The 115343-nt window shown below is 68.4% G+C and carries 94 protein-coding genes (1 of these 94 running past the window's edge); 46 read left to right on the top strand and 48 right to left on the bottom strand.

Annotated elements, in window-relative coordinates; all coding sequences use genetic code 11:
- Together ON34_RS03860 and ON34_RS03855 are read right to left on the bottom strand one after the other, a co-directional pair.
- A protein-coding gene (locus tag ON34_RS03860; protein WP_040774314.1) for a hypothetical protein crosses the window boundary here: on the bottom strand, positions 1–56 show its beginning. The gene continues 304 nt to the left of window position 1, outside the view; only the first 56 of its 360 coding nucleotides appear in the window; it begins with the start codon at positions 54–56; the stop codon falls past the left edge of the window.
- A 297-nt stretch (positions 57–353) separates the two neighbouring features.
- Positions 354–554 carry a hypothetical protein gene (locus ON34_RS03855; RefSeq protein ID WP_040774307.1) on the bottom strand — a complete coding sequence of 67 codons (201 nt, stop codon included), beginning with the start codon at positions 552–554 and terminating at the stop codon, positions 354–356.
- A 361-nt stretch (positions 555–915) separates the two neighbouring features.
- Between ON34_RS03855 and ON34_RS03850 the strand changes: the two genes are divergently transcribed.
- The 3 genes from ON34_RS03850 (at position 916) to ON34_RS03840 (ending at position 4621) form a co-directional block, all read left to right on the top strand.
- Entirely contained in the window at positions 916–2124 is a 1209-nt protein-coding gene (locus tag ON34_RS03850; protein WP_157172158.1) for a cytochrome P450 family protein, read from the top strand.
- Between the two features lie 112 nt (positions 2125–2236).
- Positions 2237–3448 carry a helix-turn-helix transcriptional regulator gene (locus tag ON34_RS33305; protein ID WP_083889124.1) on the top strand — a complete coding sequence of 404 codons (1212 nt, stop codon included), beginning with the start codon at positions 2237–2239 and terminating at the stop codon, positions 3446–3448.
- A gap of 531 nt (positions 3449–3979) precedes the next feature.
- Positions 3980–4621, top strand: coding sequence for a DUF8020 domain-containing protein (locus ON34_RS03840; RefSeq protein WP_157172157.1), 642 nt, complete (start codon positions 3980–3982; stop codon positions 4619–4621).
- 150 nt (positions 4622–4771) lie between these two features.
- On the opposite strand, the gene ON34_RS03835 is transcribed toward ON34_RS03840, so the two are convergent.
- From ON34_RS03835 to rplN, 5 genes are all read right to left on the bottom strand, one after another.
- On the bottom strand, positions 4772–6325 hold the full coding sequence (locus ON34_RS03835; RefSeq protein ID WP_040774429.1) for an acyl-CoA carboxylase subunit beta: 1554 nt from the start codon (positions 6323–6325) through the stop codon (positions 4772–4774).
- Positions 6326–6647: 322 nt separating this feature from the next.
- A complete protein-coding gene (locus ON34_RS03830) occupies positions 6648–6833 on the bottom strand; it encodes a type Z 30S ribosomal protein S14 (protein WP_014981705.1) in 186 nt (61 codons plus the stop codon).
- Between the two features lie 4 nt (positions 6834–6837).
- A complete protein-coding gene (gene rplE / locus ON34_RS03825) occupies positions 6838–7401 on the bottom strand; it encodes a 50S ribosomal protein L5 (RefSeq protein WP_040774297.1) in 564 nt (187 codons plus the stop codon).
- A 1-nt stretch (position 7402) separates the two neighbouring features.
- The gene (gene rplX, locus ON34_RS03820) at positions 7403–7720 is read right to left on the bottom strand and encodes a 50S ribosomal protein L24 (RefSeq protein ID WP_040774295.1); all 318 of its coding nucleotides are present in this window, start codon (positions 7718–7720) and stop codon (positions 7403–7405) included.
- Between the two features lies 1 nt (position 7721).
- Positions 7722–8090 (bottom strand): 50S ribosomal protein L14, encoded by a 369-nt coding sequence (gene rplN / locus ON34_RS03815; RefSeq protein ID WP_014349098.1) that lies wholly within the window; start codon positions 8088–8090, stop codon positions 7722–7724.
- Between the two features lie 350 nt (positions 8091–8440).
- Between rplN and ON34_RS03810 the strand changes: the two genes are divergently transcribed.
- Positions 8441–10489 (top strand): M13 family metallopeptidase, encoded by a 2049-nt coding sequence (locus ON34_RS03810; protein WP_040774293.1) that lies wholly within the window; start codon positions 8441–8443, stop codon positions 10487–10489.
- On the opposite strand, the gene ON34_RS03805 is transcribed toward ON34_RS03810, so the two are convergent.
- A complete protein-coding gene (locus ON34_RS03805) occupies positions 10471–11421 on the bottom strand; it encodes a type IV toxin-antitoxin system AbiEi family antitoxin domain-containing protein (RefSeq protein WP_051022120.1) in 951 nt (316 codons plus the stop codon). The genes ON34_RS03810 and ON34_RS03805 overlap by 19 nt on opposite strands.
- A 305-nt stretch (positions 11422–11726) precedes the next feature.
- Here ON34_RS03805 and ON34_RS03800 point away from each other — a divergent pair, with 305 nt between their 5' ends.
- Entirely contained in the window at positions 11727–12167 is a 441-nt protein-coding gene (locus tag ON34_RS03800; protein WP_040774290.1) for a nuclear transport factor 2 family protein, read from the top strand.
- Here ON34_RS03800 and ON34_RS03795 read toward each other — a convergent pair.
- Genes ON34_RS03795 through ON34_RS03785 form a run of 3 tightly spaced genes read right to left on the bottom strand, consistent with a single transcriptional unit; the run spans position 12116 to position 15502 of the window.
- Positions 12116–13237 carry an MAB_1171c family putative transporter gene (locus ON34_RS03795; protein ID WP_157172156.1) on the bottom strand — a complete coding sequence of 374 codons (1122 nt, stop codon included), beginning with the start codon at positions 13235–13237 and terminating at the stop codon, positions 12116–12118. The genes ON34_RS03800 and ON34_RS03795 overlap by 52 nt on opposite strands.
- Complete coding sequence (locus ON34_RS03790) at positions 13234–14367, bottom strand: DUF6545 domain-containing protein (RefSeq protein WP_157172155.1); 1134 nt, start codon at positions 14365–14367, stop codon at positions 13234–13236. Before ON34_RS03790 ends, ON34_RS03795 begins: the two co-directional genes overlap by 4 nt.
- On the bottom strand, positions 14270–15502 hold the full coding sequence (locus ON34_RS03785; RefSeq protein WP_040774281.1) for an MAB_1171c family putative transporter: 1233 nt from the start codon (positions 15500–15502) through the stop codon (positions 14270–14272). Before ON34_RS03785 ends, ON34_RS03790 begins: the two co-directional genes overlap by 98 nt.
- 165 nt (positions 15503–15667) lie before the next feature.
- Between ON34_RS03785 and ON34_RS03780 the strand changes: the two genes are divergently transcribed.
- Together ON34_RS03780 and ON34_RS03775 are read left to right on the top strand one after the other, a co-directional pair.
- On the top strand, positions 15668–16645 hold the full coding sequence (locus tag ON34_RS03780; RefSeq protein ID WP_040774278.1) for an ABC transporter substrate-binding protein: 978 nt from the start codon (positions 15668–15670) through the stop codon (positions 16643–16645).
- Between the two features lie 40 nt (positions 16646–16685).
- The gene (locus tag ON34_RS03775) at positions 16686–18056 is read left to right on the top strand and encodes a SagB family peptide dehydrogenase (protein ID WP_051022119.1); all 1371 of its coding nucleotides are present in this window, start codon (positions 16686–16688) and stop codon (positions 18054–18056) included.
- 68 nt (positions 18057–18124) lie between these two features.
- Here ON34_RS03775 and ON34_RS03770 read toward each other — a convergent pair whose 3' ends face one another.
- The 7 genes from ON34_RS03770 to ON34_RS03740 all read right to left on the bottom strand — a co-directional run bounded on the left by ON34_RS03770 (position 18125) and on the right by ON34_RS03740 (position 35433).
- Positions 18125–22663, bottom strand: coding sequence for a non-ribosomal peptide synthetase (locus ON34_RS03770; RefSeq protein WP_040774272.1), 4539 nt, complete (start codon positions 22661–22663; stop codon positions 18125–18127).
- Positions 22660–27747, bottom strand: a complete 5088-nt coding sequence (locus tag ON34_RS03765; RefSeq protein ID WP_040774269.1) for a non-ribosomal peptide synthetase — start codon at positions 27745–27747, stop codon at positions 22660–22662. Before ON34_RS03765 ends, ON34_RS03770 begins: the two co-directional genes overlap by 4 nt.
- A gap of 18 nt (positions 27748–27765) precedes the next feature.
- Positions 27766–30885, bottom strand: coding sequence for a nocobactin polyketide synthase NbtC (gene nbtC / locus ON34_RS03760; RefSeq protein ID WP_051022118.1), 3120 nt, complete (start codon positions 30883–30885; stop codon positions 27766–27768).
- Positions 30878–32194: a beta-ketoacyl [acyl carrier protein] synthase domain-containing protein gene (locus ON34_RS03755; protein WP_040774415.1), complete on the bottom strand. Its 1317-nt coding sequence runs from the start codon at positions 32192–32194 to the stop codon at positions 30878–30880. The genes nbtC and ON34_RS03755 overlap by 8 nt, the downstream gene beginning before the upstream one ends.
- A gap of 19 nt (positions 32195–32213) precedes the next feature.
- Positions 32214–32966 (bottom strand): thioesterase II family protein, encoded by a 753-nt coding sequence (locus ON34_RS03750; RefSeq protein WP_040774267.1) that lies wholly within the window; start codon positions 32964–32966, stop codon positions 32214–32216.
- A gap of 180 nt (positions 32967–33146) precedes the next feature.
- Positions 33147–34082: a methionyl-tRNA formyltransferase gene (locus ON34_RS03745; RefSeq protein ID WP_040774263.1), complete on the bottom strand. Its 936-nt coding sequence runs from the start codon at positions 34080–34082 to the stop codon at positions 33147–33149.
- A 40-nt stretch (positions 34083–34122) separates the two neighbouring features.
- Positions 34123–35433, bottom strand: coding sequence for a SidA/IucD/PvdA family monooxygenase (locus ON34_RS03740; protein ID WP_040774262.1), 1311 nt, complete (start codon positions 35431–35433; stop codon positions 34123–34125).
- Between the two features lie 155 nt (positions 35434–35588).
- Between ON34_RS03740 and ON34_RS03735 the strand changes: the two genes are divergently transcribed.
- From ON34_RS03735 to ON34_RS33300, 8 genes are all read left to right on the top strand, one after another.
- Positions 35589–36059, top strand: a complete 471-nt coding sequence (locus tag ON34_RS03735; RefSeq protein WP_040774260.1) for an MTB12 C-terminal domain-containing protein — start codon at positions 35589–35591, stop codon at positions 36057–36059.
- 100 nt (positions 36060–36159) lie between these two features.
- A complete protein-coding gene (locus ON34_RS03730) occupies positions 36160–36867 on the top strand; it encodes a siderophore-interacting protein (protein ID WP_040774258.1) in 708 nt (235 codons plus the stop codon).
- Between the two features lie 273 nt (positions 36868–37140).
- Entirely contained in the window at positions 37141–37335 is a 195-nt protein-coding gene (locus tag ON34_RS03725; protein ID WP_040774412.1) for a hypothetical protein, read from the top strand.
- A 95-nt stretch (positions 37336–37430) separates the two neighbouring features.
- Entirely contained in the window at positions 37431–37880 is a 450-nt protein-coding gene (locus ON34_RS03720) for a TIGR03667 family PPOX class F420-dependent oxidoreductase (RefSeq protein WP_040774256.1), read from the top strand.
- A gap of 8 nt (positions 37881–37888) precedes the next feature.
- Positions 37889–38467, top strand: coding sequence for a putative glycolipid-binding domain-containing protein (locus ON34_RS03715; protein WP_245547870.1), 579 nt, complete (start codon positions 37889–37891; stop codon positions 38465–38467).
- Positions 38468–38518: 51 nt separating this feature from the next.
- Positions 38519–39469: an RluA family pseudouridine synthase gene (locus ON34_RS03710; RefSeq protein ID WP_040774252.1), complete on the top strand. Its 951-nt coding sequence runs from the start codon at positions 38519–38521 to the stop codon at positions 39467–39469.
- A gap of 283 nt (positions 39470–39752) precedes the next feature.
- On the top strand, positions 39753–40499 hold the full coding sequence (locus tag ON34_RS03705; RefSeq protein WP_040774249.1) for a CPBP family intramembrane glutamic endopeptidase: 747 nt from the start codon (positions 39753–39755) through the stop codon (positions 40497–40499).
- A gap of 468 nt (positions 40500–40967) precedes the next feature.
- Positions 40968–43361 carry a hypothetical protein gene (locus ON34_RS33300; RefSeq protein WP_051022117.1) on the top strand — a complete coding sequence of 798 codons (2394 nt, stop codon included), beginning with the start codon at positions 40968–40970 and terminating at the stop codon, positions 43359–43361.
- Positions 43362–43493: 132 nt separating this feature from the next.
- On the opposite strand, the gene ON34_RS03695 is transcribed toward ON34_RS33300, so the two are convergent.
- The 3 genes from ON34_RS03695 to ON34_RS33295 all read right to left on the bottom strand — a co-directional run bounded on the left by ON34_RS03695 (position 43494) and on the right by ON34_RS33295 (position 46074).
- Complete coding sequence (locus ON34_RS03695) at positions 43494–43913, bottom strand: hypothetical protein (RefSeq protein WP_040774246.1); 420 nt, start codon at positions 43911–43913, stop codon at positions 43494–43496.
- A 405-nt stretch (positions 43914–44318) separates the two neighbouring features.
- Positions 44319–45509 carry an FAD-dependent oxidoreductase gene (locus ON34_RS03690; protein ID WP_040774405.1) on the bottom strand — a complete coding sequence of 397 codons (1191 nt, stop codon included), beginning with the start codon at positions 45507–45509 and terminating at the stop codon, positions 44319–44321.
- 1 nt (position 45510) lies between these two features.
- On the bottom strand, positions 45511–46074 hold the full coding sequence (locus ON34_RS33295; protein ID WP_051022116.1) for a TetR/AcrR family transcriptional regulator: 564 nt from the start codon (positions 46072–46074) through the stop codon (positions 45511–45513).
- A gap of 191 nt (positions 46075–46265) precedes the next feature.
- Here ON34_RS33295 and ON34_RS03680 point away from each other — a divergent pair, with 191 nt between their 5' ends.
- The gene (locus tag ON34_RS03680) at positions 46266–46736 is read left to right on the top strand and encodes a hypothetical protein (RefSeq protein ID WP_157172154.1); all 471 of its coding nucleotides are present in this window, start codon (positions 46266–46268) and stop codon (positions 46734–46736) included.
- Positions 46737–46781: 45 nt separating this feature from the next.
- On the opposite strand, the gene ON34_RS03675 is transcribed toward ON34_RS03680, so the two are convergent.
- Entirely contained in the window at positions 46782–47708 is a 927-nt protein-coding gene (locus ON34_RS03675; RefSeq protein ID WP_245547869.1) for a LysR family transcriptional regulator, read from the bottom strand.
- Positions 47709–47850: 142 nt separating this feature from the next.
- Between ON34_RS03675 and ON34_RS03670 the strand changes: the two genes are divergently transcribed.
- Both ON34_RS03670 and ON34_RS03665 read left to right on the top strand, forming a co-directional pair.
- A complete protein-coding gene (locus ON34_RS03670; protein WP_040774239.1) occupies positions 47851–49248 on the top strand; it encodes an MFS transporter in 1398 nt (465 codons plus the stop codon).
- Entirely contained in the window at positions 49245–49991 is a 747-nt protein-coding gene (locus ON34_RS03665; RefSeq protein WP_040774236.1) for a 3-hydroxybutyrate dehydrogenase, read from the top strand. Before ON34_RS03670 ends, ON34_RS03665 begins: the two co-directional genes overlap by 4 nt.
- 8 nt (positions 49992–49999) lie before the next feature.
- Here the strand turns inward: ON34_RS03665 and ON34_RS03660 are convergent, their stop codons facing one another.
- On the bottom strand, positions 50000–50593 hold the full coding sequence (locus ON34_RS03660; RefSeq protein ID WP_040774233.1) for an SACE_7040 family transcriptional regulator: 594 nt from the start codon (positions 50591–50593) through the stop codon (positions 50000–50002).
- A 94-nt stretch (positions 50594–50687) separates the two neighbouring features.
- On the opposite strand from ON34_RS03660, the gene ON34_RS03655 reads away from it, so the two are divergent.
- The 10 genes from ON34_RS03655 to ON34_RS03615 all read left to right on the top strand — a co-directional run bounded on the left by ON34_RS03655 (position 50688) and on the right by ON34_RS03615 (position 62273).
- On the top strand, positions 50688–52283 hold the full coding sequence (locus ON34_RS03655; protein WP_040774231.1) for a carboxyl transferase domain-containing protein: 1596 nt from the start codon (positions 50688–50690) through the stop codon (positions 52281–52283).
- Between the two features lie 5 nt (positions 52284–52288).
- Complete coding sequence (locus ON34_RS03650; protein ID WP_040774396.1) at positions 52289–54331, top strand: ATP-binding protein; 2043 nt, start codon at positions 52289–52291, stop codon at positions 54329–54331.
- Positions 54328–55488 (top strand): acyl-CoA dehydrogenase family protein, encoded by a 1161-nt coding sequence (locus ON34_RS03645; RefSeq protein WP_040774228.1) that lies wholly within the window; start codon positions 54328–54330, stop codon positions 55486–55488. Before ON34_RS03650 ends, ON34_RS03645 begins: the two co-directional genes overlap by 4 nt.
- Entirely contained in the window at positions 55485–55967 is a 483-nt protein-coding gene (locus ON34_RS03640) for a MaoC family dehydratase (protein WP_040774225.1), read from the top strand. Before ON34_RS03645 ends, ON34_RS03640 begins: the two co-directional genes overlap by 4 nt.
- Positions 55968–55975: 8 nt before the next feature.
- A complete protein-coding gene (locus ON34_RS03635) occupies positions 55976–56776 on the top strand; it encodes an HpcH/HpaI aldolase/citrate lyase family protein (protein ID WP_083889129.1) in 801 nt (266 codons plus the stop codon).
- 31 nt (positions 56777–56807) lie between these two features.
- Entirely contained in the window at positions 56808–58757 is a 1950-nt protein-coding gene (locus tag ON34_RS03630) for an acetoacetate--CoA ligase (protein ID WP_040774218.1), read from the top strand.
- Between the two features lie 29 nt (positions 58758–58786).
- The gene (locus tag ON34_RS34345; protein ID WP_306303635.1) at positions 58787–59068 is read left to right on the top strand and encodes a type II toxin-antitoxin system Phd/YefM family antitoxin; all 282 of its coding nucleotides are present in this window, start codon (positions 58787–58789) and stop codon (positions 59066–59068) included.
- Positions 59065–59562 (top strand): type II toxin-antitoxin system VapC family toxin, encoded by a 498-nt coding sequence (locus ON34_RS03625; RefSeq protein WP_083889118.1) that lies wholly within the window; start codon positions 59065–59067, stop codon positions 59560–59562. Before ON34_RS34345 ends, ON34_RS03625 begins: the two co-directional genes overlap by 4 nt.
- A 44-nt stretch (positions 59563–59606) precedes the next feature.
- Positions 59607–60860 (top strand): TetR/AcrR family transcriptional regulator, encoded by a 1254-nt coding sequence (locus ON34_RS03620; protein ID WP_040774390.1) that lies wholly within the window; start codon positions 59607–59609, stop codon positions 60858–60860.
- A 162-nt stretch (positions 60861–61022) separates the two neighbouring features.
- The gene (locus ON34_RS03615; protein WP_040774215.1) at positions 61023–62273 is read left to right on the top strand and encodes a TetR/AcrR family transcriptional regulator; all 1251 of its coding nucleotides are present in this window, start codon (positions 61023–61025) and stop codon (positions 62271–62273) included.
- 49 nt (positions 62274–62322) lie between these two features.
- Here the strand turns inward: ON34_RS03615 and ON34_RS03610 are convergent, their stop codons facing one another.
- From ON34_RS03610 to ON34_RS03600, 3 genes are all read right to left on the bottom strand, one after another.
- Positions 62323–62532: a hypothetical protein gene (locus ON34_RS03610; RefSeq protein WP_040774212.1), complete on the bottom strand. Its 210-nt coding sequence runs from the start codon at positions 62530–62532 to the stop codon at positions 62323–62325.
- Positions 62533–62828: 296 nt separating this feature from the next.
- Entirely contained in the window at positions 62829–63095 is a 267-nt protein-coding gene (locus tag ON34_RS03605; protein ID WP_040774210.1) for a hypothetical protein, read from the bottom strand.
- Between the two features lie 6 nt (positions 63096–63101).
- The gene (locus ON34_RS03600; protein ID WP_040774206.1) at positions 63102–63290 is read right to left on the bottom strand and encodes a hypothetical protein; all 189 of its coding nucleotides are present in this window, start codon (positions 63288–63290) and stop codon (positions 63102–63104) included.
- Between the two features lie 260 nt (positions 63291–63550).
- Here ON34_RS03600 and ON34_RS03595 point away from each other — a divergent pair, with 260 nt between their 5' ends.
- Positions 63551–64891: a helix-turn-helix domain-containing protein gene (locus ON34_RS03595; RefSeq protein WP_040774203.1), complete on the top strand. Its 1341-nt coding sequence runs from the start codon at positions 63551–63553 to the stop codon at positions 64889–64891.
- A 64-nt stretch (positions 64892–64955) separates the two neighbouring features.
- Here the strand turns inward: ON34_RS03595 and ON34_RS03590 are convergent, their stop codons facing one another.
- The 7 genes from ON34_RS03590 to mftA all read right to left on the bottom strand — a co-directional run bounded on the left by ON34_RS03590 (position 64956) and on the right by mftA (position 82836).
- Positions 64956–65174: an MbtH family protein gene (locus ON34_RS03590; protein WP_040774200.1), complete on the bottom strand. Its 219-nt coding sequence runs from the start codon at positions 65172–65174 to the stop codon at positions 64956–64958.
- A gap of 69 nt (positions 65175–65243) precedes the next feature.
- Positions 65244–76697, bottom strand: a complete 11454-nt coding sequence (locus ON34_RS03585) for a non-ribosomal peptide synthetase (protein ID WP_040774197.1) — start codon at positions 76695–76697, stop codon at positions 65244–65246.
- The gene (locus ON34_RS03580) at positions 76697–77605 is read right to left on the bottom strand and encodes a hypothetical protein (RefSeq protein ID WP_040774194.1); all 909 of its coding nucleotides are present in this window, start codon (positions 77603–77605) and stop codon (positions 76697–76699) included. The genes ON34_RS03585 and ON34_RS03580 overlap by 1 nt, the downstream gene beginning before the upstream one ends.
- A 398-nt stretch (positions 77606–78003) precedes the next feature.
- On the bottom strand, positions 78004–79455 hold the full coding sequence (mftG, locus tag ON34_RS03575) for a mycofactocin dehydrogenase MftG (RefSeq protein ID WP_040774191.1): 1452 nt from the start codon (positions 79453–79455) through the stop codon (positions 78004–78006).
- Between the two features lie 71 nt (positions 79456–79526).
- Positions 79527–80924 (bottom strand): mycofactocin biosynthesis glycosyltransferase MftF, encoded by a 1398-nt coding sequence (gene mftF, locus ON34_RS03570; RefSeq protein WP_040774188.1) that lies wholly within the window; start codon positions 80922–80924, stop codon positions 79527–79529.
- A gap of 231 nt (positions 80925–81155) precedes the next feature.
- Positions 81156–82724, bottom strand: coding sequence for a mycofactocin radical SAM maturase (mftC, locus tag ON34_RS03565; RefSeq protein WP_040774178.1), 1569 nt, complete (start codon positions 82722–82724; stop codon positions 81156–81158).
- 13 nt (positions 82725–82737) lie between these two features.
- Positions 82738–82836 carry a mycofactocin precursor MftA gene (gene mftA / locus ON34_RS34135; protein ID WP_157172164.1) on the bottom strand — a complete coding sequence of 33 codons (99 nt, stop codon included), beginning with the start codon at positions 82834–82836 and terminating at the stop codon, positions 82738–82740.
- A gap of 479 nt (positions 82837–83315) precedes the next feature.
- Here mftA and mftR2 point away from each other — a divergent pair, with 479 nt between their 5' ends.
- Both mftR2 and ON34_RS03555 read left to right on the top strand, forming a co-directional pair.
- Entirely contained in the window at positions 83316–83954 is a 639-nt protein-coding gene (gene mftR2, locus ON34_RS03560) for a mycofactocin system transcriptional regulator MftR2 (protein ID WP_051022114.1), read from the top strand.
- A gap of 40 nt (positions 83955–83994) precedes the next feature.
- A complete protein-coding gene (locus ON34_RS03555; protein WP_040774175.1) occupies positions 83995–85050 on the top strand; it encodes a ferredoxin--NADP reductase in 1056 nt (351 codons plus the stop codon).
- 30 nt (positions 85051–85080) lie between these two features.
- On the opposite strand, the gene ON34_RS03550 is transcribed toward ON34_RS03555, so the two are convergent.
- The 3 genes from ON34_RS03550 to ON34_RS03540 form a co-directional block, all read right to left on the bottom strand.
- Positions 85081–85821, bottom strand: coding sequence for a DNA alkylation repair protein (locus ON34_RS03550; RefSeq protein ID WP_040774172.1), 741 nt, complete (start codon positions 85819–85821; stop codon positions 85081–85083).
- 89 nt (positions 85822–85910) lie between these two features.
- A complete protein-coding gene (locus tag ON34_RS03545; protein WP_040774169.1) occupies positions 85911–86693 on the bottom strand; it encodes a glutamate racemase in 783 nt (260 codons plus the stop codon).
- 127 nt (positions 86694–86820) lie between these two features.
- Complete coding sequence (locus ON34_RS03540; protein WP_040774167.1) at positions 86821–88017, bottom strand: NAD(P)/FAD-dependent oxidoreductase; 1197 nt, start codon at positions 88015–88017, stop codon at positions 86821–86823.
- 214 nt (positions 88018–88231) lie between these two features.
- On the opposite strand from ON34_RS03540, the gene ON34_RS03535 reads away from it, so the two are divergent.
- The 6 genes from ON34_RS03535 (at position 88232) to ON34_RS03510 (ending at position 93726) form a co-directional block, all read left to right on the top strand.
- A complete protein-coding gene (locus ON34_RS03535; protein WP_040774164.1) occupies positions 88232–88588 on the top strand; it encodes an SPW repeat domain-containing protein in 357 nt (118 codons plus the stop codon).
- Between the two features lie 5 nt (positions 88589–88593).
- Positions 88594–89217 (top strand): TetR/AcrR family transcriptional regulator, encoded by a 624-nt coding sequence (locus tag ON34_RS03530; RefSeq protein WP_085997006.1) that lies wholly within the window; start codon positions 88594–88596, stop codon positions 89215–89217.
- 95 nt (positions 89218–89312) lie between these two features.
- Positions 89313–90266 (top strand): type IV toxin-antitoxin system AbiEi family antitoxin domain-containing protein, encoded by a 954-nt coding sequence (locus ON34_RS03525; protein WP_040774384.1) that lies wholly within the window; start codon positions 89313–89315, stop codon positions 90264–90266.
- A gap of 101 nt (positions 90267–90367) precedes the next feature.
- Positions 90368–91627, top strand: a complete 1260-nt coding sequence (locus ON34_RS03520) for an epoxide hydrolase family protein (RefSeq protein ID WP_051022112.1) — start codon at positions 90368–90370, stop codon at positions 91625–91627.
- Between the two features lie 121 nt (positions 91628–91748).
- The gene (locus tag ON34_RS03515) at positions 91749–92759 is read left to right on the top strand and encodes an adenylate/guanylate cyclase domain-containing protein (RefSeq protein WP_040774158.1); all 1011 of its coding nucleotides are present in this window, start codon (positions 91749–91751) and stop codon (positions 92757–92759) included.
- A 199-nt stretch (positions 92760–92958) separates the two neighbouring features.
- Positions 92959–93726 (top strand): RluA family pseudouridine synthase, encoded by a 768-nt coding sequence (locus ON34_RS03510; protein ID WP_040774155.1) that lies wholly within the window; start codon positions 92959–92961, stop codon positions 93724–93726.
- A 228-nt stretch (positions 93727–93954) separates the two neighbouring features.
- Here ON34_RS03510 and ON34_RS03505 read toward each other — a convergent pair whose 3' ends face one another.
- Positions 93955–94563: a TIGR03086 family metal-binding protein gene (locus ON34_RS03505; RefSeq protein WP_040774378.1), complete on the bottom strand. Its 609-nt coding sequence runs from the start codon at positions 94561–94563 to the stop codon at positions 93955–93957.
- 51 nt (positions 94564–94614) lie between these two features.
- Here ON34_RS03505 and ON34_RS03500 point away from each other — a divergent pair, with 51 nt between their 5' ends.
- The 3 genes from ON34_RS03500 (at position 94615) to ON34_RS03490 (ending at position 96754) form a co-directional block, all read left to right on the top strand.
- A complete protein-coding gene (locus ON34_RS03500; RefSeq protein ID WP_040774152.1) occupies positions 94615–95076 on the top strand; it encodes a MarR family winged helix-turn-helix transcriptional regulator in 462 nt (153 codons plus the stop codon).
- Positions 95077–95222: 146 nt separating this feature from the next.
- Positions 95223–96008: a metallophosphoesterase gene (locus tag ON34_RS03495; protein WP_245547868.1), complete on the top strand. Its 786-nt coding sequence runs from the start codon at positions 95223–95225 to the stop codon at positions 96006–96008.
- 68 nt (positions 96009–96076) lie between these two features.
- Entirely contained in the window at positions 96077–96754 is a 678-nt protein-coding gene (locus ON34_RS03490) for a hypothetical protein (protein WP_040774149.1), read from the top strand.
- Here the strand turns inward: ON34_RS03490 and ON34_RS03485 are convergent.
- Positions 96751–97812 (bottom strand): AraC family transcriptional regulator, encoded by a 1062-nt coding sequence (locus ON34_RS03485; RefSeq protein ID WP_040774146.1) that lies wholly within the window; start codon positions 97810–97812, stop codon positions 96751–96753. The two genes, ON34_RS03490 and ON34_RS03485, sit on opposite strands and share 4 nt — an antisense overlap.
- Before the next feature lie 90 nt (positions 97813–97902).
- Here ON34_RS03485 and ON34_RS03480 point away from each other — a divergent pair, with 90 nt between their 5' ends.
- From ON34_RS03480 to ON34_RS03465, 4 genes are all read left to right on the top strand, one after another.
- Entirely contained in the window at positions 97903–99369 is a 1467-nt protein-coding gene (locus ON34_RS03480) for a flavin-containing monooxygenase (RefSeq protein ID WP_040774143.1), read from the top strand.
- Between the two features lie 73 nt (positions 99370–99442).
- Entirely contained in the window at positions 99443–101566 is a 2124-nt protein-coding gene (locus tag ON34_RS03475; protein WP_063821630.1) for an ABC transporter ATP-binding protein, read from the top strand.
- Positions 101567–101621: 55 nt separating this feature from the next.
- The gene (locus ON34_RS03470) at positions 101622–102359 is read left to right on the top strand and encodes an energy-coupling factor transporter transmembrane component T family protein (RefSeq protein WP_040774140.1); all 738 of its coding nucleotides are present in this window, start codon (positions 101622–101624) and stop codon (positions 102357–102359) included.
- Positions 102360–102772: 413 nt separating this feature from the next.
- On the top strand, positions 102773–103426 hold the full coding sequence (locus tag ON34_RS03465; RefSeq protein WP_040774138.1) for a DUF8020 domain-containing protein: 654 nt from the start codon (positions 102773–102775) through the stop codon (positions 103424–103426).
- 98 nt (positions 103427–103524) lie between these two features.
- On the opposite strand, the gene ON34_RS03460 is transcribed toward ON34_RS03465, so the two are convergent.
- The gene (locus tag ON34_RS03460; protein ID WP_051022111.1) at positions 103525–104793 is read right to left on the bottom strand and encodes a lipase family protein; all 1269 of its coding nucleotides are present in this window, start codon (positions 104791–104793) and stop codon (positions 103525–103527) included.
- A 248-nt stretch (positions 104794–105041) separates the two neighbouring features.
- Here ON34_RS03460 and ON34_RS03455 point away from each other — a divergent pair, with 248 nt between their 5' ends.
- Positions 105042–105686 carry a cysteine hydrolase family protein gene (locus ON34_RS03455; RefSeq protein ID WP_040774137.1) on the top strand — a complete coding sequence of 215 codons (645 nt, stop codon included), beginning with the start codon at positions 105042–105044 and terminating at the stop codon, positions 105684–105686.
- A 48-nt stretch (positions 105687–105734) separates the two neighbouring features.
- Here ON34_RS03455 and ON34_RS03450 read toward each other — a convergent pair whose 3' ends face one another.
- From ON34_RS03450 to ON34_RS03410, 9 genes are all read right to left on the bottom strand, one after another.
- On the bottom strand, positions 105735–108059 hold the full coding sequence (locus ON34_RS03450; RefSeq protein WP_040774134.1) for an ATP-dependent DNA ligase: 2325 nt from the start codon (positions 108057–108059) through the stop codon (positions 105735–105737).
- A gap of 47 nt (positions 108060–108106) precedes the next feature.
- Positions 108107–108313, bottom strand: coding sequence for an antitoxin (locus tag ON34_RS03445; RefSeq protein WP_040774130.1), 207 nt, complete (start codon positions 108311–108313; stop codon positions 108107–108109).
- Between the two features lie 39 nt (positions 108314–108352).
- Positions 108353–109495, bottom strand: coding sequence for an MBL fold metallo-hydrolase (locus ON34_RS03440; RefSeq protein WP_040774128.1), 1143 nt, complete (start codon positions 109493–109495; stop codon positions 108353–108355).
- On the bottom strand, positions 109495–110223 hold the full coding sequence (locus ON34_RS03435) for an enoyl-CoA hydratase (RefSeq protein WP_040774126.1): 729 nt from the start codon (positions 110221–110223) through the stop codon (positions 109495–109497). The genes ON34_RS03440 and ON34_RS03435 overlap by 1 nt, the downstream gene beginning before the upstream one ends.
- An 84-nt stretch (positions 110224–110307) precedes the next feature.
- Positions 110308–111165: an aldo/keto reductase gene (locus tag ON34_RS03430; protein WP_040774366.1), complete on the bottom strand. Its 858-nt coding sequence runs from the start codon at positions 111163–111165 to the stop codon at positions 110308–110310.
- 101 nt (positions 111166–111266) lie between these two features.
- Positions 111267–112835, bottom strand: coding sequence for an acetyl-coenzyme A carboxylase carboxyl transferase subunits beta/alpha (locus ON34_RS03425; RefSeq protein ID WP_040774124.1), 1569 nt, complete (start codon positions 112833–112835; stop codon positions 111267–111269).
- A 51-nt stretch (positions 112836–112886) separates the two neighbouring features.
- Entirely contained in the window at positions 112887–113489 is a 603-nt protein-coding gene (locus ON34_RS03420; protein WP_174371998.1) for a GTP-binding protein, read from the bottom strand.
- A complete protein-coding gene (locus ON34_RS03415; RefSeq protein WP_014981573.1) occupies positions 113470–113844 on the bottom strand; it encodes a DUF742 domain-containing protein in 375 nt (124 codons plus the stop codon). Before ON34_RS03415 ends, ON34_RS03420 begins: the two co-directional genes overlap by 20 nt.
- A gap of 7 nt (positions 113845–113851) precedes the next feature.
- Positions 113852–114265: a roadblock/LC7 domain-containing protein gene (locus ON34_RS03410; RefSeq protein WP_011207200.1), complete on the bottom strand. Its 414-nt coding sequence runs from the start codon at positions 114263–114265 to the stop codon at positions 113852–113854.
- Between the two features lie 419 nt (positions 114266–114684).
- Between ON34_RS03410 and ON34_RS35750 the strand changes: the two genes are divergently transcribed.
- The gene (locus ON34_RS35750; protein WP_040774120.1) at positions 114685–115173 is read left to right on the top strand and encodes a hypothetical protein; all 489 of its coding nucleotides are present in this window, start codon (positions 114685–114687) and stop codon (positions 115171–115173) included.
- Positions 115174–115343 lie beyond the last annotated feature (170 nt).

Raw genomic sequence — 115343 nt, 5'->3', positions numbered from 1 at the left:
AGGGGAAAGAACCGCAGTGCCGGTACGCAAAGCAGCACCGAGGAGGCTGTGATCACGCCGAGCGCGACACCTCTGTATCTCGGAGAACTGGACCATGCCAGTCCAACTCCAACGAGCGCGCCGACAGCGGATATAGCTAAGTAACAGCCGACAGGTGGCTCGTTGCGATCCGGGTAAGCCACCGCCATCGCGGCTGCCACGGCGATCAGCTGAGGAATGAACCACAGCGAAGTAGTCCAAGTCGCGGCAGTCCAATACCCGGAACCCGTCCGCAGAGCGCGGAGGCCAACCATCGTTCACACTCCTCTGAGACATGAGCCGCAGCCCCTTGGTGCTGAATCGGACGGCGGAGCTCACCGGCCCAACGGATGATCGTTCTCGGTAATCGTGCGAACCGACGGAGCCTTGTCCGGCGTTCCAGCCGCAGTGCCTGGAAGATCAGTCGTCACCGGGAAGCCGGGAGGCTGATCACCCGGGTATTCCTGGTACGTCCTGAACTGGTCGAAGATGTTCGGATCGGTACCGGGAAGCTCATGATGGAACGGCAGGTTCACCCCCGGGCCCCACGAACGGCCGGACGCCGCCGGGTCCACGGCTGCCCTGACAATCAGCGGTTGACCTGCTGAGCTGAGTCGCGAAACGCGCTGCGGCGGAGATGATCCGCCGCAGCGCCCTGCTTGGTATCAACCCGATCACCTGCTGCGCCAGTCTCGACTTCTGGCCCACCGCCCCGTGGATTCCACATGCCGAGGCATCCCATTCACATCTCGCTCCAAAGTTTGTTCTTTTGCGTCGCAGTTTTATTGTGAGGCAGCGATTCCCGGTTCCGGCCGTTCGGTATGCCGCTGTGGCCGACACTGTGCGGGCACACGTCAGCCGTGTCCGTGTGGGACCGAACGCACCATGGGAGACATCATGACCGAGCCCGTCGCTCAGCTGCCTACCGCTGGAGAGGTGGTTTTCGATACCTTCGACAGGATCAGCCGACGTGGTCCGGTCGTTCCGGTCGAACTGCCCGGCAAGGTCGTGGTCTGGGTCGCGGTGAGCCACAAGGCGGTGAGCGAAGTTCTCGCCGGTGACGGCACCGTGTTGAGCAAGAATCCGCGCAACTGTCCTGCGCTGCAGGACGGCACGATTCCAGCCGACTGGCCGTTGCGCGCGCTCACCGATATCGATCACATGATCAACATGGACGGTGCGGAACATCGACGGCTGCGGAAGACGATCAGCCAGGCGTTCACCCCCCGCAGAGTCGCCGCGCTCGAGCCTCGAATCCAGCAGATCGCCACCGAGCTCATCGACGATATTCCCCACCACAACGCCGAAATCGATATCGTCTCCAGATACACCACCCCTCTGCCGGTTCGGGTGATCGGCGAACTGTTCGGTGTACCGGCATCGGAACAACAACAATTCCGGATCTGGGCGTCCACGGTCATGTCGCATCTGAGCACCGGCGACGAGATTCAGGCCGCGATGGCGGGCATGCTCGGATACCTCGCCGAACTCCTCGACCGCAAACGGCGCACACCCGGCGACGACCTCACCTCCGCTCTGCTGGAGGCCAATGAAGCGAACGGTTTGACCGACGACGAACTGGTCAACATGTTGTGGTTGGTGCTCATGGCCGGACACGAAACCACCGTGCACCTGCTCGGCAACGCGGTCATCACGCTGTGCACCCATCCCGAGGAGCTCGCCAAAGCCCAGGCCGAAGACCGGTGGAAGGACGTCGTGGAGGAGATGCTGCGCTTCCGCTCTTCGGTCGCCGCTATTCTTCCCACTCGGTATGCCCTGCAAGACATCACCATCGCCGGCGTAGAAATTCCCGCGGGAGCCATGGTGGGGTGGTATGGCGGCGTCGGGCGGGACCCGGAACACTATCCGGACGCCGGTACCTTCGACATCGACCGCGATCACCGAGACCAGCTGGCGTTCGGCCGGGGACCACATGTCTGCCTCGGCGCTCATCTGGCCCGGCTGGAAAGCCACATCGCCTTGTCCACGCTGTTCAACCGATTCCCGCGATTGCGCCTGGCTTGTGACCCCACCCAGGTCTACGGTCCGAATTTCATCACCTGCGGGCCACTCACACTTCCCGTGCTGCTCGAACCCAGCGCGTAGGACGGATCCCGCTGTTCCCCTCCCAACGCTGGGATCTGCCAGACGCTACGCGTCACCGCCAAACGGTGTTGAATAGTAAAGTTCCGAATGAGACATCTGCCAAGGCATCATCATGATGTATTCCGATCTTGTTATGGAGGACACTGACGAGTGGGAGGCGCTCAGCAACGGCTTTCTACCGGCTATTGCCCGGGTTCGTGATCCGCGCAACTGGTGGATCCGTGCCACCGTGCAGGACACGGCCGCTCACACCCTCCTGCGCATCGACCAACGCGGTGAGCGTCTGGCATGGCGGACTCCATCGCACACCCGGCAGGGCGGCAACGACTATTGGTTCGTTCTGCCACAGCGGGGTGTCGGGGGTGTGCATATCTTCGAAATGAACGACACGGTAACGCGTGTTACACCCGGTGGCTCACTGCTGATACGCCCAGATCGGCCGTTTCGGTACTACATGCCACGCATGGTGGTGCACGCAGTTCGCATACCGCGTACTGATCTGGATAATCGCCTGTCGTCCGCCGGACCCCCACATACGGCACCCGATATGGAGTCCGGCCTCGGCCGGATCGTGCAAAGCCTGATCCGTGAAACGCATTCCGAGAAATCCAACCTCACGGATTGGGAATTCAATGCCGTCTGCGATCGGATCATCGAGCTGCTGTGCATGATGTTGCTCGGCGATATGGGCCCGCAACAAAGCCACCTGACCGAAACGGCCGCGGCTGTCCGCCAGTACGTGCGGGAGCATGTCGGTGTCGGGGACTTGGGGCTGCCTGCGGTGGCTTCAGCTCTCGGCTGGTCACCTCGTCAGCTGCGGCTCGCCCTCCATCAGGCCGGGACCACCTACCGGGAGGTGCGGCAGGACGAAGCGCTGCGCGCCGCGCGTGACCTGCTCTCCCAACCAGGGAAGACCACGACCATCAGCGAGGTGGCGGCACGTTGCGGTTTCACCCAAACATGGTTCTCCCAAGCATTCAAGACCCGATATGGCGAAACACCCCGAGACTTCCAGAAACGCCGGTCGAGGGAATTGACCGATCGACCGGCATCGGGCATCGAAGGACCTGAATCAGCCGAGGCGACGATGCGCCGCTACGCCACAATGTCGCCGCCCCCGCGCTCTCCGAGTTGGTCGGATCAGGTCGGCACCGCCCTGGAAGCCGCCCTGGCCGAAGGTACGTTCTCGCTGGGGCAGGTCGCCCGCCGCCTCGAGGTCGGGCCACGGACACTGCAACGCCGGTTGGCCGACGAAGGAACAACGTGGAGCCAAGAGCTGGGCAAGGCACGTCGACGGAAACAGGACAACACCACCACGACGTAGGGCCCGCTGAGCAGATCGCGACAGGACGAACTCCTCGGCTACGACGACGAGCGGGATGTGCGACGGAGCCAGGTCGAGGGTGGAGCCCGAGAGAGCACCGGCGTTCGACTCGTCGCGCCGCCGGGTAACTGTCGGCAGTGAAGCCGCGAAATCGCCGCACATCGAGGCGGTTCGAAGCGGTGCAGCCGGAATGTTCATCAGTTCAGGCACATATTCCGGCGGTGGTGGGACGAAAGCACCCGAGCACGGATTTAAAGAACTGCCGCCGATCCAGTTCGCGGCAGTCGCCCGATGCGGCGGCGGGGTCGGCGGCGGCATTCGCTCTCAGTTTGCCGAACCTCATGTCGTATCGAAATACCCTGCTGCTCAATCGGTTCCACATTGTGGACAATGTCACAAGGTTTGCCTTGACGGGCGTGCAGTCGCTACCAATAGTGCGTTCGGTTCACACGATGCGACGTTCGATTCGTCCACGTCGGGGGGGATCGGGGGTCGGGAGGGAGAATGAATTCAATGTTCTATCGCGCTGCAATGCGTATCGGTCGTAAGGCGCTCATCGGTGCGCTGCCGCTGGCCGTGGCGACTACATTCGCCGGCGCCGGAGCCGCATCGGCCACCAACTACGCCGATCAGCAGGCGCGGTTGGCCCAGGCGATGTCGACATCGGGCACGTCCGCGGACATCGGCTACCACACCACGGTCGCGCCGGACCTGCGCAGCGTGTCCGCCACGCTCGATGCAGGCACGTTCCAGCTCGGTGAGACCTCGATCAAGGTCGTGGACAAGGCCGGCGCGGCGGTCACCGAGCTTCCGCGCACGCTGGCCACGCCGTCCGGTACCACTATCGCCCTGGATGCCAAGGTGTCCGAGGACGGCCGCACGCTGTCGGTGACGACACCTGAGGTCTCGGCCGCGACGGGCGCGGAACTGAAGGACATCGCGACCAATCCGGGGGCGCAGTACCCGGATCCGGTCATGAACGGTGCGGCCGCGGGCGCGGGCGTCGGCGCGATCGCCGCCCTCATCACCTGCATTCCGACCGTGGCGGCCTTCGTCGTCGGTTACGTGCTGTGCGCCGCGGTCGGCGTGGTGACCACCGCCATCCTGGGCGCCGTGGTCGGCGCGGTCGTGGGTACGGTCGCGCCCGATGTCATTCCGCAGGTGCTGCCCTGACAATCAGCGATTGACCTGCTGAGCTGAAGTCGCGAAAGGCGCTGCGGCGGAGACGATCCGCCGCAGCGCCTTTCTTCGGGTCGTCTGCGATTCGCTACTCGGCGCAGGCTCGATGGTCACACCGTCGCCGCGCGGGAGTCAACGGGAAGATCACATCGGGTACACCGGATGCTTGCGCGGGTTGAACTCCGGCTTGACCTTCGGCTTGTCCCGCAACAGGCGCAGCGCGTTCCGGATCTCCAGACGGGTGCGCGCCGGTTCGATGACCGCGTCGATGTAGCCGCGTTCGGCGGCGATCCACGGGGTGGCGATCGTCTCGTTGTACTGGTTGATCATGAACTCGCGCGCCGCTGCCCGATGCTCCTCCGGCACCGCCTCCAATTGCCGCTTGCCGATGAGGTCGACCGCGCTTTCGGCGCCGATCACAGCGATCCGGGCCGTCGGCCAGGCGAAACTGATATCGGCGCCCACCTGTCGGGCCGCCATCATGCCGTAGGCGCCACCGTAGGACTTGCGCACGACCAGGTTGATGATCGGGACCGTTGCCTCGATGATCGCACGCGGGACCCGCCCGCCGCGGATGATCACACCGCTGGCTTCCTGCTCGAGGCCCGGCAGCACGCCCGGGGTGTCCGCGACGAACACCAGCGGGATGTTGAACGCGTCGCAGAGCCGGATGAAGTAGGTCGACTTGTCCGAGCAGGCGGCGTCAATGGAACCACCAAGCACCAACGGCTGGTTGGCGATCACACCGACCGGATAGCCGTCGACCCTGGCGAACCCGGTGATCAGATTCGGGGCGAACGCGGCGCGGATTTCGTGAAATTCACCGTCATCGAAGATCCGCAGCAGGATCTCATGCATGTCGTAACCGGCGCGATCGGAATCCGGGATGATCGTGTCGAGCTCCCGATCGGAAGCAGTGATCTCCGGCTCCAGGCCGGGGTTCACAATCGGCGGCTGCTCGAGACAGCTCGTCGGCATATAGCTCAAGTAGTTCCGCGCCCACTCGTAGGCTTCCTGCTCGGTGTCGGCCACGTGATGCAGGGTGCCGCGTTCGGCCTGTACCTCGGCGCCACCGAGCTCCTCGGCGGTGACGTCTTCACCGTTGACGGCTTTGATCACCTCCGGCCCGGTGACGAACATGTAGGAATCCTTGGTGCCGATGAGCACGTCGGTGTTGATCGGCCCGTACACCGAACCCGCTGCGCACTTGCCGAGAATGATCGACACCTGTGGCACATACCCGGACAGTTTCTCCAACACCCGGGAAATATCACCGAACGAAGCGATCGAACCCACCGCGTCCTGGATACGCGCACCGCCGGAATCATTGATCGTCACCACCGGGCATGCGTTGTCGAACGCGAGTTGCAGCGCCCGCATGAACTTTCGGGCGGACGTGATACCGACCGACCCGCCGTACACTGTCTGATCGTGGGCGATCACCACTACCGGACGGCCCCCGATCAGACCGCGACCGGTGACCAGCCCGTCACCGTAGAGAGCATCCGGTCGGCCGGGCTGACGAGCCAACGCACCGGTCTCGATGAACGTCCCGCGGTCGAGCAGCATGTCCACACGCTGGCGAACGCTCGGAACGCCCTTCTTCTCCCGCTTGGCGGCACCGGCCTCACCCGCCGGTTCCGCAGCGATCGTCAGGATCTTGACCAGTTCCTCGAGCTTCGCCTCGGTACCTGTCACGCTCGCCGCCACCTTCCGAACCAAATGTTGTGCCCCCGAGACGTTAAGCGGTGTCGACACAGAACGTGTCATCGAACCGGATATCCGGGACAAATCACAGCCGAGACCGGCCGCACATCACATCCCGAAGAGTCCGAACACAGTCAGGGGAAGGACTGGCAAGACGCCGTTCCAGGGCGGTTGACGCGGTGATCGCCTCGAGCGACTCGAAGGCCCGGTTGCGGGGGCCGACAGTCCGCTATAGACGCCGAGGGCACGGACTCGATGTGAGTCCGTGCCCTCGCCGTCTTGTTATCCGGGTGCGCTCACGAGGAGCGCGAGCTCACCAGGAGCTCTTGTGCACGCCCGGCAGTTCGCCCCGGTGCGCCATTTCGCGCAGGCACACGCGGCAGAGGCCGAACTTGCGGTAGACCGCGTGGGGGCGGCCGCACCGCTGGCAGCGGGTGTAGGCGCGGACCGCGAACTTCGGCTTGGCGTTGGCTTTGTTGACCAGTGCTTTCTTTGCCATGTGCTCAGTTCTCCTTGAACGGGAAGCCGAGGTGCTTGAGCAGGGCACGGCCTTCTTCGTTGTTGGTCGCGGTGGTCACGACGGTGATGTCCATGCCGCGCGGGCGGTCGATCTTGTCCACGTCGATCTCGTGGAACATCGACTGCTCGCTGAGGCCGAATGTGTAGTTGCCGTTGCCGTCGAACTGCTTCGGCGACAGGCCGCGGAAGTCACGGATACGCGGCAGCGCGATGGACACCAGGCGGTCGAGGAACTCCCACATCCGGTCGCCACGCAGGGTGACCTTGGCGCCGATCGGCATGCCCTCACGCAGCTTGAACTGCGCGATCGACTTGGTCGCCTTGCGGATCTCCGGCTTCTGGCCGGTGATCAGCGCCAGGTCGTTGACCGCGCCGTTGATCAGCTTCGCGTCGCGGGCGGCGTCGCCGACACCCATGTTGACGACGACCTTCACCACGCCGGGGATCTGCATCACGTTGGCGTAGTTGAATTCCTTGTTCAGCGCGTCCTTGATCTCCTCGCGGTAGCGCTGCTTCAGCCGGGGCTGCACTTTTTCGGTCGTGGTCATGTCAGATGTCCTTCCCGTTCTTCCGGGAGATCCGGACCCGCTTGCCGCTCTCCTCGTCGGTCCGGTAGCCGACCCGGGTCGGCTTGCCGTCGGAGTCGACGACCATCACGTTGGACACGTGGATCGGAGCTTCCTGGGTCACGATGCCGCCGGAGGAGGCGCCGCGCTGGGTGGCGGAGTTCGCGACGTGCTTCTTGATCCGGTTCACGCCCTCGACGAGAACCCGGTTCTCCTTCGGGTAGGCCTGGATGACCTTGCCCTTGGCACCCTTGTCCTTGCCCGAGATGACGAGCACGGTGTCGCCCTTGTGCACCTTCATGTCAGAGCACCTCCGGGGCCAGCGAGACGATCTTCATGAACTTCTTGTCGCGCAGCTCGCGGCCGACCGGGCCGAAGATGCGAGTGCCGCGCGGGTCGTTGTCGGCCTTGATGAGCACGGCCGCGTTCTCGTCGAAACGGATGTAGGAACCGTCCGGACGGCGGCGCTCCTTGGTGGTGCGCACGACGACCGCTTTCACGACATCACCCCGCTTGACGTTGCCGCCGGGGATGGCGTCCTTCACGGTAGCGACGATGACGTCGCCGATACCGGCATAGCGACGCGACGAACCGCCGAGAACGCGGATGCAGAGAATCTCCTTCGCACCCGTGTTGTCGGCGACGCGCAGTCGCGACTCCTGCTGAATCACTTCAGCGTCCTCCTTGACCTGGACGTTTAGCACGCCGGATTGCCGACCCGACGGGCATGGTCGGTTGCCCTCCGGACGCGCGCCTGCCAGCGGTTTTCCTCGATCTGAGCGATAACGCGGAACCAACCACTGGGGGTTCACTGCCGGATTGCGGGCACAGCTCCCGCAGGCAACCGGTCTAGTGTATGGGAATCCGCAGGTCGTTCCCAAATCGGGCGGTCGCCGAGGCGCGGGCCGTCCCACCTGGGCCACGTTTCCGGGCTGGACCGGCCCCACGCCGGTAGCCTCGATGTCCTGCAAGGCTGCCTTACGTACATCTGCGGCAACGCCGCGTCGGGGAGAGGACTCTCGTGACATCAACCGGTCGTCCAGGCAAGCTGGACCGTCGTGCGTTCCTGATCGCGCTCGGGGCCGTCCCGGCCGCCGCCGCGCTGGTCGCCTGCTCGAACGATGCCGAACCGACGAGCCGGACGCTCACCGGTGTGGACATGGGCGGGGCGGACGAGACGATCCGGCCGCAGGACGACCTGTACCGGCACGTCAACGGCAAGTGGCTGCGGGAATACCAGCTGCCGCCGGACAAGGTCGCCTTCGGCTCCACGAGCGAGGCCGCCGAGCGGACCCAGCAGCAGTTGCGGGAGATCATCGAGGGCATCGCGGACCCGAAGCCGGGCTCGGAGGCGCAGCAGATCAAGGACCTGTACGACGCGCGCCTGGACTGGGACGAGATCGAGCGGCTCGGCATGACTCCGCTGGCGGGGCTGTTCGCCAAGATCGACGGCGCCGCGACCAAGGCGGACCTGGCGAAGGTGATGGCCGAGCTGCCGATCGGTGGTCTGATCGGCCTTGGCATCGGCGTCGACCGGAAGAACTCCGACGCCTACATTCCTTCCGTCGGCCAGTCCGGTCTCGGGCTCGGTGAGCAGTACTACCGCAAGCCCGAGTACGCCGAGGTGCTCGCGCAGTATCGGATCTTCCTCGAGCGCATCGCGGCGGGCGCCGGGTTCGCCGATCCGGCCGGTATCGCTGCGCGCGTGTTCGACCTGGAGAAGCGCATCGCTCCCGCGCACTGGGACAACGTGCGCAACCGCGACACCGACGCGACGTACAACCTCTACAACTGGGCCGATATGACCGCACTCGCGCCGGGGTTCGACTGGGACCCGTGGCTGGCGGGGAACACCGACCGCCCGCGCGAGCTGTTCGCGACGATCGTCGTCAACCAGCCGTCCTACATCACGGCGGCGGGTCAGCTGTGGACCGAGGTCGACATCGCCACGTGGCGGGACTATCTCAAGCTGTACGTGCTGCGGGAATTCGCGCCTTACCTGCCCAAAGCCATCAACGACGCGAATTTCGAATTCAAGGGCAAGGTGCTCAACGGTCAGGACGAGCGCCCGGAACGCTGGAAGTACGGGGTCGGCATCGTCGACGAACGGCTCGGCGAACAGCTCGGGAAACTCTATGTGGACAAGCATTTTCCGCCGGAGGCCAAGGAGCGCGCCAAGGAAATGCTCGCCGATGTCATCGCGGCGTACCGGGAGAACTTCACCAACTCCACCTGGATGTCGCCCGCGACCAGGGCGGCGTCGCTGGCGAAACTGGACAAGATCGATCCCAAGATCGGCTACCCGGACAAGTGGATCGACTACTCCAAGCTGAAGATCACCAGGGGCAAGCTGATCGAATCCTTGCTGGCGATCAATGACTTCGAGGTCAAGCGGGCCTTCGCGCGCTTGGGCACCCCGGTCGACAAGACCGAATGGGGCATGTCGCCGCAGACGGTGAACGCCTACTACTCGGCGACCTCCAACCAGATCGTCTTCCCGGCCGCATACCTCCAGCCGCCGTTCTTCGACAAGGACGCGCTGCCCGCGGTCAACTTCGGCGCGGTCGGATCGACCATCGGCCACGAAATCGGCCACGGCTTCGACGACCAGGGCTCCAAGTACGACGGCGACGGCAATCGCCGCGACTGGTGGACTCCCGAGGACCGCGCCGCGTTCGACGCGAAAGCCAAGCAGCTGGTCGAGCAGTACAACGTGCTGGTTCCCGAGGGGCTCGAGCCGAACCAGCACGTCAACGGGGAGCTCACCGTCGGGGAGAACCTCGCCGACCTCCGGGGACTCCAGATCACGCTGGCCGCCTTCCGCATCGCCGAAAAACGCCGCGGGGTCGACAACCCCGACTACCGCACCATGTTCCTGTCCTGGGCCCGCAGCTGGCGGGAGAAGCAGACGAAGGAACTCACCGTCCGCTACCTCGCGGCCGACACCCACTCGCCCGCCGAATTCCGCTGCAACCAGGTCGTGCGCAACTTGGAGGAGTTCTACAAGACGTTCGACGTGAAGGAAGGCGACAAACTCTTCCTGCCCGCCGATCAACGCGTCACGTTCTGATAGCCGAGCGGAGTGGAGTGGCGGCTCAGGTGAGCCTCCGAGCCACGATTTCGCTGCGCTCGATCGATCGCGCACCGGATGGGCGCCGTGAAGTGGTGCGGGTGGTGGTAAACGTCGGCCGCGGTGGCGTAATAGATGGTCCAGCCTTCGGTGGTCAGCCAGTTGTGACGCGGGTTATCACGCATCGCGGCATTCGGCCCGGAATGCCATGCGGCGCTGTCGTATTCCAGGCCGATCCGCCAATGCCGCCATCCGAGATCAATGCGGCGGAGTCCGTCCCGGGTCGGCACCTCGAGTTGCGGCTCGGGCGGCGGTAGGCCCGCGTCGATGCAGCACAGCCGGGCGCGCGACTCCATGGGCGACTCGGCCCTGCCGTCCGCCAGCTCGATCAACTCGGCGGCTTGTCGACGACCGCGCCGACCGGTGTGCTTGTCGATTTCGTCGGCGATCGCGGTGCGCGAGATCCCGCTGCGCAGCGCCGCGTCCAGGGTGGCCAGCGCGTCCAGGCGGGTCAGGACGCGGGCGAGGTCCGCGGCGGTACGGACGGCATTCGTGACTACCGTCCCGCGGACCAACGCCAGCTCCGCGGGATCGACTCGATCGCGGTGCACGACGAGCCGGGCGGAGCGCGAGGCTTGGACGCCGAGAACATCGGTCGGCTGACCCGCGAGGACCGCGAACCCGTGCAGCTCGGCGGCGGTGTTGTAGGCCGCGGCCAGTGACACCAGTCCTATGGACAAACGTGCCGCCTCGACGCGGAGTTCGGGGCCCGGCGGGGTGGTTGCCTCGCGGTACACCCCCTGGAAGACCCGCACCCACTGCCCGCGGTCGATCCGAGCGCGTAGCTCGGCACCGGTGTACTCGCACAGCACCTGTCGCGTGGTGAACACGCCGAACTGCTTGTCCCGCAACTGCTCCAAGCCGGGTCGCATGCACCCAGCCTGCTTCACCACCCGCTCCACCCACCGCACCCCACCAGCACTTCCCCGGCCCCTGTGGATACCCAGCCGGGTGTGGATTCCTCAGCGAACGTAATGAAAAGGTTGTTCGGGCGGCCGCACAAACCACCATTCGACTACGGGCGGATCGACGTGCCCGGCGCGGGCGCGCACCCACTGGAACAGTGCGCACCGGTTCCCGCGCATCTCACACGCGATGCGTGGGCGGAAATCGGATTGGGCAGCTCAACGTCCGATAACCGCCGGTGCCGCGACAGGCCGATCGCGAGACTGGCCACATGACGCGGACTGCCAGCGACCCGATGACCGTGCTGACCGGAATGTACGAGGCCGAGGCGGAATACCTGGCGGCAGGCGGTCCAGGCTCCGCCTCGTTCGACCTGCTCGCCCCGTTCTTCTCCCCTACCGTGGTGCTCTATCAGGCCGAGAGCCTGCCGTACGGCGGGACCTGGCGCGGTCACGACGGCATGGAGCGCTTCTTCCTCGCGATGAGCGACACCTGGGAGAAGTTCGACCTGCTCGATCAGCGCTTCCTGGCGACCGGCGATGCCACGGTGGTGCATACCGAAGTGCACGCGCGTGCACGCGCGACCGGTCGAGAGCTCTCCTTCGCGATCTTGCAGACCATCACCTTCGCAGACGGCCGTATCGCCGAGGTGTACCCCTTCTACTGGGACACCGCGGCAATCGCGGCTGCATGCGGAGTGCTGGACTCGTAGCCCACCGCCGCGACCGCTTTCGGCCACTCGTGGGCGAGTTCGAGCAGGTACCGCAACTCCGCCTCACGATCGCGAGGCTCCTGCACCGGGCCCCGAGCGGGGAAGGCAGCTGCCGGTGCGTTGCCCGCACGCTTCGCTCGGACGGCTCGTGCCAATCGGCGCGCGTAGCCGCGCACGTCGATCTCCATCGCGACGGACGAAGCGGGTTCGGACACATACGGTTTCAGGTGCAGCAGTGCGTCCCAGATTTCGACGGTCATCCGATACTGCCGGGAGGCCGAGCCCAATGGCGTCGAACCGTCGTGGCGAAGGACGACTTCCGGCACGGCGGCGGTCAGGTCGCGCCACAGTGGACGCAGGCGACGGCAGGTGCGTCCGGTCCGATCCCATCCTGTCCGCGCCAGCAGCACGGTGACCAGGGGGATCGCGGTCAAGAGTGTGAGCAGGAATTGCATGAGGTAGGCCACGACAGCCGCCGCTGTGCCGGATTCACTCGGCGACGTGCCGGCCAGTGCGCGGCCGATCATGATCGCAAACGAGGCCGACCAGTAGATCGAGAACGCCAAGAATGCGGCGTAAGTGAGTCTTTCGCGCGTCGGAGAGCCTTCGGCCCGCAGTTCGCGAATACAGGCCCGCCCGAAATGGAATCCACAGAAGGCCGCCGGAACCGCCGAAAGCATCCAGACCACTTCGGTGTAGTCGATCCCGAACGCTCCCCGGACGACCGGCGTGCCGAGTATCAACGAGATGGCGACGGCTGCGGATATCGAATCGTATCGGCGCTGACGTCGGCGCGCGCTCCCCGGATCGGCGCCGTCGAGCAACCGGGACAGCCCGTAGAAACTGGCGATTCCCATCAGCGCACCGCCAAGGTAGAGAGACCGCCCAAGGGCGGGATGATGCAACGCGACCGCGGCCTGGTACAGCAGGATAGCAACGACATCCCAGCTCCAGGTGCGGTTGATCAGCCGATCGGTGCTCGTCTCGTTCACCAGGAGCCACCGCCCCAGGGTCGTCAGGGCGACGAAGACGACGACCGACAGCACCACCGAAGCAGAAACAGCGTTCATCGCGCTCGACGGTAGGTCACCGGGTGGTCCGTGGTCCAGCCGTCAACTGAGCGCATGGTGCGCTGGCAACTCTCGGCCGCAACGGCTTTCGGCCATTCTCGGGCCAGATCCAGCATGCTCCGCAACTCGGCGGACCGGTCGGCGCCGGAACGGGTGCCGGTACCGCTGTGTCCAGCCTGTGCGATCGGTCGTACCCCGAGAGCTTTGGCCCGCGCCGCCACCACGATCTGGCGGGCATAGCGGTGGGGATCGGCTTCGTCGACAGTGGTCGTGTAGTGCTTCAGATGCAACAAGACGTCTCTGATTTCGACTGTCATGCGATACAGGCGGGAACTGGACTCCGAGGGTGCCGAGTCCACTCGAGCCAGGACGACTTCCGGCACCACGGCTGTCAGATCACGGTGCAACCGGCGCAGTCGGCGGCAGCGCCGCCCCGCGCGGTCCAGCTCCGTCCGCGCGAGAATGGTCTTCAGCAGCGGTATCCCGGCCAGAGCGGCAAGAACGACCAGCACGATGAAAGCGCCGGCTGCCCACGCCGCCCCAGGATCCTCGGGCCGAATCCCGAACGCCGTGCGCACTGCCGCGACCGCGCAGGCAACGATGACGTATACGCCGACCGCCCAGAGCGCGAAGTACGCCAGCCGTTCCCGCCTCGGTGGATCCGCCGTGCGGAGCTCACGCAGCGCGGCGCGAGCGAAGAGCACCCCGCACAACGTACAGCCCATGCTCGACGCGAACCAGGCCACTCCACTCCAGTCGACGGCGCGATCGATCGGAATGCCCGGCACCGACGGCAGCACGGAGACAGCGGCCACCGCGACGGCCGCCAGGTTGTAGCGGTGCTGACGCTGGTCGGCTGTCTGCGGATCGGCTCCGTCGAGCAATCTGGCGAAGCCGTACACATGCGCCAACGCCATTTGGCCGCCGCAGGCGAACAACTGCCATGCCAGGCCGTCGAGGCCGAGGCCGCGGGCGAGCCCATACAGCGCCAGCGCACCGAGATCCCAAGTCAGCGCGTGGTTGATCCGGTGATCAATGGTCATGTCGTTCACCAGGAACCAGCGGCCCACGGTGACGATCCCCACCGACAGGACCACCACGGTCAGGATCCACGCGGGTACAGCGTTCATCGAGGGCCGAGCCTAGATCCGTGTCGCGCGTGGCACCACCCCGAGCAGAGCACCGGCCCACCGCAGCGGCTTTCGGCCATTCATGTGCGAGTTCGAGCAGGTATCGCAGTTCCGCCGCTCGATCGCGCGGTTGCGCCTGCGCCACACTCCGGGCGGGAAGGTCCGGGGTAGGTCCGCGTCCGTCGCGCTTCGCCCGCACGGCTTGCGCCAGCCGGAGCGCGTAGCCGCGCACGTCGTTGTCGATCTCAGCGGGAGCGCCGCGCTCAGCGGGCATCGGCAGGTACGGCTTCAGGTGCAGCAGGGCGTCCCAGATCTCCACGGTCATCCGGTACAGCCGAGAGGCAGACTCCCCTGGAAGCGAATAATCGTCGAACAGAACGACTTCCGGCACCGCCGCCGTCAGGTCCAGCCACAGCGGCCGCAGGCGACGGCAGGCCCGTCCGGTCCGATCCCATCCCGCGCGCGCGAGCAGGACGGTGATCAGCGGGATCGCGGTCAGCAGGGTCACGACGGCGAGCATGAGGAAGGCCAACACGGCCCACACCCTCCCCGGCTCGCTCGGCGGAGTGCCGGCGATCGACCGGACCAGTGCGATCACCGATGAGACCGACCAGTAGACCGAAAACGCGAGCAACGCCGTGTAGGTGAGTCTCTCCTTCGTCGAGGAGTCCCCGATGCGCAGCTCCCGGAAAGCGGCACGGCCGACAAGGAACCCACTGAAGGCCATCGGAACCGCGGTCATTGCCCAGATGAATTCGGTGTATTCCATCGGCAGAGCACCGTGCACGACGGGTTCACCGATGAACACCGAAATGGCGGCCGCGGCTGACGCCGCATCGTACCGGCGCTGCCGTCGGCGGGCGGTCTCCGTATCGGCGCCGTCGACGAGCCGGGCCAGCCCGAATATGTTGCCGACAGCCATCAGACCACCGCCGAGAAACAGCCGCCGCCCGAGGTCGGGGCAATGCGCCGCGGATGTGACGCCGTACAGCAGGAGACCGAGCAGATTCCAGCTCCACGCCCGATTGATCAGCCGATCGGCCGCTGTCTCGTTGACCAGAAGCCACCGCCCGGCCGTTACGACGGCGGCGAGGACGACGACCGACACCAGTATCGAGACCGGAACAGTGTTCATCGCCGCCGACAGTAGGGCGTGGGATGAACCCCCGCCAACTCTCGCGAAGCCGCTCGGCAAGCGACCTGCCCACCACCCAGCGGTATCTAGTAAGGCAAGGCTGACCTATGCTGATCTGGGCTCGGTCGAGTCATCGGGGATCACTCGGTGCAGAGAGGTGAGGCAATGAGGTCGATTCGGAAGTCCCGCTGGTCCCGGGCGGCGGTCGCCGCGGTGGCGAGCGTACTCGCGCTGGGGCTGAGCGCATGCGGGTCGTCCAGCGACGACGCGGATGCCGGTGGCGCACCGGTGACCGTCACCCACGCGCGGGGCAGCACGACGATCAGCGGCACGCCGGAGAAGATCGTCGCCCTGGGCAACCAATGGCTGGACGCCACGCTGGCATTGGGCATCACCCCGGTCGGCTACATCGACAACATCGGCGTGCTGGCCAAGACCGCGGTCCCGTGGGAGCCCGCGACGCTGGCATCGGCCAAGGCGCTCAACACCGGAGGCAATCTCGCCGAGCAGGTGGCGGCCCTGGAACCGGACCTTATCCTCGCCGATCCATTCATCGCCGATCAGAAGACCTACGACGAACTGTCCAAGCTGGCGCCGACGCTGCCCGCCCTCGGCAAGGACGCGGTGACCCCGTGGCAGGACCAGGTGACGACCTTGGGCAAGGTGCTGCACAAGGAAACCGACGCGGACCGGGTCATCGCCGGAGTGCGCCAGCGGCTCGACGCCATCGCCGCGGCGAATCCCGGACTGAAGGGCAAGACCTTCGCCAGCACCTGGCTGGCCGGTCCGTCGCAGCTCATGGTGCTGACCGATCCGAATGACGGCTCCAGCAAGCTGTTCACTCAGCTCGGCATGACGATCCCGAAGAATCTCTCCGAGCAGCCCGCCAACCAGGGCAGGCTGGCGCTGTCACCGGAGCGCGTGAACGAGTTGCAGGCCGATCTGCTGCTCGCCGGCTACTCCCCGGGCCTGGACGAGAAGTACCGACAGCTGCCCGGCTACCCGGAACTGCCCGCGGTACGGAAAGGGGCTGTGGTCTTCCTCACCACCATGGAGATCTCCGCGGTGAACCAGCCGACCGCGCTTTCGGTTCCGTACCTGCTGGACAAACTCGAGCCCGCCTTCGCCAACGCGGCGAAATAGCGCTCTGATCACATCGATTCGACAAGCGGAGGTAGCAGTCGTGCCCGCGCTCACATATCCAGACCAGACCCGATTCGCGCTGCGGGCTGGTGTCACCTGTCTGACCACCCCGGCGGGCGCGGTGCTGTTGAATCCGCCGCACAACGAGAAGCTGACCGGCTTGGCCACCGGTCAGCTCCAGGCGCTGAAAACGCTGAACCAGGGCCCCGCCACGGTGGCCGAGATGTCCGCGGGCGCGGGCGACGCCGACGTCGCCGGACTGATGGACAGGCTGGCCGACGGCGGCTGGCTGGCGGTCACCGTGCGCGACGGCGGCCGCGACCTCTACACCATCCAGCCGTTCGGGCAGCCGCCCGCGCGGCCGACCACAGCGCTGCCCTGGTCGGCGACGCTGTCGAAATTCGCTGTGTTGCATCGGGACTCGATCGGTTTCGTGTTGGAACACCCGCAAGCGTGGTGCGATCTGCGCATCCACGACCCGCGGTTGCTCGCGCTACTGGACGGCCCCGGCGCCGCCGATGCCAACCTGCCGATCGCGGTCAAGGCACAGTTCGCCGAGGACCTGCACTGGTGTGGATTCCTGGTCGCCGACGCCGACGCGGAGGACCGGGAGTTCACCACCCGCAGCTGGAGCGCGCCCGATCTGTGGTTCCACCGGCGCAGCACGCTCGGTGAACGCACCGTCACGTGGGAGAACTTCGGCCCGACCAAGTGGGCGAAGGGCCAGTTTCCGTCGCCGCCGGCCCGAAAGTCGACGTATCCGGGCGCGCCGGTGACCCTCCCGGTCCCGGACCTGGCGGCACTGCGCGCCGAGGATCCCAGCCTGACCGCGGTACTGGAGGATCGGACCTCTTGTCGCGCGTTCGATGACAGTGCGCCCATCACCCTCGATCAGCTGGCCGAACTGCTCTATCGCACGGCGCGCACCCGCGCCGTGGAAACCGTCGGCGGTGAGGAATTGACCTCGCGTCCTTACCCTTCTGGCGGAAGTGTGCACGAACTGGAGGTCTACCCGGTGGTGCGCCACGTCGCCGGGCTCAGCGAAGGCATGTACCACTACGATTCGTTCGACCACGTGCTTCGCCCCGTCGCGCCCGCCGATTCGCCCGCGGTGCAGCGACTGCTGCGCACTACCTCGGCAACCCTCGCCGAGGGCGCCGAACCACAGGTCCTGCTGCTGGTCTCGGCCAGGGCGGGCCGGGTGATGTGGGGGTACGAGCAGGTCGGCTACGCCAACATCCTCAAGCACGTCGGCGTTTTCATGCAGACCGTCTACCTGGCCGCAACGGCCATGGGCCTGGGCGTAGTCGCGCAAGGGTTCAGTGATACAGCAGCGTTCGGCGTCGCGGCAGGCGTGGACGAACTATCCGAATGCAACGTGGGCAGCATCATCGTCGGGTCACCTGCCTGAGCGACGCCACTACGGTCATCTGCCGCGACGGCCCCTCCGGATCCGGAGGGGCCGTCGTGCGTCCTGGGTCACTGCTCGCTCGCGGCAGCCAGCGCGGCGATGCTGCGCTGCCAGAGCCGGGTCAGGCGGTCGGCGTCGGCACCACTGAACAGCGCCGCGCTCCAGCGCCAATTCGTCGTGAGCTGCGGGCCGTCGGCTGTGCTGCCGATACCCGCGATCACGTCCAGCGCGTAGCGCAGCGGCAGATCCGGTTCTGGATCCAGCGGCAGCGCGTCATTGCGCGGGCCGGTGAGCAGCGACCATGGTTGATCGACAGCCCCGCTCAGGTCCACACGACCCAGGTAGTTGAACTCGACCTGAGGTTCGGCGGCCGCCTGCAATTCCGGGACACGAGACACGTACCGAAGCAGGCCGTAGTCCAGACCCTGCTGCGGGATCGCCCCGAGATGCGCGGTAACCGAGTCCAGCAGGGACCGGGCCGCCGCCGGATCCGCTTCCGCCCGTGCGACGTCCACCGCCACCGGACCGACACCGAGCCGGACCGGGAACACGCTGGTGAACCAGCCCAGCGTGTTCGTCGTGTCGGTGTCCAGCGTGGCATCCGCGCGGCCGTGGCCCTCCAACGCGATCAGCGCGCCACACGCCGGGTCCTGCCCGCGTTCGCGCCGCAAGCTCGCGATCGTCATCGTCAACGCGGCGAGCAGGAATTCGCGCACGCCTTCTTCCCTGGTGAGCGTCGCCAGGATGCGTTCGGTGAGCGACACCGAAGTGACCGACGAGGTCACCCGCAGGGTCGACCAGGTGTCGATTGTGGGCACCGGATGTCGTTGTCCCAGCGCCGGATCGGGGTCACGGACCTGCTCGGCCCAGTAGCCGCGCTGGGCCAGCACCTCCGGCGCGGCGGCCCGCTCCCACATCAGCTTCGACCACCGCCGGTAGGAAGTGGACTCCGGCGAGGTCTTCGGCGCACCGCCGGATTCGATCGCTCGCCACGCCTCGGCGATCCCGTCCAGGAGGATGTGCCAGGAGACGACGTCCACGGCAAGATGGTGCACGGTGAGCAGCAACACCTCACCCTCCTGCGCGCCGGTGAACCACACCGCTCGCACCATGTCGCCGGCGCGCGGATCGATCTCGTCCAGAACCGTGCGCGCGGCCCCGGTGATAACCGAGTTCACTTCGGCGCCGGTGTGCTCCGCCAGGCTGACGGTGGTGAGCAGTCCGGCCGCGCGGACCATACCGGGTTCGCGAGTCACCAGGCGCGGCCCCTCAGGGGTGTCGCGCAGCACGGCCCGCAGGGTGTCGTGGCCGTCGAGCAGCGCTTGCAGGACCGATTCGATCGCCACGCGGGTGATCCCGGCTGGCAGCCGCAGCAGCGCCGTCTGGGTGAATCGGCGGTAGTTGCCGTATTCGTACATCCAGGACACCACCGGCAGCGGCAGAACCTCGCCGTAATCGGCCTCGCGCCCGGCAGGTGCGGTTATGGCGGCAGCGTCGATCGCGGCGGCGAGGTCGCGAATGGTCGGAGTGGCCAGCACCATGCGTGGACTCACCGTGATGCCGCGCCTGCGGGCCTTGTTGACCAGTGCGATCGCCACAATGCTGTCCACACCGAGCGCGAAGAAGTCCTCGTCGATGCCGGGAGCCTTGCCCGCGAACAGCTCGGCGAGCACTTCGCAGAGCGCCCGCTCGGTGCCGGTGGACGCGGTGGCGTGTCCGGCATCGGACGCACCGCCGGACAGCGCTTGCTCGGCAAGCCCGGCCAGCGCGTGGCCGTCCAGCTTGCCGTTGGCGTTCACGGGCAGCCGGGGTATCGGGACGATGCGAGCCGGAACCATGTATGCCGGAAGACGTTCCGTGAGCTCGGCCCGCAGCCGGATCACATCATCGTCCCGATTCGGCTGGCGCACCACGAAACCCACCAGGCTCGCGGCACCGGCACGGCGCACCACGGTCACCGCGGCGTTGGTCACGCCGGGCAGCCTGCGCAGCGCGGTCTCGATCTCGCCGATCTCGATGCGATATCCGCGAATCTTGATCTGCGCGTCCGCCCGGCCCAGGTAGGCGAAGCCGCCATGCGGTAGACGACGCACGAGGTCCCCGGTGCGGTACATGCGCAGACCAGGCCGCAGCGGATCCGCCACAAAACGATCTGCGGTGACAGCGGCCTTGCCGACATAGCCGCGAGCCAACTGGGCGCCGGACAGATACAGCTCACCCACCGCGCCGTTCGGCACCGGACGCAGCATGGAATCGAGGACGTAAGCGGATGTTCCGCGGTTCGGAGTGCCGATAGTCGGCGTGGCGTACTCCTCGACGGGAGCGACCACCGCCTCGACGGTGGTCTCGGTCGGTCCATAGCAGTTGTAGACGATGGTGCCCCGCAGTGCGCGGAGCCGGGACCACAGCGCGGTGTCGATCGCCTCGCCGCCGAGCGCGAGCACCGGCAGCCCGCCCTCGAGCAGCCCGGCCGCGGACAGCTGCGCGAACATCGACGGCGTGGTGTCGATCATGTCGATGCCGTGCGCGATCATGCCCTCCACCAAGAGGTGCGCATCGCGCATCTCCTCGGCGTCGAACAGATGTAGCGCCTGCCCGCCCAGCAGGCCGACCATGGGCTGCCAGGAGGCGTCGAAGCTCAGCGACCACGCGTGCGCGATGCGCAGCGGGCGGCCCAAGCGTGCCGTCGCGGGACGGTAGACGCGGTCGCGGTGGTCGGCGAAATACGCTGCCACGGCGGCATTGGTGCCGATGACGCCCTTCGGCTCTCCGGTGGAGCCGGAAGTGAAGATCAGGTAGGCGCGGTGTTCCCGATGACGCGGGACCCGCGGTGCGACCGCGGGACGGCTGGAAACGCGCTCGGCCACCAAGGGGTCGTCGAGGACCAGGGTGGACAACCCCGGCCGGGCCATGTCGCGGCACGCGTCCACGGTGACGGCGACCACCGGTTGCGCTTGGCGCAGAATGGATTCGATACGTGCGGAAGGCAACGAGATGTCCACCGGCACATAGGCGCCGCCCGCGGCGAGCACCGCCAGGATGGCGATGATCGATTGCGCGGAGCGCGGCAGCACCAGAGCCGCGACCGTTTCCGGGCCGACGCCGTGCTCGCCGAGTTCCCACGCCAGACGGCTCGCGGCGTCGTGCAGCTCGGCGTAGGTGTACCGCTCCCCCGCGCCGGTGGTCAGCGCGGGCGCGTCCGGGGTCGCGCGCGCCTGGCGTTCGAACAGCTCCCACACCGTCGACTGGGCGGCGGCATCGGGTTGCCCCGCGACAGCCCGCAATGCGGCGCGCTCGCCCGGATTGAGGACATTCAGCGCGTCCGCTGTCTGGTCCGCGACAGTCGGCAGCTGCCGTAGCACCGTGAGCAGTCGCTCGCCGATCTCCGCGGCCGGGAAATGCGGCAGCGCTTCGGGAATCGACTCGATCAGCACCACCAGATCGCTGTCGTCGAGATGGGCGACCACGGTCAGCGGATAGTGCGCCGGGCTTTCCATCTCGATCGGACGGAAGCACGCGCCGTCCGGCGCGGTGACCTCCTGAATCGCCTCATCGATCGGTGCGTTTTCGAAAACGAAGAGGGTATCGAAAAGTGTGCCGTGTCCCGCGACGCGCTGTAGGTGCGACAGGCTCAGGTAGCCGATATCGCGCATGGCCGCGGACTCCCGTTGCAGCCGCGTGCACTGCTCGAGCACCGAGGCGGTGCGATCGAGATGATGCACCACCGGCACGGTGTTGATGAACAGGCCGACCATGCCCTCCACCCCGGACAGCTGCTCGGGCCGCCCGGAAATGGTGGTGCCGAACACGACGTCGCGGCGATCGGTGAGTCTGCCGAGCACAACGGTCCAGGCGAACTGCACGACGGTGTTGAGCGTGAGGCCGTTGCGTCGCGCCCACTGCCGCAGCTGCGCGGTTTCGGTCGCGGGCAGTCGCAGTTTCGTCGTCTCCGGCATGGCGGTCCGGCCGACGGCCGCGCCGTCGGCGATTATCAGCGGTCCGCTCAGTCCACTGAGGTACTCGGCCCACGCGGCGGTGGACGAGGCGGTGTCCTGGGCCGCCAGCCAGCCGATGTAGTCCCGGTAGGGCCGCGGCTTGGGCAAGCAGTCCAGCGATCCGCCCGCCCGGTACAGCGCGAGGAGTTCGGTGAAGAACACCGCCACCGCCCAGCCGTCCATCAGGATGTGGTGGGCGGTGAGGATCATCCGGCGTGTGCCCGCGCCGGGCACTGTGATCAGCACGATGCGCAGTGCGGGGCCCCGGCTCAGGTCGAACGGGCGGCGGCGTTCCGACTCCGCGATGGCGTCGAATTCCGATGGCGCCGCGACGCGTTCGGTCCAGGGCAGTTCGACGTGGGCCGGCACGATCTGGACCGGTTTCGGCACGTCCCGGTCCCAGAAGGCGGCGCGCAGGTTCGGGTGCCGCACCAGCATGGCCTCGGCGCTGCGGCGCAGCAGGCCGACGTCGAGTGGGCCATCGATGTCGGCGACGAACTGCATGGTGTACAGGTCGACGCCGTCGCCGCTGAGCCGGGACAGGGAGAACAGCCCCTCCTGCAACGGGCTCAGCGCGAGAACGTCCTCGATCTGCGGCGGTACGGCGGTCACGACTGCGCCTGCCAGGAAGCGGTGAGCGCGGCCAGGGCGTCGGCGTCCAGGCCGGATGCGCTCATCGGCAAGCTCTCCTGCTGCGGCGCCGACACCGCGTCATCCGATTCCAGCGCGGACCGGCCCGCGGCCGCATCGACCGCCGCGGCCAGCTCCGCGATGGTCATGTGCTCGAATACCAGCTGCGGCGTCAGCGGTAGCCCGAGCGCGGCGGCGCGGGCCGACCACTGGATCGAGATCACACTGTCGCCGCCGAGAGCGAAGAAGTTGTCCTCGGCCTCGACATCGGTGATCTCCAGCAGTTCCTCCAGGAGAGTGATGAGCGTGCGCACGGTGGTCGCGGAGCCCCCGGTTGCCGCCGTCGGCCGATCGCCGACCGGCACGGCGATGGGCGGCGCCAGCAGTCGCGCCAGCTCGGCGGCGGGCAACACCGTCAATTCCGAGACAGAGCGATCCGGGGCGACCGCGTACGCGTCCAGGGTCGCCGCCAGCGCGTCGGCGATCAGCTGGGCCGTCGCCGGTTCGTAGAGATCGGCGTTCACCACGACGCGCACGTCCAGCCCGCCGTCCGCGGTCACGTTCAGACTCAGGTTCAGGTCGAGGAACGAGACGTCGAAGTCCACCGGCAGCACCGAGACGGTCGCGGCACCCGTACCGGTCAGATCGCGCTCCTGCGGTGCCCAATCCGCGCCCCGGAAGTGGACCATGCTCTGGAACAGCGGGTTCCGTGACCGCGTCCTGGGGGGATTGAGCGCCTCCACCAGGCGCTCGATGGGCAGGTCCTGATGACCGTACGCGTCCAGCACCACGTCGCGGGCGCGGCTGACGGTTTCGCGCAGAGTCGGATCACCGGACAGATCGTTGCGCAGCACGACCATATTCGCGAACAGACCGACGAGCGGCTCGGCCGCCTTGTCGACCCGGCAGGCCACCGGCGTACCCAGTGCGATGTCGGTGCCGCCGCCGAGCTTGTGCAGCAGGGTCGCGACCACGGCCTGGTAGACCATGAACTCGCTGGCTCCGCTTTGCTCCGCAAGGGACGTGATGCCCTCGCGCCGTGCCGCCGGCACCCGAAAGGTCACCACCTCACCCCGTTTGCCGAGCACCGGCGGCCGTGGGTGATCGGGCGCCACCGAGATCTCCTCGGGCAGACCGGCGAGCGTCCGGCGCCAATGCTCGATCTCGGCCTGCCCGAAGGGATGCCGATTGCCCGCGCCGTCCTGGTCGAATGCCTCCCGCTGCCACAGCGCGTAATCGGCGAACTGGATGCGCAGCGGCGCCCAGTCCGGCGCCCGGCCATCGATCCGGGCCCGGTACGCGGTGATCAGATCGTCGAGGAAGATGCCGAGCGAAGCGTGGTCGGCGGCGATGTGGTGCACCAGCAGTGACAGCACATGGGTCTGCGGGCCGAGCGCGAGCAGCGTCGGCCGGACCAGCGGTTCGGACTCGACCGCGAACCGATAGCGGCGCAGCTCGGCAAGCGTCGCGTCGAGTTGCTCCGGCGCGATCGCGGTAACCGGCACCGGCACCTCCAGCACCGGATGCACCAGTTGATACGGAACACCCTCGTGTTCGGGGAAATTGGTCCGCAGCGCCTCATGCCTGGCCACCACGTCGTTCACCGCCGCGGTGAGGGCGGCGCGGTCCAGCGGCCCTTCGAAGCGCAGCGCGAACGGCAGGTTGCCGACCTCGCTCGCGCCCTCCATCCGATACTGGAACCACATCGCCAGCTGCGAGTAGGACAGCGGAACGCGGTCGGGTCGGACGCGTTCGGCCAGCACGGGGCGATCCGACGCGGGCGCGGTGACCGATTCGGGGGCGGCGGAGTCCTCGACGTCCATCGCGTCGAGATCGATGCCGAATCGGTCGTGGAACTGCGCCACCAGACGAGCCGCCAATCCGGCCGGGGTCGGGGTGTCGAAGACGACGCGGACGTCGAGCTCCACACCGAAGTCCGAACGAATCAGGGCGACCAGCCGAGCGGCGAGCAGGGAGTGGCCCCCCAGTTCGAAGAAGGAGTCCTCGGCACCGACCCGCTCGATGCCGAACAGCTGGCCGAAGCTCGCGCACATCCGGCGTTCGGTGGCCGTCGCGGGCTCGCGGTAGCTGCGGACCACGGCCGGAGTCGGCATGGGCAGCGCCCGCTTGTCGAGCTTGCCGTTGACGGTCAACGGGATCTCCGGGATCACCGCGAAGGCGCTGGGGACCATGTACTCCGGCAGCACCGCGGCGGCGTGCGCGCGTATCTGCTCGAGATCGACGTGCGCCGCGCCGCTTTCATCGACGGCGGGCACCAGGTACGCGGCCAGCAGGGCGCCGACCGCCGGGTCCTCCGCGACCACCACGACGCAGCGACCGACGGACGGATGCGCGGCGATCGCGGCCTCGACCTCGCCCAGCTCGATCCGGAATCCACGCACCTTGACCTGTTCGTCGGCCCGGCCGACGAACTCGAGTTCACCGAAGACGTTCCGGCGCACCAGATCTCCCGACCGGTACAGCCGAGCGCCCGGCGTGAACGGATCCGCGACGAAGCGCTGGGCGGTCAGCGCCGACCGGCCTAGATAACCCCGCGCCAGCTGGTCGCCGCCCAGGTAGAGCTCGCCGACGACGCCCGGTGGCACCAGTTGCAGCGCCTCGTCCAGCACATACGTGTACACGTTGCGGTTCGGCACACCGATCGGTACGACTCCGGGGCCCTGCGGCCCTTCCACCGCCATGTGCGTCGAGCAGACCACCGCCTCGGTCGGGCCGTAGTGGTTGCGCAGCTCGGCATCGAAGACACCGGCGAACTTGTCGGCCACCTCGCCCGGCAACGCCTCACCGCCCACGGGAACATGGCGCAGAGCCCGCCACTCGCTCACCTCCGGCAGGAGCAGGAAGGTGCTGAGCATCGACGGCACCATGTGCAGCACCGTGACCCCGCGACGGGTGATCAGGTCGGCGACATAACGGATGTCGCGGAACGCGTCCGGCTTCGGCACGATCAAGCGCGCGCCGAGCACCAACGTGACGAAGATGTCCAGCAGCGACGCGTCGAAGCTCACCGAAGACGATTGCAACAGCCGGTCTTCCGCGGTCATGCCCCATTCGGCGATGAAACCCTCGATGTGTTCGGCGATCGCCGCGTGCGGCACCGGAACACCCTTCGGCTTGCCGGTCGAGCCCGAGGTGTAGATGACGTAAGCGAGATGGCCCGGCCGAAGCGGACGCACGCGGTCGGCATCGGTGAGGTCGGTGTCCGGCTCGCCGACGGCTACCGATTCCGCGGCATCCAGCTCCACCCGGCCGAGGACCAGCCTGGGGCGAGCGTCCTCGACCAGATACTCGATCCGGTCGTCGGGGTAGGCGGGATCGATCGGCAGGTACGCCGCACCGGACTTGAGCACACCGAGCATCGCGACGATGAACTCGACCGATGTGGTCATCCGCAGCCCGACGATGTCCTCGGGGCCGATGCGCTGGCCGATCAGCCAGCGCGCCAGGCGATTCGACCGGCGATTGAGCTCGCCGTAGGTCAGTTCGGCGGTATCCGAGACCAGCGCCAGGGTGTCCGGCACCACGGCCGCACGGTGTTCGAACAGCGCGACCAAGGTCGTCGGTTCGTTCGCGACGAGTTCGCCGTGCGACTGCTCCAGGATCGCGGTGCGGTCGGTCGCGCCCAGCATGTCCAGGTCGCCGAGGCGGCGATCGGGTTCGGCGAGCGCGCTGTCGAGCAACTGGACGAAGTGCGCGAGCATCTGCTCGACGAGCGCTTCGGCCAGAACGTCGACCTGATACTCGGCCTCGACCAGCGCGCCCGACTCGTCCACGACCACGGCGAAGGCCAGCGGCACCGGACCGGTGGGTGCGCCCGGATCCAGCTGGCGAGCCTCTATTCCGGCCAGCGCGAAGCCGTCGGCACTCTTGCGCAGGCTGAACCCCAGCCGCACCAGCTGATCCATGCCGTCACGACCGGCGACACGCTCCGGATTCACCTCGCGGATGACACGATCGATGCCGACATTCTGATGCGCGAAGGCGGAGACACAGATTTCCCGTACCGCGTCGACCAGGCTGGCGAAGCTGTCGTTCTTGTTCACGCCGACGCGCAACAGCAGGGTGTTGCCGAAGTAGCCGATCGATCGCTCGGTTCCGGCCCTTCGGTTGGTCACCGGAACGGACACCACGAAATCGGCTGCTCCCGTGTAGCGATGCACCAGTGCGCTGTAGGCGGCGAACAGGACCATGAACGGCGTGGCCGCATGCCCGCGTCCGAAGGAGTCGAGCCGGTCGGCCACGTCACGTGGCAACCGCCTGGTGCGCCGTTCGACCTGCTTCGACGGGCTCGCGGCAGCGGATCCCGGCAGCTCGAGCGGCTCGGGCAGCGGGCGCAGCGCGGTACGCCAGTATTCGATGTCGGCGGCACTCGGTTCGGCGGGCGGGTCGAGTACCTCGACCGCGACGAACTGCGCCGGACCGTCCACGCGTTCGGCGTCGTCGTTGTACGCGGCGTTCAGCTCGGTGAAGAACACGCCCCAGGCATCGTCGTCCCAGCAAATGTGATGTACGACGAGCACCAGTACGAACTCCGCCGCGCCGGTTCTGATCAGGGTGATCCGCAACGGCACATCGGCGGCCAGGTCGAAGGGCCTGCCGAACTCCCGGCGAGTCAGCACCTCGACCCGATGCCCGCGACCTGACTCGGGCAGATCGGTCAGATCCACCGACTGCCAAGCGGTCTCGGCATCGTCCTGGACGACCTGGAACGGCTCGCCCTGCGCGTCCACCCCGTAGGTGGTGCGCAGGATGCCGTGGCGGGCGACGACCGCACCGACCGCGGCGCGCAACCGCGCCTCGTCCAGCGGGCCGGTCAACTGGTAGGCGAGGCAGATGTTGAGCGTCGTGTCCGCAGGATCCCTGGTCTGCAGGAACCACATCCTGCGCTGTCCTGCCGATAGGGGGTACCGTTCCCCGGCTCGCACCGTCGGTCGCGGCTTCCCGGCCGCTTCCGTCGCGGTCACACCGCTTTCGCGTAATCGTTGTTGTAAAAGCAGCTTGCGGCGCTCGAGCACGGAAAGTCTCGTGGCATCGGTGTCTGACATGAATCTGGCCCCTCAGCCCTAGTTGGTGTTCTCTGCCATCAGCAGCACGACATCGTCCAGCGATGCGCCGCCGAGAATCGCCGCGACCGGCAGATCCCGGTCCAGCTCGGCCTTGACTCGCTTGCGGAAGTCCAATGCCTGCAGCGAATCCAGCCCGAGCGCCACCAGGGGGACGGAGCCGTCGATGAATTCGGAGCCGTCGTCCCCCATGACCTTGCGCAGCTCGGAGAGCACGCGGTCGGCCAAGGCAGGCCGGTCGGCCGACGACGCGGCCCTCGGCACCGCCTGCGGCGCGGGCGCGGTCGTGACCGGCGGCGTGGCCGCGACGGTGACCGGCCGCTCGGACGCGACGGTGACCGGCTGCTCGGACGAGACGAGCAGCGACGACAGCAGCGCGGCCTGGCCGTAGACCTCGAGCAACTCGGACAGCAACGCCCAATCGGCCGCGATGACGAGCCCGTCGCTCCACGGCCCGGCGAGTCCGGCCGCGATGGCGTCTTCGGGGTTCATCGGAATCGCGCCCGCACTCGCGACTCGGTCGAAACCAGCCGCGTCGAGCGGACCCGCCGCGCTCCAGAGACCCCATTCGATCGAGACGCAGTCGATGCCCTCCGACCGCAGTGCGCGGGCCGTTACGTCGAGCATGCGGTTGGTCGCGGCATACAGAATCTGGCCGCGACCGCTGAGCGTCGCCGCGGTCGACGAGCACAGCAGGACCCGGCACCCGGCCGTGCGGGGTACCTTCGCCAGCACGGCGTCCAGGCCGAGGACCTTCGATGCGGCGGCCCGGGTCACCAGATCGGCGGTGATATCGGCCAATTCGGCGTCGACATAGTTGACCGCGGCATGGATGAGCAGGCTCACCGGCCGGTCGGCCTGCTCGGCCGCGAACCGGCCGACCGCGGCGGGGTCGCTGATGTCGCAGCTGGCCACGACGATCTCGGTGTCACTGAGCCCGCGCAGCCTGCGCAGCTGCGCGGCGTTCGTGTTGGTTTCACCCGATCGGCTCAGCAGCGTGACGCGACCCGCGCCCGTCTTGGCGTAGTGCTCGCAGAAGCGCAGGCCGAGTTGACCTGTGCCGCCGACGATCAACACGTGTGCGAGATCCGCCGCGTCCGATTCGCTCGGGGTAGCGGGGACCAAGCGTTTCACGAAGACTTTGCCGTCGCGCAGCGCCAGCTCCGGCTCACCCGCGGTGTGCAGCGCCGCGATGATCCGGGCCGCCTGATCCGGCCCGGCGGCGTCCGCGGGCAGGTCCAGATGGCGCAGGCGGACGCCGGTTCGTTCGATGCCGATGCTGCGGTATCCGGCCGCGACACCGCCGTGGAACAGGTGCGGCACCGGATCGGCTGGGCGCACCGCCTCGCCGCCGACGGTCACCAGCCAGCATTCCGACTCGGCTCCGGGCCGCAACCGATCCAATGCGGGTTGCCAGGCGCGCTCGGCGAAGAACTCGACGAAGTCGGGAATCGTTCCGGCGCCGTCGGTGGCCACCCCGGGCGGCAGCAGCACGACCGCGGTGTCGAAGTCGGTGGCGTCCGCCGGGCTGAAGCGGACCGCGCTCGCGCCGTGCCGGTCTGCCGCTGCGACCAGCGCGTTCGCCAGCTCCGCGCAGCGGCCGGTGTGGTCGACGACGGCCAGTCGGCGCGGCGGCAGCAGCGTGCGGCGCTCGAGTGGACGCCACTGCTCCACCAGCCGCTGCGGCTTCGGCGCTTCGGGCGCCGCCTGGAGCGGACCGAGCGCGCCGATCTCGGGCGTGGCCCACAGTTTCTTGGCCCTGAGCACGGTGTGCGGGAAATCGCGCAGCGGCAGTGCGGGCGGACCGCTGGACTCGACGCGCAGCGCATCCCAGCGGTATTCGGCGTCGTGCACCGCCACCGACGCCACGTTGCGGGCGAACTCGCGCAACGACTCCGCGGTCCGCAGCGAGGTTCCGATCACGCGGAAGTCCTTGGCTGGCAAGCTCTTCGGCACCAGAGTCAGATTCTCCTGGAGCGCCAGCTGCAACGTCGGGTGCTCGGCGATCTCGATCAGTGTGTCGATCCCGTCGGTGGCGGCGGCGACCACCGCGCGATCGAACCGCACACGGTTACGCAGATTCCAGTACCAATACTGATCGTGGCGCAGGTCCGGAGTGATCGGCGCGCCGAGCGTGGCGCCGTAGCAGGGGATGTCCGTGGCGGTGAAGTGACTGCTGCTCATCTCGTCGTTGAGCGCGGCCTCCAAGTCGGTGCGGAACTCGCTGACGATGGAGGTGTGCGCCGGGTAGGCGACGCGGATCTCCTTGGCGAACTGGCCGCGGGCGCTCGCCAGCTCCACCATCTCGACGATGGTGTCGCGATCGCCGGAGATCGCCAGGATGTGCGGCGAATTCACCACCGACAGCTCGGCCCAGCCGGAGTGCCTGGCCAGCAGAGCCTCACAGGCGTCCCGATCCATGCCGAGCACGGCCATCGAGTAGCCGCGCGGCGAGAGACGGGCGACGCATCGCGCGCGGTGCGTCACCGCGAGGACCGCGTCGCGCAGCGTCATGACGCCCGAGACCGCACCCGCCGCCAGCTCGCCCTGACTGTGCCCGATGGTGGCGTCCGGGTCGACACCGGCGGCTCGCCACATGGCGGCCAAGCCGGTCATGTGAAACATCAGCGCGGGCTGGACTTCCCAGACAGCATCATCGAATTCGCCCGTGTGCCCGAGCAGGTAGTGCAACGGCTTCGAGTGACCGAACCGATCCAGGTGGATGGCGGCGCACTGGTCGACCGTCGTCCGATACTCGGGGGAGCTCTCGTAATAGAGCGTGCCCATACCGGGACGCTGGCTGCCCTGGCCGGGGAAAACGAAGCCTATACGCCGCGCGACCGCTGGTCCCTCGCTCGACACGACCGCCGGGTGCGGGGTGTCCGCGACGACCGCCCGGAGCGCATCCAGCAGTTCGTCGGGGGTGGTCACCAGCGCGAGCGCTCGGTGGCGGCGCGGCGTACGGGTACGGAACAGCGTGTCCGCCACGCGATCCGGATCGATCCGAGGGCGGGTCTCCAGGTAACGCAGGATCGCTGCGGCTTCCGCGCGCAAACCCTCGGCGCGGTCGGAGGAGAGCAGAACCGGGATCGTGCCGTCCGGCATCCGGTAGCTAGACATCGGTGTCCTCCTCCAGGACGGGCATGCCGACGATCGCGTGCGCGTTGGTGCCGGCGACACCGAACGAGGACACGGCGCCATAACGCATTCCGTCGATGGGCTCCCATCGTTCGAATTTCGCGGCCAGGCTCAGGCCCGAGGCATCCCAGTCGATTTCGGTCGTCGGGTTGTCCGACCACAACGTCGGGGCGATCTGTCCGTGCGCGCCGCACAGCAGTACCTTGATCAGGCCGAGCATGCCCGATGCAGCTTGCGCGTGACCGACATTCGACTTCACCGAACCCAGCAACGCCCGGCCGCCCGCGGATCCATAGGTCGCGCTCAGCGCCGCGAGCTCCAGTGGATCGCCGACGGGGGTGCCGGTGCCATGGCCCTCGATCAGCCCCACCAGTTCCGGCGCGACACCGCTGATCCCCAAAGTGTCGCGGACCAGTCGTTCCTGGGCCGCGGCACTCGGCACGGCCAGCGGCGCGCCTTTGCCATTGTGATTGACCCGAGAGCCGAGCAGCCGTCCATACACGCGATGCCCCTGCGCGCGGGCCCGTGACTCCCGCTCCAGGACAATCACCCCCGCGCCCTCACCCCAGAGGGTGCCCGTGGCGTCGGCGGCGTAGGCACGGAGATGCCCGTCCAAGGCCAACGCGTTGTTCTTGGAGAACTCGAAGAAGGCGCCGGGGGTGCCCATCACGCACACGCCCCCGGCCAGCGCCCAGTCGCATTCGTCCGCGCGGATGGCGGCCGCGGCCTGATGCACCGCCGTCAGCGAGGAGGCGCATGCGGTGTCCACGCTCACCGACGGACCGATCAGGCCGAGTCCGTGCGAGATCCGGCCCGCGACGGCGCCGAGCGCGGTACCGGTCGCCCGGTAGCCGCTGTACTCGTTGACGCCGGTGACGCGCGGACCGTACTCGGTGATCGAGACGCCCATCCAGCATCCGGCGGCGTGCCCGTCGAGCGCGTCCGGGTTGATGCCCGCGTGTTCCAGCGCCCGCCATGCCACCCGCATGCCGACCCGCTGCTGCGGATCCATCGCCACCGCCTCGCGCGGCGTGATGCCGAAGTACTGCGGATCGAAATCGGCCGCGCCGTCGAGGAAACCACCGGCATCGGGCACCGCCGACCAGCCGTCGAGGCGACCCAGCGCGAGCAATTCGGCGATCGGCCACTCCCGGTCACGTGGGAACGGCTCGATCATCTCGCGCGATTCGGCGAGCATCGCCCAGAAGTCGGGCAGCGTATCGATGCCGCCGGGGGCCTCGACGGCGATGCCGACGATGACGATCGGATCGGCGCGTTCGGTTGTGCTCATCATGTCCTCCGCGCGGTCGCTAGACGACCGGGCTGGCCTGCGGCACAAGTAATTCCGCGATGCCGTCGAGATGGTCGTGCAGGTAGAAGTGGCCACCGGCGAACAGCGTCACCTCGGCGCCGGACCGGGTGTGCGCCGACCACGCGTACAGATCGCGCGGTGCGACGAACTGGTCGTCGTCACCGCCGAGCACCTGGATCGGCGTCTCGATCCGGACGTCCTCGGCACAGGCGTAAGCGTCGAACGCGCGGTAGTCCGCCTTCATCACCGGCAGCGCCATCCGCAAGACGTCGCGGCTGGACATCACATCGGCGCCCGTACCGTTGAGCGCCGTCATATGGTCGAGCAGTTCTTCGTCGTCGGTCGGATGCCCCGGCAGAGCAGCGATCAGGCCGGGCGCCGCGGCGGCCGATGCCGCGAGCAGCCGGATCGGCACGCCCGCGGCCTCGGCCAAGCGGACGAATTCGAAAGCGATGATCGCGCCCATGCTGTGGCCGAAGACGGTCAGCGGAACGTCGGCGGCGGGCTCGGACCGGAAGGCTTCGAACGCACCGGCCGCGATCTCGGGAAGCGTCGCCGCGGCCGGTTCCGCGGCGCGGTCCTGACGACCGGGATACTGCAGCAGTTTCGTGTCGAAGTGCGCGCTCAGCGTCTTGGAGACCGTGCGATACGCGGAAGCGCCCGCGCCTGCGTGCGGAAAGATCAGTAGCGGTGGGCAGTCCACCGAGTGTGGCTTGTGGAACTGTCGGATCCATCCGAGATTTGCTGGCATTTTTTGACTCCTGCTCCCGCCGGACGTCCCGCGGCGCGACTACGCGCACCACGAGCCGCTACTGTTGTCGGCGGCGTACAACACCCCCCGCTCGCTGCACTGACTGATGATGGTCTTTGGTCGGACGCCCAATATTAGCCTAGGCTACCCTAAATAGCGAGAGTGTCGCCGGGTGCTCCGTCACCGGTCCGCGAGATAACCGCCACGCGTGAAGAACTCGGCCCCGGAGTGCTCGACACCCGCCGCGGTGCGAACGCGAGTGATCACCAGGCCGCGATTGCCACCGCGATGAGCGTCGGGTCCGGCGACCACCGCGCCACCGCCTTCCTGCACGATCACCCGGCCGGGGGTGCCGCCGTAGCGCGCCTGCGACACGCGCGCCTCGAGCACCTCGATCCGTTCACCCCGATAGAAGGTGAACGCGCGTGGATACGGCTCGGACAGCGCGCGGACGAAACGCTCCAGATCCTCGGCCGTCCAGCTCCAGTCGATGAGACTGTCGCGCTCGGAACGCTTGTGGAAGTAGGTTCGTTCGGCCTTGTTCTGTGGTCGCCAAACCGCCGTGCCGGACTCCAACGCGGCCAGCGCATCGTTCAGCGCGCCGGGAATCAACTCCATGCCGCGCAGCACCAGATCGGTGCCGGTGTCGTTGGGACCGATGGGCAGCGAGTGCTGAACCAGGATGTCGCCGGTGTCCAAGCCGTCGTCCATGCGGTGCACGGTCAGGCCGAATTCGGATTCGCCGCTGATCAGCGCCCATAGCACTGGAGAGAAGCCGGTGAACTTGGGCAGCAGCGAATCGTGCAGGTTCAGCGTGCCGTGCGGCGGCAGGTTGTACAGCTCGGCGGGCATCCAGGTGTACCAGCTGTTGACCACGATGACATCGGGCTCGGCCCGCTTCACCAGGTCGATGGTCTCGGCGTCGGCCCGTTCGGTGAGATGTACCGCAATGCCGTGTTCGCGGGCCAGTTCCTCGACCGAATCCGACCAGATCGCCTTGTAGGACTGCGCGCTGGCCGGATGGGTGACCGCGAGCACCACCTCGTGCTCCGAATCGATCAGAGCCTGCAGGGTTTTGCGCCCCCAGGTCTGGAAGCCGAACGACACGATACGCATGAAACGAACCTCATCTCAGATAAGCTAAGGCTAGCCTAGCCTATCTGATTGCGCTTCCGGCGTGGCCCGTCATCGCGCTCCGCCGCATGCCTCCAGCACGCGACGGCGCGGTCCGCAGCACTCGATCGGAAAGTTCGCCCAGGCAGCTCAGATTCGGGAAGCCGGGTCCCTGCGCCAGCGCCGCCAGATTCGGCAGATACAGCTTCGCCGCCAAACCGGACACCGCCAGGTCGTAACCGATCGAGGCCTCGAGCCGCGCCTGGGTCAGCGGCCCGCCCACGGCCAGCTCCAGCCGATCCGCCGCTTCGGCGTCGAAGAGTTCCAGAAACCACAGCGGCTGGCCGCCGGTCGCGTCCACCACCAGGTCGAAGTTGTGCACTTGGTCGGCGCGCAGTTCGTTGCGCAACGTCACGGCGACGCCCTCGCCGCACTCGGCGATGCGGGTCACCCGCCCTTGCAAGTGATGGACTCGATTGTCGCCCAGCAAGCTTTCCTGCACCCGAACGGAGAACACGCCGCGGTCCGTGCGCCGGATGACGTCACGGCGTTCCTGGATGCTCAGCGCGTTCCACTTGGTCGGATCGCTGAACAGCGAGTTCTCGAAGTAGCTTTCGCCGCGGGTATAAATAGTGGCCATCGGCGAGATCACCGAGATGGTGAGCATTTCGTGCCGAACCAGCTCGTCCAGCGCCGAGCCCGCGGTCTCGCCGCCGCCGATCACCGCGGCCCGCGAGCAGACCGGAAGGCTTCGTCTACCCGCGAGGTCCCAGAACTCGGCGATGCTGAGCACCCGAGGATGCTCGGCCAGCGCCTTGCCGCTGCGCCCAGGTCCGGTGAGCATCAAGGCGTCGGCGTCGATTTCGGTGCGGGCGCCGTCGGCGCCGAGTACCTCGACCGCCCAGCCGTCGCCCGCTATCTCGTGGCGCTGCCGGATCGAGCACACCGTGCCGAGCACCAGCTCCAGCTCGATCTGCCGAGCCACCCACTGCAGATACTTGGCCCAGACATGATGTTGCGGACTCGGTCTGCCGCGATCGATCCACTCGGCGTAGGTGCCGTGCTCGACCAGGAAGGACGTCCAGCTGTAGGCCATCATGGCCTCGTCGATGGCGCGGTTGTGTCCTCGTGCCCAAGTGGAGTGGTACGGAAAGCCGATGTCCTTCTCCGGGCTGGTGCCGAGCCGGTGCCGACCGTCGGTCCAGCCGCCGCTGGGTAGCCAGTTGCCGCCGACCGCGTGCGCTTCGACCACGACCACCCTCGGCGCGGACAGCCCCAGCTTCCGCAGCACATGGGCTTTCGCCGCTACCGCAAGGGCTTTCGGCCCCGCGCCGACTACCAGTAGGGTCTCCACTCCGCTCTCCCACTCTCTCGCGAGCGCTGCACCCGCCCCTCCGCCTGCCGGTACAGCAGCAACCTGGCCTCCAAGTTTGCATAGGCTTACCTTATATTGCTCGATGGGTATCGGCATCACCGAACCCGCCTCGCAAAACGATTGGATGGACACGCATGTTCAGGACCACCCGCACCAAGGCCGCAATGCTCGCCGCTGTCGCACTATTCGGCGCCTTCGGCACCGTCGCGGCCACCGCCCCCGCGACCGCCGCACCGCTGACCGCCCCGCCGCAAGCCGCCGCGCCCGGTCCGGGCGAGCTGAAGGCCAAGCTGCAGACGGCCATCAACACCGGCGCGGCGCGCTCGGTCCGCGCAGCCGAACTCGAAGCGGGCGAGGCGGGCCTGCCGCTGCTCGACCAGGTCGGCGCTGCCATGGCCAGCGCTCCGCCGAGCTTCCGCTGGACCATCCTCGGCCCGGTCAGCGTGAACGGCAACATCCTCAGCGCACAGCTGCAAACCGCGGTGGACGGCTTCGACCCGTTCTACTTCGACCTGACCTGGAAGCAGATCGACGGCACCTGGAAGCTCACCCGAGACGCCGAATGCACCATCGCCAGCGTGGCGTTCCTGCCCTGCAACCTGTAATCGCCTGCGCCTCAGGGGCAACGGCCCCGCGATGCGGGGCCGTTCGGCGTGACACGCGCCACACGCGACAATCCACTTCCGTTAGGCTAACCTAACTGCCATGGGTAAGGGATTCAACGGTCTGCTGGTCAAGGCTTGGGGTGGGGACGACTACCGGATCACGGTCACCTCCACCGAGAAGATCACCGACAACTATCTGCGCATCGGTTTCACCGCGGGCGGGCTGCTGGAAAAGCATCCGGTGCATCCCACGCAGTGGATCCGCTGCTGGATTCCGGACGGCGAGAGCGACAAGCTGCACCATCGCGGCTACACCCTTGTCGACCCCGACCCGGCGAATGACCGATTCGCCATCGAATTCGCGCTGCACGATGGTCCGGCCACCCGGTGGGCGCAGCGCGCTGCCGTCGGCGACCACCTCGACGTCACGGTGCTCGGCTCAGATTTCCAACTGCCCGAACGGCCGCCGAGCGAGTATCTCGTATTCGGCGACACGGCTTCCCTGCCCGCGATCAACTCGCTGCTCGACGCGATCGGCGACGTCCCGGCCCGGGTCTGGCTGGAGTGGCAGCACGAATCGGACGTCACCCTGCCGGTGCGCAACAAGCCGCACCACCAGGTGACCTGGCTGCAACGGATCGACGACGGTCGCCTGCTGCGTGAGCAGGCGCAGGAGATCACCTGCGCCGACGACGCCTTCGCGTGGGTCGCCTGCTGCGGCCAGACCACCCGGTCGATCGTGAAGACCTTCAAGACCACCCACGGCCTGCCCAAGACCTCGATCAAGTACCAGGCCTACTGGAAGTAGGTCATACCCTCGGTCATTCCCGAGGACGACCTCGTGCGCGACCACTCGATCGACGCCGAATCCGCGCGGCCGCATGGAAAGGCTCGCGAACCCGGCGTTGTCCTGCGGGACGTGTTCCGTCAATGTGCGAAAACTGCTCCGAACCTGAGGTTTTCGAGCTGTCGACGGGTCGGGTAAACCTCCGTGAACGGTGCCGAATCGTGGTCCGATAGCGCATGTGCATCGCTAACTTCGACGGAAAGCGAACCACTTGACCACATAGGAGTGGCGAATATGTATGGCGCGAACCTTTTTTCGGCTTTGACCAACTGCGCGCGGGACCCGGGCGAACTCACCGCGGGCCAAGCGCACCGGGCCATGCAGGTGCACTTGGATTGCAGCGTCGAACTGTGCCGAGTCCGGCGGCGCGCACGCAGGACGCTGGTCGAGGCCCGATTGATGGTGCTGGACGAGCGGGCAACGCCGTAATGGCGCGCGTCCCGCGGGCGTGCGCTCGGGCGCCGCGAATCGGCTTTTTCTGTGTCGAGCGGAATCGTCCCGGGAGGCGCGGTGTTGTCTCTGCCATGACCACAACGGCATCCGACCGATCCGCCCCCGTCGTCGACACCGCGACCGAGTTCGGCGCGAAGGTAGCCGAACGCCTGAACCGTGAATCCATTCTCTGGCTGACCACCGTCGGCCCCACCGGAACACCGCAGCCGAACCCCGTTTGGTTCCAGTGGCGCGACGGTGAATTCCTGATCTTCAGCAAGCCCGGCCAGCCGAAGATCCGCAACATCCTGCGCAATCCCCGGGTCGCGCTGAACCTCAACAGCACCGCCACCGGCGGCGACGTCGTCGTGCTCACCGGCGCGGCGCGCGTCGACGAACAGCGGCCCGGCGCGGACGAAATCGCGGCGTTCACCGCGAAGTACACCGACGGCCTTCGCTCGATCAACATGACCGACGAGCAGTTCTACGCCGAGTACTCGGTCGTCCTGCGCGTCACCCCGGATCGGCTGCGCGGGTTCTGATCCCCATGATGTTCGCGCCGCCGCCGTCCACCGCCGCCTGGCGGCATCGGACCGCACGCGAAGGGTTCGAGGTGGCCTACTTCCGGGTCACCGAACTCGGCGTGCTCATCGACGGCTGCACGACGGCCGTCGAGGACGGCGCGGCGTGGGTGGTGGACTACCGAATCGCGCTCGACACCGAATGGCGGACGCGCCGGGCCCAGGTGGCCATCCGCAAACCAGGCGGCTGGAACACGCTGGTGCTGGAGTCGGACGGCGCGGGATCGTGGTTCCTGGACGGCATGCCCGCATCGCTGCTCGACGGTTGCCTGGACGTGGATCTGGAGTCCTCCGCACTGACCAACGCGCTGCCGGTGCATCGGTTGGCGCAGGAGATCGGCGACGACGCGGACGCACCCGCGGCGTACGTGCTGGCGTCCGGGGCCGCGGTGGCCCGGATGGAACAGCGCTATGTCCGCATAGCCGACGGCGAGCACGGACCGCGGTTCGCGTATTCGGCACCCGAATTCGATTTCAGCTGCACCCTCGAGTACGACAAGTCCGGACTGGTGCTGGACTACCCAGGGATCGCGGTCCGCGCACGGTGAACCGGCGGCCTCGGATATGCCCTGTTCACCCGCCTACTAGGGTCGTTACCGATGAGAAGGCGGCAACAACCGCCGTTGCCGAAGCGGCACGGCTTGGACCCGGCCCGGCTGCGATTACCGGAGCAGGGCCACTGGGCGACCATCCGGGACCACCTGGTGGAGCGCCTGCCCCGGGTGCCCGCCGCGCGGATCGACGAACTGCTGCACACCGGCGGCATCGTCGACCTGGACGGGCCGATCGCCCCCGACGCGCCATACGTGCCGGGCGGCGCGATCTGGTTCCACCGCGATCTGCCCGAGGAGACCGTGGTGCCGTTCGACATCCCCATCGTGCACCGCGATGACGACCTGCTCGTGGTCGACAAACCCCACTTCCTGGCCACCATCCCGCGCGGCAAGCACATCCTGCAGACCGCGCTGGTGCGGCTGCGCCGGGAACTAGACCTCCCCGATCTGGTCCCGGCTCATCGACTGGATCGCGGCACGGCGGGCCTGGTCCTGTTCGTGATCAATCCCGCCCGGCGCGGCGCGTATCAGACCATGTTCCACAAGCGCACCGTGCGCAAGGAGTACGAGGCGATCGCGCGGTTCGATCCCAGCCTCGCGCTGCCGCGCGTGGTGCGCAGCCGGATCATCAAAGAGAAGCACGTGCTCGCGGCCCAAGAGGTGCCGGGCGAACCCAACGCCGAAACCGAGATCGAACTGCTCGAGCACCGCGATGGGCTCGGTCGCTATCGGCTGCGCCCGCATACCGGCCGCACCCACCAGTTGCGACTGCACATGAACAGCCTCGGCATCCCGATCCTCGGCGACGACTTCTATCCCGTCCTCACCGACAAGCCGGTCGACGACTTCCGCAAGCCGCTGCAACTGCTGGCCGCCTCGCTCGAGTTCACCGATCCGGTCACCCGGGAACCACGCCGCTTCGACACCACCCGCACGTTGCAGGCCTGGACCGATCCGCACGGGTGGGCCGGGTGCCTGTCCGATCGCACCGCATGATGTGCGGTTTTATGTACGCCACCCTCGGCGGTCTCGGAGACGACCGAGAAACGTGATCGTCCGACTCCGGCTCGCGCCGGGCAATTCGCCGCTTGTCAATCGCGCGGATCTCGGGTCTCGGACACGACCCGAAAATGTGACCGTTCGGCCTCCGGCGTCGCTGCCGCGCACTTGTGCCCTGCGCGGACGTCGGCATCCTCGGAGACGACGGGAAATGTGACCTGTCTGGCAGTGGGAAGCATGGCCCGTAGCGGGCCCAGCACCGATTCGTACACTGGTCCGGATGTCTGAGCCGGACCGAGCAGCAGCAGCGCCCCATCCACGCCACAAGATGCACGCCTACATCGACGTCGCCGTCGTCGTGGTCGTCCTGGCAGGCACCAATCTGATCGCGCACTTCACCACGGCGTGGGCGAACATCGTGACGGTGCCGGTCGCCGCCGTGGTGCTGCTCGCGCTGATGCGCAGGCGCGGGCTCGGCTGGTCGGAACTGGGCCTTTCGCCGCGGCACTGGCGGCGCGGTTCGGTCTACGGCCTGGCCGCGGTGGCACTGGTCCTCGCCGTCGTGGCGATCGGCGCGGCACTGCCGATCACCCGTCCGTTCTTCCTGGCCGATCGGTATGCGACCATCTCCGGCGCGTTGATCGCCTCGATGATCGTCATCCCGTTGCAGACCGTCATCCCCGAGGAACTCGCCTTCCGCGGTGTGCTGCACGGCACACTCCACCGCGCCTACGGTGCGCGCGGCGTCTTCGCGGCGGGCTCGCTGCTGTTCGGACTCTGGCACATCGCGTCCTCGCTCGGGCTCACCTCCGGCAACCGCGGCCTGACCGGAGTCATCGGCGGCGGCGTCGCCGGGCAGGTCATCGGGATCATGCTCGCCGTCGTCGCGACGGCCGCGGCCGGTGTCGTATTCACCTGGCTGCGCCACCGCAGCGGCAGCCTGCTCGCCCCGATCGCCCTGCACTGGTCGGTGAACGGTGCAGGAGCATTGGCCGCCGCGGTCGTGTGGCACACCACGCTCACCTGAGCGGGGGACGAATTGCGTTCGCCTTGGAGGGTGTGGGCGCGACGAAGGATCGAATCGAATTTCTCGGCGAGGAATGGTTTCATCGATCGGCGTTTCCGCGTTGCCGCGGCCGCTCCGAGTTCTGCCACGCTTCCAAGCCGGGCGGATCCGGGAATGCTCCCTGCGCGCAAGCGCATGGCGTCACCCCGGTCGGCCGGATAGCGAACGCCTACGATACCGTTTCCGGTCACTGGATGCTCTGTGAATTCGAACGGAGTTTCGACACGCGGAGGCATCGGCAAAACAGCCGCTCATCCGGATATTCGGGTCGTACCGGGGATTTCCCTGTTTCGGCGTGTCGCCCCTCGGCCCCCGTCGACGACATTGACCACGCGCAGCGGCCGGTTTAGTCTCACTCCGATCACACATATGTTCGAGCACTCATGTCTCCACCACTCGACATGACACCTGCTCTCGGGAAGGCTCGCGATGTCCGACGCACTGTCGAACGGTAGTTCCGAGATTGCCGCGCTGGCACAGCAAGTCGAGACAGCGCGCGGCAAATTGCCCCTGCAATACGACCCGGCATTGCTGGAAGTGCTGTCCGAGCGGGAGGTCGCCGCGGAACGCGAACTCGCGGAGTGGATTCGCGCCCAGCGGCGCAAGCAGCGGCGCAGGGAGATCGAAGCGGAGCTGGCCGCCGAGCAGCGGGACCGCAAGTCGGCCGCCGCGCTGCGCCGCGCCGACGAGGCCGACGCGCGCTGGCATCGGCGCGCATTGGCGGCGCGGCGGCGGGTGTCCAGCGAGGACGCGCGGCTGGCGCAGCTCTACCGGCGGGCCGAGTGGTCGTCGCGGGCCTTGATCGCGGTGGTCGTGCTCGGCATGGTGTGGGCCGGAGTCAATGTGCAGCACAATCTGGTGCCCAGCGGTGACATGTCCGATCCGCTGTACTGGTTGAGCTACGGCATCGAGGCGATGATCTCGATCCCGATCATCACCATCATGGTCGCGGCGACGACCGCGGCGCGATGGGGCCGCGAACTGGCGCGCGGCAAAGTGATCTTCTTCGAGGCGGCGCTGCTCGGCACGACCGTCGCGCTCAACACCGGACCGCATCTGGCCGCGGGCGACCTCGGCCGCGCGGCCGAGTACGCGATCGCCCCGGTGATGGTCGGCGTGGTGATCTGGCTGCACGCTTGGGTTTCCGCACGGTACGCGGTGCTGATCGATGGTGCGCCGGTGGTCGACCGCGACGCGCCGATGATCCGGATCGACGCGGAACAGGTCGCGGGGAGGCCCGACTATCACCTCGACGGTCCGGCGAAAGGCGGTGGATTTCGTTGGGACGCAGCTTCGGACGCGCCGGGCCTGAGCGGTGCCGGTGCGGGCTCCCGCTCCACGTGGACCGATCGGCCGGGCAGTCGTAATCACTCCGGCAACGACACCGCGGCTTTCACCGGCACCGACGCCGGGCACGAGGAGAGTGCCGCCTCGACGTCCGCGAGGCAGCCCGCCGCGGCACCGACCGACCATGCGAAGCCGTCGCCGACCAACGGCCAAGTCACCCACGGGCGGACCAATGGCCACTCGGTAGACAACCACCACACGGCCAGCTTCTACCCACTCCACCATCCGGACGGCCACGTCAGCGAAACGTCCGCCACAACCGCTGGACCATCGACCAACGGTCACGCCGTCCCGCCTCATGCCAACGGACACGTATTCCCGCAGGCCACGAACGGCTACCCGGTGGAGACCTCGGCCAGCGGCCGTCCTCGCAACCTGGTCAATGGGCATGCCGCTGCCGCCCCCACCGATCGCGCCGCCGACACCGGCAACGCGGACACCCACCCGGACATTGAGGTCCGCAACATCTCCGCCACCTCAGGTCCAGCCGACGGACCGTCGACCAACGGACACCCCTTGGAAGCTGCCGACGGCCGCGCAGTCCCGCAAGCGACCAACGAGCACACAGTGGAGACCTCCAGCCACGGCTACGCTCGCGACATCCCGGCCGACGGGCACGACACTTCGCCGAACACCAGCGGGCGCACCGCTCCGCCGCCCGGCAACGGCAACGGCAACGGCAACGGCAACGGCAACGGGAATTATCTCGCCACGAACGGGCACGCCATCCTCCCGGTCGAGGCTTCATCCGGCACGGGCGACGCTCTCGGCATTTCGGAAGCACCGGTTGCCGAGACACTCCGTGAAGATACGAAAGCGTCTGCCGCACACCAGATCTCGATAGACGACCTGGATGGCGAGTTCATGCTCGGGAAGCGGTCGGCCGCGCCGGTCGATGCGCCGGTCATGAACAGCCATGCGAAACCGAGTTCGGATCTGGGCGGCCATCGGGCCGAGCGAGCGCATCTCGGAATCGACAGCACAGGGCACCCGAGCACCGGCATCACCGAGCCCACTCGCACGTCCGGTGCGGCGAGCACCAAAGCCACTCAGTCGAATTCCGCCGCACCGCGCGCGGCGGCGCGTGGAAAGTCCCTGTCCGCCGAACAGGGCGACCGTTCGGCCGACGCGGAGAGCGAACACCTCGCGCTCGGCGAGTCATCCGAACCTACGCGCCCACACCTGCGCGCCGAGCCGATGCCGATCCTCGACGAAGACGACGAGGGCGACGACTTCGGCACCGACACCGACGAAGCCGACACCGACGACGACGAGATCTCGGCAATCGCCCGTGCCATCACCGGCCGACGCCTGTCGAACCTGCCGATCGAAGAGGTCAGGGAGATCCTCACGCTCGCCGACCAAGGCGGCACGACGCCTGCCATCGCGAACGAACTCGGAGTCTCCCGCGCCGCGGTCACCCGCGTGCTGGATTCGGCGATCCGAGTCCACCGGCCCTACCTCGTCATCGGCTGACCCGCCAGCTCGCTGCCGCCGTCGCCTGCGGAATCTTCGGCGGCCTAATTACGCCGACGCGTCGCTGTTCGCGCTCGCGGCGATGCCGAAATTTCGGCGTCCGGATCGACACCGTGGAGCGCGCGGCGCGAGCTAGCGGCGAATCAGCCAAACTCCCGCCAACGGGTATGGAGCGATGATCGGGGTTCCCGCGATGTTGACCGTGCCGACCCACTGCCCTTGGCGCGGATCGATGTCGCGCAGATCCAGCCCGAAAGGCAAGGAATCGAAGGTTACGTAGGCTTCGTCGGGGCCGACAGGGGTCTGACGCCCGCCCCGGCTGGAGGTCCCGCAGACCAGTACCACTGTTCTGCCGTCCACGAAGACTTGCAGCGCGCAGTTCTCCAGCGGTGTGCCCACGACATTCGCTGGGTTGCGAGAAATTTGATATGTCCCGGGCGGGACGATCCCGTTGCGCGGGAACTCCGGGTCTTCGGCGGAAGCAACAGCGGGGGTCAGGGAAAACGCGGCAGCAGCAAGCGCGACGCCGGCCGCGACGTTACGGAGTTTCATTGGCTCAGCTCCCCTTCGGTTCCAGCTCGTTGAATCAACCATCTGTTGTGGGTGTCGCAGTTCTCTTCCTGCACAGTACAATCCGACCGGCCTCTGCGACTCGGCTGACACTCGCCTGGAGTTCAGGTCCTGTCCGCGTGGAGCGTTGGAACTTCGGAGGCGTGATCGCCCCGTGCGGCGGAACTCGTGCCCACTTCATCATGTCGGCTCGGCGGGTATCGTCCATGGTCCGCCGGATCGGGGATCGAGTTCGAGCCGGATGCGGACGACTCCAAACGGGCGAAGCTGACCAGCGGCCTAACCGCAGCGGGTTTCACGCGCGGAGGTCACGTATCGAGTCGAGGGCGGACTCAGAGGTACGCAGCGATATTCCGAAGCGGAATTCGCCGTATCCGCCACCCGCGTTCAGCTCCGGATGTGTTCCGGCCGAACGCCGAGTCCGATGAACCGGCCGACCGCGTGACGTAGCGCCGGTACCCGCCGGAAAACCCGGAAGACCGGTGGCAGATGGGTGGCGGTGTTGTCGTCGAGGTTCTTCGGGTAGAGGTCGCGCAGGATGGCCAGTTGGAACAGCTGGGTCAGTTTGACCGGCAGTTGGCGGCGCGCTTGCACGCGGGGCGGGTCGGCGTCGGTGAGGCTGTGTGTGCGCAGTTTCGGGCCGAGGATGTTCGCGGTCGCCACGGCGTCCTGGATGGCCAGGTTTATTCCGACACCGCCCGCCGGTGACATGGCGTGCGCGGCATCGCCGATGCAGAGCAGGCCCGGTCGATACCAGCTGCCGAGCCGATCGACACGTACCGTCAGCTGATGGATGTCGTCCCAGCTGGCCAGTTCGTGGACGCGATCATGCAGCGCGGGCGCGAGTTCGCTTATCCTGCGGTGCAATTCGCCGATGCCGAGTGTCCGCAGCTCCTGATAGGAATTCGTCGGGATGGTGTACGCGACCTGCCAGTAGTCACCGCGGTCGATGGCGACCATGGCCCCTTTGCCGCCCTGGAAGAACTCCACCCGGTCGGACTCCCGCCGCGACAGCCGGAACCACAGGACGTCCATGGGTGGCGAACTCGCCTCGGCACGCAAACCGGCTCGGTCTCGCATGCGCGAGTGCCGACCGTCGGCCGCGACGACGAGATCGGCGCGGATCTCGAGCGCACCGGTGTCGGTGGTCGCCCGTACGCCGACGACGCGCTCGTTCTCGATGAGCAGATCGGTTGCCTCGGTGCGCCGCAGGAGGGAAAACCCGGGAAACCCCGCGGCTTTCGTCGCGAGAAAATTCAGGAATTCCCATTGCGGCATGAACGCGATATAGGGGCTGCGGACCGGCAGCTTCCGGAAATCCGCGAATGTCACCGGCGTACCACCGACGGCGACGGTGACCCGGTCCATGGTGCTGTGCGGGAGTCGGTGAAATTCGTCCAGCCAGCCGAGTTCATGGATGAGTTCCTGGGTGGACGGATGGATCGTGTCACCGCGGAAATCGCGCAGGAAGTCGGCGTGCTTCTCCAGCACGGTCACCTGGACGCCCTGCCGGGCGAGCAGCGTCCCCAGCATCAGCCCGGCGGGGCCGCCGCCTACCACGCAGCATTGCACCGTCATGTCATGCACCGGCAATCTCTCCTTCGGGCGGCGTGCCGCCATCGGGTCGAATGAGGCCGTGGAGGACGAGACCGGCCAGCTCATCGACATCGACCGGGCTTCCGGCGCTGCGCCCCACGGCGAGCGTCGCGAACAGGGCGGTCGCGGTGGTGTGCGCATCGTGGTCGCGCAATTCCCCCGCGGCCACACGGGAGCGCAGGTAGTCGGCCATCGCCGCCTGTCCTTCGGCCACGAACTCCGCCAGCACGGCCCGAACGTTCTCGTGCGAATGGCCCGCGGCGAAAAAGAGCCTGAGCAGCTTGGCGTTGTCGGCCAGAAGGCCGTCGAACTCGCGCATCACCCGGGGAAGGACCTCGCTCGCCGATCGCCCCCGCGCTTGTTCCAGCAATTCGCGCAACTGCCGCGCGAACCCTCGTTCCCGCAGCAACGCGGTCACCAGCGCTTCTTTGCCGGGGAAATAGTGATACAGCAAGCCAGGCGTCACCCCGGCCGCAGCCGCGATGTCCTTGACCGAAGCCCCGTCGATCCCCTTCACGGCGAACACGTCCAACGCCGCGTCGAGCAAGCGCTCACGCCGCCACTCAGCCTGTTCTCGTCGGCTACCCATCACAACCTAATTGACTAAACGATCATTCAATGAAACGAAGCTACCATGCGCACGGCGAGAAGGCATCCCCGCAACCCCCAGCGGAATAAGGATTTACGACTGTTGATCAGATCATACGCATCTGCGTATCATCAATGTATGCTTACTATATGCGCTCCAAGGCGCATCCCCTCGGCCGAGCAGGCGCGGCCATGACGGACGACCAGCCATTTTCAGAAGGCACTGTGCTCATGCCGTGGCAAGCCGGACCACGGCACAACATCTCCGGCCCGGTATTCGTCAGCGTGACGGACTTCCTGGCCACCTCCGACGAGGACGTTCAGCTGATCTATAAGACCGGAATGAAGTTGGGGCGAACCTGGCCCGTGATGCACGGTGCCGTCGGCCTGTGGCTTTGGGGTCGGCCCTCGCAATTACGTGGCGGCTCGATCTCCGTGTGGGAAACCGAGCAGGATATGCGGCGTTTCGTGCGATGGCCGGTGCACACCGACATCATGCGGAAGTGGCGCGGACAGGTCGGTGTCGCGGTGGACTCGTGGCGAGCCGAGCGGTTCGAGGCAGAGGAAGTGTGGGCACGTGCCCGGAACACGATCGAGCGACCTCATCCGCATGCTCGATGACAGCCGCTCACGTGGCCAGAACAGTGGTTGCGACCTACGGCGAACTCACTGCGGCCGACCGAGGAGAGTGTCGCGCTGGTCGTCGACCATGGCTCGGATCGCGGCGACAACGGCGGCGACCTCGGGGCGGCGGAGGGTTTCGGCGCGGGCGACGAGCCAGTACCCGAGGGTGACCGTCACCGAATCGGCGAGAACACGGACCAGGTCGGCGTGGCGGTCGGCCATGAAGCAGGGCAGCAGTCCCAAGCCCGCGGCGGCGCGGGTGGCTTCGACGTGCACGAAGACGTTGGTGGACGTGACGGATTCGCGCATGGCAGGAGCGAAGCTGGAGGCGAGGTCCAGATCGTCGACTTGAAGCATGGAATCGATGAAGTACACCAGCGGGTGCCGGGCCAGATCATCGATCGTCGCTGGAGTGCCGTGTTCGCGCAGGTATGCACGGGAGCCGTAGAGGCCGAGGCAGTAGTCGGCCAGGCGGATGGCGGTGGCGCGGTGCACTTGCGGTTCGCCGACCACCACTTCGAGATCCAGCCCGGATCGCTGTTGTGACGCGCGCCGGGTGGTCGCCACGATCTCGACGGTGATCTTCGGGTGCCGCCGCCGCACCTCCGCGGCGGCGGGCGCGGCGATGTAGGCGCTGAAGCCGTCGGTCGCCGAGATCCGCACCACGCCTTCCAGCACCCGGTTGCCGCCCGCGTCCGCGGCGAGCGATTTCACCGCCGACTCCACCGCCTCGGCCGCGGCGAGCGCCTCCTTGCCGAGGTCGGTGAGCTCCCAGCCACCGCTCACCCGGGTCAGCACCCGGCCGCCGAGGGTTTGTTCCAGTGCCGCGATCCGGCGCGAGATCGTGGTGTGGTTGATGCCGAGCTCTTCGGCCGCGGTGACGAAGCGGCCGGATCGTCCGACCGCGAGCAGAACGAGCAGGTCATCGGCGCTGGGGCGCCGGGGTGACCCCGCGAAAGTCGGGCTCATATCTGCATCGTTGCAGATGTGTGCTGCATTAATGGTCATTGCGGCGCAATTCGTCTGCACGAATACTCGGTTCAGCCAAAGCATTGTGGGGGCCGTCACATCGAGACCCGAAGTGTGGCCCCGGGCACGAAGGAGATGTGCGATGAGGGTGCACAGCGCCGGGGCGAACCCGGCAGAGCCGCACGGCGAAGATCCGGGCGAAACCAGCGGCTTGCGGCGTGTAGTGGCCGCCTCGATGGCGGGCACGGTGGTCGAGTGGTACGAGTTCTTCCTGTACGGCACCGCCGCCACGCTCGTGTTCAGCAAGGTGTTCTTCGCCAAGGGCACCAGCGACCTCGACGCCATCCTGGCCGCCTTCGTGACCTACGCCGTCGGGTTCGCCGCCCGTCCGCTCGGCGGCGTGGTGTTCGGGCATTTCGGCGACAAATACGGCCGCAAGAAGCTGCTCCAGTTCAGCCTGGTGCTGGTGGGCGCGGCGACGTTCCTGATGGGCTGCCTGCCGACGTTCGGGCAGATCGGCTACTGGGCGCCCGCGCTGCTGGTGATCCTGCGCTTTATCCAGGGTTTCGCGGTCGGCGGGGAATGGGGCGGCGCGGTGCTGCTGGTCGCCGAGCACAGTCCGAGCCGCAGCCGCGGTTTCTGGGCGAGCTGGCCGCAGGCGGGCGTGCCAGCGGGCAACCTGCTGGCGACGGTGGTGCTGCTGGTGCTCACCTCCACGCTGTCGGACGCGGCCTTCCTCAGCTGGGGCTGGCGGGTGGCGTTCTGGCTGTCGGCCGTGGTGGTGCTGGTGGGCTACTACATCCGCACGAAGATCACCGACGCGCCGATCTTCGTGGCGGCGCAACAGGAAGCCGAGCAGATCAAGGCGACCTCGCTCAGCGTCGTCGAGGTGCTGCGCCGCTACCCGCGCGGCGTGCTCACCGCGATGGGTCTGCGTTTCGGCGAGAACGTCATGTACTACCTCGTGGTCACCTTCACCATCACCTATCTCAAGGTGCAGGTGCACGCCGACACCTCGGTCATCCTGTGGTGGCTGCTCGCCGCGCACGCGGTGCACTTCGTGACCATCCCGCTGGTGGGCAACCTGTCCGACCGCTTCGGCCGCCGACCGGTCTACCTGGTCGGCGCGCTCACCGCGGGCACCTGGGGCTTCTTCGCCTTCCCGATGATGGACAGCGGCCACAACGCGATCATCATGTCCGCCATCATCATCGGCTTGGTCTTCCACGCCTTCATGTACGCCGGACAGCCCGCGATCATGGCCGAGATGTTTCCCACCCGGATGCGCTATTCCGGTGTGTCCCTCGGCTATCAGGTGACCTCGATCGCGGCCGGGTCGCTGGCGCCGATCATCGCCGTCCGGCTGCTCAACACCTATGACTCCGCGGTGCCGATCGCCTGGTACCTGGCCGGTGCGGCGGCGATCAGCGCGATCGCCGTGCTCGTGGCCCGGGAGACGAAAGGACTCAGCTTGGCGAGCATCGACCGCGCCGACGCCGAGAAACTCGGTGCGCGGACCGCCGAAGTGACTGTGCGATGACCGATCTCGCGGGGCGCACCGCCCTGGTCACCGGCGGCGCGAGCGGCATCGGCGCGGCCTGCGCCCGTGCGCTCGCTGCCCGCGGCGCGGTGGTCACCGTCGCCGATATCGATGACGTCGGCGCGAAGGCCCTGGCCCGTGAGCTGGGTGGAAAGTCGTGGGCGGTGGACCTGCTCGACGTCGCGTCGCTGGAAACGCTGGAACTCGACGCCGACATCCTGGTGAACAACGCCGGAGTGCAACACATCAGCCCGATCGAGGACTTCGCCCCGCAGCGGTTCCGCGACCTGCTGACGCTGATGGTGGAGGCGCCGTTCCTCTTGGTGCGCGCGACTTTGCCGCACATGTACCGGCGCGGCTGGGGACGGATCGTCAACATCTCCTCGGTGCACGGCCTGCGCGCTTCCGAGTACAAGGTCGCCTACGTGACGGCCAAGCACGGACTCGAAGGGCTGTCGAAGGTCACCGCCCTCGAGGGCGGCCCGCACGGCGTGACGAGCAACTGCGTCAACCCGGGCTATGTGCGAACACCCTTGGTAGACAAGCAGATCGCCGATCAGGCCAAGGCACACGGTGTGCCGGAACAGGAGGTGGTGGAAAAGATCCTGCTCACCGAGAGCGCGATCAAACGTCTCGTCGAGCCGGAGGAGGTGGCGGGGCTGGTGGGCTGGCTCGCGTCACCGAACGCGGGCATGGTCACCGGCGCGTCGTACACGATGGACGGCGGGTGGAGCGCTCGATGAGGGGGTGCTCAACCCAAGGCGGCCAGCGCCATGCGGCGCAACACGGGCCGGGCCCGGACCGCGGTCGCATTGCTCGCGCTGTGCGGGGTCGAGTTGATCAGGCCGAAGGCGGCGTGGGCCTGCACCCGTGCCGTCTCCTCCGGTAGCTCCGGATGCAGCTCGCGCAGCACCGCCACCCAGATCTCCACGTATCGACGCTGGGTGCGCCGGATCTCCCGGCGGGCCGGGGCGGGGACGTTGTCCAGGTCTCGGTCCTGGATGCGGATCAGCTCCGGCTCGCCAAGCGCGAAGTCCAGGTGGTGGTCGACCAGCCCGGCGAGCGCCTGCTCGGCCGAATTCGCCGCCGCCACCACCGCCTTGCCACCGTCCAGCAGTCGCTGACTCACGCCGACCAGCAACTCGATCAGCAGCGCTTCCTTGTTCGGGAAATGCCGGTAGACCGCCGGACCGCTGATGCCGACGGCGGCGCCGAGGTCGTCCAGGCGCATGCCGAGGAAGCCGCGGTCGGCGATGAGCTTGGCGCCCGCCTCCAGCAGTTGCGCCCTGCGCTGCGCCTTCAGCTGCTCGCGGCGGGTGGGCGCGACGGATTCGGCACTGGTCACACGTGGTCCTTTCCGCCGGTCTGGACATCTCGGTTAACCAAGACTAACCTGAATTCCAGTTATCGGCGACTAACTCAGGCGACAGGATAGCGTGATGACCGTTACCGAAGAGGTCGGCAACCGCGCCGCGCACGCGGCACTGGTCGACGACCTGCGCGCCCGGCTGGCCGCCGCGGCGCTCGGCGGGTCCGAGAAGGCGCGCGAACGCCACGTGGCACGGGGCAAGCTGCTGCCGCGGCAGCGGGTGGACCAGCTGCTCGATCCGGGCAGCCCGTTTCTCGAGCTGTCGCCGCTGGCCGCGACCGGGATGTACGGCGACGAGTCCCCCGGCGCCGGGATAATCACCGGGATCGGCCGGGTGTCCGGACGCGAGTGCGTGATCGTGGCCAACGACGCCACCGTCAAGGGCGGCACCTACTACCCCATGACGGTGAAGAAGCATCTGCGCGCGCAGGAGATCGCGTTGCAGAACCAGCTGCCGTGCCTGTACCTGGTCGACTCCGGCGGCGCGTACCTGCCGCGGCAGGACGAGGTGTTCCCCGACCGGGAGCATTTCGGCCGCATCTTCTACAACCAGGCAACCCTGAGCGCCAAGGGAATTCCGCAGATCGCCGCGGTGCTCGGCTCCTGCACGGCCGGTGGCGCGTACGTGCCCGCGATGAGCGACGAGGCCGTGATCGTGCGCAACCAGGGCACCATCTTCCTCGGCGGGCCGCCGCTGGTGAAGGCGGCGACCGGCGAGGTGGTGACGGCCGAGGAACTCGGCGGCGGCGAACTGCACTCGCGCACGTCCGGCGTCACCGACCACCTGGCCGAGGACGACCAGGACGCGCTGCGCATCGTGCGCCGCATCGTGGGCACATTCGGACCCCGCGCGGCCGGCCCGTGGGACGTGCGTCCTACCATCGCGCCCGCGGCGCCGGAATCGGAACTCTACGACGAGGTACCGGTCGATCTGCGCACACCCTATGACGTACGCGAAGTCATCCACCGTGTGGTCGACGGGGCAGGTGACGGCGAGAGCGGGTTCCACGAGTTCAAGGCCGAATACGGCAAGACCCTGGTCACCGGATTCGCCCGCATCCACGGCCATCCGGTGGGCATCGTCGCCAACAACGGCGTGCTGTTCAGCGAATCCGCCATGAAGGGCGCGCATTTCATCGAGTTGTGCGACAAGCGCAGCATCCCGCTGCTGTTCCTGCAGAACATCACCGGCTTCATGGTCGGCCGCGACTACGAGGCGGGCGGCATCGCCAAGCACGGCGCGAAGATGGTCACCGCGGTGGCGTGCGCGCGGGTGCCGAAGCTCACCGTCGTGATCGGCGGCTCCTACGGCGCGGGCAACTATTCGATGTGCGGGCGCGCGTACTCGCCGCGGTTCCTGTGGATGTGGCCGAACGCGCGGATCTCCGTGATGGGCGGCGAGCAGGCCGCGTCCGTGCTGGCGACCGTGCGCGGCGACCAGCTCGACAGCACCGGGCAGCCGTGGTCGGCCGAGGACGAAGAAGCTTTCAAAGCCCCGATCCGGGATCAATACGAGAGCCAGGGCAATCCCTACTACTCGACCGCACGCCTGTGGGACGACGGCGTCATCGACCCGGCCGACACCAGGACCGTGCTCGGCCTCGCCCTGTCGGTCTGCGCGCAGGCCCCGCTCGAACCCGTCTCCTACGGCGTCTTCCGGATGTGATGGCGATGCTGAACAAATCCGTTCCCGTCGACTTCGACACCGTGCTCGTCGCCAACCGCGGCGAGATCGCCGTGCGGGTGATCCGCACGTTGCGCGCCATGGGAATTCGCTCGGTCGCCGTCTACAGCGACGCCGACGCGGACGCCCGCCACGTCCACGAGGCCGACACGGCGGTACGGCTCGGCCCGGCTCCCGCGCGCGAGAGCTACCTGTCCATCGACGCCGTGGTGGCCGCCGCCGTGCGCACCGGCGCGCAGGCCGTGCATCCCGGCTACGGATTCCTCTCGGAGAACGCCGCTTTCGCCGCCGCGCTGACCGAAGCGGGCATCGTTTTCCTCGGGCCGCCCGCGCGTGCGATCGAGGTGATGGGCGACAAGATCGCCGCGAAGAACACCGTGGCCGCGTTCGGCGTGCCCGTGGTGCCCGGCATCGCCTCGCCCGGCCTCACCGACGAGGAGCTGATCGCCGCGGCCGCCGAGGTCGGGTATCCGGTGCTGGTCAAGCCGTCCGCGGGCGGTGGAGGCAAGGGCATGCGCCGGGTGGACGATCCGGAACGCCTCCCCGAGGCGCTGCGCAGCGCGCGCCGCGAGGCCGCCGCGGCGTTCGGGGACGACACCCTGTTCCTGGAGCGATTCGTCACCCGTCCCCGGCACATCGAGGTGCAGATCCTCGCCGACCAGTTCGGCAACGTGCTGCACCTGGGCGAGCGCGAATGCAGCCTGCAACGCCGCCACCAGAAGGTGATCGAGGAGGCGCCCTCGCCGCTGCTCGACGCGGCGACCAGGGCCAGGATCGGCGCCGCCGCCTGCAACACCGCCCGCAGCGTGGACTACGTTGGCGCGGGCACCGTGGAGTTCATCGTCTCCGCCGACCGGCCCGACGAGTTCTTCTTCATGGAGATGAACACCCGCCTGCAGGTGGAGCATCCGGTGACCGAGCTGGTCACCGACGTCGACCTGGTGGAATGCCAGATCCGGGTCGCGGCCGGGCAGAAGCTCGCGGTGGCGCAGGACGACATCCGCATGGTCGGGCACGCCATCGAGGCCAGGGTGTACGCCGAGGACCCGGGGCGCGGGTTCCTGCCCACCGGCGGAACCGTGCTCGATCTCGACGAGCCGGAAGGCCCCGGTGTGCGGGTGGATTCGGGGCTGCGGATCGGCACGCGCGTCGGCAGCGACTACGACCCGATGCTGTCGAAGGTCATCGCGCACGCCGGTGATCGCACCGCCGCGCTCGCCAAACTCGACCGGGCGCTGGCCGACACCGTGCTACTCGGCGTGACCAGCAATATCGAGTTCTTGCGCTTCCTGCTGGGCGACCCGGATGTCGCCGAGGGACGGCTCGACACCGATCTGCTGGACCGGCGAGTGGCCGACTTCCATCCCGCTCCCGTCGGCGACGACGAGTTCATCGCCGCCGCCGTCTGGCACTGGCTGCGCCGCTGGCCGACGACACCGGGCGATCCGTGGGCGATCCCGTCCGGGTGGCGGATCGGGGCGGACGCGCCGACCCCGATCCGGCTCGCGGGCGGCGACCGGATCGAGCACGTCTACCTCTCCGGCACCCCCGATGACGGCGTAGTCCGCCTCGGCGACGGCGAAACGTCGTCGCTCGCCGCGGCGTTCGCCCGCCGCGGCGACGCCGGTGTGCTCACCCTGACCAGGGACGGCCTGCGGCGCGCCTACCGGGTCGCCGAGCAGGACGGCCTGCTGTGGGTAGCGGGACCGTCCGGCATCGCCGCGCTGCGCGAAGTCGCCGAGGTCGATGTGCGCGGCGACGACGAACACGTCGGCGACGCCGAGATCCGGAGTCCCATGCCGGGGTCGGTGATCGCGGTGCCGGTCGCTTCCGGCGCCGCCGTCGCCGCGGGCGAGCCGGTGGTGATCGTGGAGGCGATGAAGATGGAGCACTCCCTCACCGCTCCGGTCGCCGGGACCGTCGAACTGCTGGTCGAGCCCGGCGCCCAGGTGCGCCTCGATCAGGTGCTCGCGCGCGTCGTCGCGCGGGCCGAACCGGAACACGTTGAACGAGAAGGAATCCCGACATGACCGACTTCCTGTCCACCGGCACGCTGCCGGAGGAGTACCGCGATCTCGCGCTGACCGTGCGTGACTTCGCGCGGTCGGTGGTCGCGCCGGTGGCGGCCGAGCACGACGCGAACCACACCTTCCCGTACGAGGTGGTCGCGGGGATGGCCGAGATGGGTCTGTTCGGCCTGCCGTTCCCCGAGGAATACGGCGGCATGGGCGGCGACTACTTCGCGCTGTGCCTCGCGCTCGAGGAACTGGGCAAGGTCGACCAGAGCGTGGCGATCACGCTGGAGGCGGGCGTCTCGCTCGGCGCGATGCCGATCTACCGGTTCGGCAACGACAAGCAGAAGCAGGAATGGCTGCCCCAGCTGACCAGCGGCCGCCATCTCGCCGCGTTCGGGCTCACCGAACCGGGCGCGGGCAGCGACGCGGGCGGCACCAGGACCACCGCCGTCGCCGACGGCGGCGAGTGGATCATCAACGGCAGCAAGCAATTCATCACCAATTCCGGCACCGACATCACCGTGCTCGTCACGGTGACCGCGGTGACCGGGCAGACCGGCGGCAAGAAGGAGATCTCGACCATCCTGGTGCCGACCGACACCCCCGGTTTCGTCGCCGAGCCCGCGTACAACAAGGTCGGCTGGAACGCCTCCGACACCCATCCGCTCAGCTTCACCGACGTGCGGGTGCCCGAGGAGAACCTGCTCGGCGAGCGCGGTCGCGGCTACGCCAACTTCCTGCGCATCCTGGACGAGGGCCGCATCGCCATCGCGGCGCTGGCCGTCGGAGCCGCGCAGGGTTGTGTGGACGAGAGCGTGCGCTACGCCAAGGAGCGCGAGGCGTTCGGGCAGGCGATCGGCCGCAACCAGGCCATCGCCTTCAAGATCGCCAGGATGGAGGCGCGGGCGCACGCCGCACGCACCGCCTACTACGACGCGGCGGCGCTGATGCTGGCGGGCAAGCCGTTCAAGAAGCAGGCCTCTATCGCGAAACTGGTGGCCAGCGAAGCCGCCATGGACAACGCCCGCGACGCGACACAGATCTTCGGCGGCTACGGCTTCATGAACGAGTACCCGGTCGCCAGGCACTATCGGGACAGCAAGATCCTGGAAATCGGCGAAGGCACGACGGAGGTGCAGTTGATGCTGATCGGTCGGGAGCTGGGGCTGTGACCCGGCGCGCGGTGGTGCAGCGCGGACTCTGGTTCGAGGAGTTCGACACCGAGGTGGTCTACGAGCACCGGCCCGGCCGCACCATCACCGAGGCGGACAACGTGCTGTTCACCACGCTGACCATGAACACCCAGGCGCTGCATCTGGACGCGGCGTTCAGCGAACAGCTGCCCCCGTTCAACCAACGGCTGGTGAACTCGATGTTCACGCTGTCCACCCTGGTCGGGCTGTCGGTGGCGCAGCTGACCCAGGGCACCATCGTGGCCAATCTCGGCTTCTCGGAGATCGCGTTCCCCAAGCCGCTGTTCCACGGCGACACCATGTACGCCGAAACCGTGGTCACCGACAAGCGCGAGTCGAACAGCCGCCCCGGCGAGGGCATCGTCACCTTCGCGCACACGGCGCGCAACCAGCACGGCGACATCGTCGCCACCGCGGTCCGCAAGACGCTGGTCCGCAAGGCTCCGGAGTCGGCGTGAACTGGCGGATGGCGGGTCCGGCCTGGCTGTTCTGCCCGGCCGATCGCCCGGAGCGCTACGCGAAGGCCGCCGCGGCGGCCGACGTGGTGATCCTCGACTTGGAGGACGGCGTCGCCGCAGCCGACAAAGCCGCCGCGCGCACCGCGCTGGCCGAGACTCCGCTGGACCCTGACACCACGGTGGTGCGCGTCAACGCGGCCGGTACCGAGGAACACGCGCTCGATCTCGCGGCGCTGGCCGCCACCGCCTATCGCCGGGTCATGTTGCCGAAATGCGAATCCGCCGAACAGATCACGGCGCTGGCGGACTATGAGGTGATCGCGCTGATCGAGTCGCCGCTCGGCGCGCTCGCGGTCGGTGCGGCTGTGACGGCGCGCAACGCGATCGGCGTCATGTGGGGAGCCGAGGATCTGGTGGCGGCGCTGGGCGGGAACGCGAGCAGGCACGCCGACGGCGGCTATCGCGACGTGGCCAGGCACGTTCGGTCCACCGCGCTGCTGGCGGCCAAAGCACACGGGAAATTCGCGTTGGACTCGGTCTATTTGGATATTCGCGATCTGAACGGTCTGCGCGCGGAAGCCGAGGACGCGGTCGCGGTCGGCTTCGACGCCAAGGTCGCGATCCACCCGAGCCAAGTGCCGGTGCTGCGAGCGGCCTACGCGCCGTCGCAGGACGACACCGCCTGGGCCCGGCGGCTGCTCGCGGAGGCGCCGAAGCACCGCGGTGTGTTCGCTTTCGAGGGCAGGATGGTCGATGCCCCCGTACTCCGGCACGCCGAGCAGATCGTGCGACGCGCCGACCGCGTCTGAGCACCGAGTTTCCACAGCGAGGAGGACCGCCATGCAGCCACAATGGGTGCCGACCGAACAAGACATCGCCGCTGCCAGGATCACCGACTTCGCGCGATTCGTCGCCGAGCGCACGGGGGTGCGGGCGGCGGACTACCACGAACTATGGCAGTGGTCGATCACAGATCTCGCCGGGTTCTGGCACGCGCTGTGGGACTACTTCGAGCTCGGCGATATCGCCGGCGAGGTGCTGGCGAACGCCGAGATGCCGGGCGCGCGGTGGTTCCCCGGCACCCGGCTCAACTACGTGGACCAGGTGATCCGCCAACTGCGCAGCGACCGGCCCGCGATCAAAGCGGTCAGCGAGGACGGCCCGATCCGCGAGGTGTCCTGGGCCGAATTGATCGACCACACCGCCACTTTCGCCCGTACGCTGCGCTCGCTCGGCGTGCGGCCCGGTGACCGGGTCGTGGGTTATCTGCCGAACATCCCGGAAGCGGTGGTCGCGTTCCTGGCCACCGCGAGCATCGGCGCGACCTGGAGCGCCTGCGGTCAGGACTACTCGCCGAAGGCCGCGCTGGACCGGCTCGGTCAATTGGAGCCCACCGTGCTGGTCACCGCCGACGGCTACCGTTTCGGCGGCAAGACGCACGACAAGCGCGCCGACATCGCCGAGCTGCGTGCGGGGCTGAATTCCCTGAAGGGCACGATCGCGATCCCCCGGCTCGGCCTGCGCGTGCCGGACGCGATGCCGTGGAGTGAAGCGATCACCACGACGGCGGCGGCGCCCCCGGTGATCACCACGGAATCGGTGGATTTCGACCATCCGCTGTGGATCGTGTTCTCCTCCGGCACCACCGGACTGCCCAAGGGCATCGTGCACGGTCACGGCGGCGTGCTGCTGGAGCACCTCAAAGCCGTTGCCCTCCAATCTGATATCGGCTCCGAGGACACGTTCTTCTGGTACACCAGCCCCAGCTGGATGATGTGGAACTTCCAGATCGCGGGCTTGCTGGCCGGGGCGACGATCGTCTGCTACGACGGCAGCCCCACCCATCCCGCACCCGACGCGCTGTGGCGCATCGCCGCCGAGGTCCGCGCCACCGTCCTCGGTACCAGCCCGGGATACGTGCTGGCCTGCATCAAAGCGGGCTCCGTGCCGCGCACCGACCACGACCTCTCGGCGCTGCGCACGGTCGGCATCACCGGCTCCGCGCTACCGACCTCCTCGGCGCTGTGGCTGGGCGAGAACGTCGGCGAACACGTGCAGGTGTCCTCGATCAGCGGCGGCACCGACGTGGTGTCGGCGTTCATCGGCGGGGTGCGGACCGTGCCGGTGTGGCCGGGCGAGCTTTCGGCGCCTTATCTGGGCGTCGCGCTGGACGCGTACGACCCGGCGGGGCAGCCGGTGCGCGGCGAGGTCGGCGAGCTCGTCATCACCGAGCCGATGCCGTCGATGCCGGTCCACTTCTGGCGCGACGAAGACGGAAAGCGTTACCACGACGCGTATTTCGACATGTTCCCCGGAGTATGGCGACACGGCGACTGGATCACCATCACCGACCACCACAGCGTGGTCGTGCACGGACGCTCCGACTCCACGCTCAACCGGCACGGCATCCGGATGGGCAGCGCGGACATCTACCAGTCCGTCGAGCGGCTGCCGGAGATCGCCGAAGCCCTGGTGATCGGCGCCGAACAGCCCGACGGTGGGTACTGGATGCCGCTGTTCGTGGTGCTGGCCCCCGGCGCGGAACTCACCGACGAGCTGAAAGCCCGCGTCAACAACACCATCCGCACCGAGGTGTCCCCCCGCCACGTCCCCGACGAGATCATCCCGGCCCCCGGCATCCCGCACACCCGCACCGGCAAGAAGCTGGAGGTCCCGATCAAAAAGCTCTTCCAGGGCGCGGACCCGGCCCACGTGGTCGAGCGCAGCGCGGTCGATCACCCGGATTTGCTCGATTGGTACGCGACCCAGCGGCGACGTACGACGGAGTGAGAAGATTGTGGCTATAATTTCATACTGATATGTGGCCACAAAAGGAGCCTGCTGCCATGGACGTCGGAATCCGAGAGCTGCGAGATAGCCTCAGTCGGCACCTAGCCGAGGTTCGATCAGGACACACGGTGACGGTTACCGATCATGGGCAGCCGATCGCCCGCATCGTTCCGGTGGGCCGCCTGACACGGCTGGAACAGCTCCGCAGCGAAGGACGCGTTCAACCCGCCCGAAAGAGGAAGCAGCCAGCCCCTGAGCCGGTCCACGGGAACGGCATCGTCAGTGATCTGATCGATGAGCAGCGTCGGTGATCGGATATCTCGATACCTCGGCCTTTGTTCCGCTACTGGTCGACGAGCCGAGCAGCCGGAGCTGCCGCCGCTTCTGGGATGATGCCGACGCGGTCGTATCGAACAGGCTCCTTTACGTGGAGACCACAGCGGCGGTCGCGCAAGCTCATCGAATGAGGCGCCTTGATGACGTGGCCTATTCGGCCTGCAGACGCCTTTTGGACCAACTCTGGCCACAGATCGAGGTCATCGAGATCGACGAGGCATTGATGCTGCGGGCGGCCGAGCTGGCTGATCGTTGTGCACTACGGGGATATGACGCCATCCATTGCTCCTCCGCGGAACAACTCGACGACCACGATCTCGTCGCAGCGTCCGGCGACAAGCGCCTGCTGGATGCGTGGCGCACGCTTGGGGTGGCAACGTTCGACGCGAACAATCCGGAGGATGCGGTCCGACCGCGTAGCGGATCGTACGATCTGACAGAAGCACGCGGCTCCAGGCGTATCCCATGACATGGCGAGGGTGCGCATAGCAGCAGGTCGTTACGATGTTCGTCATGAGTGTCGACAATCGCCGTACGGCGCGGAAGGCGAGCAGCGGCGACTCGGCACCTCGGGAGGTCCGGCGCAGGCCGAAGAACCGGCGGGCCCAGATCGCGGCGGCGTCCGCGGCCGCGTTCGGCGCGCTCGGATACCACGGTGTGAGCATGGACGACATCGCCTCCGGGCTCGGCATCAGCTCCGCCGCCCTGTATCGGCACTATCCGAGCAAATACGCGCTGTTCCGGGAGGAACTGCTGCGGGTGGGCCGGGCGATGACCGAATCGGTCGAGCTGCCCGAGGAGGCGGCGGACTGGCCTGCCGAGCGGCGGCTGCGGCACGTCCTCGACGCGCTCATCGCCGTCACGATCGAGAACCGCCCCACCGTCACCCTGGTGCGCTGGGAGGGCCGATACCTCGAGCCCGAAGACCAGACCACGCTCAATGAGCAGCAGGCCACGGTCCTCGGCGCCCTGGGTAGCCAGCTGGCCGCGCTGCGCCCGCAGCGGACCGACGACGACCTGCGCGTGCTGCGCACCGCATTGCTCAGCACGATCACCAGCATCGCCGATCATCACGCCAACCTTCCCGCGAAAGCCCTTGCGCGCTTGCTGAGTTCGGCGTGTTTGTCGATCGCGGACGCGGACCTGCCCGCGGAACGCCCGGTCGAACCGGTGGCCGTGGTGGAGATCCCGGATTCGTTCAAACACGAACTGCTGCTGCGCAAGGCGGTGGAGCTGTTCCACGAGCGCGGGTACCCGAACGTCAGCGTGGAGGACATCGCCACCGCCGCAGGGCTTTCGGCAGCCTCGGCGGTGTACCGGTTCTACCGCGGCAAGAGCGACATCCTGGCCGCCGCGTTCCGCCGCGCCGCCGAACGGGTCTCCGGCGCCATCGGCCCCGCCGTCGCGGCGGCCGGCGATTCCGAGGACGCGCTCACCGCGTTGATCGCGCAGTACGTCACGGGTTCGTTCGCCGAACGCGCGCTCACGTTCGTGTATTACACCGAGTTCCAGCATGTTCCGGCCGAGGAACGCACCGTGCTGCGCAATATCCAGCGACTCAGTGTCGAGGAGTGGGCCAGGCTGCTGCGCGAGGTGCGCACCGAACTCACCCCCGCCGAGGCACGCATCCTCGTCCACGCGGCGTTCGCGCTGGTCGTCGATCTCGGTCGCGCCTTCGGCAATGAGCCACTGGCCGCGCAGGATCGGGTACGTCTACTGATGCAGCTGGTGCTGTTCGGCCGTCCCGCGCGGGAGGGCGTGCAGTAGGCACTGCCCCGCTGGCTTTATGTTACCGACCATTCGCTTCGGGATTGATGTATAACGCATAGTGTTGACCGCTTTCGCCGCTGGTTGTGATCCGACTTTCAGCCATTCCCGAGGCGGGGAAACATCACTGAACCAAGTGACCGGTTGGGCTACCATCGCGGCATGAGTGCCGAGGGACGCCGCGCTGCGGACAAGGCGGCGGGCGAGAAACCGGCACGAGAGATCCGGCGCCGGCCGCGCGATCGCCGCGCCCAGATCGCGGCGGCGTCGGCGGAGGCGTTCGGCGCGCTGGGTTACCACGGCGTCAGCATGGAGGACATCGCCTCCCGGCTCGACATCAGCTCCGCCGCGCTCTATCGCCACTACCCGAGCAAGTACGCGCTGTTCCGCGAGGAAGTGCTGCGGCTGGGCGCGGTCAGCCAGGAGGCGGCCCGGCTGCCGGACACCGCGAACGAGCTACCCGCCGAGCGCAGGCTCGAGCAGGTACTCGACGCCCTGATCGCGGCCGCCATCGCGAATCGGCGCAGCGCGGCGCTGCTGCGCTGGCAGCGCCGCTATCTGGCGGACGCCGACGCGGCCACCCTGTCCGGACAGCTCGCGAGCGTGAACGCGACGCTCATGTCGCTGCTGGCCGAAACCAGGCCCGCGCTGAGCAAGGCCGACCGCGCCGTGCTCGCCGCGGCCTTGCTGAGCGTGCTCAGCAGCATCGGCGATCACCACGTCGCGATTCCGGTCCGCGCCTTGGCCGCGCGGCTGACCGAGGCCTGCCGCACGATCGCCGGTTGCACGCTGCCGCCGCCCGGCGGAGCCGAAACCGAAACCCTGACGGCCACCGAGATTCCGCTGACATTCACCCACGAGCTGCTGCTCGTCCGCGCGGTGGAACTGTTCCATCGGCGCGGCTACCCGAATGTCAGCGTGGAGGACATCGCGACCGCCGCGGGTCTGCCCACCTCCTCCGCGGTGTACCGCTTCTACCGCGGCAAGGGCGATATCCTCGCGGCCGCGTTTCGCCGGGCGGCCGATCGGGTGTCGGCCGCCATCGGACCCGCCGTCGCGGCCGCCGACAGCCCCGGGCAAGCGCTGAGCACGCTGGTCGAACTGTACGTGGCCGGTTCGTTCGCCGAGCGCGAGCTGACCTTCGTCTACTACGCCGAGATCAGCAACGTGCCGCCGGAGGAGCGCACCGTGCTGCGCAATATCCAGCGGCTCAATGTCGAAGAGTGGGCAAAACTGCTCGGCGCCGCGCGTCCGGAGCTCTCCGCCGCCGAGTCGCGCCTGCTGGTGCACGCCGCACTGGCGCTGGTTGTAGACCTGGGCGAGCGCTTCGGCTCGCAGGACCCGGCATGCTCCCGGCTGCGGGTGATGCGCCTCATGCAGGTCATCCTGTTCGGCCGAGCCCTCGCCGGATGACCGAGCCCCGGGACGGGTAAGGCGTCCGGCTGGACGCCAGAGGGACGCATCATCGGTCCAGGTACAGCCTTTCGTTCGGCAAACGGCGCAGGCCGGTGGGCGCCCCGGGAACCACCGTGACGGCGCCGTCGAAGTATTTCTCGCACCATTCCCGAATGAAGGTGGCGGCGGCGCTGGCGCAGGCGATGTAGTCGAACCGTAGGCCGTGGAGGAAGACGCTCAGGTGGACATCTGGTTCGGTAGGGCGAGGACTGGTCATCGTTTGCCGCCTCGGAAGTCGCGGAATCCGTTGCGGGTCATGTTGATTGCGACGAGTAAGTCGGCGCTGGAAATGCGCTCGCAATGGCGGCGCAGAGGCGCGGCGATGGCGGCGCTCGGGCGGCTCGCCACCTCCGTCGGCTCGACACGTCACCGCGATAGTCCTCGTATCTCCACCCCGCGTGGAGATACGAGGACTTCGGCGTGATCGGGATTCCCTCACGATAATCCCGAGCAGTGCGCGGACCACGTCGACGCGAAACATTGTGGGCCACACTAAGTTCGCTACGTCCACGATCAGCGCGAGTACCCGTCGGCCCGGTTGTCGGGCACCACGCGCCCTGAGGCGACCAGGGTGCGGAACGCCGCTTGCTTACGTGGGCAGGCGTCGGCGCGGCAAGGAAGGTGGCACTGCATCACTCGGTGCGCCTGTTCGATGGTGAACGGCTTGTCGGGTGGCCGGTGTGCGTCCGAGGCGCCACTGCGCGGCAAGCAGGAGCCGACGCCGATGATCGCGGCCACCAGCAGCAGGCACGCGCTGAGCATGGCCAGCAGCGGTTCCACGGCCGATCACTGGTCAGCGGCCTGCCGGACACAGAACGCGGAGGCGGCTAGGTACTGGCGGCAGCTCGCGCCGTGCCCACCGTGGACAGCGCGGATGAATAGCGCGCGTTCGTAACTCAGGCCGAGCGGTTCCTGCGCGCAGTCGCGGCTTTGCACCAGCCACAGCTCCCGGACATCCGAGTGCAACACGTCCATCGTTCACCTCCACAAGTGCGTGCACCCGGCACCGAGAAGGCGCCGCCGGAACCGCGCTCGACACGGATGGATCGGGCCGTGTCGGGACCGTGCGCCGGGCTCCGGGCAACGGGCGCCCTCGACAGGGTTTGGGCGTGACCCCCGATGCCGGGTGCAGATTCAACAGTGCGCGTTGCGATTCGGTAGATAACAGTCCCTAATGCGGTAATTGCGAGTACTTTCCGTTTGTATCGTCCTGGAGCAAGGAAGCGAGACCTATCGTGGAGGTCGACTGGACGGGCGAAGCCGTACTTGCGCTTCGCACGGCGATGAAGCGAAGCCGTTACGAATTCGCACGTCTGGTGGGCGTCACCCCGCGCACCGTGGTCCTGTGGGAGAACGGCCGGACAACCCGGATGCACGCTGCTAGCCAGCGTCTTCTCGACAGGGTCGTGTCAGAAGCCGATGCACTCGTCGTCGCGCGATTCGAGCGCGCGATCACGGCACTGCGGGAATCGGCCTCGGACCGCGAAAGCGCCGATCCGGCGCCCGAAAGGCAGAGCAAGCTCGGTAGGGAAATCGGGCTCGACAAGGAAGTCGAGGAAGACGACGTGAGAAGGCGAGAACTGCTGGCCTGCATCGGCGCAGGCCTGGCAGGCCAGGCGGCGGACCTGGTGGCAAGCGAACCGGAGCGGATGCTCGCGACCCTCGACGCCGGGTCGATCAGCGAGCGGCGACTGGTGTTCCTGGAGCAGTCGGCCGAGGTACTCGGCACGCGGGTGGTGCAGGTGCCGCCGCACGAGCTGCTGCATACCAGCCTGGAGCAATTCCGCATGGTCCGCGGCTGTCTCGGCGCACGGCAACCCACGCATCAGCAGGTCCGACTGGTGCGCACCGCGGGCAGGCTGGCGAACGTGGTCGGCGAGATCCTGTTCAACGAAGGGCATTTCGGTCAGGCTCGCATGTGGTACGCCACCGCGATCCACGCCGCACAGGACATCGGCGACCGCTATTCGGAAGACATCGCCCTGGCCGGACTCGCGTATTTGCCGACCTATAGCGATAAACCGAAGGAAGTTTTGCAGTTACTCGACGGCCGTTTGCAAGAAAATCCGTCGTATGGCCCCGCTGCCGCATGGTTGTGGGGAATGGCGGCGCGCGCCCACGCCAGTCTCGGGCATGCCGATGAATTCGCACGCTGTATAACACGTTCCGCGGCGGCATTGGACGACGTCGGCCCGGAAGACCTTTCGGTCGGTATTTTCTCTTTCCGCCCCGAGAAACTCGCCTTTTATCAGGCGATCGGATATTCCCGCCTCGGCAGGGCGGACGAGACCGCCGCCGCGGCGGCCCACGCGATGGCGCTGTACGACCCGTCGGAGACCATGGAACCCGCCCTGGTCCGCTTCGAGCATGCCACGGCGCTGCTGGCCTCCGGAGAGGTCGACGAAGCCTGCGCGGTGGCGACCAGCGCGCTCACCAACGCGCACACCTACGTCGGGCTCACCGTCACCAAGCGCGCCAAACAGTTCGACGCGGCGCTGGGCGGCCTGCGCACGAAGGCCGTCACGGAGTGGCGGCAACAGGCCCACGGGGTGATCGACGCACGCGCCAAGGCGTGAGACGAGGCGGGGCGCGCGGTCGGCAGGGGGAGGTGCGACCAGCGCGCCCCGCGCATTCAGGTGGTCAGTTCGCCTCGTTGGACACCGCGTCGATGAGCGACTTGGGACGCATGTCCAGCCAGTGGTTCTCCACGTACTGCAGACAGGACTTGCGGTTGGCGGCGCCGTAGGCGACGGCCCAACCGCCGGGGACGGCGGCGAAGACCGGCCATAGGGAGTGTTCACCCTCCTCGTTGATCAGGACGTAGAACTTGGCATCGTCGTCGTCGAACGGGTTGTTCATTCGGTTTTCCTTCTTCCTGGTCGGGTCAGGGTTCGGGGGGAATCCAGGGGGCTCGGCGTGCGCCTCTCGTCAGGAAGCGGTGTACGCGGAGTTCTTTCGGTCGCCGCGGCGCGGCTCATCCGCGCCGGGCCGATCGATGTCGCCGACCACCTGGTCCGGATCGGCGAGCACCGCGGCCAGCAGGCGGACGAAGCGGGTGGCGAATGCCTCCACGGTGGAGGCGTCGAACAGGTCGGTGGCGTAGGTGAAGCACAACGCTCCACCGGCGACGGCCAGTTGCAGATCGACAGTCGTTGTCCGGCAGTCGAATTCGTATTCCGACACGGCGACCCCAGCCATGTCCGCGGCGACCGGCGCAAGGTCACCGAACAACAGCGCGACCTGGAACAGCGGCTGCCGTGCCTGCGAGCGCGGCGGGTCGAGCGCCTCGGCCACGCGCTCGAAAGGCACGTCGGCGTGGGCGAAGGCTTCCAGATCGTTCTCGCGCACCCGGCGCAGTATCGCGGCGAAAGTGTCGGAGGCGAGTACCTCGGCACGCAGCACGAGGGTGTTGCCGAACGGGCCGACCAGATCGGCCAGCGCCGCGTCGCCCCGGCCCGGGATGGACGCGCCGATGGCGATGTCGGTCGCGCCGGACAACCGCGCGAGCGAAGTCGCCAGCGCGGCGTGCAGGACCATGAACGGGGTCGCCTCGTAGTGCGCGGCCACCGCGGCGATGGCGTCGCGCAGGTCGTCCGGGAGTGCGAGCGTCACGCTCGCCGCGGCGTGGGAGGCCGCGGCAGGACGTGGGCGGTCGGCGCGAAGGCCGAGTTGTACGGGCAACCCGCGCAGCGTCTCTCGCCAATACCGCAGCTGGCGCGCGGCCATCGAGTCCGGGTCGTGCGCTGCGCCGAGCATTCGGTGCTGCCACAGCGCGTAGTCGGCGTACTGGACGTCGAGTTCGGCCCAGACCGGCTCGGTGCGCGTGGCGTGGGCCGCGTACGCGGTGGCGAGGTCGCGGACGAGCACGCCCATCGAGAAGCTGTCGGCCGCGATGCGGTGGGTCACCAGCGCGAGCACATGGTCGCGGTCGGAGCGGGTGACGAGGCCGACGCGCAGCGGCACTTCCGCGGTCAGGTCGAACGGGCCGGAGACGAACTCGCGCAGCGCGTCCACCGAGTCCAGCGCGCGGATCTCCTGTACCCGGGCGGGATCGAGAATGTGCTGGTAACTGGTGCCGTCGAGGTCGGGATACACGGTGCGCAGCGTCTCGTGCCTGCCGACCACGTCACCGACGGCGGCGGCGAGCGTGTCCGAGTCGAGGTAGCCGGTGAGACGCACCACCGCCGCGAGGTTGTGCACAGTGTCGGGCGGAGCGAACCGGTTGTGGAACCACATACGTTGCTGCGCGGGCGAGAGGGGAACGCGCGCGGGGCGTGGTCGCAGCATCTGCTCGGGGTGCACATCGTGCTCGGTCACCTCGGGATAGGTGACATCCAACGCGGCCTCGGTCGGCCTGTACAGGTCGTGCACCCGCGCTCCGATCACCTCTCGCACGCGCTGCGCGACCAAAGCGGGCAGCGCCTCCCCCGACGTGAAGACGTTGCGGAGCGTAATGCAGTCCGCGGCGCGCGGGTCGGCCAGAAATACCCCCAGCATTGGTGGCACGAAGTGCACCGTGGTGACACGCTGCTCGATGATCACCCGGGCCAGATCGGCGGGGTCGCGGTCCCAGTGCGGTCGCGCGACAACCAGGTGAGCACCGAATACCAAGGGCCAGAACAACTCCCATATCGAGGCAGCGGATGTGGCCGGGGAGTTGTGCAACACGACGTCGTCCGCGGACAGCGGATAGGCCGACTGCATTCCTGTGAGGCGGTTCACGATCGCCGCGTGCGGGACCGCCATGCCCTCGGGGTGTCCCGAGGTGAAGATCACAGACGCGAGGTGGGCCGGTCGCGGTGCGCCGAGCCGGTCCAGCGCGGTCAACGGCTCGGCGGAGTATCCGCGCAGATCGAGCCGGTCGATCCGGACCTGCCGCGCCTCGCCCGCGGCCAGGTCGAGGCCAGAGGTGAGCACGCAGACCGGCCGGACCGTTCGCAGCACGTCTTGCAGCCGATCGGTCGAATCGGCCGGATCGAGCGGGACGTACGCGCCACCGGCGAGGGTGACCGCGTAGATCCCGACCACCAGGTCCAGCGAGCGTCGCATGCCGAGCGCGACCGGCGCGTCCGGGCCGACGCCCGCTTCGACCAGCCAGCGCGCCAGGCGCCGCGCCCGGGCCGCGAACTCGGCATATGTCAGCGTCGTGTAGCGACTCGATGAGGGGTGGTGGTCGGGTGACGGGTCGGCCAGCGTCGTGTGGCGACTGGTTGAAGGGTAGTGGTCGGGTGACGGGTCGGCCAGCGTCGTGTGGAGGCTGGTCGAGGGGTAGTGGTCGGGCGACGAGAGGATCGGCGTCCTCTCGACCGTGACCGCGGGCGCGTCCGGCGTTCTGGCCACCTGTGCCTCGAACAGTGAGATCAGGGTCGCCGTGGGATCGACCGGCGCGGCGGTGTCATTCCACCGGTCCAGCACCAGCGCGCGTTCGGCGGTGTCCAGCCTCGGCCGCTCGCGCGGGGTCAATGGCGCATCCGGTTCCGGCAACGGCGCGATCCGGCGCGCCAGCTGAGCCACGGTCGGCGCCTGGAATACCTCGCGGACGGTCAGCGCACAGCCCAAAGCCGCGTTGGCCCGTGCGACCAGCCGCACGGCCAGCAGCGAATTGCCACCACGTGCGAAGAAGTCGTCGTCCGCGCCGATCCGCGCCACGCCCACCAGCTCGGCGACCAACGTGGCGAGCACCGCCTCAGCCCCACCCCGCGGTGCACGGAAACCCGCTGTCGCCCCTGTGTATTCGACAGCGGGCAGGGCAGACCGATCGAGTTCGCCCGCGGCGGTCAGCGGCATCTCGTCGAGCACCACCAAGTGGGCGAGTACTTCGGCGGCGGGCAGGTGGGCACGCACCTCGGCGAGCACTGCTTCGGGTGTACGGTCCGTGCCGGTGACGTAGCCGACGAGGTGTGCGGAGCCTTCGTTGTTCTCGACAGCGAGCACCGCGGCGTTCGTGACTCCGGCCGCGGCGGCGAGCGCGGTCTCGATCTCGCCGAGCTGCATCCGCTGGCCACGAATCATCCGAAAGTCGCTGCGGCCCAAGTATTCCAGTGTGCCGCCGCGGTTCCAGCGCACCAGATCGCCGGTCCGGAACATCAACCGGCCGGGCACACCGAACGGATCGGCGACGAATCGTTCCGCGGTGCGCCCTGGGTTGGCGTGATAGCCGCGCGCCAACTGGTCGCCCGCGAGGTACAGCTCGCCGGTGACGCCGATCGGCACCGGACGCAACCGAGCGTCCAGCACGTAGGCCCTGGTGTTCCAGCACGGGCGGCCGATCGCCGGTCTCCGGCCGGATTCGATGTCCGCGTCGGTGAACTCGTGACAGATCGCGGAGATCGCCGTCTCGGACGTGCGATAGGCGTTGTGCAGCGCGCCGCTCACGCTGCCGCGAAGCGCCGAGAGCAGAGCCGGGGTGAGCGCCGCACCGCCGCAGCGCAAATGCCGGAGCGACCGCAACGCGTCGCCCATTCCCTGACCGATCAGCGCGGCCAGCATGGACGGCGCGTACTCGGCGAAGGTTATTCCGTGGTCGCGCAGCAGCCCGGCGACGTACCCGAGGTCCAAGTGCTCGCTCGGTCGGGCGATCACCAGCGGCGCTCCGACCGCGATGGGCAGGAAGCACTCCCACACCGACACGTCCGAGGTCAACGGCGCGTGCTGCGCAATCCGGTCGGACGCGGTGACTCGGTAGCGGAATTCGAGCCAGCGCAGTTGGTTCCGGATCGCACGGTGGGTTACCGCGACACCCTTCGGAAGGCCCGTGGAGCCAGAGGTGAACAACACGTAGGCCGTGTTGTCCGGGCGCGGCACGGCGATCCGCTCCGCGTCGGACACCGGCCTCTCGGCGACGCCGTTCAGGTCGAGATCAGCGAGGTCGAGCACCGGCACGTCGTCCAGGCCGGGCAACGCCGCGCCGCCCGCCGTCAGCACCAGCCGCGGCGCGGCGCTCGCGACGACCCGCGCCAGATGCTCGGCGGTATGCGCGGGGTCGATCGGCAGGTACACGCCGCCCGCACGCACGATCGCGTACATCGCCACGAGCATGTCGATCGAACGCACCGCGGCCAGCCCGACAATGATCTCCGGGCCCACACCCAACCCGATGAGTGCGCGCGCCAGCCGGTTCACTCGGGAAGCGAACTGCGCGTAGGTAACCGCGGAGCCCTCGTAACGCACGCCGATCTCGTCGGGTGTGGCCGCCACGCGGGCAGTGAGCAGGTCGTCCAGCGTCCCACCGGGCACGGCGTGCGCGGTGGCGTTGCGGTCCGACAGCAGCATTCCGCGTTCGGCCAGCGACATCAGCTCGACATTGCCGACCAGCACACGGACGTCGCGCACCATGGCGCGCAGCACGCGGTCGAACGCGGCGAGGAATCCGGCGACGGTCGGCGCGTCGAACAGGTCGAGCGCGTAGCGCAGGTGCACCTCGATGCCGTCCGGCGTGCCGTCGGCGGTGTAGCGGTCGGTCAGCGCCCAGTCCAGGTCCAGGTGGATCGGCGCCGGTCCGACCTGGAACGCGGCGATGGCCAGGCGGTGCAGCCGGAACTCGGGGGTGAGCGGGTTTCGCAATGTCAGGGCGACCTGGTACAGCGGCGCGTGCGCCTGCGAGCGCACCGGGTTCACCGCCTCGACCACCTGCGCGAACGGCATCGCTGCATGGTCGAACGCGGCCAGGTCCGTCGCGCGCACGGACGCGAGCAACTCGGCCAAGGTGGCGTCCTGGCGGACCTCCGTGCGCAGCACCAGCGTGTTGACGAACGGACCGACCAGGCCGTCCAGCGCTTCCGCGCCGCGTCCGTCGACCTGCGTGCCGATCACCACGTCGGCGCCAGCGCCATAGCGGCTCAGCAACACGGCCAGCGCGGCGTGCAGGACCATGAACGGACTCAGGCCATGCGCGGCGGCGAAGTCCCGGATCCGCTGGTGCAGTTCGGCATCCAGCCGTCCGGTGAGCACACCGCCCCGGTTCGTGGCGACCGCGGGGCGCGGCCGATCCGACGGCAGGGTCAGCACCTCGGGCAGCCCGGCCAGGCGATCGGTCCAGTAGGCCAGCTGTCCGGACAGCACGGAGTTCGGGTCATCGGCCGCACCGAGCGCGGCGCGCTGCCAGATCGCGAAATCGGCGTACTGCACGGGCAGCGATCCCCAAGCCGGGGCCATGCTCGCGCAGCGCGCGACATAGGCATTGATCAAGTCCCGGGCCAACGGGGCGAAAGACAAGCAGTCGGCCACGATGTGGTGCACGACGAACAGCAAGATGTGGACCTGCGCACCGGTCGGCGCTTCGTCGTCCACACGCCATAGTCGAACGCGCAGCGGCACCTCGGCGGTCACATCGAAACCGGCCCGCGCCGCCGCGCCGACGAGCTCGGACACCTGCGCCGCGGGCACCGGCCGCGCGACCAGCTCGACCAGCTTCGTCCCTGTGGGCAGCACCACTTGCGTTGCCACACCGTCGTGTTCGGGATAGAGCGTGCGAAGCGTCTCATGCCGTGCGATCACATCGCAGACGGCCGCCTCCAGGGCAGACACATTGAGCACCCCGGTCAAACGCAGCGCGAACGGGATGTTGTATCCACCGCTCGCGGTATCGAACCGATTCAGAAACCACATGCGCTGCTGCGCGATCGATAACGGCGTCGGCCCGCTGCGTTCCTGCGGCGTGAGCGGCGGCAGCGCAACGGCGGCGGTCTCGCTCAGCGGTGAGACGACGGGTTCGGTGCCGGTCGCGGGCAGCACAACCGACCCGGCCCCTACCGGGGACAACGCGGCCCCCTCCGCCTCGCCCGACTGCGATTCCACACGCCCGCTCTCGGTCGGCAGCGATACGGCAGGCACGCTGCCGACGGGCGACAACGCCACCGCCTCAGGATCGCGCGGCGAGCCCACTGGTCCACTCCCGACCGACGGCGACACGACGGACCCGGTCTCCACCGGCGCTGACACCCCGTGCTCACCCCCGCCCGGCAACGCCACACCCTCACCCGCAGTCGGCACCGACACGACAGGCGCGCCCCCAACCGGCGCCGACGCCACCGGCTCAGCTTCGCCCGGCAACCCCACCGGCAGCGCCGCACCCTCGCCCACAGTCGGCACCGACACAACAGGCGTGGTCCCTAGAGGCGACAACGCCGTCGACTCAACCTCTTTCGGGGATGCCACACGCCCGCTCCCAGCCAGCGGGGACGCCACACGCCCCGTCTCAACCGGCGCAGACGCCACCGGCTCGCCCTCGCCCGGGGACGCTACAGCTCCGGTCCCCGCCTGCTTGCCATCGCTCCTCGGCGGCGCAACTCGTGCGACCTCGATCGGACGGTTGACGGTGATTCGCCGCGCCAGCTCGCGCACCGTCGGTGCGTCGAAGATCGTGCGTAAAGCCACCTCTGCGCCGGTGGTCTCGCTCAGCCGCGCGGCGAGCCGGGTCGCGCTGAAGGAGTCGCCGCCCAGGGCGAAGAAATCGTCGTCGACGCCGACCTCGGGCACGTCGAGCACAGCGGTGAAAGCCTGGGCGACAAGTGTTTCCGTCAGACCGCAGGGAGCCTGTGACACCGGTGGTTCGAATGCGGGCGTGGGCAGGGCCGTGCGGTCCAGCTTCCCGGAGACGTCCACCGGGAAGCGATCCAGCACGACGAATGCCTCCGGCACCAGGTAGCCGGGAAGCCGCTCGGCCAGCGCCTCCCGCACCGTGGTGATCTCGATCGGCTCGGTGGCCACCAGGTAGGCGACCAGTTGCTCGCCCGTGCCGCGATCGTCGCGCACCAGGACGGCGGCCTGCCCGATGCCGGGTACCGCGAGCAGGGCCGACTCGATCTCGCCGAGGTCGATCCGCAGGCCACGGATCCGGGCCTGGACGTCGGCGCGGCCGAGGAACTCCAGTTCGCCCGCGGCCGTCCACGCCACCAGGTCCCCGGTGCGGTACATTCGCTCGCCCGCCGGACCGAAGGGGTCGGCGACGAACCGGTCGCCGGTGCGTCCGGCGCGGCCCAGATAGCCGCGCGCCAGCTGGGCGCCCGCCAGGTACAGCTCGCCGGGCACCCCCACCGGCACCGGCCGCAGCCGCGCGTCCAGCACGTAGGCCCTGGTGTTCCAGATCGCCCTGCCGATCGGCACGGTCTCGAAGTCGGCGTCGGAGACCTCGTGGAAGGTCACCTCCGCCGCCGCCTCGGTGGGGCCGTAGCCGTTGTGCACCGCCGCGCCGGTCAGCGCGCGCATCCGCTGGGCGACCGCGCCGGGCAACGTCTCACCGGAGCAGAACACCTCCCGCAGCGACGGCACCTCGACCCCTTGGGCAACGAAGGCAGCGAGCATGGACGGCACGAAATGCGCCACCGTCACGCCCTCGCTCCGGATGAGCCGGGCCAGGTAGGCCGGGTCCCGATGACCGCCCGGTCGCGCCAGCACCATCCGCGCGCCGACCTGCAAGGGCCAGAAGAACTCCGGCACCGATACGTTGTCGGTGCCGGGCGCCTTCTGCAGCAGCACATCCCCCGGCCCCAGCGCGGCGTACGCCGACTGCATCCAGCGCAGCCGGTTCACGATCGCGCCGTGACTCAGCACCACGCCGGTGGAAGCAGAGGTGCACAACACGTACGCGGTGTTCGCCGGGCGCAACGGCGCGCGACGATCGGCGTCGGTGAGCGGGCTGTCCGGATAGCCGGTCAGGTCGAGCCGGTCGATCCGTATCTCGGCGGCACCACAATCCGCGCCGGACCCGTCGGTGAGCACGCACACAGGCTCCGCCATGGCGATGATCTGCTCGGCGGATCGGCCGGGTTCCAGCGGCAGGTAGCCCCCGCCCGCTTCGATGACCGCGTATACGCCCACCACCAAGTCGAACGGATGCCGAATACACAGCCCCACCAGTGATTCCGGCCCCACACCCAGAGCGATGAGATACCGTGCCAGGCGGTTGACCAGCCCGGCGAACGCGCCGTACGACAACGTCGTCCGGTCGAAGGTGATCGCGGGCGCATCCGGTGTCAGGGCGGCCTGCGCGGCGAAAAGTGAAGCAAGCGTGCCGGATTCGCCGACCGGGTGCGCGGTGGCGGTCCACTCGCCCAGGATCCGCGCGCGCTCGGCGTCCGAGAGCAGCTCGATGTCGCCGATGCGCACGTCCGGGTTGACCGCGACGGCGACCAGCAGCCTCCGGAATCGGGCGGCATACGACTCGGCCGTCGCGACGTCGAACAGATCTGTCGCGTAGCGGAGGCTTCCGGTCAGCCCCGCCGATCCGGCCTGCTCGCCGACCACCAGGTGCAGGTCGAATTCGGCTCCCGTGGCGGCGATCTCGACCGGTCGCACCGAGAGCCACGGCACCTCCAGCGCCCTGCCGCCGACCGCGGGCGTCGCGGCATCGAGGCTGAACATCACCTGGAACAACGGGTGCGCACCGGAGGAACGATCCACCGGCAAGGCGGCCACCAGGCGCTCGAACGGCAGATCGGCGTTGGCGAACGCGGCCGAGTCACCCTCCCGCACCTCCGCGAGCAGCGCGGAGAACGAAGCGTCCAGGTCGACCCGCGTGCGCAGTGCGACGGTGTTGTCGAACAAGCCGACGAGCGCGTCGAGCGCACGGTCCCCGCGCCCGCCGACCGGCGAGCCGATGACGATATCGGCACTGCCGCTCAGCCGCGCCAGCGTGGCGGCGAACGCGGCGTGCAGCGTGATGAACAGCGTCGCGCCGCTGCGCCGGGCCAGCGCGCGCAGTCCGGCGGTCACCTCGGGTGGGATCAGGAAATCCACGGCCGCGCCGCGTTGCGACGCCACGGCGGGACGCGGCCGATCGGTCGGCAGCGGCAGGCGCGCGGGTGCGCCGTCGAGTGCGTCGCGCCAGAAGCGCAACTGCCGATAGGCAAGGTCACCAGGGACGTTCCCGGCCCCGAGCCGGTCAGCGTGCCACCGGAGGTAGTCCGCGTACCGCATCGGCAGCGCGTCCCACTGCGGTCGTCTGCTGGTCAGCCGGGCCAGATAGGCCTTGATCAGATCGGTGACCAGCGCAGGGACCGACCGGGCATCGGCCGCGATGCGGTGCACGACGAACACCAGCACGTATTCGTCGCCGATGACGCCCCGCGACCCGTCTCCCCGGTCGACCACCAGCAGCGCCACCCGCGATGGCAGCTCGGTCGTGAGATCGAATCCGGAGCGGACGATTTCCGCCACGGCATCGTCCACCGCGGAGCGGCTGATCGGCACCGCGCGCAGGCTCAGGCCGATGTCGGCGGCGTCCATGACGGACGGGTGAGGGCCGCTGCCGGTCTCGCGGTAGACGGTGCGCAGCGTCTCGTGCCGGGTCAGCACGTCGAGTACCGCGCGCTCCAGCGCTTTGACGTCCAGCCGTCCGGTCAGCCGGAGCACGATCGGAAGGTTGTGGACGCTGTCGGCGCCGTCCTGGGTCTCGATCCGGTTGAGCAACCACAGCCGCCACTGCGCGGGCGAGAGCGCAATCGGCTCCGGCGCGCGGCGGAACCACGGAGGGGCGGCGGCACCCGGATGCTCGCCCGCGATGGCGACGCCGTCCACCGTGGTCGCGTCGAAAAGCCGGTGCGCCGGGATCCGCCCGACGGCAGTCTCACTCGGGCTGGCGAAGACCTGTGCGGTGTCCGGCGAGCTGACGGCAACCGTTCCGCGGTCCAGATAGATCAGCTCCCCGTCGTCGCTCCAGCGGACCCTTTCGCCGGTGCGGTACATCCGCTCCCCTGCTGGCCCTTCCGGGTTGGCCACGAATCGCTCGGCGGTCGAACCCGGGCTGGTGATGTAGCCGCGGGCCAGTTGCACCCCGGACAGGTACAGCTCGCCGACCGCGCCTGGTGCCACCGGCCGCAGGCGGTCGTCCAGCACCAGCAGTTCGGTGTCGTCGGCGGCGACACCGATGGGCACCTGGACGACGTCCTCGGCGGTCACCTCGTGGGCGGTCACGTCGATCGCGGCTTCGGTGGGTCCGTACAGGTGGTACAGGGTCGCGCCGCTGACGTCGCGGAAGGCCGCCGCCGTCGCGGCCGGGAGCTCCTCGCCCGAGGTGAAGACCATCCGCAACGAGTCCAGCGCCGCCGCGTGCTGATCGGCGAGGAACATCGCGAGCATCGATGGCGTGAAATGCGCGACGGTCACACCGCTCTCGCGGATCACCCCGGCCAGGTAAGCCGGGTCGCGGTGCCCGTCTGGCGCGGCGATGACCACCCTCGCGCCGATCGACAACGGCCAGAAGAACTCCCACACCGACACGTCGACGGTGCACGGCGTCTGCTGCAATACCACGTCGTCGGGCCGCAGCCGGAACAGTCGCTGCCGCCAGCGCAGATTCGCCGCGATCGACCGGTGTGACACGGCAACGCCCTCCGGTCGTCCGGTCGAACCGGAGGTGACCATCACGTAGGCGATGTCGTCGGCCGATCGGGCGACCGCGGGTGCGGGCGGCGCGGGCAGATCCTCGAGCCGGTCGATCCGCAGCGTCGGGATGTCCGCGCCGAGCTCGGGCTCGTCCCGCGTGGTGGTGAGCACGACCGCCGGTTCGGCGACCGTGAGCACGGCCGCGATGCGATCGGCCGGTTCGCCGGGGTCGATCGGCAGATACGCGCCACCGGCCTCGATGATCGCGTACATGCCGACCACCAGGTCGAACGAGCGCCGAATGGCCAGGGCCACCAGGGTCTCCGGCCCGACGCCCAGCGCGATCAGCTGCCGGGCCAGCACGGTGACCCGGGCGCCGAATTCGGCATATGTCAGCGTCGCGTAGCGACTCGATGGGGGGTGGTGGTCGGGTGACGGGTGGGCCAGCGTCGCGTAGCGACTCGATGGGGGGTGGTGGTCGGGTGACGGGTGGGCCAGCGTCGCGTAGCGACTCGATGAGGGGTGGTGGTCGGGTGACGGGTGGGCCAGCGTCGCGTAGCGACTCGATGAGGGGTGGTGGTCGGGTGACGGGTGGGCCAGCGTCGCATCCGCGTATTCCAGCGCGACCGCGTCCGGTGTCCGGCGCGCCTGCTCCTCGAATCGGCTTACCAGCGTCTCGACCGGCGTCGGCGCGGACAGGACCTCGCGCGCCGCCGTGCGCGCGTCGTCGAGTAGCGCGTCCAGTACTCCGGCGAGCGCGCTCTCGCCCGAGTCGAGCAGCGCGGGAAGGGCATTCGAGACGACCACCGTGACCAGGTCGTCGGGCCCGAGTTCCGGATCCATGGCTTCGGACAGCGCCGCCAGTTCGGCAGCCAGCGCCGCATAGGTGACGACGACTCCGTCATCGCGCAGCGCAACCCGCCACGGCTGTCCCTCGGCGACGGTGGCGATCAAGGCGGGCAGCTCGTCGATGCCGTAGGGACGGCGCGGGTTCGCGCGATCGCCGGGGGCGGGCTGGGCGCCGATCAGGCCGGACTCGACCGAATCCGCTTGGGTCATCAGCGTTTTCCTTCCGAGTCGACACCCTGCGCCGAGTCGGCGAACGCCGTCTTTCCGGCCGCGTACCCGAGGACTCCGCGGGCGGATTGCCGATGATCGGTGGACGGGTCGAGTAGATCGGCTGCCTGCGCCGGTCGCGGTGGGCGGCACGCGCAGCGCGCGACGATGCCGCCATAGTCGAGAGGGGTGATGGAAGGGAATCCCGCCCGAATTCCCGCCGGTGCCGAACCTTCCCCGAGTCCGGCACCGGCGGGGTTCTCGGTGACCATGAGCTGGACATCCAGCGTGGTCGCTCCGGTGTCCAGGGTACTGCTGGACACCGACAGTTCGGGCAGTTCGAACGCGATTGCCTCAGGGTTGTCGACGCGCCGCCGCGCGGGAGACAGCGGAACCAGCGGCGGCCGTGGCCATGCCCGCAGCTGCGCGACCAAGGACGCGCCGCCGGATCCACCGGCCCGCTCGACGAGTTCGCCGCGTTCGGCCACCGTGCGTGCGGTGGACACATCGCGAACCCCGAGCGGGCAGTTCGGTTCGGCGGCCGGCCGGACGACCTGGGCCGCCACGGAGCTGTTGCCGCCGGATGTGCAGAAGTCGTCGTCGCCGCCGAGTCGCTCGTTACCGGGCACCTGCGCGACGGCCGTCACGGATTCGGCGAGTTCTGATCGCGCCATGTCGCCCTGGGCGAGCTGTACCCCCGACAGATACAGCTCACCCGGCGCCGCGACCGGTACCGGCCGCAGCCGTGTACCGAGCGTGTCGTGCCTGGTGCCGATCGGCACCGAGAGGGTATCGGTGCGCATCGGCACTCGCAGCCCCTGGCCGAGCGCGACGCAACGCGCCGCGCCGGTGGCGAGCACGAGCGAGGCCCGGCGCGCGACCTGCTGGCCGACGAGCTCCGCACCGTGCACCAGAGCCTCCTACTTTTGGCGAAACATCCGCCGTCCGAACGATTCCGGGCAGCACGAACAAGCCGCTGCTCCCGGCTGCCCAACCCGGGTGCATGGCGTTTCACCACGTACGAGTCGACGAGAAAGCGCGAGCGGTGTCACCGCCCGCGCACGGATTTGCGCCAGATTCCTCCAACGTCACGGCCGTGGATCCACGGCTATGTCAGCTACATCACACGGAGGTGATCCGTGCAGTGCGAACCTTAGGCGTTCCGTCAATAAAAGGGAACTACTTACTCTAAAAAATTCTGGACGGACGTGCAGGTACGGCTCCGGGCTGCCGGAAACCGAGGCCCGAAGCGTGTGCGCGACCACATTCTCGCCCCACCGGCGTGCCCCCGCATCCCCTGCGCTCCACGCTACGAGGTGAGGTGCGCGGCCACCTTTTCCGCGAGCATCACCACGGTGGCCTGTGGGCCACGTCCCAGCGGCACGGGCACGACGGAGAGGTCGACGATGGACAGCCCCGTCACTCCACGCACTCGGCACGTCTCGTCCACCACGGCCGCCGCGTCGTCCTCGCGACCCATCGGACAGGTTCCGGACAGATGTTGCGACGTAGCCAGATTCACGCGGAGCCAGGGGTCGAGATTCGCACGCGCCGGAATGGGATCGACCGGGCGCGCGTTCATCCGGCGCAGCAGATCGGCGGCGGTCGACACCGCGTCGCGCAGGCGGGCGCGGTCTTCCTCATCGGCGAGGTAGCGGTAGTCGATCAGCGGCGCGTCGGCGGGATAGGCCGAGCGCAGGCGCAGCACGCCGCAGGATCGCGGGCGCATCAGCGCGACGCCGAGCCTGCGCACGCCCGGCGTGAACGACACGGCGTACGGCCGGATCTCGATATCGTCCACCTCCAGAACGGTTTCCAGTGGAACGGTCTGCCGCCCGGCCAGCTCGAGTTGATAGGAGATGCCGATCTCGGGGTGATCGGTGAACCCGGCCCCGACCGCAGCCGCGTGCACCACCGGAATGTCCAGGGCGCGAAGCTGTTCCGGATCACCGATACCGGAGCGCAACAGCAGCACGGCCGACTCGATCGCACCGGCGCTGAGCACGATCCGGTCCGCCCACTCGGTATGAGCCTTGCCCTCGCGTACGCAGTCCACTCCGACCGCCCTCGACCCGTCGAAGCGAATGCGGGTGGCATACGTGCGTGCCGCGACGCTCAGGTTCGGGCGGGACAGCGCGGGCAGCAGGTAGCCGAGCGCCGTGCCGGTCCGCCTGCCCCGGTCACAGTTGCACGGCACGACGCCGACGCCGTCACCGCAGTCCGGCGCGTTGAGATCGGGCACCTCGGCGAATCCGGCGTCCAGGCACGCCGCGGTGAACGCCGCGCTGACCGGGGCCGGATGCGTGGTGCGGTGCAGCGGAACCGGACCGCGGTCGCCGTGCCAGGGGCGATCGCCGAAATCCAGGTCGCGCTCGGTGCGGCGGAACATCGGCAGCACTTCGTCGAACGACCAGGTGGCCGAGCCGCCGAGCGCTCGGCTCCAGGCGTCGAAGTCCGTCGTCGTGGCCCGGACGAAATACCCGCCGTTGATCGCCCCCGAGCCCCCGATCACCTTGCCGCGCACGATGGTCGCCGGCACCGGAGGATCGTCGGCGAGGACCACTTCGTAGTGCCACAACCACTCCGCCCCTGGACGCAGTGGCATCGCGGTCGCGTCGAGCAGCTCGACGGGGACCTCGGCGGGGTCGTCCCACAGCTGCCCCGCCTCCAGCACCCGCACCGTGTGCGCCGGGTCCGCGCTCAGCCGCTCCGCCAGGACACTCCCGGCGGTGCCGCCCCCGACGATGAGTGTGTCGACCATAGGTGGCCTTTCGTTCTGCTCGGGTTTTCCGAGTACGGCCTGAAGACACGGAGCGGCGGAGGAGCGTTCGATCAGCGGGGCGTCGTGGGTTTCAGCGCTTCCAGGCTGCGTGCGCGGTAAGCGCCGAGCCACAACCCGGTGCCGTAGGCGATGTCGTCGATCCGCTTGTAGGCCACGTATCGCACCGGATCGAGACCGCCCGCGTCGCGATGGGTGAACCAGTCGGCCAGGCCGTCCGCGACGGCCATCGTGACGGCGATCCGCCGGATCCGCCGTGAGACGAGCATCGCCAGCAGCGTGATCGGCCAGTAGTGCCTGCACATGGCCGAGGCGAGCCGCCAGAGTCCGGCGAAGAAGCCACGCGCGAGGTAGATCGCGGCGATCCGGGTGGGGTTGTCCAGTTCGCCGAAGACCCGGCGCAGGCGAGCCAGCGCGGTGATCAGGGTGACGATCCCGCCGAGCAGTCCCCACTTGCTCAGCGTGGCGAACAGGAACGCGGCCAGCACCGTCCAAGACGGCACCGAGAGCGGCGAGACCATCCCCGCGTGTCGCTCGCCCAGCGGCGCGGCGCCCGTGCCGTAGAACAGCTTCCGGCCGAACCAGGCGCGGAAGCAGACCCGATGGTCGTGCGCGACGTGCGCGGCGGGCTCGTAGCGCAGCCGCCAGCCCGCCCGTTCCAGCCGCCAGCACAGGTCGACGTCCTCGGCGACGTGCATCGACTCGTCGAAACCGCCCTGCGCCAGCAGCGCCCTGCGGCGTACCAGCAGCGCCGCGCTCGGTACGTAGGACACCAGCCCGCGCGAATGCACGGCCGCCTCGCGTCTGCCCAGATCGAGCGAGGAGCGGGTGTGCTCGTACCGCGCCAGCGCGGTGGACTCCGGGTCGAGCGCGACAATGCGCGGCGCGACCAGCGCCACCCCGGGGTCGCTGAAGTGGCCGAGCATCACCTCCAGCCAGCCGCTGCGCGGCACCACGTCGGAGTCCAAGAACGCGACGAAGTCGGTGGTCGCCGCCCGCAGACCGGCGTTGCGCGCGGCGGCCGGTCCCTGCTTGCGGTCGTGCCGCAGCACCGTGACCCGGCAGCGGGTGCCGCGGTTGCGCGGAATGCGGACCGGCTGATCGGAGCCATCGTCCACCACGATGACGTTGTGCCCGCGCAGCGCGGCGAGCAGCCGCGCCAGCCCCTCGGCGTTGTTGTGCAGCGGCACGATGATGGTGACGTCCTCCGGCGACGGCAGCAGGCGGGGACGCGGATTGGCCACTCCGGAGTCGAGCAGCCGTCTGGCAACGACGGCGGACTTCGGGTCGGTCACCTCGAGGTACCCGTCGCCGATCATCTCGGCGGCCTCCGGGGCAAGCCGCAGCAACCGGGCCGGCGAACCGCCGATCAGGACCCGCCCTCCGGAGTATGCGCGTACCCGAGGATCGATCCGCACCCCGAATCCATCGGGCAGGCGATCATGGCGCATTCCTGGCATGCTAGGCGGAGATTCGCGCGCGGACATCAACAGTGCGCAAAATTCGGCAGAATTCCGGCCCGAGCCGCGCCGGAGTCGGGCACCCCGCGCGCCGGATTCGATGCCGACAATTCGCCTACGCGGCTTGCCCAGCATTCGGCAACAGAGTGGCTATTGCCCGGTCGCGAACCGCGCCGCAGCCAAACCCCACCGTTCAGCATCCTGTCAGCAAATCTCATGGCATCACGCCAGCGGACTCTCGTCGCAGGCCCGTCCGGGTCGGCGTTCCGGTGTGAAACCGGCCGGGCGCGTCGCGCTCAGGGTCAGCGGGACCGGTGCGGTTCCGCGCCCGCTCGCCCGCGGCGCCACCCGGCGGGAGTGGTCGACCGACGAGCGCGGGATCATCCGGGCGGTGTCGGCCAGCGCCGCCTCGCCGTAGCCCTGGACGCACTCCGGGTCCGGCCCGTCGGCGGGCAGCCCGGTGAAGAACTTCGCCGCCATGCAGCCGCCCCGGCAGGCGTCGTAGTGAGCGCATGACGCGCACGCGCCGCCGCCGCTCGGCTCGCGCAACTCCGCGAACAGCTCCGAGGATCGCCATACCGCGCCGAAACCACCATCGGTCACCACATTGCCCGCGCGGAACCGGTCGTGAATGGCGAATGGACAGGCGTAGACGTCGCCGACCGGGTCGACCAGGCAGACCACCCGACCCGCCCCGCACATGTTCAGCCCCGGCAGCGCCTGACCGAACGCGGAGAGGTGGAAGAACGAGTCGCCGGTGAGCACACCCGTCCCGTTGCGCAGCAGCCAGTCGTAGAGCACGCGCTGCTGGTCGGGCGTCGGGTGCAGTTCGTCCCACACGTCCGCGCCCCGCCCCGACGGCCGCAGCCTGGTCAAGCGCAGCGTGGCGCCGTACCGGTCGGCGATGGCGCGGAACTGGTCGAGCTGCCCGATGTTGTGCCTGGTCGCCACCACGGACAGTTTCGCGTCGCGGAAGCCCGCCGCGGCAAGGTTTTCCAGCGCGCGAATGGCCATGTCGTAGGAGCCGGGGCCGCGCACGGCATCGTTGACCGTCGCGTCGGCGCCGTCCAACGACACCTGCACGTCGACGTAGTCGCTGGCCGCGAGCCGGGCCGCGATCTCGGGCGTGATCCGAACCCCGTTGGTGGAGAACTTCACTCCCACGTGGTGCGCGGTCGCGTAGTCGACCAGCTCCCAGAAGTCCGGGCGCACCGTCGGCTCGCCGCCACCGATGTTGACGTAGAACACCTGCATGCGCTCGAACTCGTCGATCAGCGCCTTGCACTGCTCGGTGCTCAGCTCGCGCGGGTCTCTGCGCCCCGACGAGGACAGGCAGTGCACGCAGGACAGATTGCACGCGTAGGTGAGTTCCCAGGTCAGGCAGATCGGCGCGGCGAGACCGGATTCGAAGCGGTCGACCAGGCGCACCGCCCGGTCCGAGCGCGGGTTCGACCCCGCCGCCCCGCGCTGCCGCTCGACGCCGTCACGCGCGAGTGGCGCGCGGTCTCGCCGACCCTCGCCGGACGCCGGGGCACCGACGATCATCTCCGAATCCGCCAGCTGAGTCAGCGCTTTCAGGTAAGGTTCGGCGCTCGTCTCCGGCACGCCCGCGGCGTCCAGGGCGGCACGAGCCGAATCGTGCTCGGGCAGCGACCGCACGATCTCGACAATCCGCGGACTCTTCAGGAACGAGAGTTTGCGCGTGCCGAAGTGGTACAGCAGCGCGCCGAATGGTTCCGGCCGCAGCGCCACTCGCGGGTGCAGCTGCCAGCGGGTATCGAGATCGAACATCGTCGGCCGCCCGTCAGTAGACGCCGCACATACCGTCGATGGACACCTCTTCGATGAGGCTCTCCTCCACCAGCGGCGTCTCCTCGGCCGACCGCGCGGCGGCGGTCTCCACCCGTCCGGTGTTGTCGGTGTCGCTGTGTCCGATGGATCCGTATTCCGGCATGCCTACCTCCGCGGGGGACGATCGGTGCGCGGGACCGCCCGGCGCGGTCCGCGCTCACACGATAACGTCATCAGCTGACAAAATGGAACATGTTCCACCCATCCGGAGGGAGACCGGAGGAATTCGGCCGTCATCGGCCGGGACCACCCGCCATTCCGGACGCGCGCCGAGTCGAGCGCGCGGCGACCAGTGCCCGGACGCGGCGCTCTAGACTTCGGGTGGCAGGCAGCTGAACAGAATGTGACGGGTGACATACGCCCGCAGCGGTAGAGGTGGCATGGGAGTCGGACGAATGCAGGCGAACGGGGGCGAGAGCACACGCGGTGCGAGCGTCAGGCCCGGAGGCGGAAGCTCGCGCAACCACGGAGGGCCTGGGAGCGCCGCACATCGAACACAGCGGTGTGAGCAGAAGGTCCGGAGGCGGAAGCTTGCGTAACCACGGAGGACCCGGGAGCACCACGAATCAAACACTGTCGGAGACCGAGATCGTCGAGGCGGCACTGCGGGTGGTCCGGCAGGACGGCGTGGAAAAGCTGTCCATGCGGCGACTTTCCCGCGAACTGGGTGTCTCCCCCATGGCGCCGTACTACTACGTCGCCGACAAACGCGAGCTGCTCGACCTCGTCGCCAGCGCGGCACTCACCGGAGTTCGCACGCCACCGCCCGAAACCGGTCCGTGGCAGCACCGGCTGCGCGACCTCGTCGATCAGATCGACGAGAAGCTGCGCAAGCATCCCGGCCTGGGCGACATCCTGATCGAGCAGATGCTCGGCAAACAGCTGGACCTGATCGCCGCGATCATGGACATCCTGGCCGAAGCGGGCTTCGACGACCGCAACGTGCTCGCCGCCTACGCGACCATCCACACCTATCTCTTCGGCCGCAGCCGGGTGAACCCCCGAGACCGGTCCGCACCGGCCGACGTCACGCTGCCCCCCGTCGTCGAGCGGGCCACCCGGTACATCGGCGACCTGCGCGGCCGGTACTCCTACGACTTCGGCATGGACGTGCTGATCGCCGGTCTGGAAGCCCAGCTTGTCCGGCAGGCGGCGACCGACGTACGATAAAATTGCAACACGTTCTAGTTTTACGGTTCGAGAGGACGACATGACCACTGTCGAGGTTCCGCACGGCTCGCGCTCGGTCGTGCTGCGGGTGTCCGCGGTGATCGCCGAGACGGCCGACACCTGCTCGCTGGTCTTCGACGTCCCCGACGAACTGGCCGAGAAGTTCCGCTACCAGCCGGGACAGTTCCTCACGCTGCGCATCCCCAGTGACCGCACCGGCTCGGTGGCCCGCTGCTATTCGCTGGCCAGCTCGCCCTACACCGACGACCGCCCGAAGGTCACCGTCAAGCGCACCGAGGGCGGCTACGGGTCGAACTGGGTGTGCGACAACGTCAAAGCGGGCGACCAGATCGAAGTGCTGCCACCTTCGGGCGTTTTCACGCCCAAGGACCTGGACGACGATCTGCTGCTGTTCGGCGCGGGCAGCGGCATCACACCGGTGATGTCCATCCTGAAGTCGGCGCTCGCACGCGGCACCGGCCGCATCGTGCTGGTCTACGCCAACCGCGATCACGAATCGGTGATCTTCGCCGGTGAGCTGCGCGAGCTGGCGGACAAGCACCCGCAGCGGCTCACCGTGATCCACTGGCTGGAGTACCTGCAGGGATTGCCGACGGCCGACGCGCTGGCCACGCTCGTCGCGCCGTATCGGGGCTACGACGCGTTCATGTGCGGGCCGAAGCCGTTCATGGATCGGGTGCACGACGCGCTCGCGCAGCTGGGCGTCCCGCGGTCGCGCACGCACGCCGAGGTGTTCAACTCCCTCGCCGGAGACCCCTTCGCCGACCAGGCGCCGGTCGAGGTGTCCGACGAGGATGCCGCCGACGCGGCGACCGTCGAGGTGGAACTCGACGGCGAGGTGCACGAGCTGAAGTGGCCGCGCAAGCGGACGCTGGTGGACATCATGCTGGCCGAAGGCTTGGACGTGCCGTACTCCTGCCAGGAAGGCGAATGCGGATCGTGCGCGTGCACGGTGCTGGAGGGCAAGGTCGAAATGGACAATGCCGAAATCCTCGATCCCGAAGACATCGAGAACGGCTACATCCTCGGCTGCCAGGCGCATCCCGTGACCGATCACCTCAAGATCCAGTTCTGAGGCCGGTTGCGGGCCGTGTTCGCGGCCGAGCTATCGAGCGCGGTAATCGGCGCGGAGTTCGGGCGGCAAATGCTCGGTGGCGTAGCTCAACGCGGTACGTCCCATGGCCGTGGCGTGCTGGTCGAGGAAGCCGGTCAGCAGCGCTCGATCGATGCGCTTGCCGATTTCGCGCAGCATCCACCCCAGCGCCTTCTGGATCAGGTCGCGCCGGTCATCGAGCAACAGTTCACTCAGCGCGAACGTGGTCGAGGCGTCGCCCGCTTTGATGAACGCGAACGTGGACAGCAAGGCGACCCGCCGTTCCCACAGCGAATCCGCCTGTGCCAGGTGGAACAGCAGATCGCGGGGTTTGTCCAGCAACCACGGGCCGACGATGTTCTCGGCCGACACGTCGACCAGATCCCAGTTGTTCACCCGGCCCCGGCGTACCGCCGCCAGGTACAACTCCACCATGGCGGCGCGGGCGGCGTCGTCGAAGGTCCGCGGCTTGGACGCCGCGGCGAATCGCGCATTCAGGATGACCAGTGCGGCGAAGCGATCTTCGTGCACCGCGCTGTCGAGCAGCCGGTCGATCTCGTCGAGCGCAAGCCCCGAGAACCGTTTCGCGACACCTCGGCTCGCCGGGACTCGGACGCCGATGAACACGTCACCCTCGCCGTACTCCCCCGGCCCGGTCTTGAAGAACCGTTGCAAGTGCACCGCGTCGGCCGGGTCCGCGATCGCCCGCAGAGCCGCCTGCACATCCGCGGCGCTCACCGCCACCTCGGTCATCGCACAACCCTCCGTTCCAACCTGCCGCCGCCAGCTCGGCTCCCGGCCCGGCCGCGCGACCATCGAACCGCCCTTCGGCTTCGCCTGCGCTAGGTGAGCGGCTGTGCGTTCAACCTCTGCGCGCCCAGAATGCGGCCCGACTCGAAAGCCGCCGCGCTGGCGGGCAACGCGCCCGGCCTTCCGCTGTTCAGTACCCGGACCTCGCCGTTCCCGGCACTCGGGCGACCGAGCGCCTCGATGCGCCGAACGGTCTGCGCGGCAACGGCTTGGGCGCTGTCGAACAGGCGCACACCGTCCGGGAGCGCGGCCACGATCGCGTCGGTCACCAGCGGATAGTGCGTACAGCCGAGCACCACGCCCTCCACCCCCGCCGGAGTCCGCGCGGCGGCGCTGGCGATGGCGTCACCGGCCGCGGCCAAGTCGCCGCGATCGATCGCGTCCGCCAGCCCATGGCACGCGACGCCGACCACCTCGGCATCGCCGCCGAACTTCGCGATCAGATCGGCCTGATACCGGCTCGCCGTGGTGGCGGCGGTGGCCCAGACCGCTACCGAGCGGCACACGGCGGCCGCGGGTTTGATCGCGGGCACGGTGCCGATCACCGGAACGCCCGGCCCGACTTCCGCGCGGACATGCTCCAGCGCCGTGACGCTGGCGGTGTTGCACGGCAGGACGATCACCTCGGCGCCCGATCGCAGGGAAGTCCGCGCGGCGTCCACCACGCGGTCGACCACCCACTCCTCCGGCTTCGGCCCCCATGGCGCGCCATCCGGGTCCAATTGCAGCAGCAGATCCACATCCGGCCGCAACTTACGCAACCAAGCGGAGGTGGGCAGCAACCCCAGACCCGAGTCGATGAGCGCGACGATCACCGGACCACCGTATTACGCTCCCCCACCTCGCTCCTCCGCCTCCCCGGTCTTCCGGCCGTACCAGTCCACCGGCAGCCCGTACCGGCTGGACCGCATCGCACGACGATCGCGGCCTCGAGGGAGGGACTCAGCTCGGTGCGAGCAGCTCCGTCATGGAGGCGCCCGCGGCGATCTTGGCGCGGACCTTCATCACCTGGGCGGTCATGCCCGCGCCGACCACGCCGGTGAGGGTGCCCGCCTGGGCGTAGTAGGCGAGGAATTTCCGGCCGTCGTCGGAGACGATGTGCACGTCGTCGGTGGCGGTCGGGGTGCCGAGGGCCTGGATCTTGACGTCGTACTGGTCGCTCCAGAAGTACGGCACGCGGGCCGCGGTGGGCGCAGCGGCCCCGAGCAACGCGCAGGCGAGAAGTTTGGCCTGTTCCCCCGCATTGGTCCAATGCTCGACCCGCTTGCGCGATCCGGTCTCGTGCAGCCAGGCCGCGACGTCGCCGACCGCCCACACTCCCGCCGCCGAGGTGCGTCCGACCTCGTCCGCGAGCACCCCGCCACCGGCCGACGGCTCGGCGAGGGCGATCCCGGAGTCGCTCAGCCACTCGGTCACCGGCCGCGAGCCGACCCCGATCGCGACCAGATCGGCGGCGATCTCCGAGCCATCGGACAGCCGCGCACCACGGACCCGGCCCGCGTCGTCGCCGTGGAGGGTGTCCAGGCCGGTCCCGCAGCGCAGGTCGACGCCTTCCGCACGGTGCATCCGCGCGATCAGTTCGCCCACCTGGGTGCCGAGCACCGAGGCCAGCGGCGTCGCCTGCGGTTCGACCAGGACGACCCCGACGCCGTTCGCACGGAAGCTCGCCGCCAGTTCGCAGCCGATGAAGCCCGCGCCGATCACCAGCGCCGTCGCGGTGTCGGCCAGATCGGCACGCAGCGCGACCGCGTCGGCGTGGCCACGCAGCACATGTACACCGCGCAGCTCCGGCAGGCCGGGCAGGCGGCGCGGGCGCAGGCCGGTGGCGATGACCAACTGGTCGTAGTCCAGCGTGCTGCCGTCGGCCAGGCGGACGCGGCGGGCATCGGTATCGACGCCGACCGCTTCGGTGCTCAGTCGCACATCGATGCGTTTCTCGGCGTAGAACTCGCTGGGCCGCAACGTGGTGTCGTCGGTTTCGCCGCGCACGAACTGCTTGGACAGCGGCGGGCGATCGTACGGCAGGCGCGCCTCGTCCCCGACGAGCACCAGCTCACCGTCGTAACCCGCGCGGCGCAGTTCCTCCGCGGTGCGCAGGCCGGCGAGGCCGGCTCCGACGATCACGATCGGCGCGGTCATGCGGCCATCCCTTCCGTGGAACCCGACCGCCGTTGCGTGAACCGGCGGTGACAGCAACCCTAACCTTTGCTTGGTTTTCCATTCTGTGAGGACTGTCACGTCGAACCCGCGCGCCTCGCTGCCGCGAAATCGTGTCCGTTCAGCTATTGATCGGGCGGTCAATCAGGACTATACCGAGAACTGGGACACAATCCACAGCCCGAGGAGGCACACAATGTTCACCGAGAGCCGCGCGCAAGATTTCCTGGCTGTCGTGCTCGGGGTCTTCACCGCACTGTCACCCATCTGGGTGGACACCAACGACAACGCCATGTGGTCACTGATCGTGCTCGGCGCGCTCATCGCCCTCACCGGCCTCGCCCAGATGGCCCGTCCCGCGATGGCGGCGGCCGACTACGTGATGGGCCTGTGCGCCGTGCTGCTGTTCATTTCCCCCTGGGTCATGGACTTCACCGAGTACCGGGCCGCATCCTGGACCGCATGGGTAGTCGGAGTAGTGACGGCGGTGGTCGCGGTGGCGGCGCTGCCGACGGTGTCGGATCGTCTGCACGGCGTGGCTCCGCATCACTGATGCAGATGCCGAAATCCCGGCACGCCGGGCGTCGCCGTAGCGCGAAAGTCGATGGCGACGCACGGCAGCTCATCCTCGATGCCGCGGAAAAGCTTTTCGCGACACAGGGATTCGACGCGACCGCGACGGCGTCCATCGCCGCCGCGGCCGGCGTTCCGAAAGGACTCGTCTTCTATTACTTCCCGACCAAGGACTCGATTCTCTCCGCGCTGATGTCCGAGCGCATGCCCGCGCACCCGATCGACGACATCGGCACTGTCGTCGCGCCGGGCGATCCGGCGACGAGCCTGGTCAACCTGGACGCCGCCCTCAACCTGCGCGACCATCACTCGTCGGTGCTGCGGGTGATCATGTGGCGGGAGGCCGACACCCATCCCGACGTGCGACGTCAGCTGCGCCGCCTGCGCGACCAGATGCTGGACGTCACCGCGAAAGTGCTCCAAGCGAGTGCGCCGGTCCCGGTCCGCCCCGGCACCCTGCGCGCATGCGCAGCGGCGTGGGTCTCGGCGATGTTCGCCATCGCCAGCACGGACCGGCTGCACGCGCTCGACGGCGTCCCGCTGCCCACCGCCGACGAAGTACTCAATATCGCGCAAGTGGTCGCGGCGGGAATGACCCACATGGGGTGAGCCCGGATGTGCGGCGTTATCCACAGCGGGCGTGTTATCCACATTCGGTGCTCGGACGGCTGTTCCGCACTTCGGCGTCCGCCACGATCGTCGGTATGGAAGCACCGCAACTGATCTCGCGTCGGCAAGCGCTGGCCACTGGACTGTCCGACAAGCAACTGCGGCGGCTGTGCCGCACCGGACAGTGGCATCGCCTGCGGGCCGGGCGCTATCTGAACTCATCGGGCTCCGGTCTCGGCGCGACGGATCGGCATCTGCTGCTCACTTTCGCGACCGCGGAGACCACGTCCGATGCCGCGATCACCAGCCACTGCTCCGCCGCGGTGCTGCACGGCATGTCGACCTGGGATATCTCGCTCCATCGCGTGCATCTGACCAGGAACCGGATCAACGGCGGCCGCCTGAGCAAACGGGTCGTCGTCCATTCCGCGCAGGTGGAGCCGGACGAGATCACCTTCGTCGAGGGCATCGGAGTGACCACTCCGGCCCGTACCGTCATCGATATCGCCCGATCGGAAGGCTTCGAGCAATCCGTCGCCCTCGGCGATTCCGCGCTGCGCCGCGGTCTGACGACCACCGCCGAGCTGCGGGAGCACCTGCGGCGGGCCCGGCACCGACCGGGCCGCCGCAGAGCTGCCCGAGTGCTCGACTTCCTGGATGGCCGCAGCGAGAGCGTCGGCGAATCCCGCAGCAGAATCGCGCTGCACCACTGCGGAATCCCCGAACCCGAGATACAGGCACGCGTCTTCTCCGATAGCGGAGTCTGCGTCGCGCGCGTCGACTTCCTGTTCCCCGAGCTGGGCGTAATCGGCGAGTTCGAAGGAAGGTCCGAGCATTCCCACGCTTTAGGCGGCCCCCGTTTCCCCGGACGGATAGCCGACGGGAAGAGGCGCGACGAGCAACTCCACGCTCTCGGCTGGACGGTGGTCCGCTGGACCTGGGACGATCTGGCCGCCCCGTCCGATCTGCTCCAACGCATCCGCACGGCCGCCCGAGCAGGTGCCCAGGGCCGCCGATCCGGCTATTGGACGCCCACACCCAGGCCGTGACTCGGTTTCGTCGCTGAGTGTGGGCAACCGCGTCTGCTGGGAGCCGTCCGGCTCGGTGAACCGACTCCGGCCCCGACGAGCACACGGAGCATACTGGCCTGATGAGCCATGAGACCGTTTCCTCGCGTGCAGTCTCGGGCCGGTTCCCGCTGGAGCCCAGGCCCATTCATGTCGCCGACGAGGTGCTCGCCGATCTGCGGCAACGGCTGGAATCGACCCGCTGGCCGCTGGACACGGGCAACGAGGACTGGTCCTACGGTGTGTCTCGGGGCTATCTGCAGGAGCTGGTCGAATACTGGCGCACCGGTTACGACTGGCGCGCGGCCGAGGCCGCGATCAACGCCTACGAGCACTACTTCGTCGATATCGATGGTGTCCCCGTGCATTTCATGCGCAAACCGGGTGCGGGACCGCACCCGACACCGCTGATCCTGACCCATGGTTGGCCCTGGACCTTCTGGCACTGGGCCAAGGTTGTCGATCCCCTCGCCGACCCGGGGGCGTTCGGCGGCGATCCCGCCGAAGCGTTCGACGTGATCGTCCCGTCCTTCCCCGGCTTCGGGTTCTCCGCACCGCTGTCCCAACCGGACATGAATTTCTGGAAGGTCGCGGACCTCTGGCATGTCCTCATGACCCGGACGCTGGGCCATGCGAAGTACGCCGCGGCGGGTTGTGACGTCGGCGCGCTGGTCACCGGTCAGCTCGGGCACAAGTACGCCGACGAGTTGTACGGCATCCATATCGGGTCGGGTCAGAAGCTGACGCTGTTCGACGGCGATCGCGCCTGGGACATCAGCGGCGGCAGGCCGATCCCGGATGGGCTACCCACCGACGTCCGCGCCAGGATGATCGAACTGGAACGCCGTTTCGCCGTCCACTTGGCCGCGCACGTCCTGGAACCGAGCACCCTCTCCTACGGATTGTCCGACTCGCCCGTCGGCATGCTCGCCTGGATCCTCCAGCGCTGGGCGAGCTGGAGCGCCAGCGGCGGCGACCTCGAGTCCGTGTTCACCAAGGACGACCTGCTCACCCACGCGATGATCTTCTGGGTCGGCAATTCCATCGGCACCTCGATCCGCACCTACGCCAACAACAACCGATACCCGTGGACGCCGTCGCACAACCGGACACCAGCCATCGAGGCGCCCACCGGCATCACCTTCGTCGGCCACGAGAACCCACCCGGCGTCACCACCGCCCAGCGCGTCGAGCATTTCCTCACCAGCGACCGCGCCGCTTGGTACAACCACGTCAACCTCACCGCGCACGATCGCGGCGGCCACTTCATCCCGTGGGAAATCCCCGACCTGTGGATCGATGACCTCCGCCGGACCTTCCGCGGCCGCACACCCACCCGCTGACAGCCAGCGAGACCCAGCCGCGGCAGAGATGGCATGGCGAAGACGCAACGCGGAGCAACTGAATATGTGAACTCGCCCAAGGTCGGCCGTCTGGAGCCGCGCTGCCCGTAAGGTACGGATCATGGTGCCCACCGAGATGTCCGACTTGGTGCAATCGGTCGTGGAGTCCTATCTGCTCGACGGAGCGCGCCGGTACAACCGCACCGAAGTCGCCGAGCGGTCCGGGACGACGACGGCGCTCACCCGGCGGCTGTGGATGGCGCTCGGCTTCCCGTCGAGCATGGGCGACGACGAGGTCGATTACGCCGACGCCGACATCGCGGCGGTCCGCAACTTCCAACAGCTGAATGTCTTGTCCTCCGCGGACAAACGGCAGCAGGCCGCCACCGCGCGCACGCTCGGTCAGGGCATGGCGCGGCTGGCGGAATGGCAGATCGACCTGGTGCTCGCGGAGATCGAAGAGCGCGTCGCCGCTGCGGACCCCGGCGCCGACCCGGCCGAGACGGTGCGCACCGCCACCGAGGGCGCGATCGCCACGCTGGAGCAGTTGAACATCTATGCGTGGCGGCGGCATCTGGCCGCGGCGCTGTCCCGATCGCTGGACCCGGAGACGACCGCGGGCGAATCGGTGCGCGAACTGGCCGTCGGTTTCGCCGACATGGTCGGCTACACCCGGCTGACCAGGCACCTGCACCCCGACGAGCTGTCCATGCTCTTGGAGGCGTTCGAGTCCACCACCACGGCCGCCATCACCGAGAACGGCGGCTGGGTGATCAAGAACGTCGGCGACGAAGTCATGTTCGCCACCGAGAGCGCCGCCGATGCCGCCAATATCGCCTTGGCCATCCAGGAGTCGACCATGATGGTCGGCGGCACCCCGGACCTGCGCGTGGCCGTGGCGTACGGCCCGGTGCTGCAACGCTTCGGCGATCTGTACGGCTCGGTGGTGAACATCGCGTCCCGGCTCACCGGCGTCGCGCGGCCAGGCACCATACTCATCGACGACCGGGCCGCCACCGCGCTGGACGGCGACCCGCAATTCAGCATCAAACACTTGCGCAGCGTGCGCGTGCGCGGCTTCAACCGACTGCGTCCACACTTGCTGCGCCGCAACGGCAGAAACGACAAGTAAGCGGCCGCCTCGCCTCCACTCGGCCCGGCGTGAGCTACGGACGGACTCCACCCGCCTACACCCCTCCTGCGGCTCCCTACCTCCACTCAGCCCAGCACCGGCCATAGACAGACTCCGCCCGCCTGCCCTTCAGCGGCTGCCCCCAGCCCAGCACGATCCCCGGACGGACCGCGACCGGCTGCGCCCCTATGCTCGTCCGGTGGAAACGGACTGGTCACAGCTGCGCGCGCGTTCCCTGGTCGAGGAGGACGACGCCATTCTGGCGTTGCACAAACCGGCCGGGATTTCGGTGACCGGGGAACGGCACGACACCGACATCGTCGAACTCGCCGCCGCCGCGGGTGAGACGTTGTATCCGGTGCACCGGATCGACAAGGTGACCTCCGGCCTGATCCTGTTCGCGAAGGAACTCGGCGCGCACGGCGAGCTGACCAGGCAGTTCAACAAGCAGACCGCCGACAAGGCGTACCTCGCGGTGGTCGCGGCGACCGGACTGCCCGACACCGGTGTGATCGACCTGCCGCTCAGCGTGGGTCGCAAGAACCGGGTGCGGATCGCCGCGCCCCGGGAACGCATCCAGCACGCGGCGGGCCGGTGGTTCGTCGACGACGCCGATCTGCTTCCCGCGAAGCACTATCCGTCGCTCACCCACTTCGCGACGGTGTTGCGCGCCCCGGCGCACACCGTGCTCGCCCTGCGCCCGATCACCGGCCGACGCCATCAGATCCGGGTTCACCTGGCCTGGACCGGACACCCGATCGTCGGCGACCCCCTGTTCGACCGGTCCGGCACGCACGAGCGAACCTACCTGCACTCCTGGCGTCTCGGCCTCTCGGCCTCCTGGCGGACGCCACCGGAACTCACGCTGACCGCCGACCCCGACGCCGAATTCTGGCGACCGATGGGCCTAGCCGCCGACCAGGCCGTCCTCGAACGCACAGCCGAACTGCTCCGCACGATCCAGTAGTCCCCCGCTGCCGAGTTCCACGCATACGTCTCGTTTCCTCAGCACCCCCTCCGACGAGTGGAAACGCTATGCGAAGAGCTCGGTCGGGCCAGTCGAGCGTTCCTATGCGAGCACCGCGCGCCCGTAGTGGAGGTGGCATCGCCGAACTGCGGCGCAAATCTCCCGGCGGGGTGAAAGTCCCGAACTGCCCGTGGATGCGGCGCACTGCCGTTTTCGAACCAGCAGCGATCAGGCGGCGTCCGGCCAGTTCGGTGAGCGGCCGAGGACGAGCAGCATTCGATCCAGTTTCGGAGTTCCTTCCGCGACGACCAGTCCCGGTGCGAAGGCGGCGCCGGGCGCCGAGCGTTCCGGGCCGTCGGGGACCGCGAGGGCGACTCGCAGCGCCTCCTCGGCCAAGTCGGCGTCGAGAGTGATGGTGTCGCCGATCGATCGCGCGACATCCCAGGCGTGGACGACGCTGTCCACCAAGTGGAATCCGATCGCGCGTGCCGCGGGAAAACCGTAGCCGGGCAGGATTTCCGCGAGCTCGAGCGTGCGCTCGAAGAGGTCCTCGGCAGCGAACGCGGCGAGCACGTCGTCGGCCGAGGCGCGATAGTCCGCGACCGGATCGGCGGAAGGGCGGACGGTCCAGAGCGCGGGATCATCGCCGCCGCGCGCGGCGGCGGCGAAGCCGTGGTTCTGCGCGATCATGTGCTCCAGCAGATCCTGGAGCCGCCAAGCCGCACAGGGCGTTTCGTTGCCGAGCTGATCACGTCGCACACGGGCGACGGCGGCCACGCTCAGGTCGACGGCGCGGGCGTGCCGACCGCGGAGTTCCTCTGGGTTAATTGTATGCATGAGCATATCGTAAGCGCCTGCGTACGATATGCCAAGCAGTATCGTCGACCCATGCCGAACGCCCGTCCCGATCTCGCCGCGATGATCGTGCCGCTCGGGCGGGCGCTCATGGCCGCGGAGTTGCCCGTCCTGGACCGATACGAGTTGTCGATGTGGGGGTATGCCGTCCTGCTCGGCCTCGGCGCCGAGCCCGTCTACACCCAGGCGGCGCTGGCCAAAGCGATCGGCGCGGACAAGACCCGCATCATCGGCGTGCTCGACGAGTTGCAGCGGCGCGGTCTCATCGCCCGCGAACCGGATCCGGCGGACCGGCGGGTGAACCTGGTATCGCTCACCGAGGCGGGCCGGGCGCTGCGGGATCGCGCCCAGCGCGATATCCAGGCCCGAGAAGACCGATTGCTCGAGCGGCTGCCCACCGCGGACCGGCGCGTGTTCCTGCGCGCCCTGCGCATTCTGTCCGACGCGGTAGCCGAGCAGTCTCGAGACGGAAGCGAAGCGAAGCCCCCATTGTGACTGCGACCACAAATCAACGAGCACGACAAAGCGGGTGGCGAGCGTCATGACGACGGGTAATACGCAGGTCAACTAGCCTGAGGAAGTGCCGAGGCCGCGACCCGGGCACACTCTGACGCAACGCAGCGAACCCCTAGCGAAAGCGAATGCCGATGATCCTGGTGGCTCAGGTCAGCGACACACATTTCGATCTCGGCACCCGCAATGCCGAACGTGTGCAGCGGGTGCTGGCATTCCTCGCCGGCCTGCGCCGCAGGCCCGATGCCATTCTGGTGACCGGCGACATCACCGATTCCGGTAAACCCGAGCAGTACGCCGAGGCCAAGCTCGCGTTCGACACCGAGATCCCGCTGTACGCCATCCCGGGCAACCACGACGACCGCGCCGGATTCCGCACCGCGCTGCTCGGCGAGCACACCTCCGCCGCCCCGATCAACCGGGTCCATCGGATCGGTGATCTCACCATCGCCCTGCTGGATTCGAGCATCCCCGGCGAGGCGGGTGGACGACTCTCCGAGGAGACCTACGGCTGGTTGCGCGACGTACTCGCGGCGGCGCCCGCGGGCAAGCCGATCCTGCTCGCGCTGCACCACCCGCCCGCGCGTCTGCACAGCCCGATCGTGGACGAGATCGCACTCGCCGACCCGCAGCGGCTCGCCGACCTGGTCGCCGCCGACGAGCGGATCGTCGCGGTGCTCACCGGGCACGCGCACTCCGCGGCGACCACCACGTTCGCGGGGCGCCCGCTGCTGGTGGCGCCGAGCACGGCGTCGGTGCTGGCCGGTGAATGGGAACTGGACCTGCCCGACCACGTCATGGACTACGCGCCCGACCCGGCGGTCTCGCTGCACGTCATCGATGACGATTACCGCCTGACCACGCATTTCCGTACGGTTCCGATGGGCGGCCGGATCGGCGTGCAGCCGGGCTGAGCGCGGTTTACCCGGCGCGTGCCGGGGCAATCGGGAGACACAACGGACGTCTACCCGGAGGCACCGCCATGGTCGACCTACCAGCCGCAATGGTGAAAGGCGCGTTCGCGACCGGAGCGCGTATCCGGCATGCTCGGGTGTTCCATCCCAACGGTCTGCACCTGTCCGGCCGATTGCACGCGGAGACTGAGTTCGAGCCGCTCTTCGGAGCCGGTGAGCGAGCGGTGATCGCGCGGTTGTCCAAGGGGGCGGGAATGCCGGGCGGCCTGCCCGATGTGCTCGGATTCGCGTTCCGGGTGCTCGATCGCGACGACGAACCGTGGGATTTCACCTTGGCCACCACCGGAGGCGGATTGCTCGGCCGACTGGTGTTCACCCCGGCCCGCGGCTGGGCCAGCGCCCGCTACGGTTCCTTGCAGCCCTACCGGATCGGCAATTCCGCGCCAACCTGGTTCTTCGCCGAGCCCGACGGCGAGCAGCCCGCGTCGGCATCGCTCGAGGCAATGGACTCCTTTCTGGACGAGCGCATGGTGAGTTTCACCCTCACCGCGAGCCGTCTTGGCGGGCCACGACTGCGACTGGCCCACATCACGCTGCGGCATGCCGAATCGGCCGAGTACCGGACGGACTATTTCGATCCGATGCTCAATCACCCATCGGAAGTAGAACTGTTCCCCAAAGCGATCGGCAAGATCCGCGAGCTGGCCTATACCGGCAGCCGGAGCGGGCGCGGCGAAGGGGGCTAACGTCGGGCGGCGCGTTCGCGGCGATAGGCCGCGGGGGTGTTACCGGTCCACCGCTTGAACGCGAAGATGAATGTCGAGGCTTCGGCGTAGCCGAGACGGATCGCGACATCGCTCACCGATAGCGGTGTGGCCGTGAGCATTTCCTCGGCCAAGGCGCGGCGGACTTCGTCCAGCAGAGCGCGATAACTGGTGCCGGCGGCGTCGAGGTGGCGGCGCAGCGTGCGCGTGCTCATGTTCAAATCGCTTGCCACCGCGTCGATGCCGGGCGGCGCGGCGAATCCGTCCACGCCACCGCGCGGCACCAAGCGCTCCCGAACCTCGGCCGCGATGCCCGTGCGGGCCCTGCGCCGGTGCACCAGCTCACGGCACTGCGCCAGGCACATCGCCCAGGTGTGCTCGTTGGCCTGGGGCAGCGGCCGTTCCAGCAGGACGGGTTCGATGGCGAACAGGTTGTCCGGCATGCCGAATCGCGGCGGCACCGCCGTGACCTCCTCGATCCGGTCCGCGTAACTCGGTGCGGGAAACCGGAATTCGGCCCTGGTCAGCGGCAGCCGCGTGCCGAGCAGGTCGCTCATCACCTGGTGCATCGCGGTGACGTCGCGTTCGACGAGGAACTGGCGCACGTCCGCGGGCACCGACTCGTCGTGCACCACGGCGACGAACTCGTCCTCGCGAAACTGGGCCTCCGGTAGGCAGAAGGTGAAGCTGAGGTCCAGGTAGCGCAGCGCGAAGTCGATCGCCTCCCCGAGCGTCGGGCTGCTGACGCAGGCGAACCCGAAAATGCCGAACGTCGTGATCCGATAGCGGCGGCCCACCTCGACGCCAAGGGCGGGCCGGTCGGCGAGCGCACGGGCCAGATTGCGGATCACCGCCAATTCGGTATGCGCGTCGATCTGCGCGTCCGGGTCCCGCAGCTGCTGCTCGGTCAGCCCGGTGCCGTGCAGCATGCGCGCGGTGGGCACGCCGTGCTCGACCGCGTAGCCGACCATCAGCGCCACGCTGGCCACGCCGCGCGGGAAGTTCCAATCGCGGATCTCCGGATCCTGCACGCGCTCCACGCGGACAGTATGGCCGAATTTCTCGATACGACGGACCGCGGGCTCCTACAGTGGAGTCATCTACGGTCGCAATGAGGAGTGTGGTGCCCCGTGACAGCGCGCAATGGGCCGGCGATCCTCATCATCGGCGCAGGCTTCGGCGGCATCGGGATGGCGATCGAATTGCGCCGCCACGGTTTCCACGACATCACCATCCTCGAGCGCGCGGCCGACCTCGGCGGGGTGTGGCGGGAGAACACCTACCCCGGCGCCGCCTGCGACGTGCCGTCCCCGTTGTACTCGTACTCGTTCGAACCGAAGCCGGACTGGCCGCAGCGGTACTCGGGGCGCGCGGCCATCCACGGCTACCTGCGCGGCGTCGCCGAACGGCACGGCGTGCTCGACGCGATCCAGTTCGACACCACCGTGACCGACGCGGAATTCGACGACGCCACCGGCCACTGGACCGTCCGCACCGCCGATGAGGACACCCGGACCGCGGACGTGCTGATCTCGGCGGTCGGCCAGCTGTCCCGCCCGGCCATGCCGGCCATCCCGGGCCTGGACAGCTTCAGCGGCCCGTCGTTCCACTCGGCCGAGTGGGACCACGACGTCGAGCTCACCGGCAAACGCGTCGCCTGCGTCGGCACCGGGGCCAGCGCCGTCCAGTACATCCCGGAAATTCAGCCGAAGGTCGCCCACCTGACGCTGTTCCAGCGCACCCCTGCCTGGGTGATCCCGAAATTCGACACCGACTACTCCCCGATCCAGCACAACCTGTTCGCCCGGGTGCCCGGTGCGCTGCTGGTCGAACGGTTCGGCTGGTGGTCGATCGCCGAATTCTTCTCCCTCGGGCTGGTCGAGCTTCCCGCGATCACGCGGTTCATGGCCCGCATCGCCGCCTGGCACCTGGCCAGACAGGTCGAGGACCCGGACCTGCGGGACAAACTCACCCCCGACTACCCGATCGGTTGCAAACGCGTCCTGTTCTCCAACGACTACTACCCTGCGCTGACCCAGCCGAACGTGCGGGTGGAGACCACGCCGATCACGGAGATCATCCCGGAGGGCCTGCGCACCGCCGACGGGGCGGTGCACGAGGTGGACGTGATCATCTACGGCACCGGTTTCAAGGGCACCGAATTCCTCTGGCCGATGACTATCCGCGGTCGCGCGGGCCGCACGCTCTCGGAAGCCTGGGCCGAGGGCGCGCACGCGTACTACGGCATCGCCGTGCCGGATTTCCCGAATCTGTTCCTGGTCTACGGGCCGAACACCAATCTCGGCGTCGGCTCCATCATCTACATGCTCGAGTCGCAGGCCCGCTACATCCGTCAGGCCGTCCAGTTGCTCACCGACCACCCCGGCCACTGCCTGGACGTGCGCGCGGATCTGGAGCAGGACTACAACACCGTCCTCCAGCGACGGCTGGCCCGCACGCCGTGGAACTTCTGCGCCAGCTGGTACCGCGACGCCGCGGGCCGCATCACCAACAACTGGCCCGGCTCGCAGACCAGCTACCGCCGCCGCACCCGTCACCTCGATCCCGCGCACTACACCCTCACGCCGGTCTCCTGATCCACCGGACACTGCTGAACAGCGCGAATTCACCGAAACCCGGCGCGGGTCGCCGGGCTGGCAGACTTGTGCTGTGAGTGGACTGGCCCATGCGGGCGAACCGGCTGAGCGGGGACCGCTGCGCCCGATCGAGTTGGCCACCGGCGCCGTGCTCGGCGGGGCCACCGTCGGGTTGGTCACCATCGGATCGGTGATTCCGTTCGCGGCCGCTCTGCAGCTGGTCGCCGCCGTGCCGATGGGGCTGATCGCGCACCGCTACCGGTTGCGCGCGCTGGTCACCGCGACCATCGCCGCCACGCTGGTCACCTTCGTCGCGGCCGGTGTGGTGCCCGCGACCGCGGTGGTCGCCTCGGCGACGATGGGCGGCATCATCGGCATCGTGAAGCGGCGCGGCGGCGGTGTCGTCGGGGTGCTCGGCCTCGCCCTGCTGACCGGCCTGGTCTGGGCGGCCTTCGCGGTCGGATCACTGCTGCTGCTCTCGGCGGCGCGCGAGCTGCTGTTCGACAACATCCGCAACACCACACGCGGCATCCAGGAACTGGCGGCGCGCCAAGCGCAGCTGGAACCGCTCGGGCAGGCCGCGGCCGACCTGGCCGACTCCGCGCTGCGCTGGTGGTGGGCGTGGGTCGGCGGCAGCGTCGCCCTCGGCATGGTCGCCACCGGGCTGTTCTCCTGGTACGTGCTCGGCTCGGTGCTCGACCGGCTCGCCTGGCTGCCCGGACGAGACCGGCTCGACGCGCCGCACGACGACCGGCCCATCGCACCGCTACCGGTCACCCTGCGCGCCGCGGGTTTCCGCTATCCGGGTGCCGCGCGCGACGCCCTGCGCGAGATCGACCTGACCGTCGGCGTCGGCGAGTTCGTCGCCGTGGTGGGGCACAACGGATCGGGCAAGTCGACGTTGACGCGGCTGCTCGCCGGACTGCCGCCCACCTCGGGATCGGTGCGGCGTCCCGGGTCGGCCGGGCTCGGGCGCCTGGGCGGAACGGCGCTGGTGATGCAGCGGCCGGAGAGCCAGACCTTGGGCGTGCTCGTCGCCGACGACGTGGTGTGGGGTTTGCCGCCCGAACTCGCCGCCGACGTGGATGTGGACGGATTGCTCGGCGAAGTCGGGCTCGCCGGGATGGGCGGCAAGGAGACCGCCACGCTGTCCGGCGGACAACAGCAGCGCTTGGCCGTCGCCGCGGCGCTGGCCCGCCGCCCCGCGCTGCTGATCGCCGACGAGGCGACCTCGATGATCGATCCGGACGGGCGCCGTGAACTCGTGGAACTGCTCGCGGCACTGCCGAAGCGGCACTCGATGGCCGTGGTGCTGGTGACCCATCACGAAGCCGACGCCGCCGCGGCCGACCGGGTCGTCCACTTGGCCGCGGGCCGGTCCGTCGCGCACCTGCCCGCCTGGCCGCGCCCGGTGCGCGACGCGCGGCGCAGACCGATCGGCGAGCCGATCCTCGAGCTGCGCGACGTCCGGCACACCTACAACCGCGCGACGCCGTGGGAAGCGGCCGCCCTGCACGGCGTCGACCTGTCGGTCCGGCGCGGCGAAGCGCTGCTGGTGGTCGGCGGGAACGGATCGGGCAAATCGACTCTGGCCTGGATCATGGCCGGGCTGATCGAGCCGAGTTCCGGCCGTTGTGAACTGCACGGGAAGCCGATCAGCAAGCAGATCGGGCGGGTGGCGCTGGCCTTCCAGCACTCTCGCCTGCAGTTGCAGAAACAGACCGTCGGCGCGGAGATCGCGGACTGGGGCGGGCGGGCGACCGGCTCGGGCGCGGTCGGGCGAGCGCTGGACGCCGTGGGGCTGGATCGGGCGCTGGCCGCCCGCTCCATCGAGGAACTCAGCGGCGGCCAGGCCAAGCGGGTGGTGCTCGCGGCGATCGTGGCCAGCCATCCGCAGGTGGTCGTGCTCGACGAGCCGCTCGCCGGGCTCGATCCGGAGGGCCGCGCCGACATCGTGGAACTGCTTGCGCGGCTGCGTGATTCGGGGCTGACGCTGATCGTCATCTCGCACGACGTGGCCGACATGGCGGCGGTGTGCGACCGCACGGTGCAACTGCGGTCGGGACGCGTTCTGGCGGCCGAGTCGGTGCGCGAAGCCATGTCCAGCAGCGCCGCCGCACCCGCCGATTCCCGGTCCGCGGCGCTGCGCCCGCCCAGCGACGCGGCGTGGCGGCTCGAGCACGGAGGTTCCCGATGAGCGCCACCGCCGCCCCTGCGGTCCTGCCCGAGCCGAGCGCCAGGGAGGCGCGAGCATGAGTGCTGTCCTTTTGCGCCAGGTTCCCCTCGACAGTCCGGTGCACCGGCTGTGGGCGGGTACCAAGATGATCGGGGTCTTCCTGATCAGTCTGTTGCCGATGTTCCTGCCGTCCTGGCCGGTGCTCGGGGTGATGATCGTCTTCCTGGTCTGCGTCGGCCTGGTCGCGCGGTTGCCGCTCGGCACACTGCCCCGGCTGCCGTGGTGGTTCTGGGTGCTGCTCGCGGCAGGCGCCCTGATCAACGTGCCGGTCGGCAGCGCGGCTGTGCTGCGGTACGCGCAGATCGTCGCGTTCGGCTTGGTTCTGCTCTTCGCCTCGTTCCTCATCGCGTGGACCACGCCGATGAGCGAGATCGCGCCCGCCCTGGCCACATTGGGCGCGCCGTTGCGCACACTCCGGATCCCCGTGGACGAATGGGCCGTCGTCGTCGCACTGACCCTCCGCGGTCTTCCCCTGCTCATCGAGGAGATCCGGGTGCTGCGGGCGGCTCGCCGCCTCCGTCCCAAGGACAGCCTGCTGTATCGCGCCGCCGACAACCCCCTCATCGATATCCTCACCGCGGCGATGGCGGTCTCCACCCGCCGCGCCGGTGAACTGGGCGAGGCGATCACCGCGCGCGGCGGAACCGGGGAACTCACCGCACATCCCGGCTCTCCCGGCCGTCGCGACGTCTTCGCTCTGGCCGTGGTCGTCGCGACCTGCCTCGGCGCGGTCGCCCTGCACCTGCTGGTCTGAGCCGGGGCCCGGGCGCTGGAAAGCGCCGGGTATGCGTCAGTCGGAAAGCCAGGTATCTGAATGTTTGCTGACTCCTGGCGAAATCCGTGGGGCCGGTCGTCGCCGAACCGACAGGGGCAGGTCGATTACCGGCGGCCCGCAGTGACTCCGCGATGCCAGGGTGGTGCTGACCGGTTCCACGGAGCGCATCAATCATCGAATAGCTAAGAGCTATAAGTAGATCGGGGACCGAAAAGGAGGGAAGAATACCCTCTCAATTCGTGATCTAAACCCTTCCGTCGCAGTACAGTTATCACTCGGAAGTAACTGTCTTCTGAATCACATCACGGATGTACACGCCAGTGGGGGAAGGAATTTCAGCGCGTGCCGCGTTCTCTTTGCTACAAACCTGATGAAGATTGGAAACCAGGGAAATGATTCTCCGGAAAGTCACCGCCGCGGTTGTACCACTCGTCGCGGCGCTAACGGTCGGCGCGGGCGCCACGCACGCGGAACCGGCCACGGCGCCGGTCCCGAATATCGGGTACGAGGCGCAACTGGTCGGGAACCGGATCGTCACGACGCTCACCGCGGGCACGTTCGACGTGCGCGACGACGCCGTCGCCATCAAGGACCAGGCCGGAAACGTCGCGCTCACACTGCCGCTCGCGTTCCGCCAGGACGGGCTCGAGTACCCCTTGCCGCACGCCGTACGTGACGCGGGCCGAGTACTCGAGTTGACCGTCGTCAAGGACGCGGCGCAGGCGCGCCCGACCGCAACGCCGGTCGCCTCGCCGTACGAGAACCAGCAGGCGATGGACGCGTTCCTTTCCCAGTTCGGCATCGCCACCGCGGTCGGCGGCTTCATCGGCACGATCATCGGCGCGCTGGTCGGACTCACCGGAGTCATCGGCGGTCCCACCGTGATCGCGAGCGTCATCGCGGGCGCGGGCGTCGGCGCCATCATCGGCACCATCGTCGCCGGTGGACCGACCCTCATCGTCGCCGGAATCGACCTGCTCAGCACGCTCAATGCCGCGCCGGGCACCACCAAGTGGGCGGACACCACCGGCCGTCCGCGGAACTGACTCGCTCACCCGGAGACAGTGCCCCGAGCCCGGGGACGACGCGCACCGAATCACCCACCGATTCGGTGCGCTTTCGTCTATGCCGGGGACCGTATCCTCTATCGCGATTGACACCCCGGAGCGACCGGCACTCCCGCGAACCGGTCCGCGAGAAAGTTCATCGCCCCCGGCGCCTCGCCGATCGCCGCCGGATTGTGGGTGGGCAGCATCGAGTGCACCGAGGTGATGCTCGCGCCCTGGGCGCAGTAACGACCGATCAGCTCGGTGAAGCCCGCCACGGGAATCACGTCGTCGGTGATGCTGTGGTAGAGGTACGTCGGCACGGCCGGCGCGCTGCCGCCGAGTTCCTGGGCGTCGGTCGCGGCACGGAAGGCCGGATGCGACAGCACGTCCGGAACCGTGGTGAAGTCGTCCACACGCGCTCCGACGTACTTGGGCACGAGATCGGACCCGCAGGCCGCGCTGTTCTCGATCAGCGCCGCCTGCCCACGATCGTTGAGCAAATCCAGCACGCCCGTCGCGGGATCGTTGCGGGCGATGGCGAACAGGATGAGCAAGGCCAGCCCGGCCTGCACGGAGCCGTCCGCGCGGCGGGCGATGGCGGGCCAATCCGCAGGAACGCCGCCCGAGGTGATCCCGGCGAACCGGACGTCCGGCGCGTACTCCGGCTGCAGCTGCGCGGCCCACAGCGTGGCGAAGGCCCCGCCCGAATATCCCCAGGCGCCAATAGGAGTGTCGGGTCCGAGCCCGGCTGCCGGGAAGTCGCGGGCGGCCCGGATGCCGTCCAGCACACCACGCCCGGAGTTGACCCCGTCCAGGAACCGGGACTGCGGCCCCTCGTAATCGCTGACCACGAGGGCCCACCCGCGCCGAAGCGCCTCCGCCATGAACGGCGTATCGATCAGCGTGTTGACCGCGCCGGTATCCCAGCCTCCGCGCAGCGCGTAGGACGGCGCGCACCGGGTGCCGAGACTGTCCTCGGGGACCTGATACGACAGCAACGGCCGCGCTCCTGGGCCGAACCACGGCAACGTCGGCACCATCACGGTCGCCACATAGGCCGCGGGACGGCCACTGGAGTCGGTGGTCCGATACTTCACCTGCCATGCCGAAATCGGCAGGGCCAGACCGAACAAGGCGATCGGACGAGCGTCGATGACAGCACCGTTCCAGAACGAACCTAGGTCTGCGGGGGCCGCGTAGAACGGGTCGTAGTCCGGGGGCGGCAGCTGCGCGGACGCCGCCGGGGCGCAGACCGAACCGAGGACCAGAACGACCAGGACGGATAGAAGGGCGCGCAGAACGGCCGCGCACGTAGGCCGATGCCGCGTCTGCTCGGTGACAGGCGCCGCGTGAATATCCTTCATCAGGGCCTCCCCACTCCAGCGAGGCCAAAGTGCGCGGGTGCCGTCGGCGCCGACGCACTCCCGCCTCTGGTCATCAACGCTACTGCCGTATCACCCGCCCGGCAACGGTCGATCGCAGGTCACGCCCATCGCCGCGGTTGTCCGCCGGGACTGGTTACAGTGATCTGAAAATGCCCCTAGCGCAACACAATAGCCGTCAGATACCGCCCCGCCCGCGGCGTGGGCGCGACGAACAGGAGTAGCCGAGCATGCGACATGGCAACGGACTGGACATCCCCGAAGGACTCGCCGACGTGTGCGCCCCGGACCGGATGGCGGTGCTCGTCTACGACATGCAGGTCGGGGTGCTCAGCCAGCTGCCGGACGGCCAGGAGATCGTCGAGCGGGTGGTGCGGGTGGTCGACGCGGCGCGCTCCGGTGGCTACCCGGTGGTCTTCCTGCGCCATTTCTTCCTGCCCGAGCGACTCAGCGGCGCCTTCGCGCTGCGCATGGCGATGAACTGGCAGCAGGTGGATTCGCCGGACAAGCTGCGGTTCATCCTGCAGCGCGACACCCCTGCCTTCGAACTGGTTCCCGAACTGCGGCCGCGCGCCGACGAGGTGGTGTTCGACAAGACCTCGATGTCGGCGTTCGAGGGCACCCCGCTCGCCTCGATGCTGCGCGACCTGCGCATCGGCGTCTACGCGATCGCGGGCGTCGCGCTGGAGATCGGCATCGCCCCCACGGTGACCCACTCCACCGATCTCGGTTTCGTCCCCGTGGTGATCAGCGATGCCTGCGGCGGCAGGGACGAATCGGCCATGGCGCGCGCCTACGACGATTTCGAGTTCCAAGGCCACGCCTTGGTGACCGACACCGCGACCATCACCCCACTGCTCGCGGGCGCCAACTGACCGCACACCGGGACATGGCCCTGCCACGCGGCCATGTCCCGGTCGGCGTCACTGCCGACCCAGCGCCTTCCCCGGTGCGTCGCCGACCCACGCCGGATGCCACAACCGGCCTGCCTCGGTCCAATTCATGAACCGCACTCGGCCGCCGAGTTTCGGCGTCACCCACACCGCCTCCTTGCGCTCCTCGGCGGTGAGTTCGTTGTCGAACGGGGAGGTCTTTCGTTCCAGCTTCCGCAGCCGGGCAGCCAGCTCTCGCATGTCCGGCTCGCTGAAACCGGTGCCGACCCGCCCCACGTAGTACAACCCGCCGTCGTGCGGAATGCCGACCAGCAGCGACTTGAAGTTCCGCGCTCCACTGCGCCGCCAGCCGCCGATCAACACCTGCTGGGTACGCCAATTGCGCTGCTTCACCCAGGAATGCCCGCGCTTGCCCGGCAGATACACCGAATCCTTGCGTTTGGCGATCACGCCCTCCAGGCCGTGCTCCTGGCTGTAGCGCACCGCTTGCGCGCCCGGCCCGTCCAGTCGCGGCGGCACCACCATCGAGGGGGCGTTCGCGGCCAGCGCCTCCAGCACCCGGCGGCGATCGGCATATCGCTTGCGCACCAGGGACGTGCCGTCCAGATACAGCACGTCGAAGGCGACGAACACCGCTCGCGCCGCACCGGCCTGCAGCAGACCGAGATTGGCGACGCCGTGGTCGTCGAAGACCACCGCCTCACCGTCCAACACCGCGCTGTGCCCGGAGAGCTCGCGGGCCAGCTCCGCGATCCCGGGATAGCGAGCGGTCACCACGTTCCCCGCCCGGCTGCGCAAGGTGATCGCACCGGACTCGATCTCGGCGATCAGCCGGAAACCGTCCCATTTCGTCTCGAAAGACCATTCGTCGGCGTCGAGTTCGGCGACGTCTCCGGGTGTCGCCAGCATCGGCGACAGCCCACGCGGAAGCGGCGAAGGCGCGCTCGACGGCCGGATGATCCGGCCGGAGGCCTGCCTGTCTCCCGGCTCCTCCTTCGCCTCGGAGCCGTTCTGAGCACGCATCAGGTGCATCAGCCACTGGTTGCCGTTGGTCTGGATCAGCGCGTACCGACCGGTGAGCCGCGCGCCGTGGAACTGGACGATGACCTCGTCATCACGCCATTTCTCGGTGTCGTAGGTGCCGGAATCCCAAATCGTCATCTCACCGGCGCCGTACTCGCCCTTCGGGATGGCGCCGTGGAAATCGAGATACTCCAGCGGATGATCCTCGGTGTGCACCGCGAGCCGGTTCTGATCCGGCGAGGTAGGCGGGCCCTTCGGCACCGCCCAGGACGCCAGCACCCCGTCGCGCTCCAGCCGCACGTCCCAGTGCAGGCGGCGCGCATGGTGCTCGTGCACCACATAACGGTTGTTCGCGCCCGGCGCGGGAGGCTCGGCCGGAACCGGCTCGGGCGTCCGGGACGGGTCCCGCATCGACCGGTACTTCGTCAGCGCGTCCGAACCCGTCCGTGCCGAGTCATCCTGCGCGAGCGGTGGATCCAGCTCCGCGAGCAGATCGCCATCCGCTCGATACCTGGCCAGCACCTCGTCGAATCGCAAGTGCCGCAGCTTCTTCCGGTTCTCGATCTCCTTCCAGGTACGTGGGGCGGCGGCGTTCGGCTGCTGACGCCCGCGCATCGAGTAGGGCGCGATCGTGGTCTTGGCCGGGTTGTTCTGGCTCCAATCCAGGAAGACCTTCCCGCCCCGAGCCGATTTCGCCATTGTCGCGGTGACCAGATCCGGATGCAGCCGTTGCAGATTCGTCGCCACCTGCTTGGCCACGGTGGACGCGCCATCCGGGCTGAGTTCCCGATCCAAAGGCACGTAGAGGTGAATGCCCTTGCTGCCGCTGGTGACCGGGAAGGCATGCAACCCGATCCCCTCCACCATGTCGCGCAGCATGAGCGCCACCTCGGCACATTCGGCGAGCCCGGCTCCTTCGCCCGGGTCGAGGTCGAAGACCAGCCTGGTCGCCGAACCCATCTGATCGTCGTCGAAACGCCATTGCGGCACATGGACTTCCAGCGATGCCTGCTGACCGACCCAGGCCAGACCGGCTTCGGAATCGATCAGCGGGTAGACGACCTTGCGGCCGGAATGGCGCATCGTGCGACGCTCGATCCAGGACGGCGCGTGCGAGGCGAGATTCTTCTCGAAGAAAGAGGGCTCGTCCACCCCGTTGGGCCAGCGCTTCCGGGTGACCGCTCGTCCCGCGATGTGCGGCAGCATCGCGGGGGCGATCGCCGAATAGTAGGCGATGACTTCGCCTTTGGTGGTGCCGGTGGCCGGGTACAGCACCTTGTCGAGGTTGCTCAGCTCAACCTCGATACCACCGAACTCTCGGCGGGCCACCATATTCGCAAGTCTAGCGGCGGAGACCCGCGACGGTCTCCGCCGCGGGCTCAGGCGTGCGGCCCGGACTGATCCGGCGGGACCACCTTCTTGGCGGCCTCCTTGCCCTTGGCGATCTTGTCCGTGTACTTGCCGTGGGTCTTCTGGTCGATGAAGTCACCGGCCTTGTCGATCCCCTGGTTGATCTTGTCGGCGTTCTTGGCCGCCGCGTCCTTCCCCTTGTCGACCAGGCCTTTGAGCGTGTCCGCGAAACTCATCGCCGTCCATCCTTCCTGTCGCCAACTAGCCGGAGTCGTTCAACCAACATTCTCCCACCAGGAATCCCCTGGTGCCGCGTTCATCGGGTCCACACGCTGACCCGGCATCGGCACCGCGACGGCCGTACCCGCCGACCGGGCGGCCGCCACCATCCGCCGGACCGGCTCGGACCAGCCATGGAAGGCGAGATTGAACGTCGCCCAGTGGATGGGCACGAACAGGCCGTGGCCGGGATCGCCGACGCACAGATCGGCGTGCGCCCGGACCGCCTCCTCGGGGTTCATGTGCACGTCCGGCCAGCGCACGTCGTAGGCGCCGATGGGCAGCAGCGTCAAGTCGAACGGACCGAGCGCCGCGCCCGCCGCGGCGAACGCCTTCGTGTATCCGGTATCGCCACCGAAGTAGACCCGCCGCGTCGGACTGGCGATCGACCACGACGCCCAGAGTGTGGTGTTGCGCAGCAGGCCGCGCCCGGAGAAATGCCGCGCCTCGGTACAGGTGAGGGTCAGATCCGCGCCGCCCCGTTCCCGGCCCAGCTCGGCGAGCGATACCGAAGCGCCCCAATCCAATTCGACGATCCGCGACTCCGGGACGCCCCAGTGCCGCAGGTGCGCGCCGATGCCGATCGGCACGATGAACGGCGCGCTCTGCAGTGCCACCAGTTCCCGGACGGTCTCCTTGTCCAGGTGGTCGTAGTGGTCGTGCGAAATGATCACCGCGTCGACCGGGGGCAGCTCGGACAGCGGCTGCGGCACCGGATGCATGCGCGCGGGCCCGACCAGCGCCGAGGGCGAAACCCGTTCGCTCCAGACCGGATCGGTGAGAATCCGGTATCCGTCGACCTCGATGAGCGTGGTGGCGTGGCCGTACCAGGTGACGGCGAGAGCGGCCGCCTCACTCGGCGGCCGTGGCGTGCGCAGCGGAATGGCTCCCTGCGGCCTGCCCGCGTTGCGCTGGGTCAGTGCCGAGATCAACAGCGACGGAGCCGAGCCGGCGACCACCTGACTGCTGGGTTCGGTGTTGTGGAACTGGCGATTTCGGTAGCTGGTCGCCCCCGCCGCGTAGGGCTGGATCGCCGAGATCGAAGCGCCCATCGCCGACGGGATGTCCCACACCGCCCGGACCACCCACGTGATGCCGAGCGCGCCCGCGGCGGCGCCCGCGATACGTCGAATGCCCATCATCGCCCCACGAACCTCGCGGCGCGCTTTTCCTGCCTGGCCAAACGTCCCTCCTTGGCATCCTCACTCGTCCATGCCGCCTCCAGCGCCGCGCGCTGCTGCGCGTTGTCCGGATCACGCGTCCCATCGTCGTTGAGCACCAGCTTCATGTGACGCAGCGACAGCGGCGCCAAGGCCGCGATGTGCTTCGCCCAGGCCTGCGCGTCGGCGAGACCGCCGATCCGGTTGGCGAACCCGAAGGTGTAGGCGTCCTCGGCCGGGATCTGCTCCGCCCCGAGCAGCACGGTCCTGGCCGGACCGCCGCCGATCAGCGCGGCCAGCCTGCGCACGGTCCACCGGTCCACCGTGATGCCCAGCTTCGCGGCCGGGATCGCCAGATACGCCTCCGGCGACATCACCCGCAAATCCGAGGCGAGCGCCAGCTGCACGCCAGCACCGATCGCGGCGCCGTTGATCGCCGAAATCACCGGGATCGGCGCCGATTCGATGGCGTGCAACATCTCCAGCAGCCCGGACAGGAAATCACCGGAATACACCCCGGACAGATCGGCCCCGGCACAGAACACCGGACCACGTCCGGTCAGCACGATGACCCGCGCCTGGTCGGCGACGGCGGCGAGGACGGCCTCGCGCAGCGATGTCACGAGTTCGTAATCGAGCGCGTTGCGGCGCTCCTCCCGCTGAAGTTCGATGGTGACCACGTCACCATCGCGGCTGACGCCGAGCATGCGACCTCCCCAGCTGAACGGTCCGTCTGGTCTCTTCACTCTGCCACAGGCGGGGAAGCCTGAAGACCCGGAGAGGCGGGGAGGTCAGTTGATCAGACCCACGGTGAACGTATCCGGGTCGGGGCCGATGCGCGCGCCGCTGTCCAGCGCGGTGATCGCGTTCATCTGCTGCGGGGTGAGCTCGAAGTCGAAGACGTCGAAGTTCTCCGCGATCCGCGACGGCGTGACCGACTTCGGGATGACGATATTGCCCAGCTGCAGGTGCCAGCGGATGATCACCTGCGCCGGAGTGCGACCGACCTCGGCGGCCACCGCGGTGACGGTGCTGTCGTCGAGCACGGTGCCCTGACCGAGCGGGCTCCAGGCCTCGGTGGCGATCGCGTTCGCGGCATGGAACTCACGCAGTTCCCGCTGCGCCAACCGGGGGTGCAGCTCGATCTGGTTCACCACCGGGATCTCGCCGGTTTCGGCGATGAGCCGTTGCAGATTCTCGACCGTGAAGTTCGAGACGCCGATCGACTTCACCCGCCCCTGCGACTTCAGCGCCTGGAAGGCGCGGAACGTATCGATGAACCGGCCCGCGGCGGCCACCGGCCAGTGGATGAGGTAGAGGTCGAGGTAGTCCAAACCGAGCCGGGCCAGGCTGGCGTCGAAGGCGCGCAGCGTGGCGTCGTAGCCCTGCTCGGAGTTCCACAGCTTGGTCGTCACGTAGATCTCGTCCCGGGGCAGTCCGTATTCCCGGATCGCACGACCGGTGCCCTCTTCGTTCCCGTAGATCGCCGCCGTGTCGATGCTGCGATAACCCACCTCGAGCGCGGTGGTGACCGCCGGGAAGGCATCGTCGGCGGGCACTTGGAACACGCCGAAACCGAGCTGCGGGATCACGTTCCCGTCGTTCAGCACGATCGAGGGAACGGTGCTGGTCTCGCTTCTGAAGGTCACATTCCGACGGTAGAAGTGCGGCGCCGAACCGTCAATCACGCGCTCGGGTGTGTTGGCCTGCAATTTGCTGGGGAGCCTGGCTGTCGAGGGCTTCGCGAAGATCAGCTCGTGTCGCCGGGCAGTCCGAGTCTCCGGTAGCGCACCTGTCGTGCCGCTAGCACCTCCGGTTCCGGCCGGGCACGCAGGTTCGCGAGTTCGTTCGCGATCGCGGCGACCATTCGGCGGGCGAAGTCCACCGGCTCGTCCGCGGCGTCGGGAAGCTCGGGCACGATGCGGTCGACCACACCGTCGGCGAGCAGGTCGGCGGCGCTGATTCGTTGGGCCGCAGCGAGTTCCGGAGCGTGATCGGTGTCGCGGAACACGATGGCGCTGGCCCCTTCCGGCGGCAGCGGAGCCAGCCAGGCGTGCGTCGCGGCCAGTACCCGGTCGGCGGGCAGCAGCGCCAGCGCGCCTCCGCCGGTGCCCTGACCGAGCAGCACCGAGACGGTCGGGGTATCCAGGGTCACCAGATCCGCTATGCAGCGTGCGATTTCCGGGGCCAGACCCCGTTCCTCGGCTTCCTTCGAGAGAGCCGCGCCCACGGTGTCGATGACCAGCACCAGCGGCAGCCGCAACTCCTGAGCAAGCGCCATACTGCGCCGCGCCTCACGCAGTGCGGCCGGACCCATGGTGTTCTCGCCTTGCTGGCCGCTTCGGTCGTGTCCGAACACCACGCATGGCTGCCCACGGAAGCGTCCCAGCGCGAGCACCGCGGTTCGATCCGATTCACCCTGGCCGGTGCCGCTGAGCGGAACCCGTTGCGTCACATGACGCAACAGGTCGCGAATGCCCGGCCGCTGCGGGCGGCGCGAGATCACGACCGACTGCCACACCGGATTGTCCCGGGGTGGATTCGTCGAATCATCACGCCGGACCTGTTGCACCGCAGCGGAATCGCGAGCCGACGCTGCCGTTGGCGGCAATCCGGCAGCATCTCCCACCGCGGTGGGATCGGGCAGTTGGACGCCACTGAACACGCTCAGCGCGCGGTGGGCGATGCGACGGAAAACGGGTATCGGCAGCACGCCGTCGATGACGCCGCGACGGTACAAGTTCTCCGCGGTCTGCACGCCCTCCGGAAACGGTTTGCCGTACAGGGCCTGATAGACCCGCGGGCCGAGAAACCCGATCAGCGCACCAGGCTCGGCGAACGTGATGTGCCCCAGCGAGCCCCACGAGGCGAAGACGCCGCCCATCGTGGGATCGCGGAGGTAGACCAGATAGGGGTGACCAGCCGATTTATGGGCCGCGACCGCACCGGCGATCTTCACCATCTGCACGAACGCGACGGTGCCCTCTTGCATCCTGGTGCCGCCGGAGGTCGGTGAAGCGATCAGCGGCAGCCCGAGTTCGGTGGCGCGCTCGACAGCAGCGACGATCCGCTCCGCCGCGGCGACGCCGATCGAACCGGCCAGAAACGCGAACTCGCAGGCGATCACGGCCACGCGACGACCGCGCAGCAGCCCTTCCCCGGTGAGCACGGATTCATCGGTACCCGCCGCCACCGCCGCCGTCCGCAAGGCTTCGCGATACCGGGCGGTCGCGGCCACCGTCACCGGCGGCCGGTCCCAGCTGACGAACGAGTCCGTATCGAGCAGTTGCCCCAGGAACTCCCGCGCCGAAGTACGCACCGGGCGAGCCTATCCGGCCCTACCCGGTGCGCCGGCGTGCCGCGCGAGCACTCAGTAGCCCTGCATCACCTTGCGCAGGGCGTACTCGGTGAGCGCGACCAGCGCCTGCTTGGCGGGTTCCCGCCGCCGGGCGTCGATGGACAGGATCGGCACATCGGCGGGCACGGCCAGCGCCTGTCGAATGTCCTCGATCGGGTATCGCGGTGCGTCGTCGAACTCGTTGAGCGCCACCAGGAAGGGTAGGTTGCGCGCTTCGAAATAGTCGACAGCCGCGAAGCTGTCCTCCAGCCTGCGAGTGTCGACCAGCACCACCGCGCCGATGGCGCCGCGGATCAGGTCGTCCCACATGAACCAGAATCGGTACTGGCCGGGCGTGCCGAACAGGTACAGCACCAGATCGTCGGCGAGGCTGATTCGACCGAAGTCCATCGCCACGGTGGTGGTGGACTTCATCGGAATGCCGGTCAGGTTGTCGATCCCGGCACTGGCATTGGTCACCAATGCCTCGGTGCGCAGCGGAACGATCTCCGAGACGGCACCGACCAACGTGGTCTTCCCGACGCCGAAGCCACCCGCGACCACGATCTTCGCCGATGTCGGCTTGCTGGTGCGGGTGTCGACCTGTGCCGTCGAATCAAATACGCCGGAGTCCACTGAGAACCCTTTCGATCAGCTCGCGACGTTCATCGTCGCTGGAATCGTCTTTCAATGTCGCCGAAACGCGCACGTGTCCGGCCTCGATCAGGTCGGCTACGAGCACGCGGGCTACCCCAATGGGGATACCCAGTCTGGCTGCTACCTCGGCAACGGACGGCGATTCTCTGCACAACTCCACGATTGACGTCTCGATGTTGGTCAGTTCGAACTGCCGCTCGAGGGCGACCGGATGCGATGCGACGAGGGCTTCCAACGCCAACTCGACCGCAGGCCTGGTCCGGCCCGCGGTCAGCGAGTACGGGCGTACGAGGCTCGGCTCGGCGCTTCCCACGCGGTGATCTTCTATGTCCATCCCACCATCAGGAACCCATCGTGACGCGTGGCGTGGCCTGAACAGTCTGGCCAACCCGCTCGACCAACAGAGCCATCTCGTAACCGACCTGACCGATATCACACGAGGTGTTGGTCAGCACCGCGAGATAGGAACCGTCGCCGACAGCCATGAGTAGCAGGTAGCCGTGCTCCATCTCGACGACGGACTGCAGCACGGTGCCGCCCTCGAACAGGTTCGAGACGCCGACTGACAGGCTGGCCAGACCGGCCGTCACGGCCGAGAGCTGTTCGGCGCGATCGACAGGCAGCTGGGCACTCGCGGCCATGAGTAGGCCGTCAGCCGAGACCAGGACGGCATGGGCTACGCCAGGAACCTCGTTGGCAAAGTTCGAAACCAGCCAATCCAGCTGACGGTTCGTACCACCTAGATCGGGGTTCATCGGTCTCCTTTATCTCCGGTTAGGTTCATTGCTCTCATTGCGCGGCCATCCCGGACGCCCTGCTGGTGACGACTCAAGCTGGACCTGATCGTTTCTGGATCGCGACGCGGCGCCCGATCGGCCGCACCGCTGACACCACCCGGGACAAGCCTTCCGCCCGGATTGCGTTGCGGCAACCCCGCGGCCGTCCTCTTTTCGGCCTGCGCCTCGCTCGCACGGCGAGCTGCCTGCCATCCTTCGTCGCCCGGAGACTCGAAGGAGGCGGCCACCTGCGACCGATCCGCGTTGGGGTCCGAGAGCCACGCCGACATCATTTCAGCGAAGATCGGCGTCGATCCCATCGCCGACTCCGACTCGGCCGCTGGCTGCAGCCTGGTCTGGAAGAACGAGGCCGTCTTCGCCGGGTTGGACCGGTAGCTGTGCTTACCGGGATCACGGCCGGACGTGGTGGACTGCTGCTCATCGCTCGCGGCGTGCTGGCCACCGCCACCCCGTTGCGGCAGAGCGACTCCCGGTGGCACGGGCTGACGCTGCGGCGCTTGGGCGCCCGGCTGCCGCTGCGGCAGGCCGGTCAACCCGCTCTCCCGCTGCGGCGGGCTCGTCGGCGCCGACGGACGCTGCGGCAGACCGCCCAGCGGCGATTCACGCTGCGGCAGACCACCCAGCGCCGACTCACGCTGGTGCAGACCACCGGACGACTCACGCTGGTGCAGACCACCGGACGCCGATTCACGCTGGGGCAGACCGCTGGCGGCCGAATCCCGTCGCGGCAGGCCGTTGACCGAGGGCAGCGCACCGGAGCTCGGCTCCCGCTGTGGCAGCCCGTTGCCGGATTCGCGTTGCGGCAGACTGTGCGCGGCGGCATCGCGCTGCGGCAAACCGCCGGGCGTCGCGTCGCGCTGCGGTAGGTTCGGCGCGGGCTGCCGGGGCGGTAGGCCGGTGGCGCCCGGGTCACGCTGGGGCAAACCGCCCAGCGCCGACTCACGCTGCGGCGCACCGTTCGACCCCGGCTGGCGCTGCGGCAAGCCGGTGGCGCCCGGCTCGCGCGGCGGCAGACTCGTGGCGCCCGGCTCGCGCT

Source organism: Nocardia pneumoniae NBRC 100136 (genome assembly GCF_000308755.1).
Classification (GTDB): Bacteria; Actinomycetota; Actinomycetes; order Mycobacteriales; family Mycobacteriaceae; genus Nocardia; species Nocardia pneumoniae.
Note: the sequence above shows the minus strand (reverse complement) of the source record. Positions and strands in the feature narration are given on the sequence as shown.

Bases quoted from the DNA above. Each gene is read 5' to 3' on its own strand.
- ON34_RS03805 (WP_051022120.1), bottom strand. From the start codon at position 11,421: ATGCGACCCGGCTTGGAGCAGTTGCGGGACAAGCAGTTCGGCGTGTTC.
- ON34_RS03720 (WP_040774256.1), top strand. From the start codon at position 37,431: ATGACCACAACGGCATCCGACCGATCCGCCCCCGTCGTCGACACCGCG.
- ON34_RS03555 (WP_040774175.1), top strand. From the start codon at position 83,995: ATGACCACTGTCGAGGTTCCGCACGGCTCGCGCTCGGTCGTGCTGCGG.
- ON34_RS03520 (WP_051022112.1), top strand. From the start codon at position 90,368: ATGAGCCATGAGACCGTTTCCTCGCGTGCAGTCTCGGGCCGGTTCCCG.
- ON34_RS03645 (WP_040774228.1), top strand. From the start codon at position 54,328: ATGACCGACTTCCTGTCCACCGGCACGCTGCCGGAGGAGTACCGCGAT.
- mftC (WP_040774178.1), bottom strand. From the start codon at position 82,724: ATGTTCGATCTCGATACCCGCTGGCAGCTGCACCCGCGAGTGGCGCTG.
- ON34_RS03525 (WP_040774384.1), top strand. From the start codon at position 89,313: ATGGAAGCACCGCAACTGATCTCGCGTCGGCAAGCGCTGGCCACTGGA.
- ON34_RS33305 (WP_083889124.1), top strand. From the start codon at position 2,237: ATGATGTATTCCGATCTTGTTATGGAGGACACTGACGAGTGGGAGGCG.
- ON34_RS03450 (WP_040774134.1), bottom strand. From the start codon at position 108,059: ATGGTGGCCCGCCGAGAGTTCGGTGGTATCGAGGTTGAGCTGAGCAAC.
- ON34_RS03705 (WP_040774249.1), top strand. From the start codon at position 39,753: ATGTCTGAGCCGGACCGAGCAGCAGCAGCGCCCCATCCACGCCACAAG.
- ON34_RS03630 (WP_040774218.1), top strand. From the start codon at position 56,808: ATGCAGCCACAATGGGTGCCGACCGAACAAGACATCGCCGCTGCCAGG.
- ON34_RS03590 (WP_040774200.1), bottom strand. From the start codon at position 65,174: ATGAACAACCCGTTCGACGACGACGATGCCAAGTTCTACGTCCTGATC.
- ON34_RS03610 (WP_040774212.1), bottom strand. From the start codon at position 62,532: ATGACCAGTCCTCGCCCTACCGAACCAGATGTCCACCTGAGCGTCTTC.
- ON34_RS03470 (WP_040774140.1), top strand. From the start codon at position 101,622: ATGAGTGCTGTCCTTTTGCGCCAGGTTCCCCTCGACAGTCCGGTGCAC.
- ON34_RS03540 (WP_040774167.1), bottom strand. From the start codon at position 88,017: ATGACCGCGCCGATCGTGATCGTCGGAGCCGGCCTCGCCGGCCTGCGC.
- ON34_RS03515 (WP_040774158.1), top strand. From the start codon at position 91,749: ATGGTGCCCACCGAGATGTCCGACTTGGTGCAATCGGTCGTGGAGTCC.
- mftG (WP_040774191.1), bottom strand. From the start codon at position 79,455: ATGGTCGACACACTCATCGTCGGGGGCGGCACCGCCGGGAGTGTCCTG.
- ON34_RS03800 (WP_040774290.1), top strand. From the start codon at position 11,727: ATGACGCGGACTGCCAGCGACCCGATGACCGTGCTGACCGGAATGTAC.
- ON34_RS03455 (WP_040774137.1), top strand. From the start codon at position 105,042: ATGCGACATGGCAACGGACTGGACATCCCCGAAGGACTCGCCGACGTG.
- ON34_RS03670 (WP_040774239.1), top strand. From the start codon at position 47,851: ATGAGGGTGCACAGCGCCGGGGCGAACCCGGCAGAGCCGCACGGCGAA.
- ON34_RS03850 (WP_157172158.1), top strand. From the start codon at position 916: ATGACCGAGCCCGTCGCTCAGCTGCCTACCGCTGGAGAGGTGGTTTTC.
- ON34_RS03695 (WP_040774246.1), bottom strand. From the start codon at position 43,913: ATGAAACTCCGTAACGTCGCGGCCGGCGTCGCGCTTGCTGCTGCCGCG.
- ON34_RS03635 (WP_083889129.1), top strand. From the start codon at position 55,976: ATGGCGGGTCCGGCCTGGCTGTTCTGCCCGGCCGATCGCCCGGAGCGC.
- ON34_RS03410 (WP_011207200.1), bottom strand. From the start codon at position 114,265: ATGAACCCCGATCTAGGTGGTACGAACCGTCAGCTGGATTGGCTGGTT.
- rplX (WP_040774295.1), bottom strand. From the start codon at position 7,720: ATGAAGGTGCACAAGGGCGACACCGTGCTCGTCATCTCGGGCAAGGAC.
- rplE (WP_040774297.1), bottom strand. From the start codon at position 7,401: ATGACCACGACCGAAAAAGTGCAGCCCCGGCTGAAGCAGCGCTACCGC.
- ON34_RS03735 (WP_040774260.1), top strand. From the start codon at position 35,589: ATGTTCAGGACCACCCGCACCAAGGCCGCAATGCTCGCCGCTGTCGCA.
- ON34_RS03745 (WP_040774263.1), bottom strand. From the start codon at position 34,082: ATGCGTATCGTGTCGTTCGGCTTCCAGACCTGGGGGCGCAAAACCCTG.
- ON34_RS03465 (WP_040774138.1), top strand. From the start codon at position 102,773: ATGATTCTCCGGAAAGTCACCGCCGCGGTTGTACCACTCGTCGCGGCG.
- ON34_RS03795 (WP_157172156.1), bottom strand. From the start codon at position 13,237: ATGAACGCTGTTTCTGCTTCGGTGGTGCTGTCGGTCGTCGTCTTCGTC.
- ON34_RS03495 (WP_245547868.1), top strand. From the start codon at position 95,223: ATGCCGATGATCCTGGTGGCTCAGGTCAGCGACACACATTTCGATCTC.
- ON34_RS03790 (WP_157172155.1), bottom strand. From the start codon at position 14,367: ATGAACGCTGTACCCGCGTGGATCCTGACCGTGGTGGTCCTGTCGGTG.
- ON34_RS03490 (WP_040774149.1), top strand. From the start codon at position 96,077: ATGGTCGACCTACCAGCCGCAATGGTGAAAGGCGCGTTCGCGACCGGA.
- ON34_RS03620 (WP_040774390.1), top strand. From the start codon at position 59,607: ATGAGTGTCGACAATCGCCGTACGGCGCGGAAGGCGAGCAGCGGCGAC.
- ON34_RS34345 (WP_306303635.1), top strand. From the start codon at position 58,787: ATGTGGCCACAAAAGGAGCCTGCTGCCATGGACGTCGGAATCCGAGAG.
- ON34_RS03550 (WP_040774172.1), bottom strand. From the start codon at position 85,821: ATGACCGAGGTGGCGGTGAGCGCCGCGGATGTGCAGGCGGCTCTGCGG.
- nbtC (WP_051022118.1), bottom strand. From the start codon at position 30,885: ATGTCTAGCTACCGGATGCCGGACGGCACGATCCCGGTTCTGCTCTCC.
- ON34_RS03755 (WP_040774415.1), bottom strand. From the start codon at position 32,194: ATGAGCACAACCGAACGCGCCGATCCGATCGTCATCGTCGGCATCGCC.
- ON34_RS03445 (WP_040774130.1), bottom strand. From the start codon at position 108,313: ATGAGTTTCGCGGACACGCTCAAAGGCCTGGTCGACAAGGGGAAGGAC.
- ON34_RS03650 (WP_040774396.1), top strand. From the start codon at position 52,289: ATGCTGAACAAATCCGTTCCCGTCGACTTCGACACCGTGCTCGTCGCC.
- mftF (WP_040774188.1), bottom strand. From the start codon at position 80,924: ATGCGCCATGATCGCCTGCCCGATGGATTCGGGGTGCGGATCGATCCT.
- ON34_RS03500 (WP_040774152.1), top strand. From the start codon at position 94,615: ATGCCGAACGCCCGTCCCGATCTCGCCGCGATGATCGTGCCGCTCGGG.
- ON34_RS03715 (WP_245547870.1), top strand. From the start codon at position 37,889: ATGTTCGCGCCGCCGCCGTCCACCGCCGCCTGGCGGCATCGGACCGCA.
- ON34_RS03675 (WP_245547869.1), bottom strand. From the start codon at position 47,708: ATGAGCCCGACTTTCGCGGGGTCACCCCGGCGCCCCAGCGCCGATGAC.
- ON34_RS03415 (WP_014981573.1), bottom strand. From the start codon at position 113,844: ATGGACATAGAAGATCACCGCGTGGGAAGCGCCGAGCCGAGCCTCGTA.
- ON34_RS03435 (WP_040774126.1), bottom strand. From the start codon at position 110,223: ATGCTCGGCGTCAGCCGCGATGGTGACGTGGTCACCATCGAACTTCAG.
- ON34_RS03615 (WP_040774215.1), top strand. From the start codon at position 61,023: ATGAGTGCCGAGGGACGCCGCGCTGCGGACAAGGCGGCGGGCGAGAAA.
- ON34_RS03690 (WP_040774405.1), bottom strand. From the start codon at position 45,509: ATGACGGTGCAATGCTGCGTGGTAGGCGGCGGCCCCGCCGGGCTGATG.
- ON34_RS03840 (WP_157172157.1), top strand. From the start codon at position 3,980: ATGCGTATCGGTCGTAAGGCGCTCATCGGTGCGCTGCCGCTGGCCGTG.
- ON34_RS03750 (WP_040774267.1), bottom strand. From the start codon at position 32,966: ATGCCAGCAAATCTCGGATGGATCCGACAGTTCCACAAGCCACACTCG.
- ON34_RS03765 (WP_040774269.1), bottom strand. From the start codon at position 27,747: ATGTCAGACACCGATGCCACGAGACTTTCCGTGCTCGAGCGCCGCAAG.
- ON34_RS03725 (WP_040774412.1), top strand. From the start codon at position 37,141: ATGTATGGCGCGAACCTTTTTTCGGCTTTGACCAACTGCGCGCGGGAC.
- ON34_RS33300 (WP_051022117.1), top strand. From the start codon at position 40,968: ATGTCCGACGCACTGTCGAACGGTAGTTCCGAGATTGCCGCGCTGGCA.
- ON34_RS03505 (WP_040774378.1), bottom strand. From the start codon at position 94,563: ATGCATACAATTAACCCAGAGGAACTCCGCGGTCGGCACGCCCGCGCC.
- ON34_RS03680 (WP_157172154.1), top strand. From the start codon at position 46,266: ATGCGCTCCAAGGCGCATCCCCTCGGCCGAGCAGGCGCGGCCATGACG.
- ON34_RS03785 (WP_040774281.1), bottom strand. From the start codon at position 15,502: ATGAACACTGTTCCGGTCTCGATACTGGTGTCGGTCGTCGTCCTCGCC.
- ON34_RS03460 (WP_051022111.1), bottom strand. From the start codon at position 104,793: ATGAAGGATATTCACGCGGCGCCTGTCACCGAGCAGACGCGGCATCGG.
- ON34_RS03600 (WP_040774206.1), bottom strand. From the start codon at position 63,290: ATGGACGTGTTGCACTCGGATGTCCGGGAGCTGTGGCTGGTGCAAAGC.
- ON34_RS03530 (WP_085997006.1), top strand. From the start codon at position 88,594: ATGCCGAAATCCCGGCACGCCGGGCGTCGCCGTAGCGCGAAAGTCGAT.
- ON34_RS03440 (WP_040774128.1), bottom strand. From the start codon at position 109,495: ATGGGCATTCGACGTATCGCGGGCGCCGCCGCGGGCGCGCTCGGCATC.
- ON34_RS03655 (WP_040774231.1), top strand. From the start codon at position 50,688: ATGACCGTTACCGAAGAGGTCGGCAACCGCGCCGCGCACGCGGCACTG.
- ON34_RS03780 (WP_040774278.1), top strand. From the start codon at position 15,668: ATGAGGTCGATTCGGAAGTCCCGCTGGTCCCGGGCGGCGGTCGCCGCG.
- ON34_RS03535 (WP_040774164.1), top strand. From the start codon at position 88,232: ATGTTCACCGAGAGCCGCGCGCAAGATTTCCTGGCTGTCGTGCTCGGG.
- ON34_RS03730 (WP_040774258.1), top strand. From the start codon at position 36,160: ATGGGTAAGGGATTCAACGGTCTGCTGGTCAAGGCTTGGGGTGGGGAC.
- ON34_RS03665 (WP_040774236.1), top strand. From the start codon at position 49,245: ATGACCGATCTCGCGGGGCGCACCGCCCTGGTCACCGGCGGCGCGAGC.
- ON34_RS03830 (WP_014981705.1), bottom strand. From the start codon at position 6,833: ATGGCAAAGAAAGCACTGGTCAACAAAGCCAACGCCAAGCCGAAGTTC.
- ON34_RS03710 (WP_040774252.1), top strand. From the start codon at position 38,519: ATGAGAAGGCGGCAACAACCGCCGTTGCCGAAGCGGCACGGCTTGGAC.
- ON34_RS03585 (WP_040774197.1), bottom strand. From the start codon at position 76,697: ATGACCCAAGCGGATTCGGTCGAGTCCGGCCTGATCGGCGCCCAGCCC.